Here is a 115343-nt window from a genome sequence, read left to right as displayed (position 1 = left end):
ATGACTAATGTGCTAGAAACGAACAAGCGAATGTTTCTCGTCCCGTTTTCTTTGACAAATACATGAATCATGATAAATTTCTAGCTCGTTTTCCAACGAAAAAAGGGTCAAAAGTTTGATCGGATGCACTCAATCTTTTCGGGGCTTCCCGCCTCTTTTTCGATCAGGTAACACGACACAAAGCCAATACAAAATAGAAGACGATGGAAAGTTAATGAGACCGACAATGCCCCAGAACCACTTGTAACGCCCTCTTTTCTTTGCATCCATAAATAAAAGAAAGCCCTGTGCAAACAATAACGGCAAGACGCACAATAAGATGATCATTTCCGTCTGACTCATAAGGAAGACCCTCCTTTGATATGTTGATATTCCTTGTAGCCAACAACAAAGCAGATGGGGACGCTCACTATTTGGAGAAGAATGAAGATGATAGGCAGATGGGTAATGGCAGCTGCAAAGAGTGCCAGAATGGTCAAACTGATCAGAATGTATGCCAGCACTTCTTGTTTAAAACGCCTTTTCTCTTGTTCCTTCGCCTGTTTCAGCATCATCATGACAGCCAGCTCACTTGGCTTTTCCACTTCAATTTGTTCGTCTAGCTGCTTAAGCTCTTCTTTTAAACGTTCGGTCAAACGATCTTCCTTCATAAATCCCACTCCTTTCGAATTTTCTTTAATCCATGATGGACCCTCGATTTCACAGTGCCTTCTCTCATTCCGAGCATTAAAGCTATTTCTGGGTAGGTAAATCCATAATAATAGTGGAGAATAATCGGGGCTCTCTCCTGAGCCTTTAATTCATTTAAAGCATCCCACATGTCATGCCATGTGTTCCCCTTTTGCTGAACGTCCCATTTAAAGCGGCGTATGGCTTCCTGATTCGCTTTTCCTTCTCTCATTTGTTCACGTTTTCTTTTCTTCTGGTGATCTAAAAATTGCCTAGATGCAATCGAAATGAGCCAGGTTGAAAATAAGGCATCTCCTCTAAATGAAGAAAGTTTCATATACGCTTTCAGCATCGTTTCTTGCATGATTTCCTCTGCTAGCTCTTGTTGAAGGGTGAGCTTCAACATATATCGGTAAAGAAAGGAATAATGATGCCGATAAAGGGCTGTAAACGCGGCATCATCTCCCTGTTTTGCCCGCTGAATCAATAATGTCTCTTCTGTCTGCTCCAAACACACCCCTCCTTCCTTTTCTTCTCTTACTCATGAGACGACACGGATGACAATATCGTTTAAAATGGACCTTATTTTTTAGCATATCTTCTATGATTCTCGTTTTATATCCAATTTTTTCTTATGTAATGATTATGGCATTCCTTCTTCTCTAACAAAATGATGCGTTCGTAATCATCTTGATTTTCTACGAAACGGAGAGCCTCCTCTCCATAATCAAGATGTCATCCTCATACCTATCGACAATGGTCCTTATCTCATGAAGATGAAAATGAAATAATCATTGGCTTAGCTTCCTAGAAAATCATGGAATACGCTGCGCCTATCCTTAGCCGATGATACCTTTTTGCATGCTATGCTCATCCTACATTCCGAAAGAAGCAATGCTTGTGAAGGAAGGAGGATTGGTTGAATCACAGCTTATTTTGGAAACGTTTTCATTAAAATAAAATAGAATGGAGATGTTGACTTTGAAGAGAAAAATTCCAATGTTAGCCGGTGTATTAGCTGTTGGCCTCGTCACTTCGTTATTTGCACCAAACGGGGAGGCAAAGGCAGCAGCCAAATATCCAGAAAGCCCTTCTATTATGGCCAACTTTAATCAACAAGGCTTCTCCACATTAAATGGCGGCACAACAGGCGGTGAAGGCGGTAAAACCGTCACAGTCAAAACTGGAAATGAACTATTGGCTGCCCTCAAAAATAAAGGAACAAACGAAAAATTAAAAATTGTTGTCGACGGGACGATTACCCCTTCTAACACATCAGCCAATAAAATCGATGTGAAAGATACGAATAATGTCTCGATCGTCGGTAAAGGGACGAACGGCGAATTGAATGGGATTGGCATTAAAGTATGGCGTGCCAATAATATCATCATCCGCAACTTGAAAATCCACCACAGCAAAATCGGTGACAAAGATGCCATCGGGATTGAAGGCGGTGCTAAAAACATATGGGTTGATCATAATGAACTGTACAATACATTGAATTCCGGGAAGGATGACTACGATGGTTTATTTGATGTAAAAAATGACTCTGACTACATTACCTTCTCGTGGAACTATGTACATGACAGCTGGAAAACAATGCTCATGGGCAGCTCAGATAACGATAACTACAATCGAAAAATTACATTCCATAACAACCGCTTTGAAAACCTGAACTCTCGTGTACCGTCTATGCGCTTCGGGGAAGGACATGTCTATAACAACTATTACAAAGACATCCTCACAACAGCGATTAACTCGCGTATGGGCGCGAAGATGAGAATTGAACACAACGTATTTGAAAACACCAAAAATGCGATCGGAAGCTGGGACAGCCGTCAAGTTGGTACATGGCATGTCATCAACAACTCGTATATTAACAGCACAGGCAGTCTGCCTACGTCTTCAACAGGTACGTATAACCCTCCTTATAACTACTCTTTGCTTAACGTGAACAATGTGAAATCAGAAGTGATATCAAATGCAGGTGTTGGGAAAGTAAACCCTTAAACACAAAACGTTCGGGCAGAGATTTCCTGTCCGAACGTTCTTGTCATGTCATTCATTTATATAGTAGAAAATGGACGATCCATTTCATACAACTTTTGATAACGCGTGTTTTCTTTTAGTAAATCCTGATGCTGACCCTGCATCTCAATGCGCCCGTCTTCAATAAACATGATGCGGTCACATGCCTCACAGCCAGTCAGGTGATGGGTAATCCAAATAACTGTTTTCCCTTTTAACACACGGAAGATGGTTTCAAGCAATTCACGCTCTGTCCGCGGATCAAGCCCGACGGTCGGTTCATCTAATACAACTACCGGCGTGTCCTGAAGCAATATCCGAGCTAACGCCATACGCTGTCTTTCTCCACCTGAAAATCGAACCCCTGTCTCCTGAACACCTGTGTGATAACCTTCTGGCAAAGACTCAATGTAATCATGCAGCTGCACTTGTCTAGCTGCTTCTTTCACCTGCTCTTCTGTCGCCTCTGGAGATCCTAAACGAATATTGTTTAAAACAGACGTATCAAATAAATAAGGCTGTTGATTGAGCACAGACACATAGGCAGACACCTTCTCTTGAATGCTTTGAACCGATTTCCCTTGAATGCTGACCGCTCCTTGATTTGGAACGACTGCCCCTTCTAACAATTTTAAAATGGTCGATTTGCCTGCACCGCTTTTTCCTAAAAGCGCGAGTGATTCCCCTTGCTTCAGAGAAAAGGACAGGTCTTGAAGGACATATTGATGCGTGTCATACCGAAAGGACACTTGATCAAAACAGACAGCTTCATCGTGAGAAAGGGCTGATTGATCCACTGCCTTGCTCTCAGCTTCTCCTTCATATGACTGCTTTTCATAATGATGCAATCTGCTGACAGCATGCTGGTAGACGGGAATATCACCTGCCGCATCTGACAGCGGAAGAAAGGCTTCTGTTAATGGAAACAGCACAAGTACAAAGGCTGCAATCAGTGTGTGTGACATGGATCCTGACTGAACGACCGAGCCGCTCCAATACACAACAAGCACGACAGCTCCTCCAATCAAGAGCTGTGCCAAAAATTGACGCACACGGATAAATCGGTGTTTGGCTGCTTCAAGCGCGAACAGCTGTGCTTCTTTCTGTTCATATCCATCCACAAAATCTTTCTGCCTGCCGCTGAACAGCCAGTCACTAACGCCCATGACTGCATCTGTTAAATGGCTGTACAGTTCATTTCTGCCTTTTTTCATTTGAATTTGTCTTGCCCGGTTCACAAGCACTGTGACGTATGGGAAAACGAATACGAGAAGTGCCATATAAAGCAGCATCAGTCCAGCAAAAGGCCATGAGAAAAGGCCAAGTGCTCCAATGGATGCGGCATATAAAAGCAGTGCACCGATAGATGGAAAGATGGTTTTTAAATAAGCGTCCTGCAATCTCTCCACATCATCTGACAAGAGACCAAGCATTTCACCTGTCCCCAGCTTTGTCTGTTTGGCACTTCGTTCAGCCATGTCATAGAGGCGTACACGCATTTTTTCAATCATTGTCAAAATGAGCTGATGACTTGCCAGCCTTTCTGCGTAGCGGGCAGCAGAGCGCGAAATACCAAAGGTACGTACAGCCACGATTGGGACGTAGACCATGAGTATATTCTCAGGTCTTGTCGCAGCTTTTGAAATGAGAAATCCAGACGTGTACATCAGCATAGAAGCAGAGAATACCGCAATGGCTCCTAAAAATAAAACCAAGGCAAACAGCTTTTGATTCTCCTTGATATAAGGTATAAACCAGCCTTTACTGACCATGTGTGACCGCCCCCATTTGCTCCTGTACCAATTGATAATACACGCCTTTTCTTTGCATTAATGATTCATGTGTCCCCATTTCTGCGACGGTTCCTTGATCCATGACAATGATTTCATCCATGTCCGGCATCCAATGGAGCCTGTGTGTCGCTAAGAACACAAGTTTATGTTCAAACAGTGGAAGCATTGTTTTCTTCAGTTCATACTCTGTTTCAATATCGAGATGCGCCGTTGGTTCATCTAACAGCATAATGGATCGCTGGCCCAGCACAGTTCGAGCAAGCGCAATTCTTTGCGCCTGTCCGCCGCTTAGCTCTCTTCCCTGTTCTCCAATGACCTCATCCAGTCCATTTGGCAGCTGCGTAACCAGCTGAGATAAGCCAGCCTCATGCACAGCTCTTTCCACTTCTTCGTCTGTAGCATTCGGTTCATAAAAACGAATGTTTTCTCTTAATGTCATGTGAAATAAATAGGGATGCTGCGGCATATAGACAACTTCCTTTTGCCATTCGTTCATCTGTAAATGAACAAGCGGCTGGCCGTTTAGCGTAATTTGACCTGAAGACGGTTCAACAAAGCCGCCGAGGACATCGGTTAATGTCGATTTCCCTGAACCACTGGCACCAATGATGCCGATTTTTTTCTTCCCTTTGACAGTGAGATCTACATCCTGAATGGAATAAGGGGCATGTTCATCATGCTGAACACAAACATCTTGCAGCGTGAGCACGGATTGTTCATCCCACTTTTTCAGCTGCACAGATTGTGTCTCCTGAGCGCGGAAGCCTTTTTCTTCTAAAATGACCTGCATCGCTTCATTCGCTTCTTTTCCATTTAACGTCGCATGATAATCATTTCCCACTTCACGTACCGGCAGGAAATACTCCGGTGCCAGCATAAGCGCCGTCAAAGCCGGCAATAACAGAAGCTCTCCTTCAATTAAACGTAAGCCAAGAAAAACAGCGACGGTTGCAATCGATAGCATGGAAAAGAAATCGAGGGCAAACGATGACAGAAAGGCGACCTTCAGCGTACTCATGGTCGCTTTTCGATATCGCTTTGACACCTCCGCAATATTACGGGAGTGTTTTTTGCTGATCCCTAAGTAACGAAGCGTCTCAAGGCCGCGGAGAGAGTCAGTAAAATGATTGGATAATTTCTCATACGATCTCCATTGTTTGGCCGCTTTACGCTGAGCAACAAGGCCTAGCAAAATCATAAAAATAATTAAAATTGGCAGCGTCACAATTAAAATGACGGCTGATGTTTCATCTAATGTCCACACATAGATAAGGACCATCGCCGGAATCACTGCCATGTTCACCATTTTCGGCAAAAACAGCTGTAAATACTGACGGTATTGAGCAATTCCTTCCATTGCTAATGTGACAAGCTTTCCTGTCCCTTTTTTCTTTACAAAGGCAGGCCCTAATCGAAAGAGTTGGTCTAGCAGCTGCTTTCTGACGTCTGCTCCAATTCGGGAAGAGTAGGTAAACATGACCTTCTCCCGAATCAAGGTGAGACCGTGCCGCACAACAAAGGCAGCAAGAAACAGCATGACGTAAGGCGTTGCCTGCGAGAGGCTTTTCCCGTCAAACAGCGTTGTAATGGCATGTGCCAGCCACTGTGCTTGGAAAATAATACTTGCTCCTTGGATGAGTGACACAATACCTAAGAGGGCAAGGAGCCCTCTCATTCCTTTTAATTGAAGCAAACGTTTATCCATTAGTAGGTCATTGGCTCCTTACCGCTTACACGTTTACGGAAGACGTAATAGCTCCAAATTTGATACCCAAGCACAAAGGGCAGCAAAGAAACGGCAACAATCGTCATGACCGTCAGTGAATAAGATCCAGATGCAGCGTTTTGAATTGTGAGATCAAACGAATGGCTGATTGAACTAATCATGACGCGCGGGAACAATGCAGTGAACAGCATGGCCACCGTCACCATGATGCCTGTCCCTGTGAATAAGAATGTCCAGCCATCACGTTCTTTTCTCATCAAAACAAGGGCAGCTATATAACAAACCACAATCAGCACAGTTAACGGAATGGTGATGATCGGGCGTACGGTATAAATGTCTGTTTCAATGATGGACACACCGACAAATATAACAAGAACAGGGAGGGCAATGAGCAGGACACGCTGGCCCAGTGTTCTTGCACGATCTCTTAAGTCACCCTCTGTACGAAGTGTGACAAAAATCAAGCCATGCAGCAGGCAAAGAACCGTCACAGCTAACCCGCCGATCACAGAGTAAAGATTCACAAAGTCCGTAAATCCAGCGTACATGTTCATGTCTTGATCAATTGGCATCCCGCGTAAAATACTCGTGAATAACACACCGAGCAAAAACGGCGGAAGCAGACTGCCAAAGAAGATCACCCAGTCCCACGCCTTAATCCAAGAGGCTTTCTCAACCTTCCCTCGGAATTCAAAGGCGACCCCGCGCCCAATGAGCGCTAAGAGAAGAACCGCAAACGGAATATAGTATCCGCTGAACATCGTGGCATACCAGTGAGGAAATGCAGCGAAAATAGCACCGCCAGCTGTAATCAGCCAGACCTCATTCGCATCCCAGAAAGGACCAATCGTATTGATTAAAATGCGGCGCTCGTGCGCGTCCTTTCCAAGCAGCTGCATGGACATCCCGACACCAAAATCAAATCCTTCTAAGAAGAAAAAACCAACAAACAATACTGCGACAAGAATAAACCAAATCTCGTTAAGATATGCCATGATATGCGCCTCCATCAAATGGATCTGTAGACAGGTCCGTTTCATCCTTTTGATCTGTATCTTCTTCAGAATGTGCACCTTTTTTAATTTCTCGAATGAATAAGTAGGCGAGCACAATAGCAAGAATCAGATACATCGCCGTAAAGCTAATGACTGAGAATAACAGCATGCCATACGATACGTTCGGTGAAATCGATTGAGCCGTCGTCATCATACCAAAGACGGTCCACGGCTGACGCCCGATCTCAGTCATGATCCAGCCGGCTGAGTTCGCAATAAACGGGAACGCAATCATCCATACCATGAAGCGTAAATACCATTTGTTTGTTTCAAGTTTCTTTCTAAAGCTTAAGTATAAGCCAATCATACTAGCAAAAATCATCAGCATGCCGGCACCGACCATGATCCTAAAGCTCCAGAATGTTGTTTTCACTGGTGGAATGTAGTCTCCAGGGCCAAACTTGGCTTCATATTCTTTTTGAAGTGTCAGCATGCCCGGAACATCTCCACTGAACTTCTGATAAGCCAAATAACTTAAGGCAAACGGAATATTGATCTCCGCAGAGTTTTCTTTTTTATCTGTGTCAATGTTGGCAAAAAGTGTCCAAGCCGCTGGATCTCCACTATCCTTCCAAAGGGCTTCACTTGCTGCCATCTTCATTGGCTGTGATTTCATTAAATGCTTCGCTTGATCATGTCCAGAGAACGCCACACCTAAACCAGAAATTAAAGCGAGGACCATTGCAATCTGGAATGATTTTTTGAAAAAGGCAATTTCTTGTTTTTTGATCATTTTATAGGCACTAACTCCTGCAATAAAGAAAGCTCCTGTTGCCAGCGCACCAAACAGAACGTGCGGGAACTCAACCCAAAGCTGCGGGTTCGTCACAAGAGCGCCAAAATCATTCATTTCTGCACGGCCATTTTTAATGGCAAATCCAACTGGCTCCTGCATAAATGAGTTGGCGAGTAAAATCCAAAACGCCGAAAAGATCGTACCAAGGGAAACAAGCCAAATGCACAATAAATGAATCTTCTTCGGCAGACGATCCCAGCCGAATATCCAAAGTCCAATAAATGTAGATTCAAGGAAAAAGGCCAAAAGTGCTTCAATGGCAAGCGGTGCACCAAAGACATCACCGACAAACCTTGAATAATCTGACCAGTTCATCCCAAACTGGAATTCCTGCAGAATCCCTGTTACCACACCTACTGCAAAGTTAAGTAAGAACAGGTGACCCCAAAACTTCGCCATCTTTTTATAGATGTCTTTTTTCTTGACGACATAAAGGGTCTGCATCAATGCGACGATAAACACCAAACCTATTGACATAGGAACAAAAATAAAATGAAATAATGTCGTTGAAGCAAATTGAAATCTTGCTAAAAACAGCTCACTCACAGCCTTACATCCTCCCTTACTTTTACATGCCGAACGATTCATGCTCACCATTTCACAAAATATTCACTATTTGTTCAATGTTTCACAAATAAAAGTCCATTTGAAATGGTTCACTCGGTGAAATTTTACTCTTGATTTTCATTCGGTTAGTTATTTATACCTGTACTTTACACCCATACGCTTCAAAAATAAAGTAAATTTTACCTAAAAATTGGTTGGTATTGTGTCAGTTATTTGAATACTTTGTCAACAATATGTGACGGAAAATAAAAAAATGCAAAAAAAGAGCGCTGCATGTGGGCCGCAGCGCTGTGTTTCTATTTTAAGCTTTTTTCTGTAAAGCAGGTCTTGTCACTTGGACTTCATAGTACGTAATTTTGTTTTTTAATAGGCCTTCAGGTTTCGCTTTTCCGTGAGCGTGTGCATCTCCAAATGCCTGAGATTTTGTCCAGTTCACAAAGTCTTCTTTTCGATTCCAGCGTGTATGAATAGTCACTTCATCGTAATCGGTTGTCTGCTGTGTGACCCAGACTTCCATGCCTAAAAATCCTTCCATGAATTCTACTTGTCCCTGCTTGTTAAAACGCTTGACGAGGTGGTCTGCACTGCCTTTTTCTACTCTAACCTGGTTGTTTACAATGATCATGTTTGATTCATCTCCCTTTTGTTGTTGGATCGAAGCGATTGGGATAATGAGCGGATGCTCTCCATCTAGGTGAACCTCTGCCTGAATCCCAAAGACCTCTTTGAAAAAGTTTTCTGTTAATACTTCCTTTGGTGTCCCTATTTGGTAAACCTGACCACGCTTCATTGCAATCAGGCGGTCACAATATTTTGCTGCCTGCTGCAGGTCATGAAGAACCATTAAAATGGTGATCCCATGCGTTTCATTCAGCTGTTTGAGCAGCTCCAGTAAATCAAGCTGATGCGCAATATCTAAGTAAGTGGTAGGCTCATCCAGAATAATCGTCTCTGTCTTCTGAGCCAGTGCCATGGCAATATACGCCTTCTGCCTCTCTCCGCCTGACAATGTATGCAGCATCCTGTTTTCATTCACGCGGCTATTTGTCACATCAAGTGCCCACTCTATCGCTTCCTGATCTGTTTTCGAGCTCTTTTTCCAGATCGAACGATGCGGACTTCGTCCAAGTGCAACCAGCTCACGTACTGTCATCGATGGGATGGCCGTTCTCGTCTGCATCAGAACAGCGATTTCCTGTGCAATCTCCTGTGCTGTCATTTCTTTTTGCGGTATATCGTGAATATAAATCATGCCGCTTTCAATCGACGTAAGACGTGCAGCCGCTTTAATAAACGTCGACTTCCCTGACCCATTCGGTCCAATAATTCCTGTTACACTTCCTTTAGGCACAGCTGCTGAAATAGACGACAGCCGAAAGCCTCCTTGACTGAGGCTCACGTCATCCATCGCAATCACATCCAACTTAACCCCTCCCTTTCTTTTTTAATAAATAGAGGAAGAAAGGTGCACCAATACAGGCAAGCAGAATACCAACAGGCAGTTCAACCGGTGTAAACCATACCCGTGCTGCTGTATCAGCAAAGACCACAAGTACGCCGCCGCCAAACATTGAGATCGGCAGCAGGTAACGGTAGTCATCTCCAATTAAAAGGCGGATAAAATGAGGGACGACAAGACCGACAAATCCAATTAAACCGCTCACGCTTACAGCTGCACCCGCCAAAAGCGCCGCCAGTGCAATTAAGAAAAATCGGGTTCGCTCGACTCTAAGGCCTAGCAGCTGCGCTGACTCATCACCTAGCAAAAGAAGATTTGCCGGCTTGATCGCAAAAAAACAAAGACACAATCCAGCAATCGCATAAGGTGACACAAAGCTCAGATGATGCCAGCTCCGTCCATTTAATCCTCCTGATAAAAAAGGCAGAACAGCCTGCACACGCTCACTATAAAGCACCATAAACCCATTCATGACTGCACCAAGCAGGGCATTAACTGCCACACCCGCCAGAATCAATTTCAGCGGTGAAACCCCTTGATCAAATGACAAAATATACACAACAAGTGCCGCTAATAAAGCGCCAAGGAAGGCAGCCGCTGGAAGCAGATATGTGAATTGAGGAAACACAATCATGCTGAGTACAGCCGCTAACCCACCGCCGGCAGTCACACCGATGATCCCGGGGTCAGCGAGTGGATTTCGGACGACTCCTTGTAAAATTGCCCCTGATGCTGCGAGACAGGCCCCGACGATGAAACCTATGAGAACGCGCGGCAGGCGTAAATCCATGACGATTTTTTCATGGACTGGCTGGCCTGATCCCGTCAAAGCAGCGATCAAATCTGGCAGCGATAATTGAACAGAACCTAATGCAAGCCCTAGACATATGCCCACACCTAGCGAGAAAAGCAGTCCCGGTATAAGCCATCTTCGTCTCGACTGTCTTTTTTGAAAATCTAACTCTGCATTCACCTTCATGATGACAATCGCTTCAATCTTTTCTCTAATTCATCAATCGCCTTGATGACGTCTGCGCCTGGATTCGTCCCGAATAAATCACTGGGCAGAATCTCCACGCGGCCATTTTTGACAGCTGATACATCGTGCCATGCTGCATTCTGTTTCATTTCACTCATAAAGCCCGCTTTCACATCTTCAGGATTGCTGTGTGTCATGAGCAGAATGAGATCGGGATCGGCTTCGATTACCTTTTCAGCATTGATTTGGGCGTATTGAGGAAATTTTTCGAGTGCCGGTTCATTCTCAGCAATGTTTGCACCCCCAGCGATGTGCAGCAAATCCCCGCTCAAGGATTGAGGAAGTGCCGCCATATATGTGCCGGGTGCACCGTACACAACGAGTGTTTTCACTTTTTTCTTAGGCTGCTTGACTTGCTTTTTCCGCTCATCAATTTGATCATTGAGTGCTTTAGCCTTTTGCTGCTTCCCAAGCAACTCCCCAAATAACGAGATTTGACGCTGGATGTCCTTCACTGAATTGGCGCTTGTCAAAAGCATCTGTGAACCAATTCCTTCTATTGTAGAGATGTCCTTGCTGTTTAATTGTTCATTTCCAAGCACCACATCAGGCTTTAAGCTTGTAATCAGCTCTACATCAAATTGATGCGTTGTGCCAATCGTTTGTACGGATTTTGCTTTTTGTAAGCTGTCTGGTAACTCGGCGGTTGGCCGGCCGACCGCCTCACCGCCTAAAGCATACAAAATACTCATGTCCCCAGTCGACAATGCGACAATACGCTGAGGGGATTCATCAAACGACAGCGTTCTTCCGGTAAAATCCTTTATCTTCAGCGCTCCTTGCCCGCTCCCTTTCTCTACAGGTGCCGCCTGACTGCATCCGCCAAGGAGAAGCATCAAGACGAGTCCCGCCAAGATCACATATGAAAATTTCAACCGTCTGTCTCTCCTTTTCTAGTAAACTTTCTTTAGCTTTGCCTGTACCACGAGACGCCCGCTTTTAGGTGCTAGCACATGATCACAGGTCGATAAGGTGAGGATGAGGTCATCTGTGGACACGTCTGTCTTCGTTTGATAGATTGATTTCTTCCGCACAGCTTGCAAGTAGTGCGCATATTCGCCAAGATCTTGAAAATCGGTTTGAATATAGTCAAAGTCAACCGTCGTTTCATACAAAGCAAAAATCTCCGCTTCATAGCTTTGATACAGCGTATCGTACTGAAATGTCCGGTGCTCTTGGAAGAAATCTTTTTTTAGATAGTTTGTGAGTCCAGCGAACATGGATCCATCCCTCATCCGATGGCCATACACCACTGTATTTGGGCTTTCATGCAGGACATCATTACGATAATCCATAAAGATACTGCCTGCCCGGGTGTCGTTTTTTAAATAATTGCGAGTTAAGTAGAACGCATTATCGTGAGATTGAACAATCGGATACTGAATCATCGTGTCTTTCATATTGATCCAGCCGACAATGTCCTCATTCACCTTCCGCAGCTCATCAAATGACGAACGGATCTTTCCCTGCTCCCGTTTTTCAGTCATATCTTCTTCATATCCATACATCGTCTGTGCCTTTGCAAGCACCTGGCGATTTTGATAATAACCGAAAAGTTCGAAGCCGATGGCTGTCCCGCTATAAATCAATACGCCTAAACAAACGATCGTCAGCATCCGCTGCCAAAGCCGTTTTCCTCGTTTCACACTGTCTCACCTGCTTTTTGCCCAGCTTATATACCAACAGGCACGATGTACATCCCTGTTTCTGCATCCTGTCTAATCGTGACGGACACATCATAAATGTGACGCACGTTTTCCTCTGTTAACACATCGTTTGGCTGGCCTTCACTGATAACCTGTCCATCCTTCATCGCTATGATGATATCGCTGTAGCGGACAGCCTGATTCATGTCGTGCAGCACCATGACAATCGTTAATCCATGAACGGCATTCAGTTCACGGATCAGCTCAAGAATGTCAAATTGATAATAAATATCCAAATAAGTTGTCGGTTCATCTAAGAAAAGGATCGGTGTTTTTTGCGCAAGTGCCATCGCAATCCATACACGCTGCCGCTCTCCACCTGACAGTGAGGCGAGCGGCACCTTTCGTTTGTCTGTTAGCTTTGTACTGGACAGCGCCCACTCTATCGCTCTCTCATCCTCTTCCTTGTCTCCTCCGCGCATCGTCTGGTACGGCGTTCTGCCGAATGCCACGACCCGTTCGATCGTTAAATCAAGCGGCGCTTCATTTTGCTGATGGACGACAGCGAGCTTTTTTGCCAGCTCCTTTGGCTTGAACGTATTCAGCGTTTGCCCGTCTAAGTGAATTTGCCCTTTATTTGGACAATGATTATTCGCCATTAAGGAAAGCAGTGTGGATTTTCCCGAGCCATTTGGACCGATAATGGTTGTGATTTTCCCCTTTTCAATCTTTGTTGTGACTGATTGAACGATGTCCTTCTGCTGGTCATATGAGAATGACACCTCACGAATGTCCATGGAGACGGTCCCCCCTTCTTAATAAAAAGATCAGAAACGGCCCGCCAATCACGGCCATGATCGTAGAAGCAGGAATCTCATTTGGCGCCACAAGCGTCCTGCCAAGCGTATCAGCCGTCAAAATAAGCAAAGCCCCGCTTAACGCAGAAAATGGAATCAGTACCCGGTGATCCGAGCCGACAAGCCTTCTTGAAATGTGCGGAATGAGCAAGCCGACAAAGGCGATCACGCCCGCTACTGCAGCTGTCACCGCCGCAAGTAAAACGGCTGTGATGGAAATCAAAAGGCGCATTCTGGTCACACGCAATCCTAAATTTTTCGCTGTCTTGTCCTGAAGAGCCAGCAGGTTGCACCACCTGCTGAAGAAGAGTGCAACGACAAGGCCGGCGACACCATAGACACCGATTAAACGGACATCTCCCCACGTTTTCATCGTGAGATTCGACTGTCCCGACTGATTAATCGTGATATTGAAATAGCTGCAAATGGTCACAAATGCTTCAGCCATTCCAGTAAACATGGCATTGATGGCGATCCCAACCAAGATCATGCGGATCGGGCTTAAACCACCCTTCCAAGACAGAACATACACGAGGAAACATGCAATAGCTCCGCCTAATACCGAAAATAAAGGAGAGTAGAAATAAAATTGAGGAAGCGCTGTAATCGCCATTAATGAAAAGAAGCTGGCTCCTGATGAAATGCCAATGACGCCGGCATCAGCTAACGGATTCCTCATGACCGACTGCAGCAGTACACCGGAGACAGATAAGGCGGCCCCTGTAAACATCGCGATAAGCATGCGGGGAATTCTCAAATCTTTAATGATTTCTACCTGTGCATGTTGACCGGTGATGAGCCCTTCTAATAATTCAATTGGGGTGACATGAATGCTCCCAGTAATGGCTGAATAAATAAACACGCAGACCAGTAAGAGACTGACTATCAGAAATAAAATCCCTGTTTTTTTCATCTTGAACGTCCTTTTATCATTAAGATTCGCCGCTTATGACGGATACAACATACGAGTCAATGCATCTAATGCTTCTGCTGCCTTTAAATTGCCTGTTGTCCCGAATAAGCTTTCTTCGAGGTCATACACCCGGTCTTGTTTGACCGCATTAAAATGTTTCCAGATGTCATTTGTTTTAAATTCTTGATCAAACATTTTGACGACTTCATCGGGCATCCCATGTGCGGCTCGGAGAATGATATCTGGATTGGCTTTTTGTAAATACTCCGTATTGGATTCCAAATACTCCATTTTCTCGCCTTCCACAATGTTCTTTCCTCCTGCGATACGCACAAGATCACCAATATATGAATTCTCTGTCGCCACCAAATAACTGCCTGGCACACCAAGCAAAATCAGAACGGACGGCTTGCGTTTTCCTTTCGTCCTCTCTTGAATGTCTTTCTTTTTTTGCTCAAACTCAGACACAATGCGTTCAGCCTGCTTCTTTCTGTCATACTGATCTCCAAGCTTCGTGATGGCCTTCTCCATGTTGGACATGCTCTCAAGATTTAAGTATGTAGCAGGGACACCTGCTTGCTGAAAGGGTGTCTCTAAATCATATTGAAGGGTTGTGACAGACAGGACATCTGTCGGTTGAAGTGATTGGATGATTTCCATGTCCGGGCTCATTGGGTTACCGACTTCCGGCAGTCCTTTGTAACGAGCTGGCAAGGATTTTTGACTTGTTGGCACCCCGACAAGATCCACCTCTAAAGCATCCATGATCTCCGCAGCAGCTACAGTCGTTGCCACAATGCGCTCATTTGATTCAGCGCTTTTTTTGCCTTTTACTGAGCTTTCATCTGACTGTGAGCAACCCGATAAAATCACGCACACACTCAAGGCAGCGATCAGGGTACATAATATTCGATGCTTCAAAAACAGAAGCCCCCTTTCGAAAAAAGAGAGTGGATGCGCCGAGGTAAAAGGCGCATCTCACTTAAAATAAAACGAACTATCTTGTCCGTGTTTGATATTTTCTAACGAGTACGAATAACGAAGCGCCGAATAAAAGAATATACACCCAAAGAAGAGAGGTATCTCCCGTTTTCGGATTCAGCTGTCCAGACTCAGATTTGGTTTGATCATCTAATGGCGTAAATGTCATCTGCTCCGCACCCGTTTCCTCAGGTGCTGCATTCTCAAGTTGATTTATTTGAGAATCGTGATCATTTGGATTTTTGACAAAGCCGATACTCTCATCGTCTCCAATGACCGTTGAAATTCCGCTTCCCTCACCAGGAGCGATTCCTTTTGTGTCATAGACAAGTTTGACATCGTACTGCTCATGGTAGTTTGCAGCTGGAATATCAATCTTTACGCGTGCAGCCTGAGCTCCACTTAAACTTTTTGCTTCATATTGAATAACACGTGTATCTGCTTTTTCATCTGTTTTCGCAACAAGAGTCTCTTCAAACTTTCCGCCTGTTCCTACTTGGAATGACGTGATGGCTGAGCTGTTCTTCACTGTATATGAAACGAAATGGCGGCCATTTTTTACAACCAGTGTCGCAGGACTCACGACGTAATCGTTCATGCGAGAAAGCTCATCCTTGTCTGCTTTCTTCATTGAGAAAGGAAGCTTGTATACACCATCTTTTAGCTGAGCCGTCTCTTGATTTGCTCCGCCGTTATTTGTTTCTGTTGTTGGTGTGTTTGGCTTTGGTGTTTCTGGTGCAGCTGGTTTTTCTTCCTCTACCACCTGCCCGTCCTTCACTGGAGCGATACTCTTTGAATCAAATTGAAAACGAATATCGTAGGTTTGGTCATAGTTAGCGGCTGCTACTACAATGTGTACTTTTCCTTTGACCTCGTTTTTCAAATCATCTACATCAAATGAAACCACTCTTGTATTCTTTGCTTCATCCTTGCTGACTGTTTTGGCTTCTTGATAAGAACCGTTTTTCTCTGTTTTTAAAGAAGCGACAGACTTATGGTCCTTCACCGTAAAGGAAATGGTTTGCTTTCCATTTTTGACAGTTAAGGATGCAGGGTGTGAGAAGTAATCACTCATTCGAGATGCCTCATCCGTATCCCCTTTTAGCACACTGTAATTAATACGATATACGCCATCTTTTAATTGATTTTGCGCAGAATCATCTGGTTTTGTGCCATTGTTATTGCCTGGTGTTGTCGGTTGATCGTCTGGTTTTGTACCGTTTTGGTCATCTGGTTTTGTTTCGTTATCGTCTGGCTTTGTACCGTTTTGGTCATCCGGCTTTGTTTCGTTATCGTCTGGCTTTGTACCGTTTTGGTCATCTGGCTTTGTTTCATTATCGTCTGGTTTTGCAGGCGTAACGAGTGTTAGGCTGCTTTGATCAAATGCAAGCTGTACGTCATATGCTTCGTCATAAATAAAGCCGCCTAAATCCCAGTAAATTTTCACCCAGCCGTTTAATTTCGCTGATAAGTCGTCGACATTAAATTTGATCACACGTGTATTGGCTGTTTCGTCCTCACTGACCGTTTCAGTGGTAACGAGAGCACCATTTTGTTCGACCTTGAAATCTGTTATTTCTTTGCTTTGCTTCAGTGTGACATAGGCTGTTTTCTTGCCATTTTCCACAATCAGCTTAGCTGGCTTTTCTGTATAGGTATCCATCATGGACGCTTCTGTGCTGCCGTTTTTTAAAATGGTGAATCCGACTGTGTATTCACCATCAACGAATGATGCCGCTTGAGCTGTTCCTTGAGGAATCTGAAACGCAGTCAACAAACTGAATAAAACGAGCAGAATGGCTGCCTTTAGATGAAAAAGACGTTTCAAATGGTGACACTTCCTTCCGTTAATGCTTGATGATCCACTTTCTTGCTAAAAACCCGCCTGAACATAAGACAAGCACAAGGAGCCACCCTATTTGGCTTGTATCACCAGTTTGAGGATTTTCTTCTTGTTTCGTTGTGGATGAATCAGCTTTGTTCGTTGATTCTTTTGATGGCTGCTGACTTTCTGCTGCACCCGCTGATTGATTTGCACTGTTAGACGAAAGTGACTTGATGCTGCTTTCATCAAATTTCAGCTGAATGGTGTAATCATGATCATAATCAGCAGATTTCACAGTGACATGAATTTTTGACGTGATTGGTTTAGACAAGCTTTGAGCCTGGAACTGAACGAGCCTTGTATTGGCTTTTTTTTTTGTTGAGAGAACGGTTGTATCGACATAGCCGCCATTTCCTGGTACTTTAAATTCCGTTACCCAGCTGCTATTTTTAATCGTCATTTGCACTGTCAGGTTCCCATTTTTCACTATCACTTTTGCTGGCTTCAGCCAGTAATCATTTGCCATTGAGACCGCATTTCCTTCAGCTTTCAGCACTGTATAATTGACGGAGTATGTACCATCCTTTAATGCGGCAGCCTGTGCGTTTGAAAAAGGCAGCATAAGTGCCAGTAAAAAAACCGCCATGAAGACTGACAGCCTCATTCTTTTTTTCATCAAGCGAATTTCCTCCCTTTCTATTGAACAGATGCCGCATCAAACTTGAGACGAATGTCGTAATTGCCTGTATATCCGATAGCCGGTACAGTCACACTCACTTTTGCTGGTACGACCTCAGTCAGGCTGTTCACATTGAATTCTACTGTCCTCTTATTCGCAGCTGTATTTGTACTAATCACCTTCGCATCTTTGTAGACACCTTGATCGAGCGTCTTAAAGCTTGTAATCCAAGAGCTATTCGTTAACGTGACATGCGCTTTGATTTTTCCATCCTTTACGACAAGCTTGGCTGGTTTTTCGAAATACGTATTCGCTGTTGAAGTCGAATCGCTATCAGCCTTCCAAACCACATTTTGCGCTGAATATTGACCATCTGCTAAGCCAGCTGCTGAGGCTGAGCTAACAGGAGCTAGAGCAAATAATAGAACAAAACTAAGGAATAATAATACGGGTGATGTTGAACGAATGACTTTCATGTGAGCCCTCCTAAATGATATTGATAATTATTCTCAATAGACAATAAAAAAAATAACCTTCATAAGTGCTGGAACACACTTATAGATGATTATGATAATCATTATCAATTGAGTTGAAAAAATAAATCTTTGCTTCCTAAAGTCAAAGATGTCTGCTTCTAAATGATGGATTGATAAGAGTTTTAGGCAATCTGTCCCATTCATAATACCATGGCATAACCTCCATTCCATTACAGGGAAAAGAACCCTCTTCTCCTTGATATTATATAATGGGTGAAATAATTGTCAATATCATTTTTCATACTATTGTCTTAGTTTTCTGGAAAATCACACAAAAAAATTTCGATCAGACACACTGATCGAAATGGATTAAGAAGGAACATGTTCCTCCATTTTGCTGTTTTTACGCTCTAAAGACCAAGCATACATTTCACGAATAATCGGTTCAATTTTCTTCCCTTGCACCGTTAATTCGTATTCAATCCGCACTGGAATGTCGGGATATACTTTTTTCTCAACAAGTCCCTCAGCTTCTAAATCCTTCAGCCTTTCTGATAGTAATCTTCCGCTGATGTTCATTTCATTTTCAAGCTGACAAAAACGCTTAGGCCCTGTCAGAAGCTGATTGATGATGAGAATGACCCACTTCTTGCCTAGAATCTCCATGGCATCTGTAATTGGGCAGCCATCTACTTGAGCCATATCTTACTCCCTCCTGCTTTTTTCTCTTTTTTTCATTATAACATAATTAATTACTTGAAATAAGTCACTAACTATTATATAGTTTAGTTACTAAAAGTAACAAGGTATTTATTTTTTATAGATTTTCAAAAACATTTGAACATGCCGATGCATATATCATGAAGGAGATGACCGAGCTTGAAGACAATTGAGCAGCTAAGGCTGGGTGTGACAGAATTACATGTGTCCAGCTTTGATCGTTCTTTACCTTTTTATACAGACATTTTAGGATTTACTATATTAGAAAAGACCGATTCCACGGTGACACTTGGCAGCAATGCAAAGGAACCGATTCTTTTGTTAAAAGAAGATGCACAGCTCAAAGAAAAGCCTGATCATGAGCCAGGACTTTATCATTTTGCTGTTTTATTACCTACCAGAAAAAACCTGGGCACATGGCTGGCACATGTGATCAAAAAAGGCTATCCTTTAATTGGAGCAAGCGATCACTTTTTCAGTGAAGCCATTTATTTAAGTGATCCTGACGGCATTGGCGTAGAAATTTATGCTGACCGTCCTCAGGACATTTGGGTAGGTGAGCATGGAGAACTGAAAGGTGGCGGAAATTCACCGCTTGATGGAGATGGTCTCCTGCAGGAAGCCGCTGATACCACATGGGAAGGACTCCCTGCGGGCACAGTGATGGGACACTTGCATTTCCATCTCAACCCAGAAGAAGCAGATCCTTTTTATGTCCATACGCTCGGTTTTCATATCCGAATGGCTCCACCAGCAAGCCTATTTATCGCCGCTGGTGTATACCACCACCACCTTGCCTTTAATGCATGGGGACGCGGACGAAAAGGAGCCATTGATCCACGTTTCTCAGGAATTAGAAGCTATACACTGGTTTTCCCAGAAGAAGCAGACAGACAATCCGTCATCGAACGCCTGACAAAAGCAGGCACTCAAGTCAACACGACAGGAAAAAGCAGCGAATTTGTTGATCCATTTGGCGTTCTCGTTCGTTTACAGATTGAAGAAACAGACTAAAAAGAAGGTGCAGAATATGGACAAACACACAGAGCTTAAAACAGCCATATTAAAAGATAAAATCAAACGAGTACAGCAAGAAGACGGGTATATATATATCACTGGACCCATTAAACTGCCAGTGAATTTAGACGGCAGAACTGTCATGTTTAATTGGTATTCATGGTTAAAAGATGATGGAAAAGAGCCATTGTCAGACGAAGCTTTAATTGAAAGCCTCTCGTCCCGCCAGCTTGCTGATCATCAGCAGTCAAGCGTTCTTGTATATGGAGATTTTGAGCACGCTGACGAAGCTCTTATCCGCATGCATTCCATTTGCCACACTGGCGATATTTTTGGAAGCAAGCGCTGCGACTGTGGATTCCAATTGAAGCAGTCTATGCGAATGATTGAGGACAATGGAGCAGGAGCCCTGTTTTACTTAGCCAATCATGAAGGCCGCGGCATTGGTCTTTTCAGTAAAGCCATGGCTTATATTCTTCAAGAAAACGGCTACGATACAGTAGAAGCGAACGAAGCACTTGGTTTTGAAGATGACACACGTCAATACGAAGAAGCCATTGCCGTTCTTCAAACACTTCGTACAAAGCCGGTCAGACTCATTACCAATAACCCGAAAAAGACAGATGCGATCAGCCATGCAGGTTTATCTCTTTCTGGACGCATTCCGCTTTGGGGAGATGTCTCTGAATTTAACGAAAAATACTTGCAGACAAAAATCAACCGCTCAGGTCACATGAAGGCGGAGCAAGAGGTGCGTACGATTGCCACATCATGAGCGATATATGAAGCTAGCCCTTGATAATGCACGGGCAATGAAAGGTCAGACATCTCCGAATCCGCTCGTCGGGGCTGTGATTGTGCGAGAGAATGAAATTGTTGGAGTCGGTGCTCATATGAAAGCCGGTGAACCGCATGCTGAAATTCATGCACTTAACATGGCCGGGGACAAGGCAAAAGGAGCCACGATTTATGTGACCCTTGAGCCTTGCTCCCATCATGGGCGCACAGGCCCTTGCGCGGAAGCACTTGTGAAAGCCGGCGTCGAAACCGTTGTCGTGGCGGCACTTGATCCAAACCCGCTTGTCGCTGGCCGCGGGATTGCCATTTTACAAGACGCGGGTATCCAAGTCATCACGGGCGTACTTGAACAGGAATCCATTCTGATGAATGAAGTATTTAATCACTTTATTACGAAAAAAACACCTTTTGTGACGCTCAAAGCGGGCATTACCTTAGATGGGAAAATCGCCTCTTCCACGTCTGACAGCAAGTGGATTACATCTGAGACATCCCGTTATGATGCTCACCATATCCGCAGTATCAATGATGCGATTTTGGTCGGTGCTCAAACCGTCATTCACGATGATCCTTCATTAACTGCGCGGATTCCAAATGGAAACAATCCGATTCGAATTGTCTTAGACTCAAAGCTGTCAACACCACTGACAGCAAAGATCGTCACCGATCAGATGGCACCTACATGGATTTTTACAACAAAGCAAGCCGATGAGGAAAAACGAGCGGCCTTAGAAGCAGCTGGCGTTCGAGTCTTCATGACAGACAGCGACACGCGGGTTCCCCTGCAGGAAGTGCTTCAAGTGCTGGGAGAAAAAAATATCTCCTCTCTCATGATTGAAGGCGGCGGCCAGATTAACGCCTCGTTCTTAGAACAGCAGCTTGTAGATAAATTGGTCATCTATATGGCGCCTAAGCTCATTGGCGGACGACTTTCCCCTTCCTTTTTCGGAGGCGAAGGCATACGCCTCATGAGTGATGCCATTGAACTGGATCAACTCACCGTGGAACCACTCGGAAAAGATATCAAAATGACGGGCTATCCCGTTTATCAATAACAAGAAGGCTGTCGAGAAAATCTCGACAGCCTTCTTGTTGTCTTCTAGTCTCTTCTCTCTAAAAACTCAATTCGATTCCCAAAAGGATCTTCTACATAAAACCGATTGGCTCCCTCCAATGGCTCATCTTCTCTTATACGAATGTGATGCTTCAATAATGCCTCTTTTAATTCCGATAGACTCTTTACAAGAAAAGCCGGATGAGCTTTCTTTGCAGCTTGAAAATGTTCCTGAATGCCAATGTGAAGCTGATGATGACCGCATTGGAACCAGACACCTCCGCGTTTAGCTAGATTACTAGGCTTAGGTATTTCTTTCATCCCTAAAATTTCGCCAAAAAACAAACGAGCTTTCTCTTCACTGCCTTTTGGAGCAGCTAGTTGAACATGGTCGATTCCAAAAAAGTTTGACATATTCCCTCTCCCTTTCTTTTCTCAATTGGTTTTTCTATGTAGGGTTTCTTAAGTTTTGCGTTGCTGAGCAATATTTGATTGTTACTTCATTGGCGGGCTTGATACTTTGAGTCTTTCATTGAGGTGTTTCTTACGATGTAGGGTTTGAATGACAATTTTAAAAAACAGAACTCCCCTGGTCATGAAAGTTCTGTCCATCTAAGTCTCTCTTATAATAACAGTTGAAACCAAGACATATCATGTCAAGGTGTATGGGCGGTGATTCATTTTGGTGAAACTTGTCGTAAAATGTTTCATGTGAAACATTGATCGTTACTTCCCTTCGACCAGCCTACCAAAGCTTTCTGGTGAAAGTCCCGGTGAAATGCGGACGCGGTGCAAGGACATCATGCCTTGTTCCTTCTTCGCATGTCCTGGTTCGGTGGTGACAGCCATTTGATATCCAGCTTCCTTCGCCAGCTTCAACGTCTCTTCATTATAGCGCCCGACAGGATAACTGACCATTCTCGTACGCTGAGAAAATCGCTGATCGAAGAATGCCTTTGATCCTTTTAATTCCTCTTCCTGCTGCTGCTTTGATAATCGATTGAGCTCTAAATGATGAATCGTATGACTCTCAATTGATATCCCATGTGCCATCATCTCATCCATTTGCTCATCCGTTAAGTGATGTGGACGGCCAATGGATTGCTCAATCATGAAAATCGTTGCTTTCATTCCATACTGCTTTAAAATTGGAAATGCCTTTGTATAGTTATCCGTATATCCATCATCAAATGTAATGAGGACACTCTTCTTACTTGGCATCGAATTTGTTGTGAAAACGCGGTACGCCTCTTCTGGCGACAGTGTGACATAGTCATTGTCCTTCAGCCATTTCATATGAGATGCAAATTCGCTCTTTGGCACACGTAACGAGTTGCCGCTTGAGATACTATGATACATCAAAATCGGAAGCTCGACCGGCTCGTTTTGCTTCATCCAGGTTTTTGTCTCTATCACTGCCGTTTCTTTTTTCTGCTGAATCTCTTTTGTTTGTAATGGACCCTTTTCCTCTTTGACGACTTGCTGGCTTCCTTCCGCCTGCTCCTTTATTCCCATACAGCCCGAAATGAGCAGCAGCATAAGACCAATCGTCATCAGCCTACATGTTTTTTTCATTCACCAATCCTGCTTTCTCTTTATCTACCGAATGATTATAACAGAAATTGGTTATTCATTGACAACTATTTTGACAGGGTATTCATTTTTTTACACATTTCGATCATTTCGATGGCGAGCAGATGGATGGTCTCTGTTGTGAGCATTTGATCTTCTGCATGTATCAGCAGTAAAGAAAACGGAAGCTGTTCACCTGCCGCTTCTTTTTGAATCAGCGACAAGTGCAGGTTGTGGATGCTTCGAAACGCTTCCTCCCCTTTTTCGATCAACTGCTGCGCTTTTTCAAAATCATCAGCTCTTGCTAGACGAATCGCTTCTACATAATGACTTCTTGCCTCGCCTGCATGGGCAATGATTTGAAAGGCTGCTCCCTGCATTTCCTCTAATACCGTCATCTGCTTCTCCTCCAATTATTCAAGATTCATTTGCTAGTTTCAGTGCATGCTCTAGAATTTTTTCTCCGTTTGCTGTTCCGTATAATCTCACATTGACGACATCGACAGGTATTTGATAGGGAGCCGCTGTTTTTTCTGCTGCTTTTTTCATAAAACTAACTTGCGGTCCAAGTAAAATCGCCTGTACATCCTCTCCATGCTCTTCTAGTTCATCCGCAATGGCTCCTTCAGGTATAGCATAAATATAGTAATCCAGCCCTTTAGCTTCTGCGGCAGCCTTCATTTTGGACACCACAATGGACGTTGACATTCCTGCTGCACAAGCGAGAATGATTCGTTTCATATCCCATCACTCCTATTGATAAATGACTTCTGTTTCAACCTGCAGTTCCCTTGTTTTGATTAATGTCTGGTACCAATACGCAGATGCTTTCAGCTGACGATTTCGTTCATTCTCCAGCTGGATTTCGACTAATCCGTAGCGGTTTTTAAAGGCATTCATCGGTGAGACATTGTCTGTAAATGCCCAAAGCATATAGCCTGTGCAATTTGATCCTTCTGCTTTCGCTTGAAGTGCCCGCTTCAAATGCTGGCTGATAAATGAAATGCGATACTGATCATCAATGATACCGTCTTCTGTTTTAAACCGTTCTTCCTTTTCTACACCCATGCCATTTTCGGCCACAAACCACTCAATATTTCCGTATTCTTCTTTTATTCTCATCCCCATATCATAGACAATCTTCGGATAGATTTCCCAGCCTCTGAAAGGATTCATTTTTCTCCCTGGAAGCTCAAACATATCGTAATAATAGGATGGATGAAAAGGTGTTCCTTCGTTCCAAGCCTTACTCGGTGCCTTGACACGATGCGGATAGTACAAGTTAAGCCCAACGACATCCACCGTATGATTCTTGATGATCTGAAGCTCTTCCTCTGTGGAATCGAAAAGAATATCATGCTTTTTCAACACATCGATCAGTTCCTCTGGATACTCCCCTTTGATGGAAGGATCTAAGAACATTCGATTAAAAAACAAGTCATACATACGTGCCGCTTCTTGGTCATGCGGGGCAGACGATCTTGCATACGTCACTTCTGGATTGAGAATCACGCCGATTTTGGCTCCTGTCGATTCCTTCAACCCCATCTCCCGAAACAGTTTCACCACTTTTGCTGTTGCCAGAGCTTTATGATAGTTCCACTGCATCCATTTCTTCGTATTTTGCTCAAACGGATATCGTATCGCATCTAGATAAACACGTGTCTGAACAACAATCGGTTCATTAAAACTAAACCAATGCTTGACCCGGTCTCCGAAGCGCTCAAACACCTTTTCTGCATAGAGAACAAACAGCTCGACAACATGCTTTGATGACCATCCGCCGTACTTCTCAAGCAAAACGGCAGGAAGTTCATAGTGCTCTAAGCAAAACATTGGTTCTACACCTGCTGCGATTAATTCATTGATCAGATCATCAATGTAACGAGCATAGGCCTCATCCACTATCCCATTCTCGTAATCTATGAGAAACCTCGACCAATTGATCGATGTCCTGTAATGTGTCAGCCCAATCTCTTTCATTAAGGCTACATCTTCAGGGTAGCGCTCGTAAAAGTTTGTCGCACCAGCAGGACCATAGCCTTCGTGCCACACGTGATATCCTTCCTTATACCATAAGTCGATGTACGAGTCCTGATGCGCCCGCTTTCCCTTCCATCCCTCGGTCTGCCAAGCAGAAGCCGCAGCACCTAGGATAAAATCACTTGGAATCTCAATTCTGTTCATGTCGCCGCCTCCCTTTTCTTCCTCTGAATGTTTATTCTGAATCTGGTGCTGCTTCTGGCTTGCGGTTAGACAAAAGAACAAACGGTAAATAGATGAAAACAGCAACCACAATACAGATAAGCTGTGTGATGACAGCGCCCATGCTGCCAGCGGTAGACAGCCATGCATTTACAAGCGGCGGTGTCGTCCACGGCACCATCACGACCGCTTTTCCAGCGAATCCTGTAGCCGTCGCAATATACCCAATCGTACCTGTCACAAGCGGCGTGACGATAAATGGGATCGCCATCACAGGGTTTAGCATCACAGGTAATCCAAAAATAACGGGTTCATTGATGTTGAACAGTCCGGGTCCAGATGAGAGCTTGGCAATGCTTCGCATCTCTTCCCTTCTCCCAGCAATAAAAATCGCAATCAAAAGACCAATGGTCACACCTGAACCACCGATGCTCATATACACATCCCAAAACGGCATCGTGATGATATTCGGGATTTCTTTCCCCTCTTGAAAGGCTGTCATATTCACTGCAATCGATCCTAATAAGAGCGGCTCCCGGATCGGCTTAATCATTTGATTGCCATGGATGCCGATCACCCAGAAGAATTGCGCCACAAACATCAACGTTAAAATCCCAGGCAGCCCCTGTACAACACTTTCTAACGGACGCTGCACCACGTTATACACTGCTTCATGCAAATAAATGCCTGTCACACGATGAAATGCAAAGCCGAATGAACTAATGATTGTAATTGTAATGATCGATGGGAAAAGTGACGAAAAAGATGTTGCCACATTCGACGGAACCGAATCCGGCATCTTGATTTGCAGCCATTTCACCTCGGTCAGCTTACAAAAAATCTCCACAGATACGATCGCAATGATCATCCCTAAAAATAAGCTTTTTGGATCAGAAAATTGTCTTGCCAACACGTCAACAACCTCACGCATCGATCCATCGACTTCAAGAAGAAGTGTCGTTGGAATAACAGATATAAATGAAATCAATGCCATCAATCCTGGGAACAGAGACTTGTGACCGTTGATTTTCCCAAGCTCAATCCCAATGAGGAACACAGCCCCAATGGTTAAAAAGTTCAGCGTGGCATAATTGATTGCCTTCATAATAGGCTGAAGCTCTGCTAAAAACCTGAATATCTCAAAATGAGCAAGCCCTGTCTCCGGGCTCATGATCATATTCGCCACCAGTACAGCAAAAGCTCCTGTAATGATGATCGGCATCAGTGTGACAAATGCCTGTTTAATCGCCATAATATATTTCTGGTTGGTGATGCGATAAGCCACATGCCCCATAACATCTGCCGCTTTCTCCTTGAAGCTCATGATCCGTCTCCCCCTTTGCAAAAACTCGTGATCATCCTCCTTTTTGATGTTATTTTAAAAGCGCTTTCATTAACATCTAATCTTTTTCCTCACAGATGCGGAAATGGGTGCCGCGTTTTTCCATTTGGATGCTCCAATACTTGAAGCGCAGCTGTCAGTTCTTCAAATGAAGCGGCTTTGATGAGCTGTTCCACCACTTCCTTCCGTTCTGTCAGCCGCACAAGAAATTGATAAAGCGACTGTAATTCTTTTTGATACGTCTTCTGGATGCTTAACAAGCATACGACTTGTACTCGATCTTCTCCCCACAGTACCGGCTTTTTCAACGTACAGATCGCACAAAACGTATCATCTGTTGCCGGTTTAATTGGATGAGGAATCGCAACCAAATGACCGAAAGATGTGGGTGACACTTGCTCTCTTTCTAACAATAATTGTTCGAACTCTTCTGGGATTCGATGCTGCTCCTTTAGCACGTTCACAAAAAATTGAAGAACCTCTTCCCTTGATTGGAGATCTTGCTGAAAAAATGTCAGCGCCGGACTCACATACCGCAAAACTCCTGCATCCTGTGAATTCTGCACAAATCGTTTCAGCCGCACAATATCATCGTCACTTAGAATCGTATGTACATCAATGACTGGCACCGGCAATGTGTTCTGAAGCGGAATGGTACTAATAATAAAATCAATGCTTCTTAAATCATACGAAGGAAGTTCCCCGACACTTGCAGTTCCAGCGATCTCCAGCCTTCCGTTAAAAGCTGCCGTGAGTTTATGAAGAAGAAGCTGGCTGCTGGCGACACCCGTCGCACACACAATAAGACATGTCTTCCTTACATGCTGTGATTTTGTCCGCTCGATTGCAGCCCCAATATGAAGTGCCAAATATCCGATTTCATCCTCAGGAATCTCAACACCCTCTTTTTCCTTCAGCCATCTGCCCATATAAACACCCGCCTCAAACGCAATGGGATAATGCCTTTTAATGTCTGGTAAATAAGGATTTCGGATGTTCATATCGTATCTAAAACGATGAATGGCAGAACGCAAATGAAGACTTAAACCAACGATCAGCTCCTTATCAAACTGAATATCAAGTGACATGTGCTCCTCTACATAAGCAAGCAATTGGTGAGTGAAACGAAAATGGTCTTCGTCCAGCAGATGAAATAGCGTATGGCCAGCCTCTCCATATGCCATCATCTTTGCTCCCATTAAGTGAATCGCAATGTACGCCATTTCAGATAACGGAAAATCAATCGCTAATACGCGGCGAATATCTTCTGCCATTTGTTGAGCTACTTGAAAAACTGGCTGCACTTGAATTTCTCTCAATTCCGCTTCTGGCATCTTGACCAGCTTTTTTTCTTCAATTCGTTTGCATGCGATGGCAATGTGGGTCACTAAATTACTTAAACCGATTTCTGATAGATGAAGTCCGGTAGCTTTTGTACGTGAACGCACGATGTCCTGAATCAATTGATACGTTTCTTCAGGTAACAATGCAGCATTCGCATGCTCCTGCTGAAACACATGCTCTGCCATACAATATCTTAATTTCATTTCATCGCCTGTCAGACGAAGGCCATATTTAGGCCGATGCGATATAGAAAGTCCATGCAATGAAAACAAGTGCCTGACAGCTTTCAAATCATTTTTCACTGTAGATTCACTCACAAATAATTCCTCTGCCAATCCCTCTAATTTGATATAGTCTTCTGACAGAAGCAGCCTTTTTAATAGATAAGCCACACGGTCCTCAGGCTGATTGGGAATAGAAGGTTCCTTTTTCTCATTCCTTTCTCTCAGTGAGGTTTTCAAAAATGTACGAAATGCTCCATAATCTTCAACGCTCAATGTATACCCTGCCCCGCGTTTAATATGCAGTGCGGCACCATGTTCTTCTAAGATCACTTTAAGCGCTTTCATATCCGTGCGGATGGTTCGTGATGTGACTCCGATCACACGGGCAATTTCTTCACTTGTCAGTTCCTGCTCCGCTTGCATCAATCGTTTCAGAAGCTCCTCCTGACGTAGAGATAGCATGGGCTCTCCTCCCTTGGCATTTACTTTTGCCTATCATCATAAACGAAAATAGAACTCTTTGCCCAGTATTTCTTTCAAATCGGGAACCTAGATATGGCTCATTCGTATGAATATGAAACTAGAGGAGGGATGCATTATGGGTACTTTTATGTTTGTTGTCATATTCGTTTTTTTAGGAGCCATCATTGCCAACCAGTTCACATCAAAGGATAAACGTGCATCTGCTAAGCGTTCTGCACATCATAGCTCAACGACAAGCACTTATACTGATTCGTATACCCATCACGCTTCTGATGCCTCCTGTGGGAGTGATTCAGGCGACAGCGGCGGTGGTGGATGTGACTAAACAAAAAAACAGCCGCTCTTTTATAAGACGGCTGTTTCGTTTATGGTTTTAAAGAGCTTTCCAGCCCCGTTCAATCAAATGTTTAACATCCTTTGCAAAATCCTCGCCCTTTTCCATCACGTCCTGAGCTCTTCCTGCAAAGTTACTGGCAACAGCCAGCTCCATTTTTTTCAATTCAAAGTGTAAGATTTTTTGATCAATCTCTGTTATATATTTTTCATATTCATTGTTGACGACGTCGTGCATCACGCTGTAAGCATCTTTCCGGTGGCGATGAAAGTCGGTTCCTCTCTCGCCTTTCCATGACGAATCTAGTGCAGGCTTCTTAATTTCTTTGATATCTGACTGGGCAAGATCTTGTTCTGTTCGAATATTACTTTTGGCTGTCTTTAACCGAGAGATCATTTCGTCAAATTCTGCACGTTTGTTCTCAATTCCCATATGCAGATGGTGCAGCATCTCGGATAAACTCATGTCATCCACCTCTATCTGACCTCATACGAAAGCACGGCGTGAGCGCCTTTGGAAACCATCGACTCACTTGATTTTTCCAATCCTGACATTTCTATCGTTCTGCTTTCATTAAGTATAGTATAAGGCGAAAAGCCTCAGGCTTAAATAGGGAAAAGGTGTCCTTTTAGCGACGCGTTTGGAAGAAAAACGGAATAATACAAGGTCTTACACCCTGAATTTAATATGAGACTTTAATACCACACTCACATTATGTCAATGGTACCCATAAATAAAAGCGATTGTGCTGATTATTTTGCAGCAATCGCTTCGTCTTGTTCTTTTAATGTTTTCACGTTAGAACGTGTATCCTGAACATTTTTAATTAAGGCTTCTTTAAAGCTTGAGACCATTTCGCTCACTTCTGCTTCACGTGCCGTCCACTTGGTTACAAATTCAAGGCTGTTTTCACCCGCTTTATCTGCTGCTTTTTTCATCGCTAAAGCTTCGACGGCTTGGGAGACTTCATCTAGTTTATCCATAACTGTTTGGTAGTTTAACTTAATTTGTCCCATTGTGATATCCTCCAGATTTGTTCAGCATGAAACTCGTTTACAAGCTGCTCCATGCTTTTGAGATCAAGCGTTTTGCGTCCTCTACTGCGTCTTCTCCTTTTTCAGCAAGACGTGCGGCGTCTCCAGCTAAGGAACTGGCAAAGGATAACGCAGCTTGTTCTGCTTCTAATGTACTGATTTTGAATTCGATACGGCTCACGTAGCGTGGGTATTGATCGTTCACGATCGTTTGCAGCGCATCATGTGCTTCATTTCGGTCTGTTTTGAAATCTTGGCTTCGCTCACCTTTCCAAGAGGTCCCAAGCTTTGGCTGCTTGATTTGCTTTAAATCTGTTTCTGCCGCATCTTGTTCACGTTCAACCTTGCTTTTCGCCTTTTTGAGTCGAGCGATTTTCTCTTCAATTTCTGCTTTTTTATTTGAAATGCCACCGTTAAGGGCAGACAGCATATCCGATAAGCTCATATGGGTTCCTCCTCCTGTCAAAAAATAAAAACGCTGCTTAGAGTCTCTCTAAACGAGCGTAAGGTGATTAGCACTTTTTCCAATATTGTTATTATAAGGTTCAAAGACTCATGTTTGAATAGGGATTTGTGCCCTTTTTATGGGATAAATATGCTTTCATTCTGCTTCACACTACCCCTTTCGACCTCATTTACAGGAGGTCTAAACTCCTGTTCGTTTGCTATATGTCACATATAGTCTCACGGTCCTAGGACAAACAAAGCCGCCCCGTTCAGGAGCGGCTTTTGCAAACGGCTTATGAGGCCGATTCTTCGCTTTCTTGTTGATCTTTCACGTACCAAATGAATTTACCCGTATATCCGTAAATGATCGCAAGACCAATGGCGACAAAGCTCAACCACATAAATGGTAAATAAGAGAATGTCGATACGCCAAGAATTCCTGCCATGTAAATCCCGTTATCTGACCATGGAACCATACCAGAGGTCATTGTTCCCCCGACCTCAGCGTTTCTAGATAGAACGCGTCTGTCTATTTTTAATTTATCATAGCTTTTTTCCATAATTTTCGGTGTAAGAATTAATGAAACGTACATTGCACAGCCGAAGATATTTGCGAAGAATGCAACAACAAGTGTAGATAGGGTTACATTCCCTGCATTATATAATTTCTTCTCGAAAGTAGCGACAATCACTTTTAAGACGCCGAGATATTCAAGTACTCCACCAAAACCAAGTCCGAGAATAATGACTACTAGAGATCCAAGCATATTCACAATACCGCCGCGATTTAACAGCGTATTTAAGAAATCTACATCTGAATTAATAGAGAAGCCATTGTATGCTGAACCAATCGCATCAGCTGGATTCATTCCTTGGAAAGCCATCGCCCAAATAGATCCTAAAAGAGCACCAATGGCTATAACAGGCATTGAAGGTTTCTTAAATACGAGCAGTAATACAACCACTACTGCTGGGATGACCATCCAAATGTTGATTGTGAATGTATCATGAAGGGCATTTTTCAAAAATTCTACTTTATCTTGATCAATGTTGCGTCCGCCATACATAAAGCCTGTAACCGTAAACATAATCGCTGTAATCACAAAGGCTGGTATGGATAAAACCATCATTGCTCGAACATGCGCCAGCACGTCCACTTTTGAAAGTGAGGAAGCGAGCACTGTACTATCTGATAATGGGGATAATTTATCTCCAAAATAAGCACCAGATAAGACGGCCCCTGCTACGATCGGAAGTGGAATACCAAGACCTTCACCAATTGCGATCATCGCAATCCCTGCCGTTCCAACTGTACCCCAAGAAGTTCCTGTTGCAATGGACATAATTGCACAGATAACAAGTGTAGCTAATAAGAATATATTAGGATGAATAAATTCTAAACCATAGTAGATGAGCGTAGGAACAACTCCACCTGCAATCCATGTTCCAACAAGTGCACCTACTGCAATTAAGATTAAAATGGCTTCTAACCCATTCGATATCCCTTTTGTAATCGCATTTTGGAGATCCTTATAGGAATGCCCCAATCGAATACCTAAAGCAATAACCATAAACCATGAGATAAACAATGCTAGCTGAATATCTAATTTGAAGTAAAGAGTAAATGATAAAACAATCGCTAAAAACAAGCCAAGTACAGCTACGACTTCTAAAATAGATGGTAGACGTGGTGATTTCATTGTGTTTCCTCCCTTTGTGCGTGCGTTAAGCGTTTTCAAAATATTGTGAAAAAAGTGTGTCAATTCGAAAGAAAGTGAATTGCCTGTTTTTCTCTTTTTCACAGGCAATTCCACATATTAATAAAATAAAATTTTTGATATTATTATCGCTCTAGGAGCTCTGCACCCGCAATGCCAGGCTTTGTCATCTCAAATGGATTTAAGATAATATCAAGTTCTTCTTCCGTTAAAACATCGTACTGCAAGCAAAGATCTCTGATCGATTGTCCTGTTAAAATGGCTTCTCTTGCAATTCTAGCGGCTGCTTCATAGCCTAAGTGAGGGTTCACGGCAGTGATCACGCCTGCACTTTTTTCTACATATTCTTTCAAACGTATTTCATTTGCTTCAATGTCCGCTAAGCAATGATCTGTGAATGAGCGGAATCCGTTATTCATTATACTAATAGATTGAAGCAAATTAAAGACCAGAACAGGTTCCATCACATTTAACTCAAGCTGGCCTGCTTCAGAAGCAAGACAGATCGTGTGGTCGTTCCCAATGACTTGGAATGCGATTTGGTTAATGAGCTCTGCCATGACTGGATTGACTTTCCCAGGCATGATGGATGATCCAGGCTGGCGGGCTGGCAATGCGATTTCAGCAAGACCTGCGCGCGGACCAGATGCCATTAAGCGAAGGTCATTGGCAATCTTAGACATGTTCATCATGCATACTTTTAAAGCGGCGGATACTTCTGTGTAAGCATCTGTATTTTGCGTTGCATCCACGAGATGCTCTGCACCTACAAGAGGAAGACCAGATATATCAGCGAGCTTCTTCACCACGATTTCAATATAACGAGGATCTGCGTTTAAGCCTGTCCCAACAGCTGTTGCACCCATATTGACTTCATATAAATGCTGTTTTGATTGGTTGATCCGCTTAATATCACGGCTCAGCACACGGCTGTAAGCTTCAAATTCCTGTCCCAAACGGATTGGAACAGCATCCTGAAGGTGCGTACGTCCCATTTTGATCACATGATCGAATTCTTTCGCTTTCTTTTGAAAGACGTCCTGCATGACTTGCATCGTTTCAAGCAGAATGTCTAACTGCTTGAGCACAGCAATGTGGATTGCCGTTGGGAATGAATCATTCGTTGATTGCGACATGTTCACATGTGTGTTTGGGCTTAAATGAATGTATTCTCCCTTTTGATGTCCCATGATTTCTAGTGCTCTGTTTCCAATCACTTCATTGGCATTCATATTCATGGACGTTCCTGCGCCGCCTTGAATTGGATCGACAATAAAGTACTCGTGAAGCTTGCCTTCAATGACTTCGTCAGACGCTTGAACGATGGCATTTCCAATTCCCTCATATAAACGTCCAACTTCCATATTGGCTTGAGCTGCTGCTTTTTTCACGATGGCAAAGGCTCTGATTAGTTCCTCGTGCATCCGATATCCTGTAATCGGGAAATTCTCTTTTGCACGAAGGGTTTGAACCCCATAATACACGTCTGCTGGAATTTCTTTTTCACCAAGAAAATCCTTCTCATAGCGATAAGTTGCTTGAACCATCTCTTATGACCTGCTTTCTTTAGAATAATTAAATCACTAAATCTTCTGCGATTGGCGTTTCCATAATCTTTTTGACTTCTCTTGGATCCGTTGTTTTGCCTAGTGCCCACATCAGTTTCGGCACGATAGCTTCTGTATTCATATTTCTTGAACGTGCCACCAATTCTTGATTGATCTTGCGTCCTACCTCATACACACTCATGTCTTCTCCTTCTTCAAGACACTGAGTGGTGATGACAACAGAAATGCCTTCTTCCAGCAATTCGTTGATCTTTTCTAAAAGGTTTCTTCCTTCGAAAGGAATTCCGCCGCTGCCGTAGCTTTCAATGACAACGCCTTTGTACAAGCTTTTGACTGCATCTAAAAACTCAGGCTTCAGGCCTGGGTGCAATTTTAACAGACACACATCTGTATTCAAGGATGCGTCTAATTTAAGCGGTTTCATTGACGATCTTTTTACTTTGCTATTGTATTCAATTTGATGGTTTTCAATCGATGCAATATATGGGTAGTTAATGCTTTCAAATGCATCGTAGCTTTTCGTTCTTAGTTTGATCGCACGTGTTCCTTGGATGACCCTGCCATCAAACACGACATACACGCCGCCAACACCGTCACATGCAAAGCGAATGGCATCTGTGATGTTTTTCTTCGCATCTGTTTTCTTAAAAGTAATCGGAATTTGTGAACCTGTAATCACGATCGGCTTATCAGGATTTTGCAGCATATAAGACAGCGCTGCTGATGTATAGGCCATTGTATCGGTTCCATGAGTAACGACAAACCCGTCATACTGATCATAATTCTCATAAATGGCTGTTGCGATATCAACCCAGTATTCAGGTTGCATATTTGTACTATCTATACTCATTAGGGACTTTGTGTCCATTGTATATTCTGCATTAATTTCGTTTAAATAGCTCAAAAGATCCTCAGCTTTAACACCTGGAGCTAAACCATTTTCACTCTCTACAGATGCAATCGTCCCACCAGTCGTTAAAAGCAATAATTTCTTCAACAGGTCCACCTCTTTCGTAAAATTACTTCGTTTGTCACACATATTATAAGCTAGCTTGTGCTATTCTATAATATACGCTTTACGCGTACCTTCATTGCCATTATAGTCACATAACGCGAATTAATCAAGAAATTGTTACGCATAACGCGTACATTCTATGTCAAAATATGATATACTGTTGTTGTAAATAAAGGAGCGTTCATGTATGATACTCGATCGTTTAACCACCCTTAGAAAAAAGAAAAAATGGTCTCTCCAGCATACGGCAGATCGCCTAGGTATCGCCAAAAGCACCTATGCCGGTTACGAATCTGGGTACCGACGACCTTCGCTTGAAGCAGTGAAGCTGATGGCTGATTTGTATGATACGTCCATTGATTTTTTACTTGGTAGAACGGACGAGCCAGAGATACAACGCAAAATCTCTGATATCAAAATTGAACTGACGGAAGCAAAAGAAGGAACCATTTATGTAGACGGCGTTCCCCTAAATGATGAAGAAATCAAACAGCTTGTTGCCTTTATTCGGGCGAAAAACACTCTAAAAGTATAAACACAGAAAAGAGAGGCACCTTATATACAGGTGCCTCTCTTTCCTTTTCCAATCTCAATATGGAGAAGACAGCTGGCTTAATTCCTCTAGCCGCCGCTTCGCTTCTTCTTTATTAAACGAACTATAATAGCGATAATTCTCCTCATCTAAGATGCGGTAATGCTGACTAAGTACATTTTGCTGAAGGCGAAACGTGCCTTTTTTGACAGACGTCCTCCACCAAACCTTGCCGCCAATCGTACGCTCTACTGATAGATGTAATTCATCATGTGCCACAACTTCCAAAATCTCGAGCGGGTCATCCCCTAGGGTCCCTTTCAAAATGTCACTATCTCTGAATAATGCACATACGGCCGCGGATTGCGTCCAGTTGAGACGCAGCCTGTTTTTTTCAACCTGCTGTAGATGCCGTTTCGATAGACCAAGTACCTCCGCCATACGATCCTGCGTATAATCCTTTTCTTTTCGAATCCGTGCCATTTGTTCTGTGACGAGGTCGATTACCATCTCTTTATCCATCTCTCATCACCTCTTTCGAGTGTTCAGTCTTTACTGACATCATACACGATTTCTTCGAAAAAGTGGCGCCTCATCCTATAGAATTCTGACAAAAACAGCTTAGTCGGTCTTTTCTTCTCCTTGGCCATGCTGCTGTCTCCAATTTTCTTGGGCTGTCTGATGTAAATATGGATAGATCTCCTGTTTGACGGTCTGCTCAAATACTTCTTCATCTAAAATGCTGTACGCCGGAATTTTGATCAATTTTCCATCTACTTTCCGAATGAGCACATCCATGAAAAGAAATCCTCTTATACTGTAACGATGCCTGCGCATGTCAATTGATTGAATATCTTGAAAGGAGATCGTTCGCTCCCGGTGCAGCACAGCGCCATTCTCTCCGCGCTGAATGCGAAAAATCACATTTCCCCTCTTCGTAAAAGCAGGCAAAATCATCAAAAAGGAGATCCAGCCATAGACAATACCTAATAGTCCGCCTAAAAATAAAAACAATGTATAGTTCGATTCAAATGTAAGAGCTTCTGAAAATAACCAAATACCGATGATACCGAAGCCGCCCGTTGCTAAGAATGCCCATACTCTTAAAAAAGGTCTGCTCCTTACTTCTATTACTTCACTTGGATTCAAGCGTCATTCTCCTTTTCTCCATTAGAATATAGAACGTAACCCGTCTTGATGAGCCGTCTCAATGCGAAATTGATTTTCTTTTATTCCTGATACAAGCCACGATTGGTTCTCACCTGGAATCACAAATATCATCGACTCCACATCAGGCGTATTATTTTTGTCATAGACGACCTTCATGAGAGAGTCCATCTTTCCTTTTCTCGTCTGTACATCAGAAACAAATGCCTTCACGAGCTCTTGATTCTCCGCTTTATTCAGGAAAGATGGCCACTTATTTTTCGCTTCGCTTGCCTGTTCTAACAGCATTTCAAATTCCTCTGCCTGCAGGCTGATGACAGGTTCAGGGTGATCATTCATCTGTATGTTGAAAAAGGCTGTCACTTGCTCCTCTGCCTGCTGATCGCCGTCCAGTTTGCGAATCTGATGCACTTGTTGATCATAAAGCGTATGATGCGCATATACACCCGCCTGTGTTGTGTGAAAAGAGGTGCTGACTTCTTCATCTGTGTCTCCAAATTTAGATGCCTTGATCGTGTGAGAGGCATCATTCATCGCCTGGATGAAATGACGGTATTCCGCTTTATAACGGTATTGTCTGTTTCTAAATTCCAGTACACCTTTTGCAAGCAAAGAGCGGCACGCAATTTCAAATAAAAAACCAAGGCGCTCGTCCTCTACTTCAGGATAATAGGCCTCCTTTAAGGACATGCCTTGTTCAAAATAGCCTTCACTGTAAAAACTAAAGATGAGTTCCTCAATACTTAGACTTAGCTGATCCAACTTGATCTCTCCTTATCCAAAAGAAAATGCACCCTTAAAGAAATCGCCTGCACCCTTTATGAGCGAATCTGCGGTTTCTTTTGTTTTGTGTATCACCTGATTTGCCTGATCAATGGTATCATTGACTGCTTTCACACCTTGACCCGCCAGTTCGAATGCTTTTTTCCCTTTATCCACGACCGCATGAATCGGGTCCTTTAATTTCACTGCCATCTGTTCAGCAAAACCGGATGTCAGCTTGGCGACTTTTTCTCCAATAAATCCACCTACTGCTGAACCAATGGCACCGCCAACAACGGTTCCAATCGGACCTGCAAAGCTGCCAAGAGCACCGCCGACAACGGCACCTGCGACAGAACCGCCAGCGATAAAGACCGTATTGTTCACTGCATTTCCAACAGCCTTTGCATTTTCACGCTTAAGGACTTCGGGCTGATCGCCGAATTCTGCATAGTTCTCGGCAATTTTCAATCCACAGCCAACCGTTTCTGTTGCACCAGTGACAACTGTTGCAATGATGGCATTTCCTTTCGCAAATCTTGCACCATTTTTCAGAACAGACTTAATCGCAGCCGTGTCCTTCCAATTAATACTTCCTTTTGTAAAATCACGAACACTGTTTGTGAACGCAACTGTATCGTCAGGATAAAATTTTGTGAATTTCTTATGGACCAAGTCAGCCATCGGCCAGTTCGATCGTTTTAATAATTCTTTTTTACTCAGCCAAATCCTTGCTAACCGGTCAAATCTCGTTCCTTCTACCCGGCTGGTCAGATCAAGCAGCAGCTTTGAATGCTGCGCTGCATATCGGCCATTCTCTTTAATGAAAGTCGTCATCCCAAGCCCGTAATATTTCGCCTGCATCATCACGATACCAGCTAAGCTCGTGAGTGTACCATATTGATCATAGATACTGTACAATTTCCGCAATATATCATCTGCTTCGACCATTTTATCGGTTGCATGACGAATGGCAATATCATCACTGCTCAATTTGCTGATTAATGCCTGTCCTGCTCCCCATGCATCCCCGACACCAGAAAAACAGCTTCTATACCTAGGATCGCAGCCTAAAATCAGCCCGTCCAGTTCACTATGTAAATCGCGGTGCTTCGTTTCAATGGCTGACAGCTCACCTACAAAATCATTCGCCAGCCCAGTCAGCTGATCTGGATCAACCACAATGTCACGTGCCATCACATCATCTCCCTTCTCGGTTTCTTTCTCTCCGTTCTTCTCGTCTCTTTCGCTCAAGCTCTTCCATTCTGGCAATTTCAGCTTTACGCTCCTCAATTTTGACTGCTGCATCCCGCAGTTCCTGACTTGTTTCAAGCAAATCTTTTTCAAATTGATCGTAGCGTGCCGTTGTTTCTTCAAAGCTTTGATCAAATTTATCCCTTGCTTCTCCCTGCCAGCCTGATCCTACTGCCTTCAGCCGATTTTCCAGCAGCTGCTTGGACTGCCGAATCTCATCAGCCGCTTCCTGAAACTTTTGAGCGAGTGCCAGCGTTTGACTAGAATCCAACTTTCGCACCCCTTTCTCCCAATTTAACGTACAAATGGATGATTTTATATGTCCTCATTATAAATAAAAAGACACCCAAAAAAATCACCCTAAAGAACCATTCAGCACATTACCTAATGAAAGTAGGCCTTTTTCCTCTCTAATTGCCAGAGAAAGCCTTTCTTGTTATGAAGCGCATTCAAGACGTGATAAAATGGACGTATTCTACAAAAGGAGTGACGTATAGATGAAAGAGGAAATGATTCAGCGTTTCACAAGTTATGTGAAGGTAGATACGCAGTCAGATGCAGAAAAGGAAAGCTGCCCATCTACTGAAGGACAATTGAACCTGGCGAGACAGCTTGTTGAAGAGATGAAATCCATCGGGATTCAAGAAGTGACTATGGATGAAAACGGCTATGTCATGGGGACAATCCCATCTAACACAGACAAAGACGTGCCGACCATTGGCTTTCTGGCTCATATCGACACAGCCACTGACTTCACCGGAAAAAATGTAAAACCGCAGCTTCATAAGAACTATCAAGGCGGCGACATTACCTTAAATGAAGATCTACATATCGTTTTATCTCCACAACAGTTTCCAAATTTACAAAAGTACCAAGGACATACGCTGATTACAACAGATGGCACAACCCTGCTTGGTGCAGATAACAAAGCTGGTATCGCAGAAATTATGACAGCTATGCATTACCTCATCGAACACCCAGAAATCAAGCATGGGAAAATCCGCGTCGCTTTTACGCCAGATGAAGAGATTGGCAGAGGGCCTCACAAGTTTGATGTTGATGCCTTTGGCGCTTCCTATGCGTACACAATTGACGGCGGACCGCTTGGCGAGCTGCAATATGAAAGCTTCAACGCAGCAGGCGCGAAAGTATCCATTAAAGGAAACAACGTCCACCCAGGAACAGCAAAGGACAAAATGGTCAGCGCTGCGAAAATTGGGATGCTCTTTCACAATAAACTTCCTTCTGAAGAATCTCCAGAATATACAGAAGGCTACGAAGGCTTTTTCCACCTAACGAAATTTGTAGGGGAAGTAGAAGAAGCTGAGCTGCAATATATTATCCGTGATTTTGATAAACAGAAATTCAACAATCGCAAGGCACTGTTTGAAAAAATAGCAAATGACTTAAAAGCCACGTACGGAGAAAACAGCATCACCCTCAGCATTCAGGATCAATATTATAATATGAGAGAAAAAATTGAGCCGGTGAAACATATTGTGGACATTGCTCATGAAGCCATGGAAAATCGCTCAGTAACACCGGTCATTGAACCAATCCGCGGCGGCACAGATGGCTCCCAGCTTTCATATAAAGGTCTACCAACGCCAAACATCTTTACTGGCGGGGAAAATTTCCACGGTAAATATGAATTTATTTCCGTTGAAAACATGGTGAAAGCAACCGAAGTTATCGTTGAAATTGCCCGTTTATTTGAAGAAAAAGCATAGACATGTTTACAACCGTTCCTGTTCGGGAACGGTTTTTTAATAAAAGTTTACAATTTTCTGAAACTTTTATGACACTTATTCGTACTAATAGAGACAACCCCAGAAAAAATTCTTCTTGACGAGTGAAATAACTGGAAATATAATAGTTAAAAACAACCAGTATTTTAGACCTAAAATAGCAGATTGAATGAACCTTAAGAACTAAACCAAGTCTGCTGCTTATTTTCAGTTATAAACATCACTCACCCTGTCTACACTTAAAGAATAGGATGAATTGGAGGAATGTCATATGATGATTTTATTGATTATCGCTTCACTTTGCTGCTACTTACTATTCTCTTTCAAAAAAGATAACCGCACCCAAAAAAGAAAAAGCGCAGAGCTTTCGGAGTTTGAAATCTTTCGTATGCGCCGCCACTACAACGGAAAACGCCGTCACCCACTAAACGATGCACCTAAACAAGTATAGATCCAAATAAAAGAGCCTCATGAGGGGGCTCTTTTGTTGAATAAACAGCAAAAAACGACCACTGAATCTGGTCGTTTTTCTTTTTATTTATATACCTTCGCAGGCACTTGAATCATAGGAATTCCAACATAATAAGGTGAAATTTCATATGGCTGGAAGACAACAGCAATTCCCTTTTTCGTGAAGTAATACTGCGTATTGTAGTTGATTTCAATGTCGCTTTTTTTCAGGTTCGCGTAGAATTTGCTTTTATGTTTCTTTGTGTAGTTATAAATATAATCTCTTACTTTCGTACGCTTTTTCTTTGTTTTCACAACGTCTGTCAAGAACAGCTGCTTTGTTTTTTTCTTTGTTAACACATAGTTCATGCTGGAAACCATCGTGTCTCCGTGCGCTCCACCGTTATACATGTAATCATAGTTTAAGATACTCAGTTTCTTACCATTGTTAAATTTCGTTTTATACGTTCTCTCATACGTGACCTTCCCGTAGCCTTCTTTTTTCGCTTCGTCCTTTAAGTACAAGTAAGTAGAATAAGAAAAGGCGATATCTTCTTTTAAATCACGATTGATGGTTTTCATATGCGTCTTGCTTAGATTTTTCACCTGTGCATATTTGAATGTTTTTTTCTTCTTATAATAGTGTGTACTTACTTTTGCTTTTTTTGCTTGTTTGGCATCAGCAGATCCAACTGGCGCAAACAAGGAAACAATCAGTGAGAAAATGAGCAGGCTGATCGTTAGGCCTTTTTTCATTGTCATAGTAAAAACCCCCATTTTTGTCTATTACCAAATGAGTATACCATGACAAAAGAACCAAAAGAAGTATTTTTTCCATATTATTCTTCATTTTTCCACATCGGGTTTGTTTACCGTTTTCATAAGTTCCTGTATGCTTAATGTAGAATGCTAGATGAAGTGTGGTGTTTATCATAGAAGAGAATATTTTTAGTCACATTCGGACAACGTTTCATAGTTTGTCCCCAACCCAGAAAAAGATTGCCAATTACATTTTACAAAACCCTCAGAAAGTTGTGCTTCATTCTATAAGTGCACTCGCTGCTGAATGCAGCACAAGTGAAACGACGATCTTTCGGTTTCTAAGAAAAATTGGCTATGAATCGTATCAAGTGTTTCGTGTCCATGTCGCACAGGATATCGCGACCAATACACCTCAATCCATATACGGTGAGATCGAGGCAACCGATAGTGTAGCTGACATTAAACATAAGGTCATAGAGTTAACAACAAACTCTATACAAGATATGAAGCATATTTTAGAAGATCATGCCGTCACACAATTCATTGAACACATGAAACAGGCACATAAAACCGTCTTTTTTGGAGCAGGCGCGTCCAGCTTTATTGCTGGGGATGCTTATCATAAGTTCCTGCAGCTTGGTTTTGAAGTAAGCCTATGCAGTGATCCGCACATGATGAATATGATTGCAACACACGCCACGGAACACGATTTTATCGTCGCAATCTCCCATTCAGGAGAGAGCAGAGAAATTCTTGACGCCGTACAGTTTGCAAAAGAAAAAGGGGCAAAGGTTGCTTCTATCACCAGCTATCCGAAATCTGAGCTCGCAAAGCGGTCTGACTTTCATCTGCTTAGTTCTTCAAGAGAGACAACCTATCGATCAGACTCCATGATCTCCCGTATCAACCAGCTTGTGATCATTGATGTACTATACGTCACCGCTGTTTTAGAGCTAGGATCAAATGCCATTGAAAACGTGAAACGATCTCGATTAGCCGTAGCTAAAAATAAAACATAAACACAAAAGACCGGAGCTGATTCCGGTCTTTTTTTGTGACTTTTTTCATATTTTCCGTTGACACGTTCCTATCACGTCATGTACATTAAATGAACAATAGTTTATTTCCTACTATTAAATTTAAAAGATAGTATATATACTAACATAATGAAAAGAAAGCGCTTTTTGTAAGGGTTTTCTATATAGGAGGCGGACAACGTGACAAAGAAGATTGGATTCATTGGACTAGGTATTATGGGAAAACCTATGGCACTCAATCTATTAAAAGCTGGTCATACTTTGACAGTTTTTGACCTAAATGAGGAAGCGATTCGATCGTTACAAAAAGCCGGAGCAAAAGGTGCTGTTTCAGCAGCTGAGGCAGCTTCTGAAAGCGATATCATCATCACAATGCTTCCTAAAGGAGAGCATGTAGAGGCAGTCGTTTCAGGTGATCAAGGCATTTTAACGACAGCTGCACCTGGCACTGTCATCGTAGATATGAGCTCAATTTCTCCTGTCACCTCCAGGGCTTTAGCTGCTCTTGCCAAACAGCATCAGGTGGAATTTATCGATGCACCTGTCAGCGGCGGAGAACCGAAGGCAATAGACGGAACACTTGCCATCATGGCTGGCGGCGAAGAATCCATCTTTGAGCAAGTGAAGGATGTCCTGCTTGCAATGGGCACTGAGGTCGTATTAGTTGGGGCAAATGGCAGCGGGACGACAGCGAAGCTTGCCAATCAAATCATCGTCAACTTAAATATTGCGGCCATGTCCGAGGCGCTCGTTCTAGCTGCTAAATCAGGCATTGCCATTGATAAGATGTATGAAGCCATCCGCGGCGGACTGGCAGGAAGTGCCGTGCTCGATGCAAAGGTCCCTCTCATCTTAGAACGAAATTTTGAACCTGGCGGACGCATCGACATCAACTTGAAGGATTTAACCAATGTCATGGAAACTGCTCATGATATAGGTGTTCCTCTTCCGCTTTCTAGTCAGCTGCTCGAAATCTTCCACGCCCTCAAAGCGGACGGAAAATCCGGGCTTGATCATGGCGGCATCGTTCAATATTACGAAAAAATGGCTCATGTCGAAGTAAAGAAAGGATGAGATGGTCATGAAACAAAGCACTGACATACTGAATGCCATTCCGAAAGCAGATTCAAAGGTCATTCAATCAGCATACGAACAAGCACTGAGCAGCTTTCAGCATAAAGTCATTGTATTAGACGATGATCCAACAGGGATTCAAACCGTACATGGCGTCTCTGTTTTCACCGATTGGTCAGAAGAAAGCATTGAGGCTGGTTTTCTTGAAGACAGCCGCATGTTCTTTATTTTGACCAATTCTCGCAGTATGACAGAGAAAGAAACTGCCGCTGCGCACAAAACAATCGCAGCAACCATTGTAAAGGTGGCTAAACGGCTTAATCAGGACTTCGTCATTGTCAGCAGAGGGGATTCTACTCTTCGTGGACACTTTCCGCTTGAAACTGAAGTACTCAAAACGACCATTGAACAGCAAAGCTCCCGCCAGTTCGATGGTGAAATCCTTCTTCCTTTTTTCCAAGAAGGTGGACGCTTTACGATCGACAATATTCATTACGTACAGGAAGGACATGAATTAATTCCTGCTGGTGACACAGAATTTGCAAGAGACCGTACATTCGGCTTTCAATCATCTCATCTTGGAGAATGGATTGAAGAAAAGTCAGAAGGAATGTTCACAAAAGAGAACACTACCTACATTTCGTTAGCTGATCTGAGGGCTTTACGCATTGATCAAATCAAACATCAGCTCATGAGTGTCAAGGATTTCAAAAAGGTGGTTGTAAACGCGGTGGACTATGACGATGTCAAAGTCTTTGTCACCGCTCTCATTGAAGCCATTCAAGCAGGACAGCAGCTGATGTTCAGAAGTGCGGCGGCGCTCACAAAAGTACTTGGCGGTATAGGGGATCAAGCCTTATTAACAAGAGATGCCTTGATACAAGAAGAAAGCCCGCATGGTGGTCTCATTATGATCGGTTCTCATGTGAAAAAAACAACAGAACAATTAAAAGCGCTTGAGCAAAATCAAGAGATGGCTTTTATTGAATTTAATACCCACCTTGTGTTAGAGCCTGATGCCTTTCGCGAAGAAATTAACCGCGTTATTCAGCAAACTGAAACACTGTTGGCAGGTGGTCAATCTGTGGCTGTTTATACAAGAAGAGAACGGCTTGATCTTGGGGATGATCGCCAAGAGGAAGAACTAAAGCTCTCTGTAGAGATTAGTGATGCTGTGACAAGTATTGTCCAGCGTCTCACCATTCGTCCTAAGTATCTTATTGCCAAAGGTGGAATTACCTCCAGCGATATTGGGACAAGAGGACTTAGCGTGAAACGTGCGACCGTGGCAGGTCAAATCAAACCAGGTATCCCCGTTTGGCAAACAGGAGAAGAAAGTAAATTCCCTTTCATGTCTTATGTGATTTTCCCGGGAAATGTTGGGTCAAAGGATACGTTAAAAGAAGCTGTAGACATACTTGAAGGATAAGGCATAGGGGGTGTTTGCGCCCCCTTATGCACCACAAAGGAGGAAAGATCATGTCGTTAGTGTTTATTGGACTTGGCGTTTTGTTATTGCTTTTACTCATGGTTGTCTTTAAGTTAAACGCTTTTATTTCTTTGATTATTGTTTCTTTAATTGTTGCTGTGTTAGAAGGGATGACACCACTAGAAGCGATTGCTTCTGTCGAAAAAGGACTTGGCAGTACGCTCGGACACCTGGCACTCGTTCTCGGTTTTGGAGCGATGCTTGGGAAATTGATGGCTGATTCTGGCGGAGCTCAACGGATCGCGATGACACTTATTGACCGATTTGGCATCGGAAAAATCCAATGGGCGACGATGCTGACTGGGTTTGTGATTGGAATTGCTCTATTTTATGAAACCGGATTCATTATCTTAATTCCATTAGTCTTTACAATCGCTCAAGCTGCAAGACTTCCTGTGCTGTATGTGGGTATGCCGCTCGTCGCTGCACTTATCACCACACATGGCTTCCTCCCTCCTCATCCAGGACCGACTGCCATTGCGAATGTCTTTCAGGCAAACTTGGGACAAACCTTATTGGTTGGGATTATTTTAGCGATTCCTGCTGTTTTAGTAGGCGGACTTCTGTTTACGAAACTATTTAAAAAAGATCAGTTGCACGCACATATCCCAAAGAACTTATTTAATCCAAAGGAATTCACAGAAGAAGAAATGCCTAGCTTCGGCATTAGCATTTTCACTGCTGTTTTGCCTGTATTACTTATGACATTCAGAGCATTTCTAGAAATTTTCTTCCCATCCTCCCCATTGCTGCCAACTGCTGAGTTTTTAGGCGAACCGGCGATTGCACTATTAATCTCAGTGCTGCTTGCCATCTACACGTTTGGGCTTGGAAGAGGAAAGAGCATGCAGGATGTGATGAAGTCCATCACGGATTCTATCGGCTCTATTGCTATGATTCTATTAATTATTGCAGGCGGCGGTGCCTTTAAACAAGTGCTCATTGATAGCGGCGTCGATCAATACATTGCAGGGATCATGCAAGGAAGCACACTTTCTCCCCTGCTTCTGACTTGGCTCATTGCTGCTGTCCTTCGTGTCTCTTTAGGATCAGCCACTGTCGCCGGTCTCACGGCGGCTGGCATTTCTGCACCACTGATTGGCCTGACGGGTGTCAGCCCTGAATTAATGGTGATCGCAACAGGTGCGGGAAGTATTACATTCTCTCATGTGAATGATGCGGGTTTCTGGATTTATAAAGAATACTTTAACCTATCAATGGCTCAAACCTTTAAAACGTGGACATTGATGGTCACCGTGCTTTCACTTGTCGGACTTGCTGGTGTTCTTGTCGCTGATTTGTTCATGTAGGAAATTAAATTGTAAAAACCATTGACTTTTCCCTGAAAACGTTGAATAATTGTGTTTATTAAGAAAATTGAATCAAAAGGTAACCTTATTAAGAGTGGTGGAGGGACTGGCCCTGTGAAACCCGGCAACCGCTGTTCCTAGGAACAGAATGGTGCTAATTCCTTAAGCAAGCAAATGCTTGTTTGAAGATAAGGCAGAGTTCTCACAGTATATGATGCTCTTCCTTATCTAAGGAAGAGCTTTTTTATTTGATTTTTTAACCTGAAGAAAGAAGGGATTCAGCATGACACAAGTACAAACCATTGGAAAGAAAACAACGAAACCGCCATTCCGCGCAGATCAAGTAGGAAGTTTACTTCGTTCAGAGCGCATCAAGGAAGCACGCAAGCAAAAAGCAGACGGTACGCTGACAGCAGAGCAGCTCCGACAAATTGAAAACGAAGAAATTACACGTATTGTAGAGAAGCAAAAAGAAATTGGGTTAGAGGTTGTCACAGATGGTGAGTTCCGACGTGCATGGTGGCATTTTGACTTTCTTGAAGGACTCGATGGAGTTGAAGGATTTGAAGCAGATCAAGGCATTCAATTCCATAACACAACGACAAAAGCTAGAGGGATCAAGGTAACAGGCAAGATCGATTTTACAGATCATCCAATGCTGGAGGATTATCGTTTCCTTCACAGCATCGCTGGTGATCATACGGCTAAAATGACGATTCCAAGTCCGAATATGCTCTTTTTCCGTGGAAAGCTTGAAGAAGGAGTGTATGACAGCTTAGAGGAATTCCACCATGATGTGGCACAAGCGTATAAGAAAGCCATCCGTGCTTTTTATGATGCAGGCTGCCGCTACTTGCAGCTGGATGATACGGCATGGGCAGTGTTCTTTTCCGAAAAAGGCCACGAACAAATCAAAGCCTTTGGCCGAGAAGAAGATGAACTTCGTGAATCGTTTGCAAAGACAATCAATGAAGCTGTTGCCGACCGCCCAGAGGATTTGGTGATCACGATGCACATTTGCCGAGGTAACTTTAAATCGACATGGGCAGCTGAAGGTGGTTACGAAGCAGCGGCAGAAACAATTTTTGCCGGCTTAGATCTTGATGGTCTCTTTTTAGAGTTTGACGACGATCGTTCTGGCGGATTTGAGCCCCTTCGATATGTGAAGAACCCAAACCTTCAAATCGTACTAGGCCTTGTCACTTCAAAATATGGAGAGCTTGAGCCAGTTGAACAGATTAAAAAACGCATTGAGGAAGCGGCTCAATATGTGGACATTAACCAAATCTGTTTGAGTCCACAATGCGGATTCGCCTCAACAGAGGAAGGCAACCTGTTAACAGAAGAGCAACAATGGGAAAAGCTGCGTCATGTGATTGAGATTGCTGATCAAGTGTGGAAATAGGCGAAAACTTACAGAAAAAGCTGACCTTCATAATAAAGAACCGCTTTTTTAAGCGGTTCTTTATTTTTTGTCATCTCAATCAACTTGATATTAAGTTTAATCGTATTACTTCTATAGTTGAGTTTAAGAAGATATTGAACATACGTTATCTTCTTAAAAACCATTTTTATACTCATAAGTTGTCTAACAAGTTAAGTGGATTGATACATTCAAGTCATCTTCCTAGCCAGAATATCTCCTACTGAAAATCCACCCCAATTATTAGAAATTACAATACTGCTTTTTCCATCGTTCCCTCAAGCAAACCTAAAAGTGTGACTATAGTTTATGGGGTCTCGAAGCTTTGGTTTAAATATATCGGTGAAATCAAATGCTAAGGCAACTCTTTTTCATACCAACTCATTGCCCCCTACAGGTGGTACTAAAAATTCGTTAAGATCCCTGCCTCCTCAATGATATTCACTTTATTAGATAGAGAGTATCGATATAAAAACTTGTCAAAAATTTATTGATCTAAATTAAAAAAATAAGAAAAATGTGATATTATGACTTCCGTTAGGGTATTAACTTGAAATTTAATACATAAATAGAAAAATGATTACAAGAATAAAGTTTATAAAACTACTCTTCTTGTTGAGTTTAGTAATGTAGTTATTGCTAATGGACATGTATTATAAACTTGTTTTTTCATACCTTAACACTTTATGAAAGGAGTGTACATTCATGGCTAACTTATGATGAATGTTATTTATATAATGATTTCGCCAAAGAAAATAAACTATCCGTCGATAGGTAATAAAATTATAAACCATACCCCCATTACACCAGCACAGGTATTCAAATTATTCATTCCATCCTTTAGAATTCTCCGTTGAAGAGTTTATGGAAGTTATGATGAAATCGGAGATATTCCAACAAGTATGGATACAAACGAGCCAAAGCCACAATCTTGGTAACTTGTTAGAAATTACTGAAGAATATGATACAGATGTTCAAACTTGTATCGAAGACCTGGAAGCATTGAGTAAACAATTAATTGAAAAGGAAGTTGTATATGTAAAATGAATAAACTTAACAACGATATTTTAGAAAACATCTATAAAAACATTTCAACTAAGAGAAGCAAAACAATCGTTAATTACATTGCAATGCTAATGGCACTAGCGAGAGATAATGAACTAAACGAGGATGATTTAATTAATTGGATTCACAGCAAATTAAGTGAAATAGGATATTTTCAAGAAAAAAACCGTTTATTTACTCAAAACAAATTAGATGAATTTGTCTTAGAGTTTATTGAAGGAAGAGCACTATTATATGATGATATCAGCATAACTGAAACAAAACAAAACGAATATGTCATCAGTAGCAAACTGTGGTACAAAAAGAATCCACCTGAGAGTTTTTTTTATTTTGGTATTGACCCTGAAGATTTTTCGAACTATGCACAAAAAATTGCTCAAATAAACGCCGAAAAACTAGGCATCTCAATCCATTTTTCTGAGGATCAAGCTCATGAAAAAGAAATAGCCCATATCCAGCTGTCAAAAAAATGTTCTCTTTCAGAAGAATTGATAATAACTCAGCCAAGTTCAAAAGACTTTTCGTGGTTAACATGGTTTTTTAATGAACATTGGGGTGGAACGACTATGGTGTCTAAAGGGACAACTTATAATGTTTTAAATGAAAACATTTTGTTGGCTAAACGTGGAGATTATATAGTAGGAATATTAGTTTACAAAATATTCAAAGAAGAGGCAGAAATCCTGACTTTGGAGGCTCTAGAAAAGTACCATGGTGTTGGAAGTAGATTACTTTTTGAGTTAGAACAAAATCTAAAAACACAAAATATACACTCTATTAATTTAATCACTAGTAATGATAACTTAAATGCAATTAGGTTTTATCAAAGAAAGGGATATTCTTTCAAAAACATCTATATTGGTGCAATTGATAAAGCAAGAATGGTTAAACCTACAATTCCCTCTATAGGAAATTACGGAATACATGTCAAAGATGAATTAGAATTTGAAAAAAGGTTGATACAATGACTATAAAAAGCTGACTGACTAGTTCCATGAGTACTACCAAGTTATTAATAGTCTATCCTGGGCTAGTTAAATTTTATAATATTGATTATGAATTCATACAGTGGAGAAAGATTCAGATGTATAATTACTGAATTGAAGACAGAATTGCTGCTGATAACCATTTGAGAATAGGATTCTTTTCTTAGACCACAATTGGGAAAGGGTTAAGTCTACTAGAATTTAATTTTAAATACCCTAATACTTGAAGAATAGGTATTACCGAATTAAAACCATTATATGATTTATATGAACCACGCAACAAATTAAAGTGTGGTTTATTTTTTGTTCGATTTTGTCTTTTTCATAAAAAAGGCATTATCACCCATCATGCCCCTAGAGGAGACCCAATGAATGATAATGCCTGATTCAAATTGTTTTCACCGTTTCAAGACACCATATGTCCTAAAGAAACGAAACAATAGTTTCTCTGTTTAGTAATCCAAATGTTCACCATTTGTCGCAATCACTTGTTTATACCAGTCGAAGCTTTTCTTTTTCTTTCTATCTAATGTACCGTTTCCTTCATTATCACGGTCAACATAAATGAAGCCGTAGCGTTTTTTCATTTCAGCCGTTGATGCGCTGACAAGGTCAATTGGGCCCCAGCTTGTATAACCGATCAGGTCAACACCGTCTGCGATCGCTTCTCTCGCCTCTAGCAAATGGCTTCTGAGGTAATCAATTCGGTAATCGTCTTGAATGGATCCGTCTTCTTCTACTTGATCGACAGCACCCAATCCATTTTCTACGATAAACAATGGTTTTTGATAGCGGTCATACAGCTGATTCAGTGTTGTACGAAGTCCTTTCGGATCAATTTGCCAGCCCCAATCACTTGCTTCTAGATAAGGGTTTTTCACACCTTCAAATAGGTTACCGCCAGTCACTTGTCCAAGAATTTCTGGATCTGTACTTGTCACAAAGCTCATATAATAGCTGAAGCCAATATAGTCCACTGTATGGTTTCTTAAAATGTCTTCGTCCCCTTCTTGGAACTCGATGTTGATGTCATTTTCAAGGAAATAACGTTTCATGTAACCTGGGTAATAGCCTCTTGCCTGTACATCTGAGAAGAATAATGTTTTACGGTCTTGCTCAATTGCAGCAAACATATCTTCTGGTCTTGAGCTGTACGGATAAGTTGTCATCGCTGCAATCATACAGCCGATTTTCGCATCAGGAATGATTTCGTGTCCTGCTTTGACAGCCAAAGCACTTGCAACAAATTGGTGATGCGCTGCTTGATATTGAATGCTTTTCTCGTCATCACCCTCTTCAAATACAAGTCCGCCGCCAGTGAAAGGCGCATGTAATACAACGTTGATTTCATTGAATGTCATCCAATATTTCACTTTGTCTTTAAAGCGAGTGAACAATGTTTTCGCGTATGTTTCATAAAGATCCACAAGCTTACGGTTTCTCCATCCGCCGTAGTTTTTCACAAGTGCGAGCGGCATTTCATAGTGAGAGATGGTGACAACTGGCTCAATTCCGTGCTTATGCAGTTCATCAAATACTTGTTCATAAAAAGCGAGACCTGCTTCATTCGGTTCCGCATCGTCGCCATTTGGGAAGATACGCGGCCAAGAAATGGATAGTCTGAAGCACTTGAATCCCATTTCTGCAAAGAGTGCAATATCTTCTTTATAGCGATGGTAGAAATCGATTGCATCATGATATAAGTTAAGGTCTTTCATTGATTCATCGAATGGGTGCATAATACCATTTGGTGACACATCAGCTGTCGATAAGCCTTTTCCATCTTGATTATATGCGCCTTCAACTTGGTTGGCTGCAACAGCGCCGCCCCATAAGAAACCTTTAGGAAATGTTTTTTCTAACTTGTTCATGTTGAATACCCTCCTCTTTTTCTTCTACACTGACTGTAAGCAGTGTCTCTTTCACTGTAATCGTTCCATCTGTTTTCGCATCAACTTGTGCAAAATCGTTTGTGTTGGTGACAATAACAGGTGTGGTGACATCATAGCCTTCTTGCTGAATGCCCTCGATATCAAAATCAATGAGTACATCTCCTGCTTGAATCAGATCACCTGACTGCACATGACTTGTGAAATACTTTCCGCCAAGTTTTACCGTGTCAATCCCGACATGAATGAGAAGTTCTGTACCTTGTTCACTCTTCAAGCCAATGGCGTGTTTTGTGTGGAAAATGGTTTCAACCTTGCCGTTGAACGGTGCTACAACACGCCCAGCTGTTGGTACAATGGCTGCACCTTTACCCATAATTTCATTAGAAAATGTTGCATCATTTACTTGATTGAGCGGCTTTAGTTGACCTTCAAGCGGGCTTTGTACCACTTCATTTTGAAGTGCTGCTGTGTCTTTCTTTTCTTCTGGTTTGTCTGCTTTTGTATCATCTTTCACTGGTACATCTTTGAATCCTAGAACAAGTGTCATGATCGTTGCTACAACAAATCCGATGACTAAACCGATGATTGAGTAGACAAATGTTGGTCCAATGAATGTTGGGAGACCTGGAAGGCCTGCTGATCCAGATATCACATATGATTTTACTTTAAAGATTGACATGAACACGCCGCCTGCTGCTGCACCAATAAGGGCTGCAAGGAACGGTTTTTTCAATCGCATGTTCACACCATACATAGCAGGTTCAGTAATTCCCATTAAGGCTGTGATACTTGTAGACATCGCCAATGATTTGAACGTTTTGTTTTTTGATCTTAAGAAGACACCGAATGCTGCGCCTGCTTGTGCCATATTCGCTACAAACATCATTGGTAGAATGTAGTCAAAACCGTTTAACGTAATGTTGTTGATCATGATTGGAAGCAGTGCATAGTGCATGCCCGTAATGATCAATGGTGACATGAATCCGCCGATCAAGAGTCCGGCCAAAAGACCTGCATGTTTAAACAATAAATCAATTCCACCTGAAAGGCCACTTCCGATAATCCCGCCAAGCGGTCCAACCGCGATGAGCATAACTGGTACAACGACTAGAAGTGTGACCGTTGGAACAAGGATGATCTTTAATGATTTCGGACTATATTTTTCTGCGAATCTTTCAACATATGAACCAAGCCAGATGGTGAGTAGAATTGGAATCACCGATGAAGAGTACACAACGGCAACCACTGGCAAGCCTAGAAATTCTGTATTTCCCGCGCCCAGTAAAGCGGTTAACTGCGGGTGCAGTGCTGCTGCTGCAATGGCAGCCGCGATATACTGATTTGTGCCAATTTTTTTGGCTACGCTTACAGCAAGCAGAATCGGTAAGAAGTAAAAGGCTCCATCTCCGATGGCTGTTAAAATCGCATACGTACTGCTTTTATCTGATATCCACTGGAATGTGAGCATCAGTGCCAAAATCCCTTTGATCATACCGGCCCCAGCGATGGCTGGAAGAATCGGTGTGAAGACACCAGAGATAAAATCGAAAAGCTTTGATATCACATTTTGTTTTGACGCTTCTTCTGTACCGCCTGACTTTACATCAGATGATAGACCTGAATCAGCGACCATCGCTTGATAGACATTTGAGACATCATTGCCGATAATGACATGATATTGGCCTCCGCTTTGATTCACGCCCATGACGCCGTCTGTTGATTGCAGCTTCTCTTTATCTGCCTTGCTTTCATCGTATAAGTTGAAGCGAAGTCTTGTCATACAATGCGTGACGTGTTTAACATTCTTTTCACCGCCGACAAGTTCTAGCACTTCTTTTGCTGTTTGTTTGTGGTTCATTGTGTTACCCTCCAATCGTTGATTTCATCTTGATATAGAAAAAACCTAAACATCCATTAATGTCCGAGAAATAGCGATTCAGACATTAATCGATATTTAGGTTTTGCCTGCTTAACCAGTAACAATCCTTCATAGCGATTGATCGTTATTTAATTTTTATAAGTCTTTAGATATAAAAAACCTAAATCACGCCTTATCAAAGATAGGGACAATGATTTAGGTTTTGCCTGCTTGACCAGTAACAATCCTAAAAGATTGTGGGTTATTTAGTTTATAGTTATAAATTATCATGTTAATTTTGTGATGTCAACGCTTTCTTTTTGAATTTATTTTCTTTTTATTACTCTGTCTATATGCAAAGTTAAATATAGCATTTCATCTTCTATGAGACTTCGGTTGTATTCTTTTTGAACATACTCGTTAATTTTTTCTGCGCATTGAAAAGCAGCAGTGTTTTTCTCTTTTACCACTTCATACAGAAACTCATTTTGATTTTCCATTTGTGTTTCGTTAAACAGACGCTGTCCGAAAAACTTTAAATGCGTCACAAATCGGAAATAATTTAATGATTCCTCGTCTAAATCAATTTGAAAGTGATATTTAACGATGTTTAAAATGTCTTGAATAAGTTTGGTGATTTGAATCACGTTTGGCATTTCTTCATTGAGCTCTGCATTGACAATATGCATGGCAATAAAGCCGGCTTCATCCTCAGGAAGATGGATGCTCAGCTTGTCCTCAATGATCCGAATAGCTTCTAAACCGCATCTGAACTCATCTTTATACAGCCGTTTGATTTCCCAGAGCAAGGCATTTTTGATGTCCATTCCTTTTTGATGACGTTCGATGGCAAAGGTGATATGATCCGTCAGCGTCACATAGATGCTGTCATTTAAATTTTTGTTAAGGGTTGTTCTCGCATGCTCAATAATCGCCTCACACACTTGCATATACTCGATTGGAATATCATAAAGCAGGGTTTTGAATTTTTCTGATATATCTTTATTTTGAATAGAAAATACTTTTTCGATTCGTTCTTCGTCAATCGGGTCTCCGCTTTTCTTTTGAAACGCGATCCCTCTGCCCATAATGACCAGCTCATGCTGCTCGTCATCATACGCACTGACAACATTATTATTGATTACTTTAGAAATGATCAATTGATACCCCCCAGTACATTCCGCTTTTTCGAGCATTTTATCGTTGATTGATATGTCATGTTATTATTATTTTCAAAAAAGAGGACTTTAAGATGATTTTACATTTTTTTTTGATCCGGTCAACTAGAAAGAATGACATATTACCTCTCAAAAATGACGAAATAGGGGCAAAAAAGTCTAAAAACATACACAAAAACACTCTATAAAGAGTGTTTAAAGTGTGTTTTTTACAAAATCAGGAGCAGTCCCAATTATAGACGACATTCTCGAAATTTTTTCGTTTAAGATCTTCTGGTTTGATAAAGAAGTTGGCAATACCGCAATCTCCCCACATCAAATCTACTTCATCATCTGAGTCAATTTGTAATAACAGAACGGTATGTTCTTGATCTACATAGGTACGCGGATCTTCTTGTGTAAACCCCGGATACCCGCCCAATTTGTGACCAAAGCCACTCGCTGTTTCATAAAATTCATCCAGCAGGGCATCTGCTTCATCGCCATTAACACCATCTGCATCTTCGAATAGATCCCAGCTGTTCTTTCCTGTGACTTTTTCAAAGCGGAAATCTCCTACACTGATCGTTTCGCTTGCTAATTCACCTGTAATTGCGCCTTCCTTCGTTACAGGAAAATAAAAATCGTCTGGAATTTTCACAAAAGAAAAATCAGTCATTAACTCTTCTTCTGCCAAGAAAGGTTCCTCAATAAATTTGATGCGAAAATCTTTTTGCTCTGTTTTATGGTCAATATTCATCCCAAAAAGATCATCATGCACAGAAATAAAAACTTGCAAAAGTCCTGTTTCTGGATAATCCTTCAGCTTGGGCAGCTGGCCGAAATTAATTTGTGCCAAAAGTTTCATAGGATGTCCTTCGCCGTCAACTGGATATTCGTCGTTTTTTGGGAAATAAGGATCACCAGCTATTTTGCTGTCGTATGGTCCTGTTTTTCCTTGTTTCATCTGCAATTGAATCATTGGTTTTTCCGTTTCATCTAACAATGGACGGTAGGGTGCAAGTATTTCTTTCAGCTTCGCTGATTGTGTCACGATGATCTTCCTCCTTATGAATAGGTCTAATGACAAAACTAGTCTCTCTTTTTCTATCATACAGAAGTGTATCCTGCCTGTCAGCGATAAAACGGTCATAATCCTAACAAGTTTCTCACCTTGAAATGATAAAAAAACCTCCGATTCAGCTGGAGGTTTTGTCGTTCTTTTATTTCACTTGATAGTTTACTAAGTCGTTTGCTAATGCTTTCATCGTTTCGTTTGTTTCGTGAAGACCTTCAATAATTTTTGTAAAAGTGCCTACTAGCTCTGCTTGATGCTCAGAGGAAGCGACAATTTGCGCAATTTCTTCTTCCATTCCTTTGATCGACCCCTGCACATCTTTTAGGGCTGTTTCAATATCAGTCGTCGCCTGTTTCGCATGAGTTGACAGCTTTCTCACTTCTGTTGCAACCACACCAAAGCCTGCTCCTGCTTCCCCTACTCTTGCAGCTTCTATTGATGCATTGAGTCCAAGTAAGTTCGTTTGATCAGAGATACCTTTGATGAGATTGGACACTTGATTGATTTTAGAGGAATTTTCGACAGTGGTTTTCGTATTTTGTAGAATTTGTTCACTTGTCGCTTGTAGTTCCTCTGAATGTGCGGCAACCTGTTGTACCATTGCGACTAGTTTTTCGGAAGCTTCGTTGCTCTCCGTCATGATGTGATCTAATCGTTGTTGATTTGTTTGGTCATATGCCACACAGAAGGCAGCAACCACTTGACCTGATTCATCTTTAATTGGAACGGCTACGATATCCATTGGAATCCCGTATACTTCTTTCGGAATTTGGATAAACGATGGTTCTCTTCCATTTTTCAGCATGGCAAAGTTTTGGAATCCAGCATCTACTGTATCACCAGCTTTAAATCCTAAATCAATATTCCCATGCTGCTGATAATAAAGAACCTTCTCTTTCCCTAAGACAGAAAAGGTTAGCTGCTCTCTCATAGCAAGTCCAATGATTGGTAAAGCGTCTATTATGTTATCAATTCTCTGTGACATTCGCTTACGTTCATCCTCTCTTTTTCTCAGTACACCTTCTTTATCGGTTCGTTATATGATCTATTACAGCCTGTAATGTGTACTAATATCAATCAAATGACCTAAGACATATAAAAAGCCCACATTCTATCAAGAGAATGTGGGTGTTTTTTAAACAAAGTAAATGCACATGAAGACACTGATACCGATGAGAAAAAGATACATATAGTCAATCCATGAGGTGCTGATGATATGATAATACGTTCGCTCTCTCGTCCCTGTGAAGCCCCTGGCTTCCATTGCAATCGCTAAGCGTTCTGATTTTCGTACGCCTTGCGTAAAAAGGGGCAATGCATAACGCATAAAGGCTTTCCAGCTGTTTTTTTGCTTGTAGCCTCTGATTTTGTGTGCAGCTTTCATTTGTTTTAATTCACTTTGAAATAACGGAATAAACCGGAAACCGGCAAGCATGCCATACGCCCATTTTGGGGACATTCGGCATTGATGAATCAGACTCATCATAAATGCCGTCAAATCTGTTGTGGACGTAAAAAGGAGACCAAATGTCACAAATCCCAGCATTCTAAAAGCGATGGTAAGCCCATTTCTTAAACTCTCCTCTGTGATATGAAACCACGCCCACTTCCAAACGGTATGATCCCCCTTGCCGAAGGCCGCCATCATCCAAAACACCAGAATAAAAAAGAGCAGATAAGGGACAAGCCTTGTAACGAGATACTTCATATTCCATCCACCTAAAACAACTCCAATGCTGAGAGCAAACAGCCAAATGATAAAGGTAGTTTTAGGGTCAGAAATCGCCATGAGACAGCACATCGCAAGCAGATGAGCGAGTAATTTCATGACTGGATTCACAGTAGAAAGAAAGGAGTGATTACTTTGCAATCGTCAGCACGTCCTTTCTTTCTGCCACATAGCGATAATGTAAAGGAGCTCTCAGCTGATAAGCATCGACAAGTTCTTGATTTGAAAATAAATCATAAGGGGTGCCATCATACACATGCCTCCCTTGATGAAACAGAAGCACTTGATCGGCACACTCATCGACAAGCTCCATATCATGTGTGACCATCACAATGGTCGTGCCTTGGCGCTGACGCTGTTTTAAACGCCTCATCAATTCCTTCGCCGTTTTTTCATCCTGCCCGAAAGTCGGCTCATCTAACAGCAATACATCTTGATCAAAAAGGAGCATTGTGGCAACACTTAACCTTCTTTTTTGCCCTAAACTTAAGGTGAAGGGATGTGCTTTTGCATGCTTCTCTAAACCGAACTCTTTCAGCAGCTGAACCGTTTTTTCTTGTACGACTGATTCTGGCCAGTTTCGCTGTCTGCCGCCAAAGGCAATTTCATCGAATACTGTGTCTTGTATAAATTGAAGCTCCGGATTTTGAAACACAAAGCCTGCTTTTTCATATAGTTCTCGGTCTGACCACTTTTTTAGGAGTGTATCTTTTAAGAAAATGTGGCCTTTTTTCGTTGGCTCTAAACGAACCAAATGTTTGAGAAGTGTGCTTTTTCCACTTCCATTTTCCCCAATGATCGCCACCCAATCCCCTAATTTGATATCAAGCTGGAGATCACTCATAATCCTTTTTTTCCCGTAGCTTAATTGAAGATTTTCTGTACGAATCATTGTCTTTCGTTCGATTGATGGCACCTTTTCATGCTGCTCTTTTCGTGCTTTAAAGGTTTGCATAAAGGTTTGACTCAGTGGATGAAATGGATCTTGAATGATCGTGGACCATTTCTCGGGAAATAATTTGGGCCGCCAAATTCCAGCCTCTTTCATTTCTTCCTCATATGCCGTGAGCACATCTTTTGGAGCTCCATCTGCTAAAATGCTGCCTTGATCATCTAATAAAATCACCCGGTCCATCCATTCGATGACACCGTCAAGCACATGCTCTACAAAAATCATGGTCTGCTGCTGATCGGCTGCAAGCTGCTGCAGCAGTTGAAATATGTCCATTCTACCTGCCGGATCAAGCTGTGCGGTTGGTTCATCAAAGAATAGAACATCCGGCTGTAATGCGAGTAAACAAGCAAGTGCCAATCGCTGCTTCATGCCGCCAGATAAAGTGTGAATCTCTGTATGCGGATCGACATCCAGTTGGACTTTTTGCATGAGCTGCTGAATGATGTCATCCATCTCTTCACGAGGGACGGAACGGTTCTCTAAGCTAAAGGCAATTTCTTCATTGACGCGGTGCATACAAAACTGAGAGTCTGGATCTTGAAACATGACGCCTGTATGTCTTTGCAGCACCACTTCCCCCTGCATGTCTGCTTCCACATGCTCTGGAATGATTCCAGCCAGAACCGAAATGAGCGTAGATTTCCCGCTTCCGCTCGGTCCTAAAATAAGCACCTTTTCCCCTTTTTGAATCGTAAGGGAGATTTGATGCAAAACGGGCTTAGGCTGTTCATAAAAACGGACAGAGAGTTCATTGCACGCGAGAAATGAATTCATGCTGTTCACCTTTGTTTCGTTTTTCTTTCATGATGGCATATTGATTCAGTACACCTGTTTTGGATAGTGCGTCTACCACCACTTTCGCAAGGCAGCCGCCAAGTATCATTCCACTGATCATTTGAGTCACAAGGGTCATAAGTAAAACTTGAGGCGTGTAATAACCAAAGCCATTTGCCACGAGACTGTACGCCATCGCTCCGATAGCGGCAAAGGCACCAGAGAGCATCAGTGTCCACATGCGATATCGTTTATAACCAAAAAGAGCGAAGGCGATTTCTGCTCCGAGTCCTTGGCATACACCAATTAACAGAGCTGAAAGTCCGAAGTGGCTGCCGGTCAATAATTCCACAGCAGCGGCGGCTGTTTCTGCAATCAGAGCAGCCCCCGGCTTTTGAATGATATATGCAACGATTGGACTTGCAATGACCCATATTCCAAACATGATGTTGCCTCCTGCTGGGCCAACAAGTGCTGTAATCGGTAAGTATAGCGTGGACCACCCTAAATAGATCACACCGCACGCAACGGATAAAATCACCGCAAGGACGACTTCTTTCATCTTCCATGTCATGATGAATGCACCTCCAGTTGAACTGGCCACTCTTCAACAGTGAAGGCCATTTCCCAAAACTTGTACTCGAGCTGGCAGCTTAAGATAAAGTGCTGTTTCATTTTTTCCTTTTCCTTCTCACTTGCTGCTTCCGCCAACTGATCGAGCCGCTTGCAAAGCTCACCTGTAACAGAATCAGTTAATCCTCCATAAAACGTGATCCACTCATAAAACGGATGTGAAGGGTCTGGCTGCACATCTGTGAGCATTCGTTTCCCTATCTCCCAATATGTCCAAGGACATGGAAGCAGGACAGCGATGATTTCACCAAGCGTACCTTCTTGCGCAACTTGCAGCATGTGATGAATATAGTGGTGAGCACTCGGAGCCAAAGAAGCACCTTGGAGCTCATCATATGCTACCCCTGCCACTCGGCAAAGGTTTTGATGAGGGTGCGTCTCACTATCTAGTACAAACGCAATCTGCTGATGGAAAAACGCAATATCCTCCCTGTCTGTACATCTGCTGAGCGCTGCTGCATAAATTTTAATGAATGCTTGTAAGTATTCTGCATCTTGTTTGACGTAATGAATGATTTGTTCCTTTTCCAGCTTTCCTGCTGCCAGGCCTCTGACGAACGGATGCTGATAAATGGCTTCAAATAACGGTTCTGCTTCTTTCCTTAATTGCGTAGAAAATGTCATAAAAAAAGCCTCCTCTTCTTCAGTTGAATAAATGAAAAAGCCACCCCAAATGGAGCGGCCTTCTTATCGATTCAATCATGAATAAGACAAGGTCCAGCTCCACTTCCCTCCGCTAGTACGAACTAGATCAGGTTCAAAGGGTCCAAGATTTTCTCTTGTCTCAGTCATACATGACTCCCCTAGTGGACTTTTGTCATTTAATTATCTTTACTCTACACATGTGGCGATTTGATGTCAACCGCCTTTCTTAATTCAACGTTCTGATTGTTGGCAGCTTCTCGATCCCTGCAGCATAGTAGAAATTCAGCACACTGAAGAAATCAATCGGCTTTCCTGTTTTTAAATCTACAGCTAAAATATGATCACCGTAATTTGTCATATCATCAATATCTAAGCGTCTTGGTGTTGTCTTCCCGAGTGTATCAACAAAGCTACTATGGTAGTACTGCCCGCTAGCAAACGATGATTCATGATACATAAATAAAGTCTCCACATCTAAGTAGACGAGAATGGCCTCAGAGGAACTTGCATATGGAGCGGAGTACGACACTGGTGCTGAAATACTTTTCACTTTTACACTGTCAACAGAATGAGTTCTCTGTTCATATTTTCCATCATATGAGAAGTAAAACACACGCTCCCATTTATAATCGGCGGTCTTTGTTTGCTTATTGTACACTTTTGTACCATTTGCAAATACATCACCGTTTGCATACTCAGCTACAAAATATTGCAAGGTGGACGAAAGGGATACAGCCCCCGTGAAATTGGGCGGGTTTTTTGCATTCACTTGTATCGTGTAGGAGTCTCCAAATTCTCCGCCGCTTGTAATACCGAATGCATAATCACCTGCTGGTAAATTGGTCAATCCAAGCAGGCTGCCTGCCGGTTGAATTAAATCTGTCGGGTAGGCTTGTCCTGTTTCATAATCAACAACAAATAATTGAACAAAATAATCAGGGTTTGAAGAGGTAATTCGGCTGATGAGTGCCTGAGGTGAAGATGTGCTTAAAAACCATAAATCAACTGGATCGTCCTCTGTTAAGACAGCCGATTGATTAATAGCTAGTCCATCAATGGAGCGAACGGCAGACGTGCGCATTTTGCCTTCTTTAGCAGCTTTTCGTTTGATATTAATTCCTTTCTTCTTATTCACTTTAAATGATTTTTTCACTTGCTTCTGTTGAATAGCGGTTCCTTCATCCTGCTTCAAAAACGACTCTTGGACTTGCTGAATCGCTTTTTCCGTCAGTGGTGATATTTTCCCTTCTGATTTCGGTGCTTCTTCTGCTTTTAATGCTGGTGAAAACAAACCTGTTGCGACGAGTAAAACAGACAGTAAAGCTGCGGTGATTTTGACATAAAATGCTCTCACAGGAACATCCCCTTTTTCCTCATTTGGGTTTTTTACCCTGTGATTATTTTACCATTATTCTCATTATTGTTTTGGTCTTTTTTGGGACATTTTTATAACAAAAAAACCAGCCGCATGAGTTACGACTGGTTTTGATCGTTTTATGCAATGGTTTTGACAAACAAGCGTGCTGTTTCTGCACTTGATCCCGGGTTTTGTCCAGTGATGATTTGTCCGTCAACAACAGCAAATGGCGCAAAGGCATCTCCTTTTTCAAACGCTGCCCCCTGCTCACGAAGTTTTGTTTCCAATAAAAATGGAACTTTTGATGTCAGCTGAACGGCTTCCTCTTCTTCGTTTGTGAAGCCTGTGATTTTTTTGCCTTCGATAAATGATTTGCCATTTTGGTCCTTCACATCAACGAATGCTGAAACACCATGACAAACGGCTCCGATCGCACCATTTTTATCTGAAACCGCTAAGATCGCATCCGCTACCAGTTGATTAGACGCAAAGTCGATCATAGGCCCGTGCCCTCCAGCAAAGAAAATTCCGTCATAATCAGCGGGATTCACATCTGTAAGCGCCTTTGTGTCTTGAAGTAATTCATATACATCTTGATATTGCGCTGGGACACCTTCAGGAATTGAATTTTTGTCAATTGGTACAGTGCCACCTTGAATAGAGACAATTTGTACTTCTAGTTCATTTTCTTTAAAAATATGAAATGGCTCTGCTAACTCTTCTAGCCATAAGCCTGTTGGATGTCCATTCATTTCCGGGCTGCTTGTCGATACTAATAACACTTTCTTACTCATCTTGATCATCCTTTCGATTTATCCTGTGGCTATTTTATATTTTGCACAATTAAATATCAAGCAATATGACTTTAGGCCAGCTCATTATGTTATACCCGATTTTCTAAAAAATATGGTATGACTCCAAATCTAATCAATATGTCACATTCTATTGGTAGGGAATTTCATGTAAAATTGTCATTGAGTGATATAATATGAGGAAAGATTGACAGTTCTCTCGTCACATGAGGGGATTTTTAAAGGAGTGGAAAAGAGATGAAAACCTATTCGATTGTGATGATCATCATCACGCTCTGTATTATATTGGCCGTCTTTTTGATGAACCTAACGGGGGTCATGTACGGAAAAATCATTTTGGCCGTTGCCGTAGCCCTTTGTCTAACATCCATTATTCGTTTGATGGGTCTTCGAAAAAGATAAAAGCCGCCCTCACTAGGGGCGGCTTTATTTAAGATTAGATCGCCAGCATCAGTGCAATGAGTGCAAGCAGTGCTGGTACTCCTTGTTTGATGATAATTGATTTATTGGATGTTACACCGCCAAATACTGCTGCGATGAGCACACAAAGAATGAAAAACAGCTGAATCATATATCCAACGGTATTCGATCCAAGAATGAGCCCCCAAATGAGTCCTGCAGCTAAAAACCCGTTATAAAGCCCCTGATTGGCAAACATCACTTTGACATTTGGATCTTTTTGCAAGTGTTCTGGCAGCTTAAAAGACCGCTTCGCCATCTTTGATTCCATAAAAAACATTTCTAATAACATGATGACAATGTGTTCTAAAGCGACAATTCCTACTAAAATCATTGCTAAAATATTCAATTTAGTTAATTCCTTTCTGGTAGACGTTCACGAATCTCTATTTTGTCCGTGTATAAATCAAAGTCTTGTATCAATTCTAGCGCTTCTGTAAAGCGACTTTGTGGAATGTCTTTCATTTTTCTCACGCCGAATTCCTTTTTAATAAAAGCCATGATGGTATTGATATGAAGCTTACCGTGGCCAGCATACTCCAAATGGCTGCAAAAAGTCTGCATCGTCCCTCGAATCACCTTTAATTGCTTGGCAGTGACACAACTCATTGGTAACGCTCATCCTTTCCTTTGTTTTAACAGCTAAAAAGAATCATGGTTGAAAGAAAAACCTTCCAGTGTCTATTATATAATGGTTTCATTCGGATATCAAAATAAAAAAGAACAGACATTCGATTTAAAAAACAATCGTGCCCTCACAATCCTTTTCTTATATATCAAAAAGCCGGATTCAATGGTAGAATCCGGCTTTCTATTTAGTTACTTTTCGAAATTAACACCTTTCCAACAGAACGATCCTTACTTTGTCCAACGACTTTAAAGGATAACCCATATGTCGGTACATCGCGTCCTGCATCTGGGTTGTTTGGATTCACATAGTTCTTTTTATCACTAAATGTACGAGCCGGGCGAATGTAGCGATCTTGCAAAGTTAAGCCCGTTGTTGCTGTATAATCTATATTCAGCTTCGTACTTGGATTCAAAGAGAATGCTGCATCGTGTACTTGGAACCCTGTGGCGGCAATGGAACCGTCACTCCATTTTAATACTTGCTGATCTGCATCTACTACGCCAAGGAAGCCGTTCCCCGGATGTTTTCCTACCCAGTTATCACTGTATGATTGATCGACATACCAAACGACCAACCCATTATTATAGCTCATCAGACTTGCCCCGCGTTTAATATGCTTTAAGCCTTTATCGACATCAGCATAAGAGCGCCACTCTAGTAAATAGTATTGTGCTGCATATTGTTTTCCATTAGATTTTGAGAATCCATTAAAGGTAAAAGTAGACGTGTCCTCGGCATCATCTGACCATACTTTCGTTCCATCTGCCGTGATGTTCAGGTCATCTACGAATAAGCCTGGAAGTGAATAGCCTGCATCAGTTGTGTAACGGAATTGCAGGTCGATTTTCTTCCCTGCATAAGCAGACAGGTCAAAGGCTGCATCTACCCAGCCGTCTGATTTTCCGTCGATGCCATTGCCTTCGTTTGCACCTGCTTCATTTCGATCATTCGTGATGTTACCCGCGATGGTCTTCCATTGATCAGTCCCTGTTTCACGCACTTCGACATACGCATAATCATAATCTTCTTCAATATCGTACCATGCTTTAAATGTCAGCTCTGCTTTGCTTCCTTTTGACAAATCAATACCTGTTGTCGTCATGGTTGCATTCAAATTGTCACCCGTTCCGCTGAAGTACGAATATTTCCCTTGAACAGGTGTCGTGACGACAATCTCTTTATCTGGTAAATCGACTCGAACGGCATCATGGTTCGTTCCTTTTGTTGCTGCTTCATCAATTAATACTGTTTTGCTTTTCTTTAATGTTTTACCATCGATGGTTTGTCCAGAAAGCCAGTTGCCTCCATGCAGATTTTGAAGCATTTCTTTCGCATATGGGCTAAAGCCTGTTGGTTCCGTACCAGGAACTTTACCTGCCCAGCTTCCGCTTGACATGATCGACCAGTAAGAAACGGGCTCTCCTCTGCCTGTGTACTGTGTATCGTACTCGTCAGGAAGACCAAGATCATGTCCGAATTCATGTGTGAACACACCTGCTGCGCCATCTTCAGGCTCGATGGTGTAATCCAACGCACCTAATTTCCCGCCTTGACCAACTTCAGATTCAGTATCCGGAATTTCAAATACATCACCAAGTGACCAGCGGTGTGACCAAATCGCATCAGCGCCAAGTTGTCCGCCGCCTGCTTCTTCACCTACACCGGCGTGAACGACCATCAAATGGTCAATGATGCCGTCTGGCTCGTTATAAACACCATCGCCATCAATATCATAGCGGTCCCATTGATCATACTCGCTGAGATCAATATTCGGATCTTTTGCTGCTGCTTCGAGTGCTTCTTTCACCAATTCGCGCGGTCTGCCGTCACTGCCTGAATCGTCAGGTACGTTCCCGCCGTAATAAGCTGCTTCATGCTTCGCTGTATACCATCCTGCAACTGTTCCACTGACTGTGTAACTGCCGCCGGACTGCTTTTCATAGTATTGCTTCATGGATACTTTCCGTTTCCCATCAGGACCGATGTAGCCATTTTTTCCGAAAAGCATATCTTGATAGTGCTGTTGATCGTACTTGTCATAGTACATATCAGTCTCTTCTTTTTTAATACTATTATGCTTATAATCTTTAAAATCTACTAATAAAACCAATACTTTATCATTGCGGACATCACCTTTATACTTTTCCTTTTTGACCGGTTTTACTTGATTGCTTTCTTTTCCTTTATGCTTCTTTAATTTTTTCTTTTTGGCAAGTTTGTTATGTACCTCTTGTTTGTATTCTTTCAGGAATTCAGGCTCTTCTGTTAAGGTGCTGGCACTTTGTTTCATTGCTGATTCTTCTTTTTTCTTTAGATAGTTCTTTAATGCTTTTTGGGTTTCTGCCTCATTGGCATTCTTTTTGATCTTTCCTTGTTTTTTCAAGGCTTTGACAAGACGGTCTTCATTCACGACACTTGAGTCAAATGGAATACCTGAATAATGACCGCCATCAGAGGATGTTGATTTTTCTGTGGTGTGGGCAGATAGAGGGGTGCTGAAAGCTGTCAATGTGCCTAAACTTAGGACAGCGGTTAGTGCAATTTTCGTCCATTTCCCTTTTTTCATATTGGTTCCTCCCTATTTTGGTAATAAATAATATCTAATTCTAGCATATTCCAATATAGTTAAGTCGAAAAACATTTTATTTTCAGAAATTTTGTGGAAAATGCACAATACGTGAATGAAAGGGGTGGAACCATTTGTCGAAAATAAAAGAACCCTAGGCGTTAACCGCCTAGGGTGTTTGTTGTTTTTCTATGAAAGCTGCTGGCCTTGAAATGCAACCACGTCAAGTGGAGCGGCTAAGAATTCTTTTGCCTTCGCGACGAAAGCCTGGAAATGAGCACTTGCATTATGGCTCTGAACCGCAGCGTCATCTTTCCACACTTCTACCATTAAAAAGGTATTTTCCTTTTCTGTATCCTTGAACAGCTTGTAGGAAACATTGCCTTCTTCAGCCTGTGAAGCTTTCATTAACTCATTGATTTCTTCTAAAAATACGTTTTCTTTTTCTGGATGAATGGTCATCCCTGCATGAATAATAATCATTTGATCGTCTCCTTTTGAAAAGATATTATTTCCACTCAGCAATACGATCAACCGGTAAGCGGTAAGATGCATAGCCTTCGTCGGCTGCTTTCCCAATTGATAGCAGCATGACTGGTACATAACGTTCTTTATCCCATCCAAATGTTTCAGCGATGACTTCTTTATCATATCCGCCAATTGGATTTGTATCATAACCGTGTGCACGTGCAGCAAGCATAAGCTGCATAGACACAATCCCACCGTCAATTAAGATGGTTTCGCGGTTCACTTGCTCCGGAAGAACCTCAAAGTGTGCAGTTAATGCAGCAATTTGTCTTTCTTTCACTTCTTGCGGCATGTAGCCATGCTCTACTGCTTTTGAATAAATTTCTTCTAAGTATTCATTGCTTTTCATATCTGCAAATACTGCAATGACAGCTGCTGATGTTGACACTTGAGTTTGGTTGAATTTTGCAAGTGGTGCAAGCTTTTCTTTTCCTTCTGGGCTGTCAATAACCATGAAGCGCCAAGGCTGTGCATTTACTGATGATGGTGCAGTTGTTGCTTCTTCTAAAATCTCTGTCATTTCTTCTTTGCTGATTTTCACAGCTGGATCATAGTTACGAATAGAGCGGCGCCCTTTCATAATTTCCATAAAATCGTTTGTTTTTAATGTTGTAGCCATGTGTAACACTCCTTTAGGTTGTTTGAATCTTTTCGATGTTTTGTTGTATACGGATGAGCACATCAGTGAGAAGCCTTCGTTCTTCTTCACTTACGTTTTCAAGCATTTCTGAGATAAATCGTTCTTTTTCTATTTTAGAAGCTTCGATTCTCGTTCTGCCTTCTTCTGTTAAGCGGACAAGTGTGACTCGATTATCTTCTGGTTTTCTTCTGCGTGTGACCATTCCTTTTGTTTCTAGCTGTTTTAAATGACGCGTCACAGCTGCACTATCAATATTTACTTTTTTCTGCAAATCTGATTGGCTGATTTCATCGGCTTGGAATAACAGCGATAGCAACTCAAGTCTTGATTGGCTGATGCCCGTGCATGCTTCGAACTTCACGCCCATCATACGGTTCACGCACTGCAAACGATATAATACCTCTGCCTCTTCAGAGCAAAATGCAGTCAATGCCATCCCCTCTTTTCTATTCAGAAATCAATTACTTGATATATCAATCATTGACTCGTCAATTAATATACACCCATTGTTTGATGATTGCAAGAGGTTTGTTTCATAAAGTGAATTTTTTTATTTCAATAGAAAATGACAAGCATAAAAAAAGACAAAAGCGACGAATCACTTTTGTCCTTTTTCTTTATTCAGTAATGACTGTGTGGATCAATGTTGGTGCATCGGCATGATCAGCAATGCGGATGTTGTCATAAATTTTCTCCATGACATTTGCAACATCTTCACGATTCGCATGCAGAGTCACAAGTGAATCTCCTTTTTCAACACGATCGCCTACTTTTTTGTTCAGCATGATGCCGACAGATAGGTCAATATCGTCCTCTTTTGTTGCGCGTCCTGCTCCAAGGATCATCGCTGCAACACCGATTTCGTCCGCGACGATTTCAGCTACGACACCTGATTCTTTTGCAGGTACTTCGATTTTGTAAGGTGCTTGCGGCAGTTTTTCAGGCTGATCCACAATTGAGCTGTCTCCACCTTGGTTTTCTAAGAATTCCTTGAATTTCTCAAGTGCTTTGCCGTTTTTCATCACTTCAATCAGCTTTTCTCTTGCTTCATCAAGTGTGTCTGCTTTTTTCGCAAGAACGACCATTTGACTTCCTAATGTGAGCACAAGCTCGTTTAAGTCTTCAGGACCTTCGCCTCGGAGTGTGTCAATCGCTTCTTTCACTTCAAGGGAATTTCCAATCGCTAATCCTAGCGGCTGAGACATGTCAGAGATAACCGCCATTGTTTGTCTGCCTACGTTGTTTCCGATGCGTACCATTGCTTTTGCAAGCTTTTCTGAGTCTTCTGGTGTTTTCATGAAAGCACCTGCGCCTGTTTTCACATCAAGTACAATCGCATCTGCACCAGCAGCAATTTTCTTACTCATAATGGAGCTTGCAATAAGCGGAATTGAGTTAACAGTTCCTGTCACATCACGAAGAGCATACAGCTTTTTATCAGCTGGTGTCAGGTTGCCTGATTGGCCAATAACGGCTACTTTATGACGGTTCACGAGCTCGATGAATTCGTCTTTTGTAATTTCTACGTGAAAGCCTTTGACCGCTTCAAGCTTGTCCACTGTACCGCCTGTATGCCCAAGACCGCGCCCTGACATTTTCGCAACAGGTACATCTAGTGCCGCAACAAGAGGAGCGAGTACAAGCGTTGTTGTATCGCCTACACCGCCTGTCGAGTGCTTGTCTACTTTAATACCGTCAATGGCAGACAGGTCAATTGTATCTCCTGAGTTCGCCATAGCGAGTGTTAAGTCTGCACGTTCTTGATCCGTCATATCTTGGAAGAAAATCGCCATAGCCAAGGCACTTGCTTGGTAGTCAGGAATTGTTCCGTCCGTATAACCTTTGACAAAGAAAGAAATTTCCTCTGAAGTTAATTCTTTTCCGTCACGTTTTTTCGCAATGATATCTACCATTCTCATTGTTTTCACCATTCCTTTTTTTAAATTAGTAAATCAAACCGACAACGCCTGCTGTTAAGAAGCTGACAAGAGTTGCACCGAATAACAGCTTTAATCCAAAGCGTGCGACTACGTTTCCTTGCTTTTCGTTTAAGCCTTTGACTGCTCCAGCAATGATGCCGATAGAAGAGAAGTTCGCAAATGATACAAGGAATACAGAAATAATCGCTTCTGTACGAGCAGTGAAATGCAGGCCGTCTCCAGATAGAGCGAGCATCGCAACAAATTCGTTCGATACCATTTTGGTCGCCATAATGCTTCCTGCTTGTACTGCTTCGCTCCAAGGTACACCGACAAGGAACGCAAATGGAGCAAAGACATATCCAAGTACATCTTGGAAAGAAACACCGATGACTGCTGTAAAGATACCATTAATCATCGCAATTAATGCAACGAATCCAATCAACATTGCAGCAACAACAATTGCTACTTTGAAACCATCCATAATGTATTCGCCAAGCATTTCGAAGAAGGATTGTCTTTCTTCCTCAACGACTTCAAGCATGTCTTCATCCTTAGACACTTCATATGGATTGATGATTGATGCGATAATAAATCCACCAAATAGGTTCAGCACAAGTGCTGTAACCACGTACTCTGGTTTAATCATTTGCATGTACGCACCAACAATCGACATCGATACCGTCGACATTGCAGATGCACATAATGTATAAAGACGCTGCTGAGGTAATAATCCAAGCTGTTTCTTAATAGAAATAAAGACTTCTGATTGACCTAAAATCGCAGACGCTACTGCATTGTAAGATTCTAGTTTCCCCATACCGTTCACTTTACTAAGCAAATATCCGATTCCGCGTACGATAAGCGGAAGAATACGCCAATGCTGCAGAATACCGATTAACGCCGAGATAAAGACGATCGGCAGTAAAACATTGATGAAGAAAGTGGACGCATTATCATTCATTAACCCGCCAAATACAAAGTTGATTCCTTCGCCGGCATAGCCTAGAAGCATTTGGAATCCTTTTGCAAAGCCTCCGACTAGAAAGTTTCCAACACCTGTATTGAGCAGAATATAACCTAAAATAAATTGCAGTACAATCATGACAATTACTGGACGGAATTTCACTCGTTTTTTTCCATTACTAGCCAGCCATGCAATGGCGAGAATCACTAGCAAACCGATGATACCAATCACGTATTTCATGTTTTTCCTCCTTGAATGAATTCGTTTACATTAATGCGCTTGTATGGAACAAACCCTATTTCGCAAACAAAACGCGGAAGAAATTCCCAGAAGTGAGTTCCTTCCGCATATGACTTTTTCATCATTTATGAGTCATGAATGTTATCCTACCATAGGATCGTATGAATTAATAGTCTTTCGAAGGAGCTGATTGATCCCCTTTGATAATGGAAACGCCTGCACTTGCGCCAATACGGGTAGCACCTGCAGCTGTCATTGCCTCAACGTCTTCTTTTGTTCTCACGCCGCCTGATGCTTTCACACCGATGTCAGGTCCTACTGTTTTACGCATTAATGCAATGTCCTCAGCCGTTGCACCGCCCGTACTAAATCCAGTCGATGTTTTCACAAAATCTGCGCCCGCTTTCACTGAAAGCTCACAAGCTTTGACTTTTTCTTCATCAGTAAGTAAACATGTTTCAATAATGACTTTCACTAATGCTTTGCCTTTTGCTGCGTCTACAACTGCACGAATATCTTGTTCAACCACATCATATTCGCCGTCTTTCAATGCCGCAACATTGATGACCATGTCCACTTCTGTTGCACCGTTTTCAATGGCATCCTTTGTTTCGAATGCTTTCACTGCTGTTGTGTTTGCGCCTAACGGGAAACCGATGACTGTACATACATCAACACCTGTTCCGGCTAGTTCTTTCGACGCTAGAGATACCCAAGTTGGGTTTACGCAAACAGATGCAAATTGATGAGTCTTTGCTTCTTCAAGTAACTGCATAATTGCAGCTCTAGTTGTATCTGGTTTTAGTGCTGTATGATCAATGAGCTTTGCTATCGTCATGCTTCACACTTCCTTTTAATTATGATACTTTCATCATATATGACGAATGAACAATTGTAAACATGGTTATGAAATTTTGTTCATCTATTTTGTGACATTTAAAAGAGCCCTCGCTGTGTGCTGATCGATGATCAATACATTGGCATATTTCCCTCTTAGTGCACCGTGTATAGAAGCCACCTTTCGATGACCGCCAGCGACAAGAATGGATCGTTCTTTTGTCCTTAAATCATCTAGCTCCACGCCAATTGTGCGGTTGTTAATGGCTTCACTGCAAATGCGTCCATCTTGATCATAAAAACGTGAGCAAATGTCTCCGACACTGGATTCCTTGAGGAGCACTTTTTCTTCTTCACGGAAATAACCTAGTCTAAACAAAAGTGCTTCATCTCTTACCGTTCCAACAGTAAACACAGCGATATTCGCCTGCTTGCCCATTTCAATAATTCGCTGAATATGTCTGTCCTGCTCCACCATTTCCTTGACAGCAGCACTATCAAATACAACAGGAAGCGGCAAATAGCGCGGTGCTGTTTGAAAGGCCTCAGCAAACAGCTGGATGGTTTCCGCCGAATATGTATTCACATGAGAGTGGCTGATTCCGCCCTTGAGCTGGACAACCTCTACACCTTTTACCTGTTTAGGTTGCATCTTTTGTGCAATTTGATACATAGTCGTTCCCCAGCTCACGCCAACGATATCGCCGTCTTTCACTGTCTCTTGCAAGTAATCTGCACCAAATCGGCTCAAATAATCGGTGATGGTTGGATAGTCGTCCTTTGGCGAAAACACCACATGAGCTTCGAGCAGGTCATATTTTTCCTTGAGCAGTGAAGAAAGCTCATTTAAATCCTCAAACGGATCCATCACCGTAATCTGGACGTACCCCTTCTCTTTCGCATATTGAAGCAGCCGAGATACAGTCGGCCTCGACAGGTCGAGCTGTTTGGCAATTTCCTGCTGGCTGTAATCAGACAAATAGTAAAGCCTTGCCGCTTCAATACTCAGCTGTTGTTTCTCTCGATCCATTCATACGCCCCCTTTTTTCTTCTATCATAACAAATCGTTCACCTCATCATGCACAAATGTTCATTTAAAGAAAATTGTATAAGCGGCATGAAAGGTCTCATTCTTTTCTAATGTTTGAATGCCAAACTTCTCTTTATACTGTCCATTCGTCCCTTCCCTATCGGCGATGCCATACCACGGCTCAATACAAACAAAAGGAGCCATCGTTCCTTTTTCTTGATCATAAGGCGACCAAATGCCAACGAACGGAAAACCAGTGAGATCGACCTCAACTCCGTGACCTGCCCTAGAAGTCAAAGACACTCGATTGATATGGCTAAAGATCATCGCATCATGCTGAAAAAGCTCTGGGCGAAGCTGGATCGGCTCAAGCTGAATGCCTTTTTCTTTCTCCCTGATAAGTGAATTCCGCAGTTCATATTGCACAGGGAGATGTTCAGTGGAAGGTGTCAATGTGAGTGAATAATCTGATGTTTGCTCGCCTTCAACAAGCGGAATACGAAATGCTGGGTGTCCTCCAATGGAGAAATACATCGTATCCTCTCCGTCATGATCAATTTCCCAGGAAATCTTCAGTCCATTTTCCAATAGTTCATAACGAATTCGCGCTGTAAATTCATACGGGTATTGCTTCACGTGCCGGCCTCTTGATTCATATTGAAAAGTCACCGTATGCTTCGTTTCTTCATATAAATCAAAATTGACATCACGTAAAAACCCATGCTGCGTGAGCTCAAAGGTTTGATCGTCAATCTTGTATTGATCATTCATTAATCGCCCAACAATCGGAAACAAGACAGGCGACACCCTGCCCCAATAAGCGGGATCACCAGACCACATATAGTGACGCCCGCTTTCCTTGTCAAGCACCTCCCTGACTTCCGCTCCTTTTTCATGAATCTGAACCAATAACTGATCATTTTCGATTGTTCTCATTTAACACATCCCCTTTCCTTCTACTTTTATTATGACAGGGATTTTGGTTTTGAGTATAAAAGAGTTCGTTAGAATAAAAAAGACTTCTCCCTTCTAGGGAAAAGCCGTTAAAATTACTTATTCATCATCTTCTTGTATAGTCCATCTAAGGCCTTTGATTTGTTTTAAACTCTCAATTTCTTCTTCGTTTTCAGGAAAAATATAGCTCTCCTCTTCATGTGAGCTTGAAACCAGCCACTCTTTCCCATTTTTGAAGAATGATAAATCCTCCAGTAAATTAGGGTGAATCCACCCGTATAGAGAGTTCGAAAGTTCTTTCAACAGATTTTTTGTGTGTTCATTGGCATAATAATAATAAACATATGCTGTTTGACCATCTCCTAGAATCGTGGTAGCCCATTCAGACTCTTCCTTCATTTCTTTAAGAGATGGAGAAAGTTTATCTAGAATTTCACGATAATCAGCAAAATCAGCAAAATCTTTTCTAAAAACTAATTGGAACTCATCACATACTTCACAACATAAATCGATGAGCGCATTGTATTCCTTCTTTTTTGGTTGACGATTAAGGACAATCATCGAAAACCTCCTCTATCTGGACTTCTTATCTAGGAGCGCCAAAAAAAGCATGTGCTCCAGTTCTTTCATATTTACCTTTTAATTTATAAACTGGATGATAGTGATAGTGTTTATTTTTTCCTTTTTTGTCAATTTCCGCACCTATTACTTTTCCAATCGGACTGGCTGCTTTAGCAATAGATTGTGCATTGCTTTTGGAAGTAGACCATGTATCTTTTTTCTGAGCTAATCTTTTTACAGCGTTTGCACGACTTACACCTTTTCCAATAAATAAATGAGGTTTATCTTTGTCTCGATAAGCAATAAAGTGATTATGTTTATTGTCTTTCCTTTTTATAAATTCAGAATAAGCAATATAGGTAACACCTACTACTGTTACTGCAAGTCCCAAAGCTAATAAATGTTCTAATAGAACTGCCCCAATAGCAATACCAATAGGAATAACAAATGCAAAAGATGCTTGAATATCTTCAGAATTCACTTCATATTTCTTATCATCTTTTGTATCTTTAAACGTAACATCTAAATTATCATTTAAAAGTGTCTGCAAGTCAACTTCATAATCCTTTGAAACCTTTTCACCTTCACTACCAATTTCTTCAGTTTGATAACTGATTTCTGCTGTTTTTTTATTTAGAGTTAGAATACCAGTTACTCCCTCTTGCTCCTGTGAAATTACATATTTTTCATTGCTATCTTCTAAAACATGAAAATCTTTTGTGGTAACAGCCTCTGTTTTATTTGGAAATTGGAAAAACAAAGTTATAACCAGCGATAGACATATAACAATTGAGATTAACTTACTTATTTTATTCATCCTAAACTATACCTCCGAGTTTCCTGTTTTAAAAAACAATTTTATTTAAATAATCTTCAATACCATTTTTTTAAGATTTTATATATTTGTTGGTTTAAACTTTCTTCAGAATTAATATTAAAACGTTCCCGGTACTGTAAAATTAAGCTTACTACACCTGTAATATGGGCACTCGCTAAAGAGGTGCCACTTTCAATTGCATAATTGTTATGAGGCCTAAGAACTGGTATATCTACACCCGGAGCAGCAAAATCGTAATTTCCTTTAGATGAAAATTCAGCTACCTTCTTATGCTTATCCACAGCGGTTACAGAAAAAACATTCTCATAAGCAGCTGGGTAATCCATTTTTCTTCCATACTTATTACCAACAGCAGCTACTATAATTATGTTTTTTTGTATTGCTTTGTCTATAATCTTCTTAACAGCTGGATCATCTTTCATTAATCCAAAACTAGCATTGATAACATCAATTTTATTATCAATACACCATTGAACAGCTTTGACAAAATTTTTTATTGAACCCTTGCCTGTTGAATCTAGAATTTTAACAGGATATAACTCTACATTCTGCGTTATACCCACAAGTCCAATTTCATTATCATTAGCTGTGATTATTCCAGCTACAGCAGTACCGTGCCCTAAACTGTCCTCTTGTTCTCCTCCTGTGCCAATTGTGTTTAGTCCTTTTTTAACTTTACCTACCAAATCAGGATGTGTCCCATCTATCCCACTATCAATTATTGCTATTCGTACACTTTCTCCTCCTCTATTATTTTCCACATATTTTTTTGTTAACTTTGTGCCCCATGGAATCTGTTGATGAATATTAATAGTGAAGTTTAAATTTTTTGAGTGCAATTCAAAACACTTAAAATAAATTAAAAGAACTATTAATATTATCAAAAATCTTTTTATCAAACTATTGATTCAACACCACTCCTTTTTTCATATATTATTCTATATTATGGTTTTAAGTCAATATAAAACCAAAAATGTTATATATTAATATATGCTGGTTTACAATAAAAATTTATTGAATAAATTCAAACTAAATATTATGCGTTAACGTCTATTATATATACAATATATGAGTAACCTTTATTAAATACAGGTTCTTTTTCAATTGATGGGGGATTCATTTTCATGAACAGCAAGGAAAATCGTTTTCGTTATATTTTAGGATTAAATGGACTAAGAGCCGTTGCTGTATTGGCAGTCATTGCTTATCACTTACATATCGGACCCGCAAGCGGCGGGTTTCTTGGCGTTGATTTATTTTTTGTCATTTCTGGTTACTTGATTACAACGATCTTGTTACATAAGCAGGATTTAGGCTATCAAGAGCTTTTGCCATTTTGGATGGGACGGATCAGGAGGCTTCTTCCAGCCGCTTACATCATGATTTTTATAACCGTCAGCTGGTGCGCGATTGCTGGATCAAACGCATTATTGTCCATTCGTGGCGATGCCATATCGTCCTTTTTTTATGTCAGTAACTGGTGGTACATTTTTCACCAACTTTCATATTTTGATAGCTTCAATGCCCTATCTCCACTGAAAAATTTGTGGTCTCTGGCAATAGAAGAGCAATTTTATATCATTTGGCCGGTACTGTTGATTGCAGGGCTGAAATGGGTAAAAAACAGATCCCATCTGCCTATGATCACCTTTGGACTTGCACTTGTCTCTGCCTTATGGATGACGATTCTTTATTCACCAGATACCGATCCAAGCAGGGTTTATTATGGAACAGATACTCGTGCATTTGCGCTCCTGATTGGATGCAGCCTGGCATTTGTGTGGCCTATGCAAAGACTGTCCAGCAAAAAATTACTTCCTGTTGGCAGACGTATTTTACATATTGCCGGGTTCGGTTCGTTTGCGATTTTCCTCCTTTGTGTTTATGCAGTGGACGATTTCGATGCCTTTCTCTATCAGGGCGGCATGCTTTTATTCTGTCTGAATGCGGCCATCTTAATTGCGTGCGTCTGCCACCCTGCTAGTCTTATAGGAAAATGGCTGTCCTTTCAGCCGCTCGTCTGGCTTGGTAAGCGGTCTTATGGTATTTACCTGTGGCATTATCCCATTATCGTACTAACCACACCGGTCATTGAAATTGGACAGCCTTCCATAGCGCGTGTCACATTGCAGCTCATCGCCATTTTACTAGTTGCTGAGGCTTCCTATCGCTTCATCGAACAGCCGATCCGCCAGCATGGTTTCAGACAATATTTTTCCTCTTGGTCTATTTGGAAAAAAGGAATCAAACAGTGGTCTACATCTAATAAGGTGTTCCTTGGAATCACAGCAGCTCTTTTGATCTTATTTATCATTGGCATGTCTAACTCGTCCACTTCCTCCCCACATGTGAAGGAAGTGACGCAAATTAAGACCGCACCGAAAAAAACAGCCGAACCGGAATCAAAAGCGAAGAAAAAGAAAGAAAAGCACGAGAAAAAAGCAGCTGATCAAAAACAATTTCACCAAGTTCTTGCCATTGGTGATTCTGTCATGCTAGACATTGCGCCGAATCTTGAAAAAGCATATAAACAAATCACCATCGATGGGAAAGTTGGCAGACAGATGAACGAAGCCATCAGCATCGCCCCTCAATACAAATCATTTAATCAATCTGATGCTGCTGTTATCATTGAACTTGGGACAAATGGTTATTTTACTGAGGACACGCTGAAAGCATTCATTCAAAACTTTTCAAAGGCACATATTTTCCTAGTGAATACGAGGGTTCCAAGGTCATGGGAAAATGATGTGAATGCGGTCATTCAGCGAGTGGCTGATCAAGATCAAAACGTCACCTTAGTCGATTGGCATTCAGCCGCTACTGGACAGCCATCCTATTTTCAGTCCGATGGGGTCCACCTTTCAAAAAAAGGTTCTGACACATTGACACAGCTCATCACAGCAAGCATTAAGAAAAAAGGGGATGTGTCGACGTCATCATAAAAAGACTAGCAGAATGCTAGTCTTTTTTTCAGCGTGATAGAAAACCTTTGCAGTCGAGGAAGGGCGAGTACCGGCGCGGAGCGAATTTGACATTCGTAAGCACCGGCACGCAGACCTGACACCGAATGCGAGGGTTTGTCTGCACGCTGCTTTTATGCTGTCAAAAGGCTGGCTCTTATCGCTAATGCCTGCTCTTCCTTTGTTTTTTGATCCACCAAAGCAAAAAGCCCGTTCTCATATGCTAGTGAAAATAATTGTTCAATATGAAAAACTCCTGACTGAAACCGCCTGTTCAATAAATGCAGGGCCGCAGCACAGGCGACTTGAGCTGTTGCTTGAGACTCGTCGTGTCCTTTTATACCAAGCGCTGCATGATGAACCTTTTTCCCATCCGTCCCTGCCGCTTCCACTTTGACTGCATATTGATCTGTTCCCACTTGAGAAGATTGAATCATTGAAATGGCTCTGTCCTTCATCTTCGGCAGTGTAAGGAACGACGTCAGTCCAAGGCTCCTTGTGAAGGCCAATGCACCCGTCGCGAGACGTGAATCAAAACAAAGCCTTGTCGTCACAGATGGCACACGAAGTGTGGAAGGCAATGTCTGTTGATCAGAGAAGGGGAATCGATAGGCATACCGCTTTCCAAGCTGTTCACCAAAGTTGACCTGTCTGCCTCCAGTAAAGCTTTTCACTCTTTTCCGCTGATCATGCTCAGTAAGTTCATAATCAGTATGGACATGATCAATCGTCCATTCAATGGCGGCTTTTCCATGCTGATCCCCCAACCCAAGCATAATCCCAATATCTATTTGATCCACTGATGAAAGCATAGATGCCGCTTTTGCAGCTAATAAATTTGTAAGACCGGGCGCGAGACCTACACTGAGCAAAGCCGTTGCACTGATTTGCTGCAGATCCAGCTGTGCCATTTGCTCCATATACGCCCCCTTTGCAGAAATATCAATATAATCAATGCCTGCCCGCAGAACGGTTTCAGCAAATGACGTGTCATCTTGATCGAGACACATGATCACCAGCTTTGTTTCATCCATCCAGTCAGAATGTAATGGCTGACTAACATCTAGTTTGTAAGAACGGACCCTTCTTTTTGTCTGCTGTGAAAATTGTTCGGCCTTCTCATAGCTCCTGCCCGCCGCAACAATTTGCCCTGGATACACTTCACTTAACTGAAGACATATTTGCTGTCCGACATGTCCATAGCCGCCAATTACCATCACCTGTGATCTCATCTCTCATCCGCCTCTCTACGACCTCGCTTGCAAACAAGCCCTTTGATCATTCCTGCCTGAAAATAAGGTCTGATGTCTCGAAACCCCGCCTCCATTAAATGTCCTCTCATCTCCTCCTCAGGCACAGGATATGTTGCACGTCCCACCCTGTCATTAAAGGACGAAAACACTTCTTTTCCTAGACCTTGCCGCTTCATGAAAAGAGACAGCATATGAAGCTCTTGCTGAAATGCGCTGGAATTCATCTCTCCTTGTATAAATGCGAGTACAAACGGGGCCCCTGGTTGAAGCCTTCGGGCAATCTCCTGTAAAAATGGCAGCCGATTTTCTACAAAATGAATCACGAGCAGGCTCACTGCGGCATCGTAAACAGCTTCAGCAGACACCTTGTTTAATGTGGTCTCATACCAGGTGACACGCGCCTGCATATGGAGCTGTGAAACCCGCTGTTTCGCCATATCCAGCATAGATGCAGACGGATCGACTCCTGTGATGAGCCAGTCTTCTTTTCTCTGAAGCATGTTGATGATCTCTTCGCCCCCACCCGCTCCGACAGTTAGAATACGAGAGGCCGCTCCCTTTATTTCAGTTTCTAATACATCTACTGATAACTCATGCAAAAGGTGATAGCCGGGTACTTTATGTGAAATCGTTGCTGCGTATGATTCAGCAACAGGGTCTTGCCAATGCTGGTTTCCTTTCATATGATTCTCCTCCAGTTCCTTTCCGCTTTCCATCGTTTCCTGTACACTAATGATATGACGTCTTTATTGTAAAAAGAGGCACCAGAAAAAACGATCCCTAAAAGTGGGGGTTTTTGAGGAGGAGATCATGTGGTCAATCCAGCCACTCATTTTCAGCAGATAAGGCAGCACATACGGGACGAGCTTGCTGCTGTCATTGATTTTGATGCCGTCTGTATCACAACCATCGATCCAGCCACTCTCCTCTCGACAGGTTCCTACACTGATGAACCGATTGAAGAAATTCATGACCAGCTCTTTCAAAATGAATTTTTAAAAAGGGACGTGCATCAGCATGAGTTTCTAGCCAAAGGCCCTATTCATGCTGCGAGTCTCATCCAAAGCGGGGCATATTTGAACAGCGAGCGCTATCAGCATATTTTGTTACCTAACGGTTGGTCTGATGAATTGCGGGCAGCCCTTGTGATTCAAGGAGAATGCTGGGGTATCGCCAGCCTTTATCGTCAAAAGGGCAAGGAACCTTTTCAGAAGCGAGATATACAAGCAGTCATCGATCTAACACCGGCACTTGCAGCCAAGCTGAGAGATGAGCTTTTCAAAAAAAGAGACACTGAAGATGATGATGCGGCGGAGCAGCAAGGATTTCTCATGCTTTCAACTCATTACAAGCTTCTTTATGGAAATGAGACAGGGCTCCATTGGCTTCGTACATTTCAAGCCTTTGAACAAATCCATGACCAATCCGTCATGCCCCGCCCGTTCAGAGCATTAGGCGCTAAACTTTTATACGGCGGGACCGATCAAACAGCAGCAAGCATCACAAGAATGCCTACGGGGGTCTTTCTTTCCCTTCAAGCCTTTCGATTGGCGCAGGCTGACAGGCAGGAGGAGGCTATCATGATTCACATCAAACGAGCCCAAACAAATGATATTCTTCCTTATGCAGCGAAAACGTACAGGCTGACAGAAAGAGAGATGAACGTCCTCGACTGCTTATTAAAGGGCCAGTCGACAAAGGAAATTGCGAGTACGTTATATATTTCACCCCATACCGTTCATGATCATGTGAAAGCGATGCTGCAAAAGACGAATTTAAGCAGCAGACGTATGCTTGTTTACTTTTTCTCCAATATATAAAAAAAGCGGCTACCGCACTGGCAGACCGCTCTTTTCTTATTTTCCTAAAACCAGCTCATGCAGGACATGTGCTACTCCAGCTTCATTATTAGATTTTGTTACAACATCAGCTACGGCTTTGACATCATCAATGGCATTTCCCATAGCGACGCCGCAGCCCGCAAACTCTAGCATTGAGACGTCGTTCCCGTTATCCCCAATAGCCATGACTTCTTCACGAGGAATTCCCAGCTCCTTCGCTAGAAGCTTCACGGCATTTCCCTTACTCACATCAGGATGCAGGATTTCAAGGAAGAAATCTGTACTTTTTACCATCATATACTTTTCCTTCACTTCAGATGGAATGGCTTGTATCGTTTTTTCCAAACGTTCTGGCTGATCAATATACATCATTTTTGGAAGTCTCATCGATGAATCTGCCTCTTCAACAGGCATATATTTCAGCGGCAGTTTTGTTAAGTAGGATTCAAGCACTGTGTATTCACTAATATCGCGATTCGGTGTGTATAAATTGGCTGAATCGAAATAATGCATCGGCGTGTCCAGCTGACGGCTCAATTCATATAACGAAGTTAAGTCATCATAGGATAATGTCAGCTCTGACACCACTTCATTTGTATGGCTGTTTTGAACAAGCGCTCCATTATAGGCGATCACATAATCTCCCTCTTGATCAAGCTGAAGATCAGCTAAATAGCGATTTACCCCGCCAATTGGCCGGCCTGTACATAAAACAATTTTAATCCCTTCTGCCTTAGCCTGTTGAATGGCTTCAAACACTTCATCCGGCACCATATGTTGATCATTTAATAACGTACCATCCATATCAATTGCGACTAATTTATACATTCACTGGTCCCCTTTTCTCAGCAAAAACGTGCTGTCACTATTTTGAGCCACCATTACGATGATGACAGGTTATTTCATTACTATTTACCTATTTTAGCCTATCGTTTTTTCTTCACGCTGTCTACTTGTTCTTATCTGTAACAAATATCACAAGAGTCTACTCTATTATAACGCATTCTATTCATCGTGCTGATCACCCATTTGAAACAAGTAAAACAGAACAATTGTCCACCACTATAGAATGTTTTGAAACGAGCAAATCTAATTGTATGATGAATAGCAAAGAAAGGAGGTGCAGGGAATGATTACGTTTACGAGAGGTAAATTGTCAAAAATGTCTGGAGTACATATTGAAACCATTCGCTTTTACGAAAATGAAGGGGTGCTCCCAGAGCCCAAAAGAGCGCATAACGGCTATCGTCTATATGATAAAAAATATGTACTCATGCTGTCATTTATCACCGAAGCGAGAAAGCTAGATTTCTCACTTAAAGAAATTCGTGAAATTATCAAATCACTTTTCGAAAAAAAGTCAAAAACAGAAGCTGAACAGCTGCTCGAGCAAAAAGTCGAAGATATCCAGCACTCTATTCAAGAGTTAAAAAAAAGGAAGGCAGCTATTCAATTGTTAACAAAGCAAACATTAGCAAATATCAGCTGATTGTAAGGGCTGCCAAAGGTGTGCCGGTGTTGGTCACTGGCACACCTTCGCTCAGGTATCTCAGTACACGTTCAATGAAAACATCGGTTATACTAGAGTCAGCTTAAACGAGTGGAAGGGGTTTTGAGAATGAACATCGCAACCATTGGAACAGGTATCATTGTGGAAGGCTTCCTGCAAGCGATTGAACAGCTCGACGGTGCTTCTTGTCACGCTGTCTATTCAAGAAAGGAAGCAACGGCAAAGAAGCTCGCAGACAAATTTGGGGTGCAAACAACTTATACGGATCTAACTGCTATGCTAGAAGATCCTCACGTAGAAGCCGTTTACATCGCATCACCGAATCGTTTACATAGCGAGCATGCAACGAAAGCATTGAAACACGGAAAACATGTGATATGCGAAAAGCCTTTCACCTCTAATGTGAAAGAGCTGGAAGCCTTAATCGCTCTCGCAAAGGAAAAGCAGCTTCTCCTATTTGAAGCCATTACGACCGTTCATATGCCAAACTATCATTTGATCAAAAAGCACCTTCATCAATTAGGTAAAATCAAACTGGTTCAATGCAACTATAGTCAATATTCAAGCAAATATAATCAGCTGCTAGCCGGCGAAACGCCAAATGTCTTTAACCCTGAGTTCTCTGGAGGAGCGCTGATGGATATTAACATCTATAATGTCCATTTCATCATGAACCTCTTTGGATCACCAGAGCAAGTCCGATATCAGGCAAACCGCCATCCAAACGGTATAGACACATCTGGTGTTTTGACGTTCACTTACAATGATTTTATTGCGACAAGTGTCGGCAGTAAGGATACAAGCAGCATGAACTTTGCATTGATTCAAGGAGAAAAAGGCTTCATTCATGTGAAAAATGGGGCGAATGGGTGCGAGGAAGTGCTGCTGCATGTTGATGACAGGGTCATCTCACTCAATGCACAAACGAATCCAAATCGTCTGTTTTATGAAGCAGAAGCCTTCCAGCAGATCATTGAAACAAAAAATCATGAACAGTGCTATGCATGGCTTGATGAAAGTCTCTCCGTGATGAAAGTTCTTGATGCCGCAAGAAAAGATGCAGGTATTGTTTTCCCAGCAGATCAAATTTAATGAAAAAAACCGCCTTCTATGAGAGGGCGGTTTTTGACGATTAAATACTCTTTGAATACGCCACAAGACGCTGAGACATGTGATTCACTTCATCGACTGCAGCATTCACTTGCTCTGTTAAAGCAGCCTGAGTTTGCGTAAGAGCTGTCATATTCGAGATATTTTCAAGAATTTCATCAATTTGTGTTTTCATATCCGTTAAACTAGATTCAATATTTTCCGTTGCATTGGCACTATGCAGCGCCAGCTTTCGTACTTCATCTGCAACGACAGAGAATCCGCGGCCTTGTTCACCAGCTCTAGCTGCTTCAATCGCAGCATTTAGACCAAGCAGGTTCGTTTGGTTTGCCACTTCTTTGATTAAGTCAGAAATATTTTTTGTCTCATCTGCACTATTTTTTGCTAAGTGTGCGGCAGACGTTGACTGCTCTTGAGCGACAGCCAGCTCCTGTGCTTGATTTGTCACAGAGCTAATGCCCGAAACCATCTCACTAATAGAACTTGAAAGCTGTTCTACTTGTGAAGCCATTTCATCTGCTGTTTTCTCTTTGTTTTTTTCTAACGTGATGTCACGAATGGTTCCTGCCACACGAAGAGGCACACCTTTTTCATCACGGATGGTTTCACCACCTGCATGATACCAGCGGTACTCACCATTTTTGCGTTGCAATCTGTAATCAATATCAAACGGTGTGCGTCCAGAGTGGTCATTTAAATGATCTGCAAAGGCTTGTAAAGCCATTTCTTGATCCTCAGGATGCAGACGGTCGCTCCAGCTGCTCAGAACATTCGGGAAATCTTTTTCGTCTGTAAAGCCAAGAGTTGTTCTGAACTGCGGAGACCACCAGAATTCGTTATTTGGATTGACTGGATCGCCGGCCTCTACCACCATGTCCCAAGGAGCTTCGACAAGCGCACGGTTGATTAAGTCATATCTTGTGACAAATGCTTGCAGCTCTTCTTCTTTCAATTTCTGATCATGAATATCAAAAAGTGCTCCCGCCACACGAAGAGGGACACCATTCCGATCGCGAACAGTCGTTCCAGTTGCTTTGAACCAGCGATAATCTCCGTTTTTTAACTTTAAGCGATATTCAATATCATACGGCGTACGCCCTGAATGATCCAATAAATGCGAAGCAAATGCATCTAATGTATATTCTTGTTCATCCGGATGAATTCGAGATGCCCAACTGTCTAATAGGTTTGGAAAATCGTGCTCATTTTGAAAGCCGAGCATTTTTCGGAATTCATCCGTCCATGTGAATTCATTTTTTGGATTGACCGGGTCTCCAGCGATGACGATCATATCCCATAAGCCAACTTGAATGGCTTTTGTCACTAATTCCACCCGCATTTGAATATTTTCATGTGCTTCCTGCATCTTTTGCAAAGCTTCATTCATTTGCGCCACTGCTTCTATCGTTTGGCTAGAAGAAAATGCAGCAGTATCTAATCTTGCTGAAAGGTCTCCCTTTTCAATTCGTTCTATTAATTGGCTGCTTTCACTCAGAAGGATTTCAGCCGATGAATCATTTGCTTTCCTCTTAAACATCTTTCATAACTCCTTTCAACTTTAACGTTCTTGAAATATTTTACAGTTATAAACAATTCTTTATTAGGACTTTAGTAGTACAAATGATATATCGACAAAAACTGAAAATTGTTTATGTCATAAATAAGGCAAATGTTCATTTATTTGAAGTTTCATTTTTAGGATATGGATAAAATAAGTTAATTATGGATATAAATATATGTTTTGATAGAATCAACCTCTATTTTTGTCTGAAAAATCTCTTTTTTTATATTGACACTGACGTCTTGAAAAAAGAAAATGGAACATAAGCATTTTTTAAAAAAGGAGAACGTCATGAGCGCGAATCAGGAGCAACAAGAATTAAAAAAGCTTTTATCACCGCGTCACATTCGCATGATTGCGATGGGCGGGGTCATTGGTACAGGAATCTTTAAAGGAAGTGCCGATACAATTGGTTTAGCAGGCCCTGGGGTTATTTTTTCCTATGTATTTGCCGGATTGCTGCTCCTCATTGTAATGGCAGCATTAGCCGAAATGGCCATTGTGTACCCGGGAAATAATCTACGCGACCTTATACAAATTGCGCTTGGTCAACGTTTTTCATTTGTTGTCGGCTGGGTTTACTGTTTTATGTGGCTCACTGTATGTGTCATTGAGATTATTGCAGCTGGCAGTCTGCTTCAATACTGGCTGCCGAACGTGCCGTTATGGTCACTATGTTTACTTTGCTCACTCTTAGTCATCGGAATTAACTTAAATAATGTAAAATACTTTGGTGAAATTGAGTTTTGGTTCGCTGGAATGAAGATTTTCGTTATTATTGTCTTTATTATTCTCGGTGCAGCATTATTATTTGGGATCATTCCAAACGAACAAAGCACACCAGCGCTTACCAACTATCAAAACTTCGTCCCGAATGGATGGGGTGCGATCTTTGCATCACTTTTAGTGGTTATTTTCTCTTATGGAGGCTCTGAATTGATCGGGCTGACCATTACTGAAACAAAGGATGCGGAGAAGGTCTTGCCTGGAGTAGTCAAAAGTATGATGTGGCGGATTATCTTATTTTACACATTGCCGATTTTGATCATCTGCGGACTCATTCCTTGGAATCAAATTGACCCAAATAACAGTCCTTTTGTCCAAGTCTTTTCTGCTGCTGGTATGCAGGGCGCCTCTCACTTCATTAATTTTGTCTTGATTACAGCCGTTCTATCTGCGGCCAATTCTGGAATTTATGGAACGACGAGAATGATTCATTCTCTTTCTAAATCAGACGGCGGTCCGAAAAAACTGGCACAGGTCAACAAAAGAGGCGTACCCATTTTAAGTTTATGGGTTACCGTTCTATTTCTTCTCATTGGAACATTTTTTGCTTACTTATATCCAGACCAAATTTTCAGCTACATGCTGGCTATTCCTGGTTTTGCTGTTTCACTCATTTGGATCAGCATTTGTATGGCACATCTGAAGCTGCGTCCAAAATATCCACAGGAGCCGTATTTCAAGGTGTGGCTGTTTCCGTATCTAACTTTATTTGCAGGTCTTGTACTCAGTTTGAGCTTTGTTTTGTTCCTATTCAGACAAGAAAACCTGCCTAGCTCCATTATCAGCATCGGTTTCTTAGTCGCTGCCATCATCGCTTCATTCTTAATGAAAAAGAAGGCTTAAATACCAAAACCCGCCGAAATGGCGGGTTTTTTTATGAGCTGCTATCTTCTGTTACCTCAAAATCAATCGACGCTTTTGGAATGCCGTTGATGATAATCGTTAAAGTATGGGTTCCCTCATAGTGCTTTCTCGTCGTCATATTTTGAAAGGACTGAGACCTGATAAATTCTCTATGTAACGCTGAACTTGTTTCAAACTCTGTGATTTTAAATACCTTTTGATTGCGGGTACCCCGAGCTTTGACATAGTCTATGGCATACTCTACACGCAGCTTTAGTGGCTTAGCCGCCTGAAGTGTAAATTGAAAGGTCATTTTCTCTCCAATACGAATAGGGTCTTGCACTACCTTCAAATCTGTTACTTGAACAGATGGATCATCCCCATAGCCAAACAAAGCCATGATATCTGGATCGCCTTTTTTTAGTAAGGTACGAGATGCATGTTTGATGATCCAGTTCGTATGTTCATTCGTTCCATACCAGCTTTTAGCCGTCTTCTTCATCAGATCAGGCCGAATCGCTGAAATGTCATTTAAGTGGTTCGCTACACTTTTTTGCACATAGCGCGCTGGGTCCGACTTCAGGTTTTCTAAAATAGGCAGCGTAACCGAAGGATCCTTTTTAAGTGCAGGAACAGTTAATCCCCATGGCAAACGTGGTCTGCATCCTTCACTCGCCAGCCGCCGAATATGCTCATTTTGATTCTGTGACCATACAAGCATTTGCGCCAGCATTTTGTCTTGACCCTGAATCAGAAAAGGCCGAACGGCAAATTCAGAAGTGGAAAAAGGCGTAAAGAATTCGAGCGCCTTGATCGAGATATCCCAATGCGCTAGGCCATATGTTTCGACGTAGTCTGGAAATACAAGCGCACTAAGTCCTGAAAAATGCGGGGCTGTCTGACGCAGCACCTCAATTGCCTGCTCATAATCCTTAGGCAGACAGGCATGCATCGATTCAGTGACTCTTCTCATTCTGCCTTTTAACTCAAGCTGCTGCCAATCCTTTTGAAACACAAGCCGCTGGAATTCTCCAGCATCAAACCCAGTCGACGCTTGTGCAAGTTTCTCCGCTAATTCTTCAATAAATAATTCATGATAAACGTGTTTTAATGGTTCGATCGTGTCCGCCTCCCGCTTCTCAATATCTTTATTTTACCCCAATCTGACAGAGGTGGTATTGCCAAAAGCAAAAACAGCCCTATTCCGAAGAATCAGGCTGTTGCGTTTCACTATATAAACATATTAATGATCATAATAAGTGCAATGGCACTAACAGAAATGATCGTCTCCATAGCCGTCCATGTCAAAAACGTTTCTTTAATGGTCATACCAAAATACTCTTTGATCAGCCAAAAACCAGAGTCATTGACGTGAGACAAAATCAATGAACCCGCCCCTGTAGCTAACACTAGAAGCTCTCTGCTCACATCCGGCATAGATGCAGCAATTGGTGCGACAATACCAGCTGCAGTCATCATGGAGACCGTAGCAGATCCTGTTGCTACACGAATAACCGCAGCAATCAGCCAGCTAAGCAAAATTGGCGAGATCGGCGAGTGTTTTGCTAAATCTGCAATATAATCACCAACACCCGAATCGATGAGCACATTATTGAAAGCCCCGCCTGCTCCAATGACAAGCAGAATAGAAGCAATCGGTCCTAAGCACTCATTACTAAAGGAAAGCACCCTGTCACGGCTCATCCCTTGCACAAAGCCAAGGCTGAAGAAAGAATACACCGTTGCAATCAGCAGTGCTGTAATTGGATCTCCGATGTACTTAAATACCTGATACCAAATATTGTCCTCTGGTAAAATAATATCCGCCAGTGTGGCAAGAAGCATTAAAATCACTGGCACCAAAATCGTAAACATCGTATTTGCAAAGCCGGGAAGTTTTCGATCTTCATTGCGTTCAGTAAATTGCTTTCTCAGCAGCTCTGGAACTGGTTTATGAATCCGCTTTCCAATCCACTTTCCATACAGCGGCCCAGCAATAATAGCTGTCGGCAAACCGACAATAATGGAAAAGAAAATGGTTTTCCCCACGTTGGCATGATAGATGCCGACAGCTGCCATGGCAGCTGGATGAGGCGGCACAAGACCGTGAACGACAGACAAGCCAGCAATGAGCGAAATCCCAATTGTCACGAGCGAGATGCCCGTTTCAATCGCAATCGTAAACAATAAAGGAATGAGAAGAACGAATCCGACCTGGAAAAAGACAGGTATTCCCACAATAAAGGCAACAAACATCATCGCCCAATGCACATTTTTTGTCCCAAACCGGCCGATTAATGTGTGAGCGATCCGCTCAGCTCCACCTGATTCAGCCATCATTTTCCCAAGCATGGTTCCAAGCGCTAGAACTATGGCCAGCAATGATAACGTATTGCCTAACCCCGTTTTGATGGATTGAATGATTTCCTGCAGGTCCATCCCTGTGGCAAAACCGACTAACATAGAGGTAATAATTAAACTCACAAACGGATTCAACTTAGCAACTGTTATGAGGATGAGTAAAAGGACAATTGCGGCAATCACGATGAATAAAAGCATGCTCTCCCACCTTTTCCCTGATGTTTAATGATTTTGTTTTAATTGAAGCGCACTAATGACATCAAATTCATCCTTGAGTTTGTCATAGAGACGCTCATATAAGTAAAACAGTTCTATGTATGTTTCATTGTTCTCCATATTTGGTTCATGACGGGCAGAGATTCGAATCCAATCTTGAACCTCTTCTATCTCTTCCATATAACCTAAACTATGAAGTGCGAGCACAGCCGCCCCAAGTGCTGATGCTTCGTAGCTTTCTGGGACAAGTACTTCCCTGCCCATCGTATCCGCTAAAATTTGCCGCCACAACGGAGATCGCGCAAATCCGCCCGACGCCCTGACATCCTTTGCTGAACCGGTTAAATCCCTTAAGGCAACACCGATTGAGAACACACTCATAATGACGCCTTCTAACACAGCTCTTATAAAATGCTCCCGCTTATGCTGAAGACCGATCCCAAAGAAAGTGCCTCTCGCATTTGGATTCCAATAAGGTGCACGCTCACCTGTTAAAAATGGCAGAAACAGCAGTCCCTCTGAGCCGGCTGGAACTTTTTTCGCAATATCAATCATCAGGTCGTAAGGGTCCACTCCAAGACGCTTTGCTACCTCTACCTCCGAGGATCCAAATTCATCCTTCAGCCATCTCAGCATGATCCCGCCATTATTCGTCGGTCCTCCAACCACCCAATGCTTATCAGTCAACGCATAGCAGAACGTTCTTGACTGTTCATCTGTTATTGGTTTGTCCACGACCGTACGGACTGCACCGCTTGTCCCAATCGTGACAGCCACCTCACCTTTTCCAATCGCTCCCACACCTAAGTTCGCTAGAACCCCATCATTCGCACCAACAACAAATGGTGTATCTTCCGCAATGCCCATTCGCAGGGCGATCTCTGGCTGAAGCCCTCTCAGCTGATACGTCGTGGGAACAAGTTCAGACAATTGATCAGCCTCAATTCCAGCAATACGCAGCGCCTGCTCATCCCATTGAAGCGTTTCCAAACGGAACAGTCCCGTTGCTGAAGCGATTGAATAATCGACGACATACTGACCGAAGAAATGATAAAGAATATATTCTTTGATAGAAATGAATTTCGCTGCCTTCTTGAAGACATCAGGTGCCATTTCCTTGATCCACCGTATTTTTGAAAGCGGTGACATTGGATGGATCGGTGTACCGGTTCTTTTATACACTTGGAAGCCGTCCATGTCTGAAGTGATTCGCTTCGCTTGTTCTGCACTTCTGTTATCTGCCCAAATGATACTGTTCGTTAACGCCTTGCCATCCTTATCCATCACAATCAAGGAATGCATCGCTGTACTAATCCCGACGCCTATGAGATGTTTTGCATCAAATGCTGCTTTCGTCAACGCACCTCTTACACTTGCAATGACGGCTTCTAATATATGTTCAGGGTCCTGTTCAACCCATGCTGGCTGGGGCTGAATGAGATCATAAGGAACCGAATGCTTTGCTATCACTTTCCCCTGTGGTCCAAACAGAACCGCCTTTGTACTTGTTGTTCCAATATCCAAACCAATTACCGCCTGGTTTCCCTTCATCTGTATCACGCCCAATCATTGATTTGAAATCATATTTTATTGTTTTGATATACCTGTTAAATCCCATTATAGGAATAATTTTTTCGACATTCAACGACTAAAAAGAAAATTATTTTCACTTAAAAGCTCAAAATCGTTACCACAACGGCATTTTTCACTAATAGAAAAATTTATTTTTGAAACCATTACACCCTTTTTTGTGAAATGGTTTCTCTCATTTGTTTTAAATTCGTTAAAGTTTCCTGCTGTCTTAAGTGAGCAAGTGCAAAGTATAGTACGTCAATGACAGTGAGCTGAGCAAGTCTTGCAGACATCGCTTCTGTTCGAAAAGCCGTTTCTTGCGTCGAAGTATACAAGGTGACATCGGCAAGCTGGCTCAATGGAGAGCGCTGATAACTTGTAATACCGATGGTTTTCGCTCCTTTTTCCTTTGCTGTTTTCATTGCATCGAGTAAATCTTTATTACGGCCAGAATGAGATATACCAATCACTGTACTGTGCTGGTCGAGAAGACCGGCAGACATCGCTTGAAAATGGGAATCGGTGTGAACAATACAGTTGATACCTGTCCTCATAAATTTATGAAAAGCGTCTGTTGCAATGAGGCCAGACCCGCCACTCCCATAAAACTCTAAGCGCTTTGCTTCATGAATGATTTGTATGGCTTTTTCTACATCCTCTGGATTCAGTAATTGAAAGCTATCCTTTAATGCAGATATATTCGCCTGAAAAACCTTTTGCATAAAAACGGCCGTATCATCATCAAGACTCATTTCTTCATCTACATAATCAGGCTTTGTTTGATCTATTTCCTGGGCAATTGCAATCTTCAAATCTTGAAAGCCCTCAAATCCAAGCCTTTTACAAAGACGAAAAATCGTTGCCTCTGAGCTCGCTGTCTTTTTAGCAAGCTCGACAATTGATAAATGAATAATGTCGCCAGGTTCACTCGTAATATGTTCTGCAATTCCTTTCAACTTTGGCGGTAATCCTCTGCTTGCTGCTCGTATTTTTTCAATACTACTTAAACTGACAGAAGCCAATTGACTTCACTCCTTCCTTATTCATGTGAGCGCATACATTTCCTCATGTTCCCATCTTATAAAAAAGAAGCCTGTTTGCACAGACTTCTTTTTTATGAATTCATCGTTTTGATCAATAAATCGAAAAAATTTACTCAAAATTTTATAATATACACTTTTAGCTCAACAATCTACCACATTATTTTCAACTTCATTTTCTGTATTTTTTTCCAGAAACCTTAAGCATTTTACCCTTATTTCTTCTAAACTATCACTTAATTCATGTGGTATTAAACTTTCTACATCTTCAAGTTCTGTTCCCAAATGAAGTATATTTATCAGCTCTTCATTTATCCCTTTCTTCTTTAAAACATCGATTGTTCGAGGACTGAACATGAGCTTTTCCGCTTCTTCTATAGTAATTAAACCTTCTTTTAACGATATGATTATACCAATGATATTTATAACAATAATCCTATCTAAATCTTCATGTGAAGAATATCTTAGTTCTATTTTATTCATAAATCATTTCACACTCCAACCTTTTTTAACTTTCACATCATACACCAAACCAGATTTACTTTGAAAATAATGTACAGAAACCTTTTTTCCGTCTTTATAGCCATCTTTATATACTTTTTTCCAAGTCCCTCCTTCAATCTGTTTTAACTCAGATAACAACTTCTTATTATTTACTGTAACTTTTTTAGTCCCATTTTGAACAGCTTTAAAACCAGCAGGATATTTAGGGGCATATTTTATTGATTTATACAAATGTTTACTTGCTTTAACCCCGTTTACAAAAATAGTCCGAATGACAAGACCCCATACAGCATCGGCTTCTTTATAACCAATTTGGACTCTTTTGTCTCTTGAAGAAGCCTCTCGATTAATATTGAATGTTACAGACGGTGAAAATAACGATACAATTAAAGTAAAAATAATGAGAAAAGGGATACGTCTTTTCAATTTAAATTACCTCCTGATATTAACTATATAAAACACAATATAACATACTAGGAATATTATAACTATTTCATTCTGTAGAAAATTAAAACGAATCTTTATACTGTTTAAAAGATATCTCTGTCTTTTAACATCTTATTTATTACAATATAAATTCATAAAGTAATGAATAAAAAAGAATATACCCCTCGGAACGTCCACAAAATATTCACTAAAATCTAATCATCTAGCGCAAGGACAATATCATTTAACCTACCGAAATATTAAAAGACCCTTTTCAACTCATTTTTTCTTAAAATTGAATTGGTATGATTCTTCTGAATCTTTTCCCCGCCTCACTCGTATATACTAAAAGAGTGATTGATTTGAAAGGAGATCTGTTTGTGGGATATATTTTGTTATTTTCGGTTGTGATCGGTCTTGTCTTGACCCTTTTGCTCACACCGCTCAGGTTGATCGTTAGAAAGAAAGGAACAGAACAGCAGGTGCCCCTCATGTGGATTGCAGGCCTTGCTTTGCTGTTCATGATCGGTATTTTTGTTTTCTATTACATTACCAATTTAGACCGTAACCCTTCATCTCTATGGCTGATTGGACTTGTTGTGACAGCAGCAGGCGCCTTTTTGTCAGTGGGATTGGAGCGTAAAATCAAAGGCGTGCTGTTTCTTATTCTATTGCTGCTCGGTGTTTACATGGCGACAGCTTTTCTATTCAATGCGAATGAGAAATTCGATGTCTCCAAAATGGAGCAAAAAGTAGAAATCAAAGCATTTGATGAAAAAGAAACACCTGCGAGTGTGCCGCCTCAATTTGCTCGGAACAAAATGAAGAAATCGTTCGGACAGGTGCCAAACACAAGCTACTATGAGCTTGGCAGCTTGCAAATTCAGAAGGTCAACGGTGAGTATGTATACATCGCTCCAGTGGAGTTCTCGGACTTCTTTAAATGGATTCGTGCAGGCAGCACGCCGGGTTATTTTACATTAAGTGCGACCGACTCCTCTGCTAATCCAAAGTTCGTGAAAACAGAGATGGTCTATACGCCTTCTTCCTATTTCAACAAAGAAATTGAGCGGCATATCCGTCTCCAGTACCCAGATTTAATTTTCTACGGCGGTACACAGCTGGAAATCAATGATGACGGCAAGCCTTATTACATTCAAACGTATGGCGATTTCATCTCTGCCCGAAACGGCTTTAAAGCTTCCGGTGTGGTCGTTGTTGATGCCAAAACAGGTGCGACGAAGAAATATGCTCTAGATCAAGTACCTGCCTTTATCGACGGTGCTGTTTCACCAGAGGCGGTCAGTCTGCAAAACAGCTATTTCGGAAACTATATTCACGGGTTCTGGAACAGTATGTTTGGAAAGTCAGATGTCAAGCTGCCTTCCGATGAAGGAACGGAAGCCAATGTGAGCCCTGTATTTGATTCAAAAGGAGATATGTATTACTTCACAGATTTCACAAGTCCGAAAGAGGGCGTTGATTCCATGCTAGGATATGCCCTGACCAATGCCCGGACAGGAAAAGCGACTTATTATACTGGAAATCTTGAAGAATCCTACATGGATTCTCAGGGCGCTCTGCAAATTATTGAGAAACGATTCATCGAGAAGAAATGGAAAGGCCGCATGCCAATTCTCTATAATTTCTATGGGGAAGCCAGCTGGCTCACACCGGTTCTCGATTCAAATGGATTCCTGCAAAACTACTTTATCGTTTCTGCAGCCAATCCAGAAATCGCCGCGTACGCTTCTACACCAAACGAAGCACTGAGAGCCTATAAGACAGCTCTTCAAAAAGGCGGCGGTACCGTTAACAGTTCCTCTAAGCAGGAAAAGAAAGAAGCAGCAGGGAAGGTCAAACGTGTCTACAAAGAAAAGACCGGTGATTATACAACCGTCACCTTCCTGCTAGACGATGGAAAAAGCTACACTATGTCATCTGAAAAAGAACCTCTCGTCATTTATTTAAAAGAAGGCGATCAGGTCACGATGAAATATACAGATACAGGTGAGATTTTCCTTCCAGTCGATGAAATCAAAATTAAAGGGTTATAAAAAAAGACGTTTCTCCTACTGAGGAGAAGCGTCCTTTTTCTCTTTCCTTAACAATTCAACGAGCAATTCCTTATTTTTATTTCCCCCGGTCATCGGTGACTCGACATAGGAGAACTTTCGTTTGAAATCCATGCCTCTCACAGAAATAACAGCCAATTCACCGCCAATGCTGCCTCGCTGGAGGACATATTTAGATAAAACAGAAAGACCCATTCCATGGATCACAGCTTCTTTAATCGCTTGATTGCTGCTAAAGGTTACAAAGGTTCGCGCTTTCAGTCCATTTGATTTCAGGACATGCTGTAAATATTCTCCTGTCCCTGATCCCTCTTCTCTCGTGATCCATGTTTCGTTTTGTAATTGATCAATGGTGACATCTTTTCTCTTGGCAAAAGGATGATCTAATGGCGCCACAATATAAAGCTCGTCCTCTAGAAAAGTTTCTACAGAAAGCTCTTTGTCATTGGTCTGTCCTTCGATCAAACCAATGTCAACATGGAATAAACGGACATGTCTGGCGACCGCCTCTGTATTATCAATGACCACCTCAATATCAACATGCGGATAGAGCTGATGAAACTCCGCCAATATTTGCGGCAGCACATACTCACCAATGGTGAAGCTCGCCCCGATGGTCAGCTTTCCTCTTGCCAGGTGGTGATGCTCATAAATGTCCTGCTTCGCCTGTTCATAGAGACGAATGATTTGTTTTGATCGATGGTACAGCATATCCCCAGTTGGTGTAACGGTTAATTGCTTTGGTGAACGATTCAGCAGAACGGTCTGGAATTCCTGCTCCAAGTTCTTAATATGAAGACTGACACTTGGCTGAGAAATTCGCAGCTTTTGGGCTGCTTTTGTAAAGTTCTTCTCCTCCACCACTGTCACAAATGTCTTCAGTGCATCGTAATACATCGGTCCCTCTCCTATCAGAAATCTTAATCCAACACCTTACCTATATATATCTTACTAATTCCTTTCCAGCACGTAAAGAACCGCCTAAACGAAAACAATTTAATAAAAATATTTACTAATTTTTTTAAAGACTCTATACTAAGAGGAGATATTTTCTATAGGAGGTGCTGATTTGGCAGCTAAAATAAAGGACATTGCAGAAAAAGCAGGCTTATCCATTGCAACGGTATCTCGCGTACTGAACCAAGATCCCAACCTATCTGTCACCGATCAAACACGCGAAAAAGTATATGCCGCCGCAGAAGCTTTGTCCTACCAAAAGAAGACATTCAAACATTCATTAAAAAAAATCGCCTTTCTCTATTGGATGACCGAAAAGGAAGAGCTTGAAGATATTTATTTTAAATCCATTCGACTCGGTATTGAGGAACTCACCAATACTCGAAGCTTAAATGTTACCGCTTACAATCCATCTGATGGACTTCAATCCATTGATCCTGCTACAGAAGGAATCATCGCCATCGGCCGATTTAAAACGTCAGAGCTTGACCAATTATATGCGATCACTCCGCACATTGTCTTTATTGATACGACGCCAGATGAAGACCGTTTTGATTCTGTAAAGCCGAACCTAAAACGAATTGTTGAAAAGATCATCGATTCTTTTATCAAAAAAGAGCACACATCTATTGGATTCATTGGCGGCACAGACCTTGATCTGAATACGAATGTGCACATTCCAGATATTCGTGAAACGACTTTCCGTGAATACATGCTGGCCCGCCATATGCTTGATGAGCGATTGGTCTATATCGGCCACCATTTCTCAGTAGATGAAGGCTATTCGCTGATGATGAAGGCGATCGACGAGCTTGGTGATGATCTGCCCACCGCTTTTTGTGTCGCTAGTGACCCTCTTGCCATCGGCTGCTTACAAGCATTAAATGAGCGAGGATTTTCTCTGCCGAACCGCGTCAGCGTCTTTAGTATCAACGATATTCATGTGTCTCAATATGTGTCGCCGCCGCTCACCACGTATCACATCCATACGTCATTACTTTGTGAGACAGCGATCGATTTACTTTTAGAAAGACTTGTGGACGGCAGAACACTGCCTAAAACTGTGCTGATTGCGTCAGAACCTGTTTTTCGGAAAAGTACCATATAATCAACTGGAAGTCCCTCCTCATGTGGAGGGCTTCTTTTCTCTCTATACGAGTAAAAAATTTTACTTAATAAATTTAATAAAATATGTTTACTTTTTTTACTTAAGTTGATATTCTCACATTAAGAAAGCGTTTTCTTATCATCTGTGAAAAAAGAACGAGAGGGGATTACCAATGAAAAAGGGAAAATGGGCGACATTATCAGCAGTCGTTGGTACTGCTGTGCTTCTGCTTTCAGCATGCGGGCCAGGAGATGACAATTCAAGCGGGACACAGCCAGCATCTACAGGTACAAAGACCTTGCTGGTATGGGAGGATGTCAAAAAGTCTGATGGGATTCAAGACGCTGTAAAAGAATTTGAAAAACAAAACGATGTGAAAATCAAAGTGGTCGAAAAAGCGTATGCCGACCAAATCGAAGCTCTCCGCCTTGATGGAGCAGCCGGGACAGGCCCAGACGTCATCACGATGCCTCACGATCAAATTGGATCAGCCGTCACTGAGGGGCTGTTACAGGAAATCAAGCCTGATCAAAAAGTGATCGATTCCTTTACAGACGAATCCATTCAATCACAAACGATAGACGGCAAGCTGTATGGCCTTCCTAAATCCGTTGAAACGACAGTGCTTTTCTATAACAAAGACCTTGTCAAAAAGGCACCAACTACACTTGATGGCTGGTATGACCTTTCGAAAAAGCTGACAAAAGACGGAAAATACGGTTTTGTAGCGAAATGGGATGAAATTTACTATGCACAAAGTGTGTTAGGCGGATCAGGAGGCTATATTTTCAAACAGAAAAGCGATGGCTCCTATGATGTCAATGATATTGGCCTGAACAACGATGGCGCTGTTGAAGGCGGAAAATACATTCAAACATTCTTTAGCGAAGGACTTTTCCCTAAAGGCATCATTGGTGAACAAGGAATCAATGTTCTCAACTCCTTATTCACAGAGAAAAAGGCCGCAGCTGTCATTTCTGGTCCATGGTCATTTGGTCCATATAAAGAAGCTGGAATTGACTATGGCGTAACAGAGCTGCCAACTCTCCCGAACGGAAAGCATATGAGCTCATTCTTAGGTGTAAAGAGCTACAACGTCTCCTCTTATTCTAAAAATAAAGACCTTGCTGAGAAATTTGTTGAATTTATCACGAATGAAAAAAATTCGAAGAAGCGATTCGAAGTAACAGAGGAAATTCCACCAGTGAAAAAGCTGATGAAGGATCCAATCATCACAGGAAACGCAAATGCGGATGCTGTTTCAAAACAAACGAAATATGCCACGCTGACACCGAATACCCCTGAAATGGCAGAGGTGTGGAAGCCGATTGACAGCGCGTTAGGTCTCATTGCAACAGGCCGGACAGATGTGAAAAAGGCATTTGATGATGCGGTCAATCAAATCGACTCTCAAATTAAAGCAAATCACTCTAAGTAATCATCAAACACGGGTAGCCTTTAAGTCTATCAAGCTGCCCGTATTTGATCTAATTTCATATGAAGTAGGTGTTAGACGTGACGGGTAACCTTGAACTAGACCGCACACACATAGTGGAATCAAAGACACACCGGAGACGGGCGCTAATGTTCTCCTTAATACCCGGGATGGGGCAGATGTACAACAAACAGTACGGCAAAGGGGCACTATTTTTCCTGTTCGGCGTCTCTTTTTTCATCGTATTTTATGATTTATTCAATATTGGCTTTTGGGGGCTGTTCACACTTGGTACGATGCTGCCTCGTGACAACTCTGTTTTTCTTTTAGCAAAAGGGATTATTGCGCTGTTAACAGCTTGTTTTGGTATCGGCTTTTACGTACTCATGATGCGTGATGCTTTTATGAACGGAAAGAAACGTGATCAAGGGATTCCGCTTCATTCCATCCGGGCTCAATATCATCAGCTGATCGACCAAGGCTTTCCTTACTTAATGAGCACTCCTGCTTTCTTTTTACTTCTATTCTCTGTTGTCTTTCCTATTATGTTCAGCTTTGCGCTTGCCTTTACGAACTACGATTTATACCACTCGCCTCCTGCCAATCTGATCGATTGGGTAGGGATCAAGAACTTTCAAAATATCTTTTCAATTGATATTTGGAGAGACACTTTCATTGATGTACTTGGCTGGACCGTCGTATGGACGCTGGCTGCTTCGACCCTTCAATGTGCTGTCGGCATCTTTCTAGCGGTTCTGCTCAATCAGAAGGATTTAAAAGGAAAACGTTTTTTTAGAACCATTTTGATTCTCCCTTGGGCTGTTCCGGGTTTTGTGACCATTTTGGTGTTTGCCGGACTGTTCAACGATACATTTGGAGCCATTAACAACACACTTTTTGCATCGATTGGAATTGATCCAAAACCATGGCTGACAGATCCATTTTGGAGCAAAATTGCCCTCATTGTGATGCAGACTTGGCTTGGATTTCCTTTTGTTTTCATAATGACAACCGGTGTTTTGCAAGCAATTCCAGAGGATCTATACGAAGCTGCGACCATTGATGGGGCAAACTTCTTTCAGAAGTTCCGGTCCATCACGCTACCGCTTGTCCTTTATTCCATTGCGCCTATATTAATCACGCAATATACGTTTAACTTTAACAACTTTAATATCATCTACTTATTTAATGGCGGAGGACCGCCTGTCGCTGGCTCAACTGCTGGGGGAACGGACATCTTGGTTTCTTGGATTTACAAACTCACAATGCAGTCTTCTCAATATGCACTCGCTGCCGCTGTCACGATCTTACTTTCAATCTTTGTCATCGCCATTGCACTTTGGCAGTTTAAGAGAACGAATTCATTCAAAGAGGAGGACATGATGTGATATGGGATCAAAACAAAACAAGCTCATTCGCCTGAGCATCACTTATTTTATCCTTTTCATTGCCTCCATTTGTATTCTATATCCACTGCTTTGGACGATCGGTGCTTCCTTTAACCCTGGGAACAGCCTCATGAGTACAAGCATGTTTCCGAAGAATCCAACGTTCAGCCACTTCACCGAGCTGTTCTTCGGTCAGGGGGCACTTTATGCAAAATGGTATTGGAACTCAATGAAGATCAGTATTGCCACAATGGTTTTAACGCTCGTTCTTGTCAGTTTTACAGGCTATGCCTTTTCCAGATTCCGCTTCAAAGGACGGAAAAATGGGCTGATGCTCTTCTTGCTGCTGCAAATGATTCCTCAATTTTCAGCGCTGATAGCGATTTTTGTTCTTGCTCAAATGCTTGGACTCATTAACAGCCACCTTGCCCTGATTTTGATTTATGCAGGTGGACAAATTCCGATGAATACGTATTTAATGAAAGGCTATCTTGATGCGATTCCAAAGGATCTCGATGAATCAGCCAGAATGGACGGCGCAGGGCATTTCCGGATTTTCATCCAAATTATTATGCCGCTCGCTAAGCCCATCTTAGCTGTTGTCGCAATCAACTCATTTACAGGTCCGCTGGGTGATTTCATCATTTCCAGTGTCATTGTCCGCTCACCCGAAATGTATACGCTCCCAATCGGTCTGTACAATCTTGTGTCAGACAAAATGGGTGCAAGCTACACGACCTTTGCAGCCGGGGCTTTACTCATTGCGATTCCAGTCGCTTTATTGTTCCTTGTTTTACAAAAACAATTTGTGTCCGGTCTCACACAAGGCGGGACAAAAGGATAAGGGGAGATTTGATGAAGAAATGGTTGCTTGTCACTGTTGTCGTTTTCTTTCTGATGGGATTAGGTATTCTGCCTGAAGCAAGGGCCGATACGATTTCTGTGAAACCGATCAATGGACTGCAAGGTGATTTCATCAAGGGAGCCGATATCTCGATGCTTGCAGAAGTGGAGAAAAGCGGCGGCAAATACTACAACCAGAACGGACAGCAGGTTGATCCGCTCAAGCTATTAAAGGATAAAGGTGTCAACTATGTGCGTATCAGACTGTGGAACCATCCATATGACAATCAAGGCCGTGCTTATAACGGCGGCACTAATGATCTCAATACAGCCATCGCTTTATCGAAACGTGCAAAAGCACAAAACATGAAAGTGCTGCTTGATTTTCACTACAGTGATTTCTGGACTGACCCCGGTAAACAATTCAAACCGAAAGCGTGGGCATCCCTCTCACAAAGCGATTTAGAAAAAGCGGTCGGCACTTACACAGGTGATGTGCTCAAAGCGATGAGAGCGCAAAATGCCTTGCCGAATATGGTTCAGGTCGGGAATGAGTTGAACTCAGGTATGCTGTGGCCAAACGGAAAAAGCTGGGGTGAAGGCGGTGGTGAATTTGACCGGCTCGCTGCTCTGCTAAAAGCTGGCACAAATGCCGTCCGCTCTGTCGATTCAAACATCAAAATCATGCTTCACCTTGCACATGGCGGAGACAATGGTGCATCCCGCTGGTGGTTTGATGAAATCACAAAACGAGGCGTCTCCTTCGATACGATCGGTTTATCTTATTACCCGTATTGGGACGGCGGCTTTAGCGGGCTTACGTCCAATATGAATGATATTAGTGCCCGCTATAACAAAGACGTCATCGTGGTAGAAACTGCTTACGGCTTTACGACAGCAAACGGTGACAACCTAGATAACTCATTTAACCAAGACTCTGTCAATACTGCCGGCTATCCAGCCTCACCTCAAGGTCAGGCATCTTTTATACGAGATCTATCCGAAAAAATTTCACAAGTAAACAACAACCGCGGGAAGGGGTTCTTTTATTGGGAGCCGCTTTGGATTCCAGCAAAAGGCGCTCCGTGGTCTAGTCAATACGGGCTCGCTTATATCCAAACAACCGGGACTATCGGAAATGCGTGGGAAAATCAAGCGATGTTTGATTTCAACGGAAAAGCACTGCCTTCTCTTGATGTATTTAAACAAATGACACCGTAACTAAAAGGATAGGACGTGACAAAATGGGAAAGCGTTACCCACTCGTTCACCCAAATGTGAAAGGTTTTTTGCATGGTGGCGATTACAATCCAGATCAATGGCTCCATATGCCAGAGATCATAGACGAAGATTTTCGATTAATGAAGCTTGCACACTGTCAAACATTCTCTATCAACATTTTCGCATGGAGTAAGCTAGAGCCAGCAGAGGGTCAGTATGACTTTGCATGGCTGGATGACATCATGGACCGCTTGGCAGCACAGGGGGCACACGCCATTCTCGCAACGCCAAGCGGAGCAAGACCTGCTTGGCTGTCACAAACATATCCAGAAGTATTGCGCGTCGAAGCGAATCGTCAGCGTAACTTACATGGACTGCGCCATAATCATTGCTTCACCTCTCCGGTTTATCGAGAAAAAACGAATACACTCAACCGGCTGCTTGCGGAACGCTACAAGGATCATCCAGCACTGATCATGTGGCACATTTCGAATGAGTACGGCGGCGAGTGTCATTGCGACCTGTGCCAAGAAGCATTTCGAGACTATTTGAAGGACAAATACAACCACGATCTTGAGGCTTTGAATCAAGCATGGTGGACGGGATTTTGGAGCCACACGTATAGTGATTGGTCACAAATCGAGTCACCCGCACCACACGGGGAGCACATGATTCACGGCATGAACCTGGATTGGAAGCGCTTTGTCACAGCACAAACGATCAATTTTTATCAAAATGAAATTAAGCCGCTGCGGGAATTGACGCCTCATATCCCAGTAACCACGAACTTTATGGGCGACTATCCGCATATGCGTCCATTTCTTGGGCTGGATTATCATCAATTTGCAAAAGAGGTCGATGTGATCTCATGGGATAGCTATCCTGCTTGGCACAGCGGCAGAGAAACAACGGCCGAATTAGCATCGAACGTTGCCTTTGTACATGATTTGTATCGTTCCTTAAAGGACGGACAGCCGTTTCTCGTCATGGAGAGTACGCCGAGCCTTGTAAACTGGCATGAAGTGAACAAGGTCAAACATAAAGGCATGGCACACCTTTCTGCCATGCAGGCAATTGCCCACGGATCAGACTCCGTGCTTTATTTCCAGTGGCGGCAAGGCCGAGGCGCCTCTGAGAAATTCCACGGTGCCGTTGTCGATCATTCTGGTCATGAACATACGCGCGTGTTTCAAGAGGTAGCTGATCTAGGGAAACAACTGGAGCAGCTGCACCCAATTGCGGGCACATCCGTTCAGCCAGAGGTCGCCATCATTTATGATTGGGAAAATCACTGGGCCATTGATGATGCGCAAGGCTTAAATAATACAAACAAACGCTATGTAGAGGCTTGTCAAACTCACTATCGAAGCTTTTGGAAAAAAGGGATCTCTGTTGACATAGTCGGGATGGAAAAGGATTTCTCATCCTATCGTGTGCTCATTGGGCCAATGCTCTACATGATCAAACCAGGCGTTGCAGAAAAAATTGAAGCCTTTGTCAAAGCGGGCGGCATTTTTATCGCGACTTACTGGAGCGGCATAGTCGACGAAAATGATCTCTGTTTCCTCGGCGGTTTTCCTGGCCCTCTCCGCCATGTACTTGGCATTTGGGCAGAGGAAATCAACACATTGATGCCTGATGAACATGTGTTAATGACCACAGGGAATGGACGCACCTATCATGTCGGACAATATTGCGAATCTATACATCCTGAAACGGCCTCTGTGTTAGGGCATTTTGAGAATGGCTGCTACGAAGGACAGCCAGCCCTGACTGTCCGTTCATTAGAAAAAGGGAAAGCATACTATATGGCCTCAGAAAATGAGCAGTCTTTTTATGATGAGTTTTACGAAGACCTTATCGCAGGTATTGGCATACAGCCCGTCCTATCCACTGCCATTCCAGAAGGAATCAGTGTACAAAAACGAACAGACGGTACGCAGGACTATGTGTTTTTGATGAATTTTACAGAAGAGCAGCAGAACATGTCACTAGATTCAGAGGCAAGCTATGAGAATATGCTGACTGGACAGCAAGTACCTGAGCAGCTTCAACTTGATCCTTACGAGTACGTCGTCTTAAAAAATAGTTGAAAGAAGCGTCCATTTATTGGACGCTTTTTGATTTAAATAAGCATAAATACCCATATTAATTATGATGAATTTAATCATTATTTTTTATCTAAATTTTTTTACAATATTTGATGCCGCATCATGTCTGGTCCCTCCATCCTTTTTTACCATTGTATAGGTATGAAAGCGGTTGCCTAATACTCATATTTTTGATACCCTTTTTTTCAATGCAGATATGGGACTGCATTGTGATAAAAAGAGCAAGAAAATGTAAACGGTTTATTGTAGGGGGAGGGACTTATGTTAACGTTTGTTGGATTGTTGATTATTTTAACGATTGTTGTATTGCTGATTTGGGGGAAAGCAAGTCCAATTGTCGCCATGGTCATGGTGCCTTTAATCGGGGCATTCATCGCAGGATTTGGGATTAATGACATTCAATCATTCTTTGAAGAAGGGATTATCAAAGTACTGCCAGTGGCGACCATGTTCATCTTCGCCATTTTATTTTTTGGCATTTTACAAGATACAGGGTTCTTTGAACCTGTAATAAAAACGCTGATTAAACTGACAAAGGGAAATGTGGTCACAGTGGCAATGGGGACAGCTCTAATAGGAGTCATCGCTCATTTAGACGGAGCAGGAGCGACTACATTTTTATTAACTGTACCTGCACTGCTTCCACTTTATAAAAAATTACATATGAGTCCGTACTTATTGCTGTTATTGATCGGGACAAGTGCTGGCTTAACGAATATGGTGCCGTGGGCAGGCCCCACAGGGCGGGCAGCAAGTGTGTTGAATATGGACCCATCTGAACTTTGGGTGCCGCTCATTCCCATTCAGCTCATTGGGGTCGTTCTCGTATTAGGAATGGCATTTATTTTAGGAAAAAGGGAAGAAAAACGCATTCGGGTCAAAATCGCCGCAAATGAAATCGCTGCTGTTCAATTAGAAGGCGCAGATTGGGACCGGGCTATTCAATCCATTAGCGAGACAGGTGATGCCGCTTTAAAACGTTATCACTTGATTTGGGTGAATTTCATTCTGTTTATAGCCGTAGTTGTCCTTCTTGTGCTCAACGTGATTCCGGCTAGTTACATGTTTATGATTGGTCTTTCTCTTGCACTATTAATTAACTATCCGAAAGTGGATGTACAAATGGAGAGAATCAAGGCGCATGCACCTAGTGCACTCATGATGGCCGCTGTTATTTTCTCCGCAGGTTCATTTCTAGGAATTCTCGAAGGAACGGGAATGCTAAAAGCTATCGCTGTGGACAGTATTCAGATTCTACCAGCTTTCCTGCTTCCATTTTTACATATCATTGTCGGGCTGTTTGGGGTACCACTGGATATGCTGACAAGTACAGATGCTTATTATTATGCCCTTCTGCCAATTGTCGAATCAATCACATCTGAGGTCGGCGTGACGGGCACTTCTGCGGCGTATGCCATGATGATCGGAAACATCATAGGAACCTTTGTCAGCCCTCTCGCTCCAGCCGTTTGGCTTGCAATAGGTCTTGCAGGAGTCGATATGGGGAAACACATCCGCTACTCTTTCTTCTGGATGTGGGGATTCAGTATTGTTTTATTGATCGCTGCCAAACTGATAGGCATTATTTAAATAAAAAAGACATGCGCACAGCGACGCATGTCTTTTTTCATTATGAAGGATATTCACTTGTGTGAATGTCTGCATTCGGCTTTCTAATAAGAGACATTAATCCAATGATAAACAATAGAACCATTGGAGCGAATGCAAGGCCAACTGTTCCAATTAAAAGAGTCACAGCAGAAACCAAGAAAAGAATACCTGAAAGCACGGCACGACGGTCAGTTTTCAAGAAAATCACACCTACAATCGAAAGCACAGCCGCAATGGCGGAAACGACCATGAACTGAGTACCAAACGCATGAACCGAAGCCTGAAGCGTTTCAATCGGCAATGTTTCCCCTTCCTCTTTTAACACTTCATTGATTTCATCATAAAATGATGGACCCACAGAAAGGATTAATGCCCCAAACCCGACACCAATGGCATTGAGGACAATACTAATAATCCCCATAATTTTTTCACCTTTACGTTTAATCATGTGTAAACCTCCTAAAAAGTTAAATTAACCTGTTTTCACTTCTCGCTTTTGGAAGACGATTAAGGCAATAGCTAAGAAAATAGCCCAATAGATGACTAGGACGGTTAGTGAGAATCCTAGAGACATACCTTCTATAAGAGTAACCTGTTCCATAAAGTATTGGGATGGATCGTTTGCAAATAACAGATATTTTGACCAATCAAAGAAGAGCATTAAAATACCTGTGACTGATCCACCCACAATATACGCTAACACACTAATGGCAATGGAGATAGCTTCACTTCTAAACACTGTAGAAATGGCGAACGAAAGGGTTCCCAAAACGACAAACATTGCACAATGAGCAAGATAATAATAGACCATATTTGCAAACTGCGAACGTTCAATCACTTCACCATTTTGATACACCAAATTCACATAATCAGTGTTAAGTCCAAAGAAAATAGCACCCAATATGAATGACAAAATAAATAGCACCACAACAAGTAAAAGAGCATACAGCTGCACCGTAATATATTTAGATATTAGGATCTTTAGCCTTGATGGTGGACGAATCAATAATAATTTAATTGTACCATGCTTGTATTCAGCCGACACAATGGTGGAAGCAATAATGATCACAAACACACCGACTAGTTGAAGTAAATTGGCGTTTGTTTTCACATAATCCCATACACTGTGGCTAAACTGATCAGCCGGCGGCAAGTTATGCTTGATTCGATAATCATTAATAGCGATCTCTTTTTCAAGCTCTCTTTTAAAGAAACCATTCTCTGTCTCTTTGAGCTCCTTCTTGTTTTCCTTATTCATCATTTCTAGCTGGGTTTTCCAATCACCTGAAGCATGATCTTTGTCATTTGTTTTCACTACAAAGATCAGCGTGGCAACCATACCTAACACAAGAAGCCCAACCATAATCCAAGTTCCAACACGATAACTGATTTTCATCCACTCGTTTTGAATGAGGCGAATCATACGTCTGCCTCCTTTTTACCTGTTAAGCTTAAGAACTTATCTTCTAAGGTTTGTTTTTCAATTTTGATCTCGTACAAATGAATAGACGCGCTGCTCAAATGACGGATTAATTCTGGCATTTTTTGTTCTGGCATAGAGAAAAATAAGTACTGCTCCTCTTCTCTTACAGTGACGCCTTCCTCAAATGCATCAATGAGCTTCTGTGCTCCTTCAAGCTCCCCGGCTGCTACCTTCATTCGATAATTAACCAAATCATCCTGCTTCGTCTCAGCACGCTGATCCTCAATCGCAATCAGCTTTCCGGTTTGGATAATTGCAAAGCGATCACACATCAATTCCATCTCTGACATGAGGTGACTTGAAACAATTACAGCCAGCCCTTCTTCCTTCGCAAGCCTTCTCAAGTAATCTCGTATCATTCGAATCCCCTCAGGATCAAGTCCATTGGTCGGCTCATCTAAGATTAGCAGTTTCGGTCTATGTATGAGTGCCTGCGCAATGCCCAATCGCTGTTTCATTCCTAATGAAAATGTACGCACACGCTTATGTTTCACATGCTGTAAGCTGACTAGCTCTAACAGCTCATCAATTCGCGCTTCATCCACTTTCCCATTCATTCGGGCAAAGTGAACAAGATTTTGTCTTGCCGTTAAATGATTATACATTTCTGGATTTTCAATAATCGCACCGACATGTTGGATGGCATGCTGATAGGATGTTTGAATACTATGACCATTAATCAGAATGTCACCAGATGTAATGGGAGAAAGACCGACCATCATACGAATGGTTGTTGTTTTCCCTGCACCATTTGGTCCTAAGAAGCCAAAGACTTCGCCCGCTTGGACAGAAAAGCTCAAGTCTTGAACAATCTTTTTCCCGCTAATATGTCTAGATACATTATGCAGTTCTAAAACGTTCGTCACGTTACCTCTCCTTCTTTGTCTAAGTATCATCTATCATTCTATTTCCTGATAAACACCATGATCCGTCAAAAATAGAAGAACACTTCCATATGGTACAGCAATGCCCAAAAGTTGTGAAGGGGATTAGCCAAAATTTAGCGAATCATCTGCCTTTTTTAAGGTAGAGTTAAGAAAACTGCGGATTTTTATGTGAAAAGAGGCTTGATTTTTTAAAAAATGAACCTTTTTCAACAGGTATATATGTATGGAATTTTGTTTGAGATTATTCCTTTCACCTATAAATAAAGAAAAGAGACCCTCTTACAGCCTCTTTTCATACATTATATCTTTTTCACAAACTCTGATTTTAATTTCATTGCGCCGAAGCTAGGAATTTTACAATCAATGTTATGGTCGCCTTCAACTAAACGAATGCCTTTGACCTTCGTTCCTATTTTCAAAACGGATGAAGAACCTTTTACTTTTAGGTCTTTAATGACAGAGACCGTGTCCCCATCACTTAACAGATTCCCATTCGCATCTTTGACCACAAGCTGTTCCTCTGCCGCTTGTTCTTGTTCAAGTGACCATTCATGCGCACACTCAGGACAAACCAGCAGACTGCCGTCCTCGTAAGTATAAGGTGAGCTGCACGAAGGACAATTTGGTAGATTAGACATTTTTGTTTCCTCCAACTTTCTACATCATTTATAACAATTTTACCACATTTCGATAGAAAGGATTGTGATAGAAAAGGAAACATTTTTCATCATTTACTTTTTTATTCCAATTTCTAACACAGCCGCGATATTCCGAGCTGTTCTTTCTACATGAATATCCGCATCTTGTATCGCCTCAGAAAGAGAGGTAATACCTGGAACAATGCTAAACAGTGCATCAATTCCATGATCGTGTACGACTCCACTGTCGTTTGCAAGAGAGCCTGCAATACCAATCACAGGCAGATTATACTGCTTTGCTGCTTTGGCTACGCCGATTGGGGTTTTTCCATAAATGGTCTGCCGGTCAATTCGGCCTTCTCCCGTAATAACAAGGTCTGCCTCCTTGATGACATCATCAAAATGAACAGCCTTCAGCACAATATCGATTCCTCTTTGTAAATCGGCTTGTAAAAAGCCTAATAAACTCGCACCAAGTCCTCCTGCCGCTCCTGCCCCTGCTGCATCTCCAAAGGATACATTGAACTGTTTTTCAGCTACTTGTGCAAAATGAGCCAGGTTCTTGTCTAACACTTGAACCATTTCTTCATCTGCTCCCTTTTGAGGGCCGAAAACAGCAGACGCTCCTCTCTCACCTGTTAAAGGATTATCCACATCACAAGCCGCCTCCAGCCGGACGGATTGCAGTCTTGGATCGAGTCCAGATAAATCAATTGAAGCTAATTGATGAAGTGCCCCGCCGCCTGACGTCAGGGAATGTCCTGTTTTATCAAGGAAATCTGCACCTAATCCTTGCATCATTCCAACGCCGCCATCATTTGTTGCACTTCCGCCAAGCCCAATGATCACGTGCTTCGCTCCTTTATCCAGAGCTGCAAGTATTAATTCACCAGTTCCTCTTGATGTGGTCCATAATGGATTACGTTTTTCTCGCGGTACAAGATGTAAACCAGAGGCTGCAGCCATCTCTATGACAGCAGTCTGACCGTCTCCTAACATGCCAAAAAAGGCATTCACAGGTTCACCAAGCGGGCCCGTGACCACTTGATGAACAATGTGTCCGCCAGTCGCATCAACCAACGATTGAACGGTCCCCTCTCCTCCATCTGCCATCGGCAGTTTGATATACTCTGCGTTTGGCAAAATAGAACGAAATCCTCGTTCAATGGCACATGCTGTCTCATAAGCAGATAAACTTTCTTTAAATGAATCTGGTGCGATCACAATTTTCATCCTAAAGCCCCTCTTTTCTTATCATGTCCTCAGCCAAACAGCTGGAAAACGCCAAAAATAATGGTCGATACAACGGTTAACGTCAAACCGATTAACGATTCAAAAGGCATGAGCTTCAAACGCTCTTTAATATCCATTTGAACACTTCCTGCTGTTGCATGGAAAAAGCTCCCATGCGGCATATGGTCAAGCACTGTTGCGCCAGCATGAATCATGGCTGCCCCTGAAAGAGCAGATACACCAAGCCCAATCAGTGTTCCGCTAAACACACCGCTCGCTACCGCCGTTCCTGCTGTTGTCGAAGCGGTCGCGGCTGACATAAATATCCCGGAAGTAGGCGCAAGTAAATATGGAGGTAAACCCGATGCATCCAGTGCCTGAATAAACACATCTTTTAAGGAAGAATTCGATACGATTCCTGCTAATGTACCTGTCCCTAATAACATGATCGCTACACCTGACATTTTATGAAGACCCGACATCGCATAATCATTGAGAAATTTCCCTTTTTTCATGAAAAGAGCACCTACAATCCCTCCAATCGGTAAAGCGATCATTGGGTCTATATTGATTTGAAAAAGCGGCCTTAAAGCCAACAATAAAATGGTAACCAGCGGACCAGCCAGTGCTTGAAAAAAAGAAGGTATTTGAACTTTACTTTGCCCAGTTTCCTCTTCAAGAACGGGTGTCCCTTTGTTTGCAAGCTTTTTAGCTAATACATATGTAACAGCCAACCCGAACACAGCTGGAATGATTCCTGCAGCCATCATTGAAGTCAGAGGTACACCAAAAGCGTCTGAAGCGGCAATGGCATTCGGATTCGGTGACATGATATTCCCTGCCTTCCCGCCTCCAATCATAGCAAGGAGAATTCCCGTTTTTGAGAGCTTTGCGCGTTTGGCAATGGCAAGTGCGATGGGCGCTACTGTGATAACCGCAACATCTACAAAAACGCCCACTGTTGTTAAAATCATCGTTGCAAGAGCGAGTGCTAATAGTGCCCTCGCCTCACCAAGCCTTCTCACGATGGCCTCAGCGATAGATAACGCTGCACCTGATTCAATGAGAACACCAGCCAGTACACCTGCGGCCATAATTCTAAGGACAGCCGGAATCATGTCCTTAGCACCTTCCATCATAACGTTGACGGTCTGAACAATGTCTACCCCGCCAACCAATCCGCCTATGAATGCACCAGCCAGCATGCCATAAGCAGGTGATACTTTTTTTAGAATGAGAACAATCGCGATCACAAGCGCCGCCATGGCTCCCAGAGTACTTACCGTCACATCTCCACCCATTCTCAAGTCCCCCTAAAAATATCTTTCTCCAATTGTAAGCGTTTACCCTAAGGGATTGTGTTGTGAATCTGGATGAACTTTTTTAACTGACCACTCTTCCAAATTGTGCATTTGCACAATCAATATAGTTGAGTCATTAGCTGCGCCATATAAAGCTCGATTAACTGTTTTACATGACGAGGGTCTTTTCCGGTCAATCCTTGAATTTTGTCTAAACGATAACGCAATGTATTCCGATGAATAAATAAACGATCAACAATTCTTTGCAAATCACCGCCCTCTTCAATGTAAACCCTTAATGTATGGGCGAGCTCTGCTTCTTGTGTCAAAGGCTTGTAAAAGTCAGTCCATCGACTGTTCTTTTCAGCAATTCTCACCTTCATGAATAAGCTTTCCAGCTGATACGATTCAAAGAAATACATACTTTCTTCCGGATCAAGAGCCTTCCCTAACCTCAGGGCTTCTCTCGCATGCTGAAAAGAAATTGGCAGCTGGCTGATGTCTTCAGCGACAGTCCCTATCCCCACTAACACTTGGCTTCCTACTGCTCTTTGCATTGTTTTCTGCAGATGACCTGCCGCCTGCTTTACTCGATGTTCAGGTATGGGCTGACTTAAAAGAATCAATTCATGACAAAAGGTCATGCCAAGTAAATCATCCGCATTCTTATCATATTGAATCGCATGCATCAATTTATGAACAGCATCCTCTGAGGATGGAACTGGCTGAAAAACAATAGCCATTCGGTGCTTGTCTAAATCCATCCCCAGCCAAGCAGCTCGATTTTTCAGCTGATGATCCCCAACATCAGAATATGAAATCAACTGATTGACAATTTCACTCTCTATTCGATGACGCCATTGAACCCGCTCAAGCAGAAAAGATTGCTCTAACACCAGTTCAGCTGCCATCTTCACCAGCTCGGCATGATGCCGAATGTCCTCTGGTTCACCAGTAATTCCAATCACACCAACTACTTGTTCATGGAAGCAGATAGGCAAGTTAATCCCAGGTTTCACCCCTTCTAAGCGCAAAGAGGTCTCCTGGTCAATTTCCACACTGTTCCCGCTTGTCAGTACAAGCCGTGCACCATCATGTTTCTGGCCAATCCTGTTTCGCTCACCAGAACCAATAATGACACCATCTGCATTCATCACATTGATGTTTTTATGTAAAATATGCATCGTACGTTCAACCATTTCTTGAGCCAATTCACTGGTCAAAAATTGCATTTGTCATCTCCCCTGAAGGTTTTTTTCATTCAATGTATCATAGTGTCTTTGAACAATAAATGCAAAGTGTTTAAAAACCAGCCATTGACAAAGACACCCTGAAAAGTGTTTAATCAAATCAAGAACCGACCGACAGTCTAGTTAAAAGAAAGGATGGCTTTATGAGAACCGTTAAACATCCTGAGGAACGTAAAAATGACATATTAAACGCAGCCGAAGCGCTTTTTTCAACCAAAGGCTATCAGAAAACAACGATTATTGACATATTAAAAGCCGTTGGCATCGCAAAAGGCACCTTTTACTACTACTTTGCATCAAAAGAAGAAGTAATGGATGCCATTATTGACAGGATCATCAAAGAAGATATCATCGTGGCAAAGCGTATTGCAGCTGAGCCAGACCTTCCAGTCGTTGACAAACTATTTCGTATCATCATGGCGCAATCACCTCAGCAAGGAAGCCATAAACAGGGCATGATCGATCAGTTCCATCAGCCTTCTAATGCAGAAATGCATCAAAAAAGCTTAATCAAAGCCATTAAAGAACTATCACCCGTGTTGGCAGATGTCATTCAGCAAGGTGTAGAGGAAGGGACATTCAAAACGAAGTATCCGCAAGAGACGGTTGAATTTCTCCTTGCTTCTGCACAGGTCATATTTGATGAAGGCCTTTTTCAATGGACAGCCGAAGAAAGTATACAACGCGCTTTAGCTTTTATTGATATACTCGAATCCTCATTGCATGCAGAAAAGGGGAGCTTTTCATTCCTGCTGAAGCGATTATCTGGAGAGCTGGATGAAAATAATCAGTGATTGGTCACTTCAATACCAATCCTGCATACATTATAGACTGACGGTCGGTCTAAAAGGAGAGTGATATTCATGTCTTTGTTATCCAAAAGAGGGTCATCCCACTTTATCTACCTCGTTCTCGGACAGATTATTTCCGTTTTCGGATCTTCTCTCATTCGGTTTGTTCTATCTTTACACGTACTTGATATGACGCATCGAGTTGATTTATATGCCTTACTTTTCGCTTTATCCAATATCCCGCTCCTTCTCTCACCGTTAGCTGGTGCGATCGCTGACCGATTTAACAGAAGGAATTTAATGATTTTATTTGATGTCCTCACCGGCATGATGATTCTTGCCTTCTATTTTTGGTTATTTTCGGGAAATGATTCACTCTATATGATCGGAGCTGTCATGATACTGCTTGGCGTGATGAGTACGTTCTATGCTCCCGCTGTCATGTCCAGCATTCCACAGCTAGTGAAACAAGAGCAATTAGAACAAGCAAACGGCATTGTCAATGGCGTTCAGGCACTTTCAGGTGTTCTCGCACCTATTATCGGAGGAGTTTTATACGGAATGATTGGAAGCCAATCCATCATCGGTGCAAGTGCTATCGTATTTTTTCTATCAGCCTGCATGCTTTTACGGTTAAACATTTCCTTCTCCCCTAGTCCGCTGACAGAGTCCATGAGCAAGGTGCTCATAAAAGATATGAAACAAGGATTTTCTTATATTGGCAGCCAGCCATTTTTAAAAAGAGCCATGCTGCTTGCTGCAATGTTAAATTTCATCCTTACACCATTTTTTATTGTTGGGGGTCCAATCATTTTAAGGGTCACAATGAAGAGCAGTGACATCATGTATGGAATAGGCATGGGCTTGATTGAGTTCGCTGTCATCGCAGGGGCTCTGCTAGTTGGACTTGTAGCGAAGCATTGGCGCATTCCTACTTTATATCGCTGGCTTCTTGTCATCGCAGTCATCTTGCTGCCTGTGGCGCTCTCAACATCCAAAACAGCTCTTCAATTTGGTACTTATCCAGCTTATTTTCTCTTTTTAGCAGGATGTCTTCCAATTGCTATGCTGCTAACTATGATCTCAATCGTTGTGATTTCACATGTTCAAAAGAAAACACCAAATCATCAATTAGGAAAAGTGATGGCCAATCTGACAATGGTTTCTCAATGTGCTGCTCCGCTTGGCCAAATGATGTATGGATTTTTGTTCAATACGTTTTCAGCCACCATGTATGTGACGGTGCTCATCGTCAGTACTTTCATGTTTGCACTAGCCTGCTTAACAAAAAATATGCTTCAGCATGAAGGAGAAGCAGCCTCATGAGATTAGCGTTTATAAAGAAAGACTTAACCCGACACCGTCTCATTTCAATCGGCTTAACCATTTGCATCATGATGACTTCATTTCTCGCAGCAAGTGCAGCTCAAATGATCGTACAGCTGAATGGTTCCATTTCTAACCTGCTCCATTCTGCCAAAGCGCCAGACTTTGTCCAAATGCATGACGGCGACCTAAATGA

At 42.2% G+C, this 115343-nt stretch carries 109 protein-coding genes, 2 pseudogenes and 2 riboswitches (1 of these 113 cut by a window edge); of the genes and pseudogenes, 31 read left to right on the top strand and 80 right to left on the bottom strand.

Annotation, left to right across the window (positions count from 1 at the left end; genetic code table 11):
- Window positions 1-129: 129 nt before the first annotated feature.
- From M1D84_RS01110 to sigY, 3 genes are read right to left on the bottom strand one after another with little or no spacing between them, the layout of a single operon-like run.
- Window positions 130-342: a hypothetical protein gene (locus M1D84_RS01110; RefSeq protein ID WP_024423874.1), complete on the bottom strand. Its 213-nt coding sequence runs from the start codon at window positions 340-342 to the stop codon at window positions 130-132.
- Window positions 339-650: a YxlC family protein gene (locus M1D84_RS01105; protein ID WP_024427500.1), complete on the bottom strand. Its 312-nt coding sequence runs from the start codon at window positions 648-650 to the stop codon at window positions 339-341. The genes M1D84_RS01110 and M1D84_RS01105 overlap by 4 nt, the downstream gene beginning before the upstream one ends.
- Entirely contained in the window at window positions 647-1180 is a 534-nt protein-coding gene (gene sigY, locus M1D84_RS01100; protein ID WP_024427501.1) for an RNA polymerase sigma factor SigY, read from the bottom strand. Before sigY ends, M1D84_RS01105 begins: the two co-directional genes overlap by 4 nt.
- A gap of 488 nt (window positions 1181-1668) precedes the next feature.
- Here sigY and M1D84_RS01095 point away from each other — a divergent pair, with 488 nt between their 5' ends.
- A complete protein-coding gene (locus tag M1D84_RS01095) occupies window positions 1669-2679 on the top strand; it encodes a pectate lyase family protein (protein WP_420867272.1) in 1011 nt (336 codons plus the stop codon).
- A gap of 56 nt (window positions 2680-2735) precedes the next feature.
- On the opposite strand, the gene cydC is transcribed toward M1D84_RS01095, so the two are convergent.
- The 15 genes from cydC to M1D84_RS01020 all read right to left on the bottom strand — a co-directional run bounded on the left by cydC (window position 2736) and on the right by M1D84_RS01020 (window position 19211).
- Entirely contained in the window at window positions 2736-4469 is a 1734-nt protein-coding gene (cydC, locus tag M1D84_RS01090) for a thiol reductant ABC exporter subunit CydC (protein WP_044334325.1), read from the bottom strand.
- Window positions 4459-6195, bottom strand: coding sequence for a thiol reductant ABC exporter subunit CydD (gene cydD / locus M1D84_RS01085; protein ID WP_044334327.1), 1737 nt, complete (start codon window positions 6193-6195; stop codon window positions 4459-4461). The genes cydC and cydD overlap by 11 nt, the downstream gene beginning before the upstream one ends.
- Window positions 6195-7211, bottom strand: a complete 1017-nt coding sequence (gene cydB / locus M1D84_RS01080; protein ID WP_044334329.1) for a cytochrome d ubiquinol oxidase subunit II — start codon at window positions 7209-7211, stop codon at window positions 6195-6197. The genes cydD and cydB overlap by 1 nt, the downstream gene beginning before the upstream one ends.
- A complete protein-coding gene (locus tag M1D84_RS01075) occupies window positions 7198-8613 on the bottom strand; it encodes a cytochrome ubiquinol oxidase subunit I (protein WP_041087626.1) in 1416 nt (471 codons plus the stop codon). Before M1D84_RS01075 ends, cydB begins: the two co-directional genes overlap by 14 nt.
- 322 nt (window positions 8614-8935) lie before the next feature.
- Window positions 8936-10051 carry a heme oxygenase gene (gene isdG / locus M1D84_RS01070; RefSeq protein ID WP_269196480.1) on the bottom strand — a complete coding sequence of 372 codons (1116 nt, stop codon included), beginning with the start codon at window positions 10049-10051 and terminating at the stop codon, window positions 8936-8938.
- A 7-nt stretch (window positions 10052-10058) separates the two neighbouring features.
- Window positions 10059-11072: a FecCD family ABC transporter permease gene (locus M1D84_RS01065; protein WP_151039664.1), complete on the bottom strand. Its 1014-nt coding sequence runs from the start codon at window positions 11070-11072 to the stop codon at window positions 10059-10061.
- On the bottom strand, window positions 11069-12007 hold the full coding sequence (locus tag M1D84_RS01060; RefSeq protein ID WP_332285120.1) for an ABC transporter substrate-binding protein: 939 nt from the start codon (window positions 12005-12007) through the stop codon (window positions 11069-11071). The genes M1D84_RS01065 and M1D84_RS01060 overlap by 4 nt, the downstream gene beginning before the upstream one ends.
- Window positions 12008-12025: 18 nt before the next feature.
- Entirely contained in the window at window positions 12026-12778 is a 753-nt protein-coding gene (srtB, locus tag M1D84_RS01055) for a class B sortase (RefSeq protein ID WP_332285121.1), read from the bottom strand.
- 26 nt (window positions 12779-12804) lie between these two features.
- Window positions 12805-13575 carry an ABC transporter ATP-binding protein gene (locus M1D84_RS01050; RefSeq protein ID WP_024423886.1) on the bottom strand — a complete coding sequence of 257 codons (771 nt, stop codon included), beginning with the start codon at window positions 13573-13575 and terminating at the stop codon, window positions 12805-12807.
- Window positions 13562-14548, bottom strand: coding sequence for a FecCD family ABC transporter permease (locus M1D84_RS01045; RefSeq protein WP_024427509.1), 987 nt, complete (start codon window positions 14546-14548; stop codon window positions 13562-13564). The genes M1D84_RS01050 and M1D84_RS01045 overlap by 14 nt, the downstream gene beginning before the upstream one ends.
- A gap of 33 nt (window positions 14549-14581) precedes the next feature.
- Window positions 14582-15469, bottom strand: a complete 888-nt coding sequence (gene isdE, locus M1D84_RS01040) for a heme ABC transporter substrate-binding protein IsdE (protein ID WP_044334339.1) — start codon at window positions 15467-15469, stop codon at window positions 14582-14584.
- A gap of 76 nt (window positions 15470-15545) precedes the next feature.
- Window positions 15546-17357, bottom strand: coding sequence for an NEAT domain-containing protein (locus M1D84_RS01035; protein WP_044334341.1), 1812 nt, complete (start codon window positions 17355-17357; stop codon window positions 15546-15548).
- A 19-nt stretch (window positions 17358-17376) separates the two neighbouring features.
- Window positions 17377-18030, bottom strand: a complete 654-nt coding sequence (isdC, locus tag M1D84_RS01030; RefSeq protein ID WP_103131848.1) for a heme uptake protein IsdC — start codon at window positions 18028-18030, stop codon at window positions 17377-17379.
- A gap of 20 nt (window positions 18031-18050) precedes the next feature.
- A complete protein-coding gene (locus M1D84_RS01025) occupies window positions 18051-18509 on the bottom strand; it encodes an NEAT domain-containing protein (protein ID WP_458106375.1) in 459 nt (152 codons plus the stop codon).
- Window positions 18510-18878: 369 nt separating this feature from the next.
- Window positions 18879-19211 carry a winged helix-turn-helix transcriptional regulator gene (locus M1D84_RS01020; RefSeq protein WP_025093788.1) on the bottom strand — a complete coding sequence of 111 codons (333 nt, stop codon included), beginning with the start codon at window positions 19209-19211 and terminating at the stop codon, window positions 18879-18881.
- A gap of 177 nt (window positions 19212-19388) precedes the next feature.
- Between M1D84_RS01020 and M1D84_RS01015 the strand changes: the two genes are divergently transcribed.
- The 3 genes from M1D84_RS01015 to ribD are packed head-to-tail and all read left to right on the top strand — an operon-like array spanning window position 19389 to window position 22099.
- On the top strand, window positions 19389-20243 hold the full coding sequence (locus M1D84_RS01015; RefSeq protein WP_103131789.1) for a VOC family protein: 855 nt from the start codon (window positions 19389-19391) through the stop codon (window positions 20241-20243).
- A 16-nt stretch (window positions 20244-20259) separates the two neighbouring features.
- Complete coding sequence (locus tag M1D84_RS01010; protein WP_024427515.1) at window positions 20260-21021, top strand: GTP cyclohydrolase II; 762 nt, start codon at window positions 20260-20262, stop codon at window positions 21019-21021.
- Window positions 21008-22099, top strand: a complete 1092-nt coding sequence (gene ribD / locus M1D84_RS01005; protein ID WP_151862762.1) for a bifunctional diaminohydroxyphosphoribosylaminopyrimidine deaminase/5-amino-6-(5-phosphoribosylamino)uracil reductase RibD — start codon at window positions 21008-21010, stop codon at window positions 22097-22099. The genes M1D84_RS01010 and ribD overlap by 14 nt, the downstream gene beginning before the upstream one ends.
- 44 nt (window positions 22100-22143) lie before the next feature.
- Here ribD and M1D84_RS01000 read toward each other — a convergent pair whose 3' ends face one another.
- From M1D84_RS01000 to M1D84_RS00970, 7 genes are all read right to left on the bottom strand, one after another.
- Window positions 22144-22512: a VOC family protein gene (locus M1D84_RS01000; protein WP_034281355.1), complete on the bottom strand. Its 369-nt coding sequence runs from the start codon at window positions 22510-22512 to the stop codon at window positions 22144-22146.
- Between the two features lie 312 nt (window positions 22513-22824).
- Complete coding sequence (locus M1D84_RS00995) at window positions 22825-23673, bottom strand: polysaccharide deacetylase family protein (protein ID WP_213404697.1); 849 nt, start codon at window positions 23671-23673, stop codon at window positions 22825-22827.
- Window positions 23674-23738: 65 nt separating this feature from the next.
- Window positions 23739-24068: a PTS lactose/cellobiose transporter subunit IIA gene (locus M1D84_RS00990; protein WP_024423898.1), complete on the bottom strand. Its 330-nt coding sequence runs from the start codon at window positions 24066-24068 to the stop codon at window positions 23739-23741.
- 19 nt (window positions 24069-24087) lie between these two features.
- Window positions 24088-24411, bottom strand: coding sequence for a PTS sugar transporter subunit IIB (locus M1D84_RS00985; protein WP_024423899.1), 324 nt, complete (start codon window positions 24409-24411; stop codon window positions 24088-24090).
- 12 nt (window positions 24412-24423) lie between these two features.
- Window positions 24424-25857: a glycoside hydrolase family 1 protein gene (locus tag M1D84_RS00980; RefSeq protein ID WP_213404696.1), complete on the bottom strand. Its 1434-nt coding sequence runs from the start codon at window positions 25855-25857 to the stop codon at window positions 24424-24426.
- Window positions 25858-25888: 31 nt separating this feature from the next.
- Window positions 25889-27199 (bottom strand): PTS sugar transporter subunit IIC, encoded by a 1311-nt coding sequence (locus M1D84_RS00975; protein ID WP_039182533.1) that lies wholly within the window; start codon window positions 27197-27199, stop codon window positions 25889-25891.
- Between the two features lie 89 nt (window positions 27200-27288).
- The gene (locus tag M1D84_RS00970; RefSeq protein ID WP_213404695.1) at window positions 27289-29247 is read right to left on the bottom strand and encodes a BglG family transcription antiterminator; all 1959 of its coding nucleotides are present in this window, start codon (window positions 29245-29247) and stop codon (window positions 27289-27291) included.
- Window positions 29248-29383: 136 nt separating this feature from the next.
- On the opposite strand from M1D84_RS00970, the gene M1D84_RS00965 reads away from it, so the two are divergent.
- The gene (locus M1D84_RS00965; RefSeq protein WP_249366009.1) at window positions 29384-29593 is read left to right on the top strand and encodes a hypothetical protein; all 210 of its coding nucleotides are present in this window, start codon (window positions 29384-29386) and stop codon (window positions 29591-29593) included.
- A gap of 48 nt (window positions 29594-29641) precedes the next feature.
- Here the strand turns inward: M1D84_RS00965 and M1D84_RS00960 are convergent, their stop codons facing one another.
- From M1D84_RS00960 to M1D84_RS00935, 6 genes are all read right to left on the bottom strand, one after another.
- A complete protein-coding gene (locus M1D84_RS00960; protein ID WP_024423904.1) occupies window positions 29642-30067 on the bottom strand; it encodes a YwqH-like family protein in 426 nt (141 codons plus the stop codon).
- Window positions 30068-30354: 287 nt separating this feature from the next.
- Window positions 30355-30618, bottom strand: a complete 264-nt coding sequence (locus M1D84_RS00955; RefSeq protein WP_024423905.1) for a YwqI/YxiC family protein — start codon at window positions 30616-30618, stop codon at window positions 30355-30357.
- A gap of 37 nt (window positions 30619-30655) precedes the next feature.
- Window positions 30656-31081, bottom strand: coding sequence for a YwqH-like family protein (locus tag M1D84_RS00950; protein WP_024423906.1), 426 nt, complete (start codon window positions 31079-31081; stop codon window positions 30656-30658).
- A gap of 295 nt (window positions 31082-31376) precedes the next feature.
- Window positions 31377-32783, bottom strand: coding sequence for a Na+/H+ antiporter NhaC (gene nhaC, locus M1D84_RS00945; protein ID WP_103131793.1), 1407 nt, complete (start codon window positions 32781-32783; stop codon window positions 31377-31379).
- Between the two features lie 143 nt (window positions 32784-32926).
- On the bottom strand, window positions 32927-34348 hold the full coding sequence (gene aspA, locus M1D84_RS00940) for an aspartate ammonia-lyase (protein WP_024423908.1): 1422 nt from the start codon (window positions 34346-34348) through the stop codon (window positions 32927-32929).
- A gap of 28 nt (window positions 34349-34376) precedes the next feature.
- Window positions 34377-35366, bottom strand: a complete 990-nt coding sequence (locus M1D84_RS00935) for an asparaginase (RefSeq protein ID WP_044334360.1) — start codon at window positions 35364-35366, stop codon at window positions 34377-34379.
- A 205-nt stretch (window positions 35367-35571) separates the two neighbouring features.
- Between M1D84_RS00935 and M1D84_RS00930 the strand changes: the two genes are divergently transcribed.
- Entirely contained in the window at window positions 35572-35919 is a 348-nt protein-coding gene (locus tag M1D84_RS00930; protein ID WP_044334362.1) for a helix-turn-helix domain-containing protein, read from the top strand.
- 54 nt (window positions 35920-35973) lie between these two features.
- On the opposite strand, the gene M1D84_RS00925 is transcribed toward M1D84_RS00930, so the two are convergent.
- The 5 genes from M1D84_RS00925 to M1D84_RS00905 all read right to left on the bottom strand — a co-directional run bounded on the left by M1D84_RS00925 (window position 35974) and on the right by M1D84_RS00905 (window position 39370).
- On the bottom strand, window positions 35974-36438 hold the full coding sequence (locus M1D84_RS00925) for a helix-turn-helix domain-containing protein (protein ID WP_024423909.1): 465 nt from the start codon (window positions 36436-36438) through the stop codon (window positions 35974-35976).
- A 99-nt stretch (window positions 36439-36537) separates the two neighbouring features.
- Window positions 36538-37065: a YfjD family protein gene (locus tag M1D84_RS00920; protein WP_024427529.1), complete on the bottom strand. Its 528-nt coding sequence runs from the start codon at window positions 37063-37065 to the stop codon at window positions 36538-36540.
- 21 nt (window positions 37066-37086) lie between these two features.
- Window positions 37087-37845: a hypothetical protein gene (locus M1D84_RS00915; RefSeq protein WP_212047973.1), complete on the bottom strand. Its 759-nt coding sequence runs from the start codon at window positions 37843-37845 to the stop codon at window positions 37087-37089.
- A gap of 12 nt (window positions 37846-37857) precedes the next feature.
- Window positions 37858-39042 carry a DUF6861 domain-containing protein gene (locus M1D84_RS00910; RefSeq protein ID WP_268415034.1) on the bottom strand — a complete coding sequence of 395 codons (1185 nt, stop codon included), beginning with the start codon at window positions 39040-39042 and terminating at the stop codon, window positions 37858-37860.
- Window positions 39043-39046: 4 nt separating this feature from the next.
- Window positions 39047-39370 (bottom strand): WXG100 family type VII secretion target, encoded by a 324-nt coding sequence (locus M1D84_RS00905; protein WP_024427532.1) that lies wholly within the window; start codon window positions 39368-39370, stop codon window positions 39047-39049.
- A gap of 226 nt (window positions 39371-39596) precedes the next feature.
- On the opposite strand from M1D84_RS00905, the gene pepT reads away from it, so the two are divergent.
- Together pepT and M1D84_RS00895 are read left to right on the top strand one after the other, a co-directional pair.
- Window positions 39597-40829 carry a peptidase T gene (gene pepT / locus M1D84_RS00900; protein ID WP_044334367.1) on the top strand — a complete coding sequence of 411 codons (1233 nt, stop codon included), beginning with the start codon at window positions 39597-39599 and terminating at the stop codon, window positions 40827-40829.
- Window positions 40830-41118: 289 nt separating this feature from the next.
- Complete coding sequence (locus M1D84_RS00895; RefSeq protein ID WP_008345664.1) at window positions 41119-41298, top strand: hypothetical protein; 180 nt, start codon at window positions 41119-41121, stop codon at window positions 41296-41298.
- 83 nt (window positions 41299-41381) lie between these two features.
- On the opposite strand, the gene M1D84_RS00890 is transcribed toward M1D84_RS00895, so the two are convergent.
- On the bottom strand, window positions 41382-42059 hold the full coding sequence (locus tag M1D84_RS00890) for a DUF3298 and DUF4163 domain-containing protein (RefSeq protein ID WP_025093777.1): 678 nt from the start codon (window positions 42057-42059) through the stop codon (window positions 41382-41384).
- Window positions 42060-42220: 161 nt separating this feature from the next.
- On the opposite strand from M1D84_RS00890, the gene M1D84_RS00885 reads away from it, so the two are divergent.
- From M1D84_RS00885 to M1D84_RS00860, 6 genes are all read left to right on the top strand, one after another.
- Complete coding sequence (locus M1D84_RS00885) at window positions 42221-43078, top strand: MurR/RpiR family transcriptional regulator (RefSeq protein ID WP_024427535.1); 858 nt, start codon at window positions 42221-42223, stop codon at window positions 43076-43078.
- Window positions 43079-43276: 198 nt separating this feature from the next.
- A complete protein-coding gene (gene garR, locus M1D84_RS00880; RefSeq protein ID WP_044334415.1) occupies window positions 43277-44170 on the top strand; it encodes a 2-hydroxy-3-oxopropionate reductase in 894 nt (297 codons plus the stop codon).
- 7 nt (window positions 44171-44177) lie between these two features.
- Window positions 44178-45599, top strand: a complete 1422-nt coding sequence (locus tag M1D84_RS00875; protein WP_213404693.1) for a four-carbon acid sugar kinase family protein — start codon at window positions 44178-44180, stop codon at window positions 45597-45599.
- 50 nt (window positions 45600-45649) lie between these two features.
- The gene (locus tag M1D84_RS00870; protein WP_198456663.1) at window positions 45650-46969 is read left to right on the top strand and encodes a gluconate:H+ symporter; all 1320 of its coding nucleotides are present in this window, start codon (window positions 45650-45652) and stop codon (window positions 46967-46969) included.
- An 82-nt stretch (window positions 46970-47051) separates the two neighbouring features.
- Window positions 47052-47164: riboswitch (SAM riboswitch) on the top strand.
- An 88-nt stretch (window positions 47165-47252) separates the two neighbouring features.
- Window positions 47253-48374 carry a 5-methyltetrahydropteroyltriglutamate--homocysteine S-methyltransferase gene (locus M1D84_RS00865; protein WP_024423919.1) on the top strand — a complete coding sequence of 374 codons (1122 nt, stop codon included), beginning with the start codon at window positions 47253-47255 and terminating at the stop codon, window positions 48372-48374.
- Between the two features lie 1061 nt (window positions 48375-49435).
- Window positions 49436-50425, top strand: coding sequence for a GNAT family N-acetyltransferase (locus M1D84_RS00860; protein WP_213404691.1), 990 nt, complete (start codon window positions 49436-49438; stop codon window positions 50423-50425).
- A 470-nt stretch (window positions 50426-50895) separates the two neighbouring features.
- Here the strand turns inward: M1D84_RS00860 and M1D84_RS00855 are convergent, their stop codons facing one another.
- The 11 genes and pseudogenes from M1D84_RS00855 to M1D84_RS00805 all read right to left on the bottom strand — a co-directional run bounded on the left by M1D84_RS00855 (window position 50896) and on the right by M1D84_RS00805 (window position 63315).
- Window positions 50896-52314 carry a glycoside hydrolase family 1 protein gene (locus tag M1D84_RS00855; protein ID WP_213404690.1) on the bottom strand — a complete coding sequence of 473 codons (1419 nt, stop codon included), beginning with the start codon at window positions 52312-52314 and terminating at the stop codon, window positions 50896-50898.
- Window positions 52286-54193, bottom strand: a complete 1908-nt coding sequence (locus tag M1D84_RS00850; RefSeq protein WP_044334936.1) for a beta-glucoside-specific PTS transporter subunit IIABC — start codon at window positions 54191-54193, stop codon at window positions 52286-52288. The genes M1D84_RS00855 and M1D84_RS00850 overlap by 29 nt, the downstream gene beginning before the upstream one ends.
- A gap of 326 nt (window positions 54194-54519) precedes the next feature.
- Entirely contained in the window at window positions 54520-55353 is an 834-nt protein-coding gene (licT, locus tag M1D84_RS00845) for a BglG family transcription antiterminator LicT (RefSeq protein ID WP_024423922.1), read from the bottom strand.
- Between the two features lie 235 nt (window positions 55354-55588).
- The gene (locus tag M1D84_RS00840) at window positions 55589-56404 is read right to left on the bottom strand and encodes a YwqG family protein (RefSeq protein WP_103131798.1); all 816 of its coding nucleotides are present in this window, start codon (window positions 56402-56404) and stop codon (window positions 55589-55591) included.
- Between the two features lie 169 nt (window positions 56405-56573).
- Window positions 56574-56912 (bottom strand): annotated as a pseudogene (locus M1D84_RS00835) (methyl-accepting chemotaxis protein); the annotation flags it as partial.
- Between the two features lie 651 nt (window positions 56913-57563).
- On the bottom strand, window positions 57564-58298 hold the full coding sequence (locus tag M1D84_RS00830; protein WP_044334942.1) for an energy-coupling factor transporter transmembrane component T family protein: 735 nt from the start codon (window positions 58296-58298) through the stop codon (window positions 57564-57566).
- The gene (locus tag M1D84_RS00825) at window positions 58288-59886 is read right to left on the bottom strand and encodes an ABC transporter ATP-binding protein (protein WP_332285145.1); all 1599 of its coding nucleotides are present in this window, start codon (window positions 59884-59886) and stop codon (window positions 58288-58290) included. The genes M1D84_RS00830 and M1D84_RS00825 overlap by 11 nt, the downstream gene beginning before the upstream one ends.
- Complete coding sequence (locus M1D84_RS00820; RefSeq protein WP_024423927.1) at window positions 59861-60460, bottom strand: ECF transporter S component; 600 nt, start codon at window positions 60458-60460, stop codon at window positions 59861-59863. Before M1D84_RS00820 ends, M1D84_RS00825 begins: the two co-directional genes overlap by 26 nt.
- Window positions 60457-61143, bottom strand: coding sequence for a thiaminase II (gene tenA / locus M1D84_RS00815; protein WP_025093767.1), 687 nt, complete (start codon window positions 61141-61143; stop codon window positions 60457-60459). Before tenA ends, M1D84_RS00820 begins: the two co-directional genes overlap by 4 nt.
- A gap of 87 nt (window positions 61144-61230) precedes the next feature.
- A riboswitch (TPP riboswitch) is annotated at window positions 61231-61334 on the bottom strand.
- Between the two features lie 56 nt (window positions 61335-61390).
- Window positions 61391-62518, bottom strand: a complete 1128-nt coding sequence (locus M1D84_RS00810) for a hypothetical protein (RefSeq protein ID WP_044334947.1) — start codon at window positions 62516-62518, stop codon at window positions 61391-61393.
- Window positions 62519-62658: 140 nt separating this feature from the next.
- The gene (locus M1D84_RS00805) at window positions 62659-63315 is read right to left on the bottom strand and encodes a type 1 glutamine amidotransferase domain-containing protein (protein ID WP_024427546.1); all 657 of its coding nucleotides are present in this window, start codon (window positions 63313-63315) and stop codon (window positions 62659-62661) included.
- Window positions 63316-63570: 255 nt separating this feature from the next.
- Between M1D84_RS00805 and M1D84_RS00800 the strand changes: the two genes are divergently transcribed.
- Window positions 63571-63735, top strand: a complete 165-nt coding sequence (locus M1D84_RS00800) for a hypothetical protein (RefSeq protein WP_003214630.1) — start codon at window positions 63571-63573, stop codon at window positions 63733-63735.
- A 34-nt stretch (window positions 63736-63769) separates the two neighbouring features.
- On the opposite strand, the gene M1D84_RS00795 is transcribed toward M1D84_RS00800, so the two are convergent.
- From M1D84_RS00795 to M1D84_RS00730, 14 genes and pseudogenes are all read right to left on the bottom strand, one after another.
- On the bottom strand, window positions 63770-64141 hold the full coding sequence (locus M1D84_RS00795) for a DUF1304 domain-containing protein (protein ID WP_024423930.1): 372 nt from the start codon (window positions 64139-64141) through the stop codon (window positions 63770-63772).
- Window positions 64142-64146: 5 nt separating this feature from the next.
- On the bottom strand, window positions 64147-64401 hold the full coding sequence (locus M1D84_RS00790) for an ORF6C domain-containing protein (protein WP_024423931.1): 255 nt from the start codon (window positions 64399-64401) through the stop codon (window positions 64147-64149).
- A gap of 206 nt (window positions 64402-64607) precedes the next feature.
- On the bottom strand, window positions 64608-66989 hold the full coding sequence (locus M1D84_RS00785; RefSeq protein ID WP_332285150.1) for an immune inhibitor A domain-containing protein: 2382 nt from the start codon (window positions 66987-66989) through the stop codon (window positions 64608-64610).
- A gap of 189 nt (window positions 66990-67178) precedes the next feature.
- Window positions 67179-67472, bottom strand: coding sequence for a putative quinol monooxygenase (locus tag M1D84_RS00780; protein WP_024423933.1), 294 nt, complete (start codon window positions 67470-67472; stop codon window positions 67179-67181).
- Window positions 67473-67497: 25 nt separating this feature from the next.
- Complete coding sequence (locus M1D84_RS00775) at window positions 67498-68136, bottom strand: nitroreductase family protein (protein WP_024423934.1); 639 nt, start codon at window positions 68134-68136, stop codon at window positions 67498-67500.
- Window positions 68137-68149: 13 nt separating this feature from the next.
- Window positions 68150-68634, bottom strand: a pseudogene (locus M1D84_RS00770) (MarR family winged helix-turn-helix transcriptional regulator).
- 140 nt (window positions 68635-68774) lie between these two features.
- Complete coding sequence (locus tag M1D84_RS00765) at window positions 68775-70076, bottom strand: pyrimidine-nucleoside phosphorylase (protein ID WP_024427551.1); 1302 nt, start codon at window positions 70074-70076, stop codon at window positions 68775-68777.
- Between the two features lie 25 nt (window positions 70077-70101).
- Window positions 70102-71283: a NupC/NupG family nucleoside CNT transporter gene (locus M1D84_RS00760; protein WP_017368363.1), complete on the bottom strand. Its 1182-nt coding sequence runs from the start codon at window positions 71281-71283 to the stop codon at window positions 70102-70104.
- Between the two features lie 166 nt (window positions 71284-71449).
- A complete protein-coding gene (gene deoC / locus M1D84_RS00755) occupies window positions 71450-72121 on the bottom strand; it encodes a deoxyribose-phosphate aldolase (RefSeq protein WP_024423938.1) in 672 nt (223 codons plus the stop codon).
- A gap of 84 nt (window positions 72122-72205) precedes the next feature.
- Window positions 72206-73150: a sugar-binding transcriptional regulator gene (locus M1D84_RS00750; protein ID WP_024423939.1), complete on the bottom strand. Its 945-nt coding sequence runs from the start codon at window positions 73148-73150 to the stop codon at window positions 72206-72208.
- A 60-nt stretch (window positions 73151-73210) separates the two neighbouring features.
- Window positions 73211-74086, bottom strand: coding sequence for an aldose 1-epimerase family protein (locus M1D84_RS00745; protein WP_332285154.1), 876 nt, complete (start codon window positions 74084-74086; stop codon window positions 73211-73213).
- Between the two features lie 117 nt (window positions 74087-74203).
- Window positions 74204-74665, bottom strand: a complete 462-nt coding sequence (locus tag M1D84_RS00740) for a hypothetical protein (RefSeq protein ID WP_024423941.1) — start codon at window positions 74663-74665, stop codon at window positions 74204-74206.
- A gap of 25 nt (window positions 74666-74690) precedes the next feature.
- Complete coding sequence (locus M1D84_RS00735; protein WP_024423942.1) at window positions 74691-75482, bottom strand: SAR2788 family putative toxin; 792 nt, start codon at window positions 75480-75482, stop codon at window positions 74691-74693.
- A gap of 56 nt (window positions 75483-75538) precedes the next feature.
- On the bottom strand, window positions 75539-76402 hold the full coding sequence (locus M1D84_RS00730) for a S8 family peptidase (RefSeq protein WP_024423943.1): 864 nt from the start codon (window positions 76400-76402) through the stop codon (window positions 75539-75541).
- Between the two features lie 225 nt (window positions 76403-76627).
- Between M1D84_RS00730 and M1D84_RS00725 the strand changes: the two genes are divergently transcribed.
- Window positions 76628-78448 carry an acyltransferase family protein gene (locus M1D84_RS00725; RefSeq protein WP_458106374.1) on the top strand — a complete coding sequence of 607 codons (1821 nt, stop codon included), beginning with the start codon at window positions 76628-76630 and terminating at the stop codon, window positions 78446-78448.
- A 152-nt stretch (window positions 78449-78600) separates the two neighbouring features.
- Here M1D84_RS00725 and M1D84_RS00720 read toward each other — a convergent pair whose 3' ends face one another.
- Together M1D84_RS00720 and M1D84_RS00715 are read right to left on the bottom strand one after the other, a co-directional pair.
- Window positions 78601-79698, bottom strand: a complete 1098-nt coding sequence (locus tag M1D84_RS00720; protein ID WP_458106373.1) for a saccharopine dehydrogenase family protein — start codon at window positions 79696-79698, stop codon at window positions 78601-78603.
- The gene (locus M1D84_RS00715; RefSeq protein WP_172881132.1) at window positions 79695-80402 is read right to left on the bottom strand and encodes a class I SAM-dependent methyltransferase; all 708 of its coding nucleotides are present in this window, start codon (window positions 80400-80402) and stop codon (window positions 79695-79697) included. The genes M1D84_RS00720 and M1D84_RS00715 overlap by 4 nt, the downstream gene beginning before the upstream one ends.
- A 129-nt stretch (window positions 80403-80531) precedes the next feature.
- Between M1D84_RS00715 and M1D84_RS00710 the strand changes: the two genes are divergently transcribed.
- Window positions 80532-81539: a helix-turn-helix transcriptional regulator gene (locus tag M1D84_RS00710; protein ID WP_024423946.1), complete on the top strand. Its 1008-nt coding sequence runs from the start codon at window positions 80532-80534 to the stop codon at window positions 81537-81539.
- Window positions 81540-81575: 36 nt separating this feature from the next.
- Here the strand turns inward: M1D84_RS00710 and yidA are convergent, their stop codons facing one another.
- On the bottom strand, window positions 81576-82388 hold the full coding sequence (gene yidA / locus M1D84_RS00705; protein ID WP_024423947.1) for a sugar-phosphatase: 813 nt from the start codon (window positions 82386-82388) through the stop codon (window positions 81576-81578).
- 301 nt (window positions 82389-82689) lie between these two features.
- On the opposite strand from yidA, the gene M1D84_RS00700 reads away from it, so the two are divergent.
- Complete coding sequence (locus tag M1D84_RS00700; protein WP_024423948.1) at window positions 82690-83049, top strand: MerR family transcriptional regulator; 360 nt, start codon at window positions 82690-82692, stop codon at window positions 83047-83049.
- A gap of 129 nt (window positions 83050-83178) precedes the next feature.
- A complete protein-coding gene (locus tag M1D84_RS00695; protein WP_024423949.1) occupies window positions 83179-84162 on the top strand; it encodes a Gfo/Idh/MocA family protein in 984 nt (327 codons plus the stop codon).
- 40 nt (window positions 84163-84202) lie between these two features.
- Here M1D84_RS00695 and M1D84_RS00690 read toward each other — a convergent pair whose 3' ends face one another.
- Window positions 84203-85717, bottom strand: coding sequence for a methyl-accepting chemotaxis protein (locus tag M1D84_RS00690; RefSeq protein ID WP_024423950.1), 1515 nt, complete (start codon window positions 85715-85717; stop codon window positions 84203-84205).
- A 315-nt stretch (window positions 85718-86032) separates the two neighbouring features.
- On the opposite strand from M1D84_RS00690, the gene M1D84_RS00685 reads away from it, so the two are divergent.
- Entirely contained in the window at window positions 86033-87370 is a 1338-nt protein-coding gene (locus M1D84_RS00685; RefSeq protein WP_024423951.1) for an amino acid permease, read from the top strand.
- Window positions 87371-87401: 31 nt separating this feature from the next.
- On the opposite strand, the gene M1D84_RS00680 is transcribed toward M1D84_RS00685, so the two are convergent.
- The 6 genes from M1D84_RS00680 to M1D84_RS00655 all read right to left on the bottom strand — a co-directional run bounded on the left by M1D84_RS00680 (window position 87402) and on the right by M1D84_RS00655 (window position 93489).
- Window positions 87402-88490 (bottom strand): hypothetical protein, encoded by a 1089-nt coding sequence (locus M1D84_RS00680; protein ID WP_029706442.1) that lies wholly within the window; start codon window positions 88488-88490, stop codon window positions 87402-87404.
- A 110-nt stretch (window positions 88491-88600) separates the two neighbouring features.
- On the bottom strand, window positions 88601-89929 hold the full coding sequence (locus M1D84_RS00675) for a GntP family permease (protein WP_197173033.1): 1329 nt from the start codon (window positions 89927-89929) through the stop codon (window positions 88601-88603).
- Between the two features lie 24 nt (window positions 89930-89953).
- Window positions 89954-91498, bottom strand: coding sequence for a gluconokinase (gene gntK, locus M1D84_RS00670; RefSeq protein ID WP_024423954.1), 1545 nt, complete (start codon window positions 91496-91498; stop codon window positions 89954-89956).
- 185 nt (window positions 91499-91683) lie between these two features.
- Window positions 91684-92541: a MurR/RpiR family transcriptional regulator gene (locus M1D84_RS00665; RefSeq protein ID WP_024423955.1), complete on the bottom strand. Its 858-nt coding sequence runs from the start codon at window positions 92539-92541 to the stop codon at window positions 91684-91686.
- A 162-nt stretch (window positions 92542-92703) separates the two neighbouring features.
- On the bottom strand, window positions 92704-93042 hold the full coding sequence (locus tag M1D84_RS00660; RefSeq protein ID WP_024423956.1) for a DUF3969 family protein: 339 nt from the start codon (window positions 93040-93042) through the stop codon (window positions 92704-92706).
- A gap of 3 nt (window positions 93043-93045) precedes the next feature.
- Window positions 93046-93489: a hypothetical protein gene (locus M1D84_RS00655; protein ID WP_024423957.1), complete on the bottom strand. Its 444-nt coding sequence runs from the start codon at window positions 93487-93489 to the stop codon at window positions 93046-93048.
- Window positions 93490-93869: 380 nt separating this feature from the next.
- Between M1D84_RS00655 and M1D84_RS00650 the strand changes: the two genes are divergently transcribed.
- Entirely contained in the window at window positions 93870-95546 is a 1677-nt protein-coding gene (locus M1D84_RS00650) for a hypothetical protein (protein WP_024423958.1), read from the top strand.
- Between the two features lie 15 nt (window positions 95547-95561).
- Here M1D84_RS00650 and M1D84_RS00645 read toward each other — a convergent pair whose 3' ends face one another.
- Entirely contained in the window at window positions 95562-96461 is a 900-nt protein-coding gene (locus tag M1D84_RS00645; RefSeq protein WP_212047953.1) for a LysR family transcriptional regulator, read from the bottom strand.
- Window positions 96462-96633: 172 nt separating this feature from the next.
- On the opposite strand from M1D84_RS00645, the gene M1D84_RS00640 reads away from it, so the two are divergent.
- From M1D84_RS00640 to M1D84_RS00610, 7 genes are all read left to right on the top strand, one after another.
- Window positions 96634-97629, top strand: a complete 996-nt coding sequence (locus M1D84_RS00640) for a LacI family DNA-binding transcriptional regulator (RefSeq protein WP_281237469.1) — start codon at window positions 96634-96636, stop codon at window positions 97627-97629.
- Window positions 97630-97801: 172 nt separating this feature from the next.
- Window positions 97802-99067: an extracellular solute-binding protein gene (locus M1D84_RS00635; protein ID WP_024423960.1), complete on the top strand. Its 1266-nt coding sequence runs from the start codon at window positions 97802-97804 to the stop codon at window positions 99065-99067.
- A 167-nt stretch (window positions 99068-99234) separates the two neighbouring features.
- The gene (locus M1D84_RS00630; RefSeq protein ID WP_282569441.1) at window positions 99235-100452 is read left to right on the top strand and encodes a carbohydrate ABC transporter permease; all 1218 of its coding nucleotides are present in this window, start codon (window positions 99235-99237) and stop codon (window positions 100450-100452) included.
- A gap of 1 nt (window position 100453) precedes the next feature.
- Window positions 100454-101296, top strand: coding sequence for a sugar ABC transporter permease (locus M1D84_RS00625; RefSeq protein WP_024423962.1), 843 nt, complete (start codon window positions 100454-100456; stop codon window positions 101294-101296).
- An 11-nt stretch (window positions 101297-101307) separates the two neighbouring features.
- Window positions 101308-102516 carry a glycoside hydrolase family 53 protein gene (locus tag M1D84_RS00620; RefSeq protein WP_216099987.1) on the top strand — a complete coding sequence of 403 codons (1209 nt, stop codon included), beginning with the start codon at window positions 101308-101310 and terminating at the stop codon, window positions 102514-102516.
- 23 nt (window positions 102517-102539) lie between these two features.
- On the top strand, window positions 102540-104609 hold the full coding sequence (locus M1D84_RS00615; protein ID WP_133744361.1) for a beta-galactosidase: 2070 nt from the start codon (window positions 102540-102542) through the stop codon (window positions 104607-104609).
- Between the two features lie 279 nt (window positions 104610-104888).
- Window positions 104889-106217 carry a CitMHS family transporter gene (locus M1D84_RS00610; protein WP_044334880.1) on the top strand — a complete coding sequence of 443 codons (1329 nt, stop codon included), beginning with the start codon at window positions 104889-104891 and terminating at the stop codon, window positions 106215-106217.
- A 40-nt stretch (window positions 106218-106257) separates the two neighbouring features.
- On the opposite strand, the gene M1D84_RS00605 is transcribed toward M1D84_RS00610, so the two are convergent.
- The 7 genes from M1D84_RS00605 to M1D84_RS00575 all read right to left on the bottom strand — a co-directional run bounded on the left by M1D84_RS00605 (window position 106258) and on the right by M1D84_RS00575 (window position 113012).
- A complete protein-coding gene (locus tag M1D84_RS00605) occupies window positions 106258-106686 on the bottom strand; it encodes a DUF4064 domain-containing protein (protein ID WP_024423966.1) in 429 nt (142 codons plus the stop codon).
- Window positions 106687-106710: 24 nt separating this feature from the next.
- The gene (locus tag M1D84_RS00600) at window positions 106711-107661 is read right to left on the bottom strand and encodes an ABC transporter permease (protein ID WP_024423967.1); all 951 of its coding nucleotides are present in this window, start codon (window positions 107659-107661) and stop codon (window positions 106711-106713) included.
- Entirely contained in the window at window positions 107658-108587 is a 930-nt protein-coding gene (locus tag M1D84_RS00595) for an ABC transporter ATP-binding protein (protein WP_024423968.1), read from the bottom strand. The genes M1D84_RS00600 and M1D84_RS00595 overlap by 4 nt, the downstream gene beginning before the upstream one ends.
- A 320-nt stretch (window positions 108588-108907) precedes the next feature.
- Complete coding sequence (locus tag M1D84_RS00590; RefSeq protein ID WP_024423969.1) at window positions 108908-109246, bottom strand: zinc ribbon domain-containing protein YjdM; 339 nt, start codon at window positions 109244-109246, stop codon at window positions 108908-108910.
- Between the two features lie 93 nt (window positions 109247-109339).
- Entirely contained in the window at window positions 109340-110479 is a 1140-nt protein-coding gene (locus M1D84_RS00585; RefSeq protein ID WP_268415053.1) for a glycerate kinase, read from the bottom strand.
- A gap of 29 nt (window positions 110480-110508) precedes the next feature.
- A complete protein-coding gene (locus tag M1D84_RS00580) occupies window positions 110509-111780 on the bottom strand; it encodes a GntP family permease (protein WP_025093737.1) in 1272 nt (423 codons plus the stop codon).
- 119 nt (window positions 111781-111899) lie between these two features.
- A complete protein-coding gene (locus tag M1D84_RS00575) occupies window positions 111900-113012 on the bottom strand; it encodes a CdaR family transcriptional regulator (protein ID WP_185853977.1) in 1113 nt (370 codons plus the stop codon).
- A gap of 161 nt (window positions 113013-113173) precedes the next feature.
- Here M1D84_RS00575 and M1D84_RS00570 point away from each other — a divergent pair, with 161 nt between their 5' ends.
- From M1D84_RS00570 to M1D84_RS00560, 3 genes are all read left to right on the top strand, one after another.
- Window positions 113174-113824, top strand: coding sequence for a TetR/AcrR family transcriptional regulator (locus M1D84_RS00570; protein ID WP_044334868.1), 651 nt, complete (start codon window positions 113174-113176; stop codon window positions 113822-113824).
- A gap of 69 nt (window positions 113825-113893) precedes the next feature.
- Window positions 113894-115147 carry an MFS transporter gene (locus M1D84_RS00565; protein ID WP_280149114.1) on the top strand — a complete coding sequence of 418 codons (1254 nt, stop codon included), beginning with the start codon at window positions 113894-113896 and terminating at the stop codon, window positions 115145-115147.
- Window positions 115144-115343, top strand: partial view of an FtsX-like permease family protein gene (locus M1D84_RS00560; protein ID WP_458106372.1) — the beginning only. Its footprint extends 2128 nt past the window's final position; only the first 200 of its 2328 coding nucleotides appear in the window; it begins with the start codon at window positions 115144-115146; its stop codon lies off the right edge, out of view. The genes M1D84_RS00565 and M1D84_RS00560 overlap by 4 nt, the downstream gene beginning before the upstream one ends.

This window comes from Bacillus sp. PK5-006 (genome assembly GCF_054161415.1).
The sequence above is the reverse complement of the archived record's forward strand: the minus strand, read 5'-3'. Positions and strand labels throughout refer to the sequence as shown.

Bases quoted from the DNA above. Each gene is read 5' to 3' on its own strand.
- M1D84_RS00690 (WP_024423950.1), bottom strand. From the start codon at position 85,717: ATGTTTAAGAGGAAAGCAAATGATTCATCGGCTGAAATCCTTCTGAGT.
- M1D84_RS00715 (WP_172881132.1), bottom strand. From the start codon at position 80,402: ATGAAAGGAAACCAGCATTGGCAAGACCCTGTTGCTGAATCATACGCA.
- M1D84_RS00850 (WP_044334936.1), bottom strand. From the start codon at position 54,193: ATGAACCACAAACAAACAGCAAAAGAAGTGCTAGAACTTGTCGGCGGT.
- M1D84_RS01025 (WP_458106375.1), bottom strand. From the start codon at position 18,509: ATGAAAGTCATTCGTTCAACATCACCCGTATTATTATTCCTTAGTTTT.
- M1D84_RS00645 (WP_212047953.1), bottom strand. From the start codon at position 96,461: ATGTATTACGATGCACTGAAGACATTTGTGACAGTGGTGGAGGAGAAG.
- M1D84_RS00930 (WP_044334362.1), top strand. From the start codon at position 35,572: ATGATACTCGATCGTTTAACCACCCTTAGAAAAAAGAAAAAATGGTCT.
- M1D84_RS00995 (WP_213404697.1), bottom strand. From the start codon at position 23,673: ATGAAAAAAACATGTAGGCTGATGACGATTGGTCTTATGCTGCTGCTC.
- M1D84_RS00590 (WP_024423969.1), bottom strand. From the start codon at position 109,246: ATGTCTAATCTACCAAATTGTCCTTCGTGCAGCTCACCTTATACTTAC.
- M1D84_RS00625 (WP_024423962.1), top strand. From the start codon at position 100,454: ATGGGATCAAAACAAAACAAGCTCATTCGCCTGAGCATCACTTATTTT.
- M1D84_RS00580 (WP_025093737.1), bottom strand. From the start codon at position 111,780: ATGGGTGGAGATGTGACGGTAAGTACTCTGGGAGCCATGGCGGCGCTT.
- M1D84_RS00785 (WP_332285150.1), bottom strand. From the start codon at position 66,989: ATGAAAAAAGGGAAATGGACGAAAATTGCACTAACCGCTGTCCTAAGT.
- M1D84_RS00585 (WP_268415053.1), bottom strand. From the start codon at position 110,479: ATGAAAATTGTGATCGCACCAGATTCATTTAAAGAAAGTTTATCTGCT.
- M1D84_RS00765 (WP_024427551.1), bottom strand. From the start codon at position 70,076: ATGAGAATGGTAGATATCATTGCGAAAAAACGTGACGGAAAAGAATTA.
- M1D84_RS00985 (WP_024423899.1), bottom strand. From the start codon at position 24,411: ATGAAACGAATCATTCTCGCTTGTGCAGCAGGAATGTCAACGTCCATT.
- M1D84_RS00620 (WP_216099987.1), top strand. From the start codon at position 101,308: ATGAAGAAATGGTTGCTTGTCACTGTTGTCGTTTTCTTTCTGATGGGA.
- M1D84_RS00980 (WP_213404696.1), bottom strand. From the start codon at position 25,857: ATGAACAGAATTGAGATTCCAAGTGATTTTATCCTAGGTGCTGCGGCT.
- M1D84_RS00735 (WP_024423942.1), bottom strand. From the start codon at position 75,482: ATGAATAAAATAAGTAAGTTAATCTCAATTGTTATATGTCTATCGCTG.
- M1D84_RS00860 (WP_213404691.1), top strand. From the start codon at position 49,436: ATGAATAAACTTAACAACGATATTTTAGAAAACATCTATAAAAACATT.
- M1D84_RS00660 (WP_024423956.1), bottom strand. From the start codon at position 93,042: ATGAATAAAATAGAACTAAGATATTCTTCACATGAAGATTTAGATAGG.
- M1D84_RS00855 (WP_213404690.1), bottom strand. From the start codon at position 52,314: ATGAACAAGTTAGAAAAAACATTTCCTAAAGGTTTCTTATGGGGCGGC.
- M1D84_RS01045 (WP_024427509.1), bottom strand. From the start codon at position 14,548: ATGAAAAAAACAGGGATTTTATTTCTGATAGTCAGTCTCTTACTGGTC.
- M1D84_RS01000 (WP_034281355.1), bottom strand. From the start codon at position 22,512: ATGTCAAACTTTTTTGGAATCGACCATGTTCAACTAGCTGCTCCAAAA.
- M1D84_RS01050 (WP_024423886.1), bottom strand. From the start codon at position 13,575: ATGGACATTCGTGAGGTGTCATTCTCATATGACCAGCAGAAGGACATC.
- pepT (WP_044334367.1), top strand. From the start codon at position 39,597: ATGAAAGAGGAAATGATTCAGCGTTTCACAAGTTATGTGAAGGTAGAT.
- M1D84_RS00780 (WP_024423933.1), bottom strand. From the start codon at position 67,472: ATGATTATTATTCATGCAGGGATGACCATTCATCCAGAAAAAGAAAAC.
- M1D84_RS00875 (WP_213404693.1), top strand. From the start codon at position 44,178: ATGAAACAAAGCACTGACATACTGAATGCCATTCCGAAAGCAGATTCA.
- M1D84_RS00760 (WP_017368363.1), bottom strand. From the start codon at position 71,283: ATGAAATACGTGATTGGTATCATCGGTTTGCTAGTGATTCTCGCCATT.
- M1D84_RS00910 (WP_268415034.1), bottom strand. From the start codon at position 39,042: ATGGCACGTGACATTGTGGTTGATCCAGATCAGCTGACTGGGCTGGCG.
- deoC (WP_024423938.1), bottom strand. From the start codon at position 72,121: ATGACGATAGCAAAGCTCATTGATCATACAGCACTAAAACCAGATACA.
- M1D84_RS00895 (WP_008345664.1), top strand. From the start codon at position 41,119: ATGATGATTTTATTGATTATCGCTTCACTTTGCTGCTACTTACTATTC.
- aspA (WP_024423908.1), bottom strand. From the start codon at position 34,348: ATGGTTCAAGCAACTTATCGCTATGAGAAGGATTTTCTTGGTGAAAAA.
- M1D84_RS00870 (WP_198456663.1), top strand. From the start codon at position 45,650: ATGTCGTTAGTGTTTATTGGACTTGGCGTTTTGTTATTGCTTTTACTC.
- M1D84_RS00925 (WP_024423909.1), bottom strand. From the start codon at position 36,438: ATGGATAAAGAGATGGTAATCGACCTCGTCACAGAACAAATGGCACGG.
- M1D84_RS00700 (WP_024423948.1), top strand. From the start codon at position 82,690: ATGATTACGTTTACGAGAGGTAAATTGTCAAAAATGTCTGGAGTACAT.
- M1D84_RS01110 (WP_024423874.1), bottom strand. From the start codon at position 342: ATGAGTCAGACGGAAATGATCATCTTATTGTGCGTCTTGCCGTTATTG.
- M1D84_RS00575 (WP_185853977.1), bottom strand. From the start codon at position 113,012: ATGCAATTTTTGACCAGTGAATTGGCTCAAGAAATGGTTGAACGTACG.
- M1D84_RS00570 (WP_044334868.1), top strand. From the start codon at position 113,174: ATGAGAACCGTTAAACATCCTGAGGAACGTAAAAATGACATATTAAAC.
- M1D84_RS00695 (WP_024423949.1), top strand. From the start codon at position 83,179: ATGAACATCGCAACCATTGGAACAGGTATCATTGTGGAAGGCTTCCTG.
- M1D84_RS00960 (WP_024423904.1), bottom strand. From the start codon at position 30,067: ATGAGTTTATCCGAGATGCTGCACCATCTGCATATGGGAATTGAGAAC.
- M1D84_RS00820 (WP_024423927.1), bottom strand. From the start codon at position 60,460: ATGACATGGAAGATGAAAGAAGTCGTCCTTGCGGTGATTTTATCCGTT.
- M1D84_RS01065 (WP_151039664.1), bottom strand. From the start codon at position 11,072: ATGAAGGTGAATGCAGAGTTAGATTTTCAAAAAAGACAGTCGAGACGA.
- tenA (WP_025093767.1), bottom strand. From the start codon at position 61,143: ATGACATTTTCTACGCAATTAAGGAAAGAAGCAGAACCGTTATTTGAA.
- M1D84_RS00615 (WP_133744361.1), top strand. From the start codon at position 102,540: ATGGGAAAGCGTTACCCACTCGTTCACCCAAATGTGAAAGGTTTTTTG.
- M1D84_RS00890 (WP_025093777.1), bottom strand. From the start codon at position 42,059: ATGACAATGAAAAAAGGCCTAACGATCAGCCTGCTCATTTTCTCACTG.
- M1D84_RS01020 (WP_025093788.1), bottom strand. From the start codon at position 19,211: ATGGCTCAAGTAGATGGCTGCCCAATTACAGATGCCATGGAGATTCTA.
- M1D84_RS00675 (WP_197173033.1), bottom strand. From the start codon at position 89,929: ATGCTTTTATTCATCGTGATTGCCGCAATTGTCCTTTTACTCATCCTC.
- M1D84_RS00990 (WP_024423898.1), bottom strand. From the start codon at position 24,068: ATGACGGTATTAGAGGAAATGCAGGGAGCAGCCTTTCAAATCATTGCC.
- cydB (WP_044334329.1), bottom strand. From the start codon at position 7,211: ATGGCATATCTTAACGAGATTTGGTTTATTCTTGTCGCAGTATTGTTT.
- M1D84_RS01010 (WP_024427515.1), top strand. From the start codon at position 20,260: ATGGACAAACACACAGAGCTTAAAACAGCCATATTAAAAGATAAAATC.
- gntK (WP_024423954.1), bottom strand. From the start codon at position 91,498: ATGAAGGGAAACCAGGCGGTAATTGGTTTGGATATTGGAACAACAAGT.
- yidA (WP_024423947.1), bottom strand. From the start codon at position 82,388: ATGTATAAATTAGTCGCAATTGATATGGATGGTACGTTATTAAATGAT.
- M1D84_RS00740 (WP_024423941.1), bottom strand. From the start codon at position 74,665: ATGATTGTCCTTAATCGTCAACCAAAAAAGAAGGAATACAATGCGCTC.
- M1D84_RS01105 (WP_024427500.1), bottom strand. From the start codon at position 650: ATGAAGGAAGATCGTTTGACCGAACGTTTAAAAGAAGAGCTTAAGCAG.
- M1D84_RS00725 (WP_458106374.1), top strand. From the start codon at position 76,628: ATGAACAGCAAGGAAAATCGTTTTCGTTATATTTTAGGATTAAATGGA.
- cydC (WP_044334325.1), bottom strand. From the start codon at position 4,469: ATGGTCAGTAAAGGCTGGTTTATACCTTATATCAAGGAGAATCAAAAG.
- M1D84_RS00630 (WP_282569441.1), top strand. From the start codon at position 99,235: ATGGGGCAGATGTACAACAAACAGTACGGCAAAGGGGCACTATTTTTC.
- M1D84_RS00635 (WP_024423960.1), top strand. From the start codon at position 97,802: ATGAAAAAGGGAAAATGGGCGACATTATCAGCAGTCGTTGGTACTGCT.
- M1D84_RS00610 (WP_044334880.1), top strand. From the start codon at position 104,889: ATGTTAACGTTTGTTGGATTGTTGATTATTTTAACGATTGTTGTATTG.
- M1D84_RS00685 (WP_024423951.1), top strand. From the start codon at position 86,033: ATGAGCGCGAATCAGGAGCAACAAGAATTAAAAAAGCTTTTATCACCG.
- M1D84_RS00975 (WP_039182533.1), bottom strand. From the start codon at position 27,199: ATGAGCTTCAAGGAGAAAGCGGCAGATGTTATGGGGCATGTGGCTTAT.
- M1D84_RS00825 (WP_332285145.1), bottom strand. From the start codon at position 59,886: ATGAATTCATTTCTCGCGTGCAATGAACTCTCTGTCCGTTTTTATGAA.
- M1D84_RS00805 (WP_024427546.1), bottom strand. From the start codon at position 63,315: ATGAGTAAGAAAGTGTTATTAGTATCGACAAGCAGCCCGGAAATGAAT.
- M1D84_RS00950 (WP_024423906.1), bottom strand. From the start codon at position 31,081: ATGAGCTTATCGGATATGCTGTCTGCCCTTAACGGTGGCATTTCAAAT.
- M1D84_RS00605 (WP_024423966.1), bottom strand. From the start codon at position 106,686: ATGATTAAACGTAAAGGTGAAAAAATTATGGGGATTATTAGTATTGTC.
- M1D84_RS01095 (WP_420867272.1), top strand. From the start codon at position 1,669: ATGTTAGCCGGTGTATTAGCTGTTGGCCTCGTCACTTCGTTATTTGCA.
- cydD (WP_044334327.1), bottom strand. From the start codon at position 6,195: ATGGATAAACGTTTGCTTCAATTAAAAGGAATGAGAGGGCTCCTTGCC.
- M1D84_RS00865 (WP_024423919.1), top strand. From the start codon at position 47,253: ATGACACAAGTACAAACCATTGGAAAGAAAACAACGAAACCGCCATTC.
- M1D84_RS00750 (WP_024423939.1), bottom strand. From the start codon at position 73,150: ATGGATCGAGAGAAACAACAGCTGAGTATTGAAGCGGCAAGGCTTTAC.
- M1D84_RS00965 (WP_249366009.1), top strand. From the start codon at position 29,384: ATGGGTACTTTTATGTTTGTTGTCATATTCGTTTTTTTAGGAGCCATC.
- M1D84_RS00720 (WP_458106373.1), bottom strand. From the start codon at position 79,698: ATGAGATCACAGGTGATGGTAATTGGCGGCTATGGACATGTCGGACAG.
- M1D84_RS00970 (WP_213404695.1), bottom strand. From the start codon at position 29,247: ATGCTATCTCTACGTCAGGAGGAGCTTCTGAAACGATTGATGCAAGCG.
- M1D84_RS00800 (WP_003214630.1), top strand. From the start codon at position 63,571: ATGAAAACCTATTCGATTGTGATGATCATCATCACGCTCTGTATTATA.
- M1D84_RS00955 (WP_024423905.1), bottom strand. From the start codon at position 30,618: ATGGGACAAATTAAGTTAAACTACCAAACAGTTATGGATAAACTAGAT.
- isdC (WP_103131848.1), bottom strand. From the start codon at position 18,030: ATGAAAAAAAGAATGAGGCTGTCAGTCTTCATGGCGGTTTTTTTACTG.
- nhaC (WP_103131793.1), bottom strand. From the start codon at position 32,783: ATGAAATCACCACGTCTACCATCTATTTTAGAAGTCGTAGCTGTACTT.
- M1D84_RS00775 (WP_024423934.1), bottom strand. From the start codon at position 68,136: ATGGCTACAACATTAAAAACAAACGATTTTATGGAAATTATGAAAGGG.
- M1D84_RS00790 (WP_024423931.1), bottom strand. From the start codon at position 64,401: ATGAGTTGTGTCACTGCCAAGCAATTAAAGGTGATTCGAGGGACGATG.
- M1D84_RS00600 (WP_024423967.1), bottom strand. From the start codon at position 107,661: ATGATTCGCCTCATTCAAAACGAGTGGATGAAAATCAGTTATCGTGTT.
- M1D84_RS00745 (WP_332285154.1), bottom strand. From the start codon at position 74,086: ATGAGAACAATCGAAAATGATCAGTTATTGGTTCAGATTCATGAAAAA.
- M1D84_RS00565 (WP_280149114.1), top strand. From the start codon at position 113,894: ATGTCTTTGTTATCCAAAAGAGGGTCATCCCACTTTATCTACCTCGTT.